The following is a 111,600-nucleotide window of genomic DNA, read 5'->3' on the forward strand; positions in this document are numbered from 1 at the left end:
GAAGAGATGGATTTGCAACAGTTTGTACGGTTTTTTCCAGTGTGCAGCGCGCGGCACCTGCGCTTAGAGTAAATTTCAAGGTTCGGTCTATACCGCATTGATTTTGATGGAAAAATCGCTTCCCCCGATCCCAGCAAAACGCTACTTCACCATTGGGGAAGTGGGCGAGTTGTGTGGTGTCAAGCCGCATGTGCTGCGCTACTGGGAGCAGGAGTTCACCCAATTGCGCCCGATGAAGAGGCGCGGCAACCGACGCTACTACCAGCACCACGAAGTGCTCATGATCCGGCGGATCCGGGAGTTGCTGTACGACCAAGGCTTCACCATCAGTGGAGCCCGCAACAAGCTTCAGGAGCTGGTGCAGGCCGAGCGGGACAGGCGCCGTGCGCAAGATGATGATTTCGCCGATTCGGTCGGATACGACGTCCTGGGGGATGCTGAGGACGAGCTGTCGGTCGAGGCCGTCCCTGCGGTTCCCGAGCAACCCTCGGCAGCGTTGCTGGGTGTGCGGCGGGAATTGCTCGAAATCCGAGAGCTTCTTACTTCGCCAGTGTGAATTGCTCTATTTGCACGCTATAATGCAAGGCTTGTCGGCGTGTAGCGCAGCCTGGTAGCGCACTTGCATGGGGTGCAAGGGGTCGCGAGTTCGAATCCCGCCACGCCGACCATTTATTGAAAAGCCCGCAATCGAAAGATTGCGGGCTTTTTCATTTCTGTCGGTCAGGCAATGTCGATGGTGTGAAAGTCGAAATGCCCTTGGCGGCGATCAGCGAAATAGCGCTCCAGGGTTTCACGGACGGTGCGGAAGGCGATCTCGTCCCAGGGGATCTGTTCTTCCGTGAACAGGCGGGCCTCGATGGTTTCAACGCCTGGGTCGAAGCGGTCGTTGAGCAACCGTGCCCGGTAGTACATGTGGACCTGACCCACGCGCGAGACATTCATCAGCGTGAACAGTGGTCCGAGCTCGATGCTGGCGCCGGCTTCTTCGATGGTTTCGCGCTGTGCACCCTCGGCAGTGGTTTCACCCAACTCCATGAAGCCGGCCGGCAACGTCCACTTGCCTCGCCGCGGTTCGATGTTGCGCAGGCACAGCAGCACCTGGGCTCCGTCCTCTCCCCAGACCGGCACGGTGCCGACCACGTTGAGCGGGTTTTCATAGTGCACGGTGGCGCATGCGGTGCAGACCGCGCGGGGCTTGGTGTCCCCATCGTCGGGCAGGCGGTAGACCACGGGTGCGCCGCATTGGCGGCAGTGCTGGATCGGGCTGCGAAACATGGCGTCGAGTGTAGGGGCTGAACAAAAAGGGCTCCCTTGGGAGCCCTTGTGAAGCCAACGGTTGTCAGGCTTTCTTCGTGGTGGCCTTACCGTGCTTCTCGATCAGGGCCTTGGCGGTGTCCAGCAACTGCTTGCCGTTGAAGCCGCGCTTGTCCATGTCCTGCATCCACTCGACTTCGACCAGTCGCGCCTTGCGCTTGAACTCCTGGGCCTCGGTCGCTGGGATGGAGTGGATGGTGTTGCCTTGCTTGACCGCCGCCTCGCGACCGGGAACGTCTCCGCCCTGCTGCACCTTGCCCAGCCAGCCGGAGGTTTCGATGCCCGAGTTCTTGTCGATGATGGCCTTGAGGTCGGGCGGCAGCGAGGCGTACTTGGCCTTGTTCATCGCCATGATGAATGTGGTGGTGTACAGCGCACCGCCCGCCGGGTCGAACTCGCTGTGGAACTTGGTGAGCTCGTGCACCTTGACCGAGGGCACCACCTCCCAGGGAATCACGCAGCCGTTGATCACGCCTTTGGACAGCGCGTCGGGGATTTGCGGCAGCGGCATGCCCACCGGCGTGGCGCCCAGGTAGCCCAGCATCTTGGTGATCTGCCGGGTGGGGCCGCGCACCTTGGAGCCCTGCAGGTCAGCTGCGGTCTTCACCAGCTTGTCGCGCATGTGGAACATGCCGGGGCCATGCACCTGCAGTGCGATGGGGTGCACCTCCTTGAATTCATCCGCGGCGACGGTTTGCACATATTCCCAGTAGGCACGGGAAGTCGCTTCGGCGTTGTTCATCATGAAGGGCAGCTCGAACACCTCGATGCGCGGGAAGCGGCCCGGCGTGTTGCCCGGCAGGGTCCAGACGATGTCCACCACGCCGTCCTTGGCCTGGTCGTAGAGCTGCACCGGCGAGCCGCCCAGCTGCATCGCCGGGTAGGCCTCGAACTTGATGCGGCCATCGGAGTCCTTGGTGACCTTATCCATCCAGGCCTTGTGCATGTTCAGCCACACGTTGGACTGTGGCGCCATGAAGGTGTGGAACTTGAGGGTCACGCTTTGCTGGGCAAGGCCGACGAGGGCGGGTGCGCCGAAGGCGACGGCGGCACCGGATTGCAGCAGGGTTCTGCGCTGGATCATGTTGTGGCTCCTATGGTTTCTGGAACAGCGGATCAGAGGCGTTCCATTCTAGGGAGCGGCTTCTGGGGGTTTACCCTTGCCGAATCACGCCACGTGCACCGTAATGCCCGTGAGCCCTTCGACACCGCCGCTCATGGTGTCGCCGCTGACCACGGCCGCCACACCTTCGGGCGTGCCGGTGTAGATCAGGTCGCCGGGCTGCAGTTCCCAGGCTGCGGAAAGGTGCTCGATGGTTTCCGCGATGTTCCAGATGAGCTTCGAGACGTTGCTGCGCTGACGGTCTGCGCCGTTGACCTGGACCCAGATCGCTGCGGTGGCGATGTCACCGGCCTCGGCAGCGGGGGTGATAGGGCCGATGGGCGCGGACTGGTCGAAGGCCTTGCCGATGCACCAGGGGCGGCCCTGTTTTTTCATGTCGTTCTGGAGGTCCCTGCGGGTCATGTCCAGACCCACGGCGTAGCCGTAGATGTGGCTGGCGGCATCGGCCGCCTTGATGTTCCGTCCACCCCGGCCGATGGCGACGACCAGCTCGATCTCGTGGTGCAGGTTGCCGGTGAGCGACGGGTAGGGGATGGTGGCGGTCTGTCCGGCTTCGGCCACCACGATGGCGTCGGCCGGTTTGAGGAAGAAGAACGGTGGCTCTCGGCCGGTGAAGCCCATTTCCTTGGCGTGTTCTTCGTAGTTGCGGCCCACGCAGTAGATGCGGTGCACGGGAAAGCTGTCGGCGCGGCCCACCACGGGCACAGAGACGACGGCGGGCGGGGCGAAGGTGTAGCTCATCGGTGACCTTTCAGGGTTCTGGGTCAGTGTTGCGAGACAGGCAGGCGGACCACCAGGCCATCGAGCTCCGGCGTCAGCCGGACCTGACAGCTCAGCCGGCTGCCGGCCTCAACCGGGCTGGCCGCGAAATCGAGCATGTCGGTTTCGTCGGCCACCGGTTTGGGCAGCTTCTCGGCCCAGGGGCTGTCGATCATGACGTGGCAGGTGGCGCAGGTGAGCACGCCGCCGCAGTCGGCTTCGATTCCGTGGACATCGGAATCGACGGCGGCTTTCATCAAGCTCTGGCCGGTGGCGGCGGTGATGGTTTTTTCGGTCTGGTCGGCGTGGACGAAACGGATGTGGATGGTGCTCATGTGAAAAAAGAAGTGGATCAGTAGCGGCTGAAGTATTCGCGCCGCTCGAAGTCGGTCTTGTCCTGGGCGTCGGCGTGGCGATTGATTTCGGACTGCTTGATGCGGCAGAAGTGCTCGACCACCGCAGCGCCCAGTCCGTTCATCAGCGCCTCGTCGGCCCGCAGGGCGGCCAGGGCATCGCCCAGGTTGTCCGGCAGGCGAGCGTGGCCGGTGGCGTAGGGATTGTCGGTGGCAGGCGGTGGTTCCAGGCCGCGCAGCAGACCGTCCAGCCCGGCATGGATCTGGGATGCCATGTAGAGGTAGGGGTTGGCTGCGGGCTCGCCGATGCGGTTTTCAATCCGGGTGGCGGGGTCGCCTGCGGCGCCCACCACGGGCAACATCGCGCCGCGGTTGTCCTGGCCCCAGAGAATGTGCTGCGGCGCCAGGGCGTTGGGGCGAAAACGGCCAAATCCGTTGATGGTGGGGGTACACAGCGCGGTCATGCCCGGTGCATGCGCCAGCAGGCCGGCCAGCCAGTGGGCGCCGGCGTCCGAAAGGGTGTGGCGGGCGTCGCGCACCGTGCTGCCCTCGGCGGGCACTGTGCGCTCGCAACCGTTGCGGCCGCTGTCGCGCTCCACCAGCGACTGGTGCAGGTGCCAGCCGCTGGACATGATGTGGGGGAAGGGCGGGCGGCACATGAAGGTGGCCAGGTAGCCGGCGCGGCGCAGTGCCTGTCGCACGCCGTTGCGGAACAGCACCATCTGGTCGGCGGCGGTCAGCGCGTCGGTGGCGTCGAAGACTGCCTCGACCTGGCTCGGGCCCAGCTCGATCTCCAGCGACTGCAGCGGCAGACCCAGTGCCTGGGCGGTCTGCATCACGATGCGCAGCGGCTCGTCGGCCATGTCCATCATGGCCTCGGCCTGCAGGTTGTAGCCGGGGTGGATCATCTGGATCGTCGGTGGCATTCCGGGCCAGCCTGCGAGTTCGGGATCGAGCTGAGGTGCTTCGTCGGTGATGCGGTAGATGTGAAATTCGACCTCCAGGCCGGTCTTGAGGCCGAAGCCGGCCATCGAAAGCCTGGACAGGGCCTGCTGCAGGACGTGCCGGCTGTCCAGCGTCACCGGCGTTCCGTTGCCGTACCAGGGCTGGCAGCGCAACCAGCCCGTGCCCGCGCTCCAGGGCAGCAGGGTGAAGCTCTCGGGGTCGGGCAGCAGCATCAGGTTGGAGGCGCCGGCGAACCCGGTCAGGCCTTCGGTACCCCCAGCCTCGAACACCTTCCAGGCGGTGTGATCCGAGGTGTCCTTGAGCATCATGGTGCCGACCATGCCGACGCCGTCGCGCAGGGCCCTGACCGCGGCGTGCGTCATCAGGGTCTTGCCGCGCAACTGTCCGTGCACATCGCACCAGCCCATGCGCACGCGCTGGACGCCGCTGGACTCGATCAGCTCGGCGGCGCGCAGGCAGGCCGCTTCCCGGTGGGTGTCGTGCAGGCCGCAGCGTTCGACGAGCGACGTCATTTGGCGCCAGCCAGCAGCGTCTGTGCCGGTTCGACTGCGCTTGACCACGGCGCACCCTCGCGCTTGTCGCGCACCGCGCGTTGCCACCAGTCCTGCCAGCCCTGGGCAGGTGCGATGCCGTCGACCGTGTCGGGCCCGGTGATGCCAGCGGCCTGGGCCGCATCGCCGATGCCTGGCGCCGTACCGCCCTGCGCCACGGTGTCCATGGCCTGCAGCAGCAGGCGGCGGTGGGCCATGATGACCTTGTCGGTCGTGCCCAGGTGCTCGCGCGTGCGGTCCTGTATGGCACCCATGCTCTCGCAGGCCCACTGGTCGTGCACGTTGATGTCGTCCTCGCCCATGCCCAGGAAGGTGCGGTTCTGCTGCTCCTCGGGGTTGAAGCCCCACTGGTTCCAGCGCCCAGCCTTGGGGATGTAGTCGGGCAGTGTCACGGCCTTCAGCCGCTGCTGGCGCATGGTGGCCTTGTCCACCGGCGCATCGAAGCTGGTGAAGAAGGCATACCAGTAGTTGCGGGTGTCGTCCACCGGCACATGCATCTGCGTGATCGTCACGGTCTCCGACAGCGGGATCACGAAGGTCTGCGGGAACACGTCGTTGGTCACCCGCACATGGGTCAGCGCCTCGTTCAGCGGGCGCAGTGCGGTCAGCTGCAGCCCCCAGGGCTGCTGGGTGAAGGAGATCTCGGGCTGGTCGAACTCGCGCATCACGCGCGTCATTGGCCAGCGTTCGCCACCGATGTCACCCGCGCTGGCGCCGCGGAACTGCTTGCCGTAGCTGCCTTCCAGCGGGGCGTCGTTGAAGAAGCGGTGCAGGTAGGAGGCATGCGCCGGGTCAATACCGACCTCGAAAGCCTGCAGCCAGTTGCAATGCCAAAGACCTTTGAAAACAAAGCTGTGCGAAGCAGGGGCGACGAAACAGTCCAGCGCAGGGAAGGGCGGAGGTGTCTGACCCTCCGGACCGAGCCAGGCGAACAGCGCGCCCGCCTTTTCGACCAACGGGTAGCTGCGCTGCCGGATGCGCTGGCAGAGCGTGCTGCCCGCAGGTTCCGCAGGGGTCTCGGTGCACTGACCGCTCACGTCGAACTTCCAGCCATGGAAGGGGCAGCGCAGGCCGTCGCCTTCGTTGCGGCCATAGGCCAGGTCGGCGCCGCGGTGTGGGCAGTCGCGGTCCAGCAGGCCGAAGCGCCCCTGGGCGTCCTTGAACAGCACGAAGTCCTGGCCCAGCAGCTTCACTGCCTTGACCGGGCGGATCGCCATCGGCGGGTCCAGCGCCGGATCGAACTCGTCCAGCATGGCCACAGGTTGCCAGTAGCGCCGCAGCAATTCGCCCCCGGGGGTGCCGGGACCGACCTGGGTCAGGCGCTGGTTCTGTTCTGCTTTCATGGGCGCGTCTCCTGCTTGGGGTGGCAAAACATTAACCGATTTCTGCCGCCTCGAAGCGGCCTGGGGCGGTGTATCGTGGAGCCATGGAGACACCTGAGACATCCACCCCCGGCGCAGGTGCCGGCCTGACGCTGCGCCGTGTGGCGATCGACACCTGGCGCGAAAACGTGGCCTACCTGCACCGCGACTGCGCGGTGGTGCGGGCCGAGGGCTTCCAGGCCCTCTCCAAGGTCGAGGTGCGCGCCAACGGGCGCAGCATTCTGGCCACGCTCAACGTGGTCGACGATCCGGCGCTGGTGGGTTGTCAGCAGATCGGTGTGTCCGAGGATGCGTTTGCGCAGCTTGAGGTGGCCGAGGGCCATCCGGCGTCGGTGACGCAGGCCGAGCCGCCGGCCTCGATCCCGGCCCTGTTCCGCAAGATCAATGGCGAGCGGCTCAGCCGCGACGACTTTCACGCCATCGTCGGCGACATCGCCCGCCACCGCTATTCCAAGATCGAGCTCACCGCTTTTGTCGTGGCCTGCAACCGCAGCGAGCTGGACCGGGAGGAGGTCTCGTTCCTGACCGAGGCCATGGTGGCCAGCGGGCGGCGGCTGGACTGGCGCGAGTCGCTGGTGGTGGACAAGCACTGCATCGGTGGCATTCCCGGCAACCGCACCTCGATGCTGGTGGTGCCCATCGTCGCGGCCTACGGCCTGGTCTTTCCCAAGACATCCTCGCGCGCCATCACCTCGCCGGCTGGCACGGCCGACACGATGGAGGTGCTGGCCAATGTGGAGCTGCCGTTCGACCGGCTGACCGACATCGTGCGCGACCACCGGGGCTGTCTGGCCTGGGGCGGCACGGCCGACCTGTCGCCGGCCGACGATGTGCTGATCTCCGTCGAGCGGCCGCTGGCGCTCGATTCGCCGGGGCAGATGGTGGCTTCCATCCTGTCCAAGAAGATGGCCGCTGGCGCCACGCACCTGGTGCTGGACATTCCCATCGGCCCCACCGCCAAGGTGCGCTCCATGCCCGAGGCGCAGAAGCTGCGCCGCCTGTTCGAGTACGTCGCGCAGCGCCTGCACCTGTCGCTGGACGTGGTCATCACCGATGGCCGCCAGCCGGTGGGCCGCGGCATCGGCCCGGCGCTGGAGGCGCGCGACGTGATGCGCGTGCTGGAGAACGACCCGGAGGCGCCGGACGACCTGCGGCAGAAGTCGCTGCGGCTGGCGGGGCGTCTGATTGAGTGCAGCCCGGATGTGCGTGGTGGTCAGGGCTATGCGATTGCGCGAGACATCCTGGAATCGGGCCGGGCGCTCAGCCGCATGCAAGCCATCATCGCGGCGCAGGGCTCGCACGGTTTCGATCACCACCATCCGGCGCTCGGGGCGCTGACCCTGGAGGTGCCCGCGACCACCGATGGCGTCGTGATCGGCGTCGACAACCTGCAGATAGCCCAGATCGCGCGACTGGCCGGCGCGCCCAAGGTCAAGGGCGCTGGCGTGGACCTGATGTGCCGGCTCGGCGACACGGTGTGCGCCGGCCAGGTGCTCTACCGCATCCACGCCGACTACCCGTCCGACCTGCACTTCGCACGCCACGCCGTGGAGCGGCACTGCGGGGTCTCGCTGGGTACGGCCGCCCAGATTCCCCAGGTTTTTGTGGAGTCCTGATGTCTTCTGTTCCTTTGTCGGGCGTGCTGCTGTGTTTCGACGATGAACGCGCGGTGGCGCAGGCCTGCGCCGACCAGACGGGTTTGACGCTGGCGATCGTGGAGCGGCACCGCTTCCCCGATGGCGAGGTGAAGCTGCGGCTGCCCGAGGCGCTGCCGCTGCGGGTGGTGGTCTGGCGCGGTCTGCACCAGCCCAACGAAAAGCTGGTGGAGCTGATGCTGGTGGCCCGCGCGGCACGAACCCTCGGCGCACAGCATCTGACCCTGGTGGTGCCCTACCTGGCCTACATGCGGCAGGACATCGCGTTCAACCCGGGTGAGGCGGTGAGCCAGCGCATCGTCGGGGCGTTTCTGGCGGACCTGTTCGACGCGGTGATCACGGTCGACCCGCACCTGCACCGTGTGACCACGCTGCAGGAGACGATCCCCGTGCGGGACGCCATCGTGCTTGATGGCGCACCCCTGCTGTCCGACCACATCGCCTCGGTGTGTCCGGGCGACGTGCTGCTGATCGGGCCCGACGAAGAGTCGCTGCAATGGGTGGCGCAGGCGGCCCGGCGCCATGGCTGGGAGCACGGCGTGTGCCGCAAGACCCGACACGGTGACCGCCAGGTCGACATCGAGCTGCCCACGCTGGCGGTTCGGGGCAGGGCGGTGGTGCTGATGGACGATGTGGCCAGCTCTGGCCACACGCTGGCGCGCGCGGCCACACTGCTGCGCGAGGCCGGTGCGGCGTCGGTCGACGTGGCGGTGACGCACGCGCTGTTTGCAGAAGGCGCTGTGGCGCTGATCCGGGAAGCAGGCGTGGACCGCATCTGGAGCACCGACTGCATCCCCCACCCCAGCAACGCCGTGAGCATCGTGCCGACCGTGGCCGCAAGGCTGCGTGGCCTCTGACATCCCCTTATGCTTGCATCATGAAGCTCTACAACTACTTCCGTTCCTCGGCGTCCTTCCGCGTGCGCATCGCGCTGGCACTCAAAGGCATTGCCTACGACTATGTGCCGGTGCACCTGGCCAAGGGGGAGCACAAGAAGTCCGCCTACGCTGACATCGCCGCCGACGGGCTGGTGCCGCTGCTGGAGCTGGACGATGGCACGCGCCTGTCGCAGTCCATGGCCATCATCGAGTACCTCGACGAAACCCACCCAGAGCCGGCGCTGGTGCCGGGCGATGCCATCGGTCGCGCCCGGGTGCGCGCGCTGGCGCAGTCGATCGCCTGCGAGATCCACCCCATCAACAACCTGCGCGTACTCAAGTACCTAGCGGGCACGCTCAAGATCGACGAAGAAGCCAAGAACACCTGGTACCGCCACTGGGTGCGCACCGGTCTGGAGGCCTTCGAGCGCCAGCTCAGCCAGTTGCCCGCCGGCCGTTACTGCTATGGCGACACGCCGACGCTGGCCGACTGCTGCCTGGTGCCACAGATCTTCAACGGCCAGCGCTTCAACACGCCCATGGACGGCCTGCCGCGCACCATGGCGGCGTTCGAGGCCTGCATGGCGCTGCCCGCGTTCCAGCAGGCCCAGCCTTCGGCCTGTCCCGACAACGAGCCCTGATGGGCGGGCCGTCCGAATGGCTGGTGCCCGACTGGCCGTTGCCTGCGGGCATCCACGCACTGTTCACAACACGGGACGGCGGGGTTTCGGTCTCGCCGTTCGACAGCTTCAACCTCGGTGACCACGTGCGGGACGACCCACTGGCGGTGACCACCAACCGCCAGCGCCTGCAGGAAGCAACCGGAGCGCGCCCGGTCTTTCTGTCTCAGGTCCACGGTGTGGAGGTCGCCACGCTTGATGGCGCCACCCCCGATGGCACCGAGGCCGACGCCTGCCTGACCGGGCACCCTGGTGTGGCCTGCACCGTGATGGTGGCCGACTGCCTGCCGGTGCTCTGGTGCCTGCCCGACGGATCGGCGGTGGCCGCGTCCCACGCCGGCTGGCGCGGACTCGCAGGCCAGGACGGCCACGGCATTCTGGAGACCACCATGCAGGCTTTGCAGGTCTTGTCCGCAACGGCGGCGGCACCGCTGGTGTGGCTGGGGCCGTGCATCGGTCCCAGGGCGTTTGAGGTCGGTGCGGAGGTGCGCGAAGCGTTCGTGTCGGTCGATGCCGACGCCACGCGGTGTTTCGAGGCCTTGCCCGCTGAAGGCAAGTATCTGGCCAACCTGCCGGCGCTGGCGCGTCTGCGTCTGGGTGCGATGGGTGTGACGAAGGTGTTCGGCAACGATGGCAGCGATGCATGGTGCACCGTCACCCAGTCGTCAAGGTTCTTTTCCCACCGCAGGGACGCTGCCCGGCTCGGCAGCACCGGCCGCATGGCCGCCTGCATCTGGAAGGTCTGAAGCCGCTTGTTGGCGCAGTGCTTCCTCGGCCGCCTCGCGCTCCCGGATGGCCTTTCGCCGTTGCGGGGTGAGCATAAGGAAAACCACCAATGAGAGCGGCACTAAACCGTAAAGAAAAAAGGTCACAATGGCCCCAAGAACAGAGCCGTTGGTGCCAGTAGCTTCTGCCACCGACATCATCAGCACCACGTAGAGCCAAGCGATCACAACCAGATACATAGCGACCTGCGACCGGGGCGTTTGTTGTCAGTTTGTTGGAAGTGAGCAGACAGACACTAGGGAAAACCCGGCCTCAAGCCCAAGAGGACTTGATAATAAGCCGCAGGACAAACATCGGAGACTTGCATGACATCTGGTAAGAAACCTCAGCCCGACTGGCTGCAGGCGGCTGAGCAGTTCCAGAACCAGCTCATCCAGCAGTGGACCCAGGCCGCACAGGCCTTTCCCGGGGCGGCGCAGGGCGCCACCACTTCCCCTGATCCCTTGGCAGCCTTCAAGGCCTTCATGCCGCAGACCGGCGCGGCCCATCCGTTTGGCATGCCGATGCCGCAGATGGGGCAGTTGCCCGGCATGGGTGATCTGCTGGCCCAGGCCACCGGACACCAGGTCAGTTTCGATCCGGCCAAGCTGCTCGAGATCCAGAACCAGTACCTCAAGGACGTGGCCGGTCTGTGGAACCAGGGGGGGGCGGTCCAGCCCAAAGGGGACCGGCGCTTCGCAGACGAATCCTGGGGCAGCAACCCCGTGGCCGCCTACACCGCGGCGGTGCACCTGCTCAACGCCCGCACGCTGATGGCCCTGGCCGATGCAGTGGAGGGTGATGCCAAGACCCGCACGCGGGTGCGCTTTGCGGTCCAGCAGTGGATCGACGCCAGCGCGCCCAGCAACTTCCTGGCCTTCAACGCCGAGGCGCAGAAGAAGGCCATCGAAACCCAGGGCGAAAGCATCGCCAAGGGTGTGGCCAACCTGCTGCACGACATCAAGCAGGGCCACGTCTCGATGACGGACGAGAGCGTGTTTGAGGTCGGCAAGAACGTGGCCACCACCGAAGGCGCGGTGGTGTTCGAGAACGAGCTGTTCCAGCTCATCGAATACAAGCCACTGACGGCCAAGGTCTATGAGCGCCCGTTCCTGCTGGTGCCGCCCTGCATCAACAAGTTCTACATCCTCGACCTGCAGCCCACCAACTCGTTCATCCGCTACTGCGTCGAGCAGGGCAACCGCACCTTCGTGGTGAGCTGGCGCAATCCGGACGCCTCGCTGGCGGACAAGACCTGGGACGACTACATCGAAGACGCCGTCATCAAGGCGATCACCACCACGCAGGACATCACCGGCGCCGAGCAGATCAATGCACTCGGCTTCTGTGTGGGCGGCACCATGCTCAGCAACGCGCTGGCGGTGCTGGCCGCGCGCGGCGAGGAGCGGGTGCACAGCGCCACATTCCTGACCACACTGGTGGACTTCACCGACACGGGCATCCTGGACGTGTTCATCGACGAGCCGTTCGTCAAGATGCGCGAGATGCAGTTTGCCCAGGGCGGGCTGATGCCGGGCCGCGACCTGGCCACCACGTTCAGCTTCCTGCGCCCGAACGACCTGGTCTGGAACTACGTCGTCGGCAACTACCTCAAGGGCGAGTCGCCGCCACCGTTCGACCTGCTGTACTGGAACTCCGACGCGACCAACCTGCCCGGCCCTTACTACGCCTGGTACCTGCGCAACATGTACCTGGAGAACAATCTGGTCAAGCCCGGCAAGACCACGGTCTGCGGCCACAAGGTGGATTTCCGCAAGGTCAAGCTGCCGGTGTACATCTACGGCTCGCGGGAAGACCACATCGTGCCGATCGGCGGGGCCTATGCCAGCACGCAGGTGTTCCCGGGCAAGAAGCGCTTCGTCATGGGCGCCTCGGGCCACATCGCCGGTGTGATCAACCCGCCGGCCGCCGGCAAACGCAGCCACTGGACCGGTCCGGCCGGCCAGTTTCCGGCCGACGTGAATGAGTGGATCGACGGCGCCACTGAACACAAAGGCAGCTGGTGGACCGATTGGGCCGCGTGGCTCAAACCCCTGGCTGGCAAGCAAATTGCTGCGCCCAAAACCTATGGCAAAGGCAAGGCGTACGTCGCCATCGAGCCGGCGCCTGGCCGCTATGTGAAGGCCAAGGCCTGATCGTCCTGACCGCTTGCGTTCAAGTCTGAACGCAAGCCCCCCACTTTGCTGCACCCACCTCTCAAGGAGAACCACATGGAAGACATCGTCATCGTTTCTGCCGCCCGCACCGCCGTCGGCAAGTTCGGCGGATCGCTCGCCAAGACGCCGGCCACCGAACTCGGCAGCATCGTCATCAAGGGGCTGCTGGAGCGCAGCGGCCTGCCCGCCGATGCCATTGGCGAAGTCATCATGGGCCAGGTGCTGGCCGCTGGCGCAGGTCAGAACCCGGCCCGTCAGGCCATGATGAAAGCCGGCGTCGCCAAGGAAACCCCGGCCCTGACCATCAACGCCGTCTGCGGCTCGGGTCTGAAGGCCGTGATGCTGGCCGCGCAGGCCGTGGCCTGGGGCGACAGCGAGATCGTGATCGCCGGTGGCCAGGAAAACATGAGCGCCAGCCCGCACGTGCTGAATGGCAGCCGCGACGGCCAGCGCATGGGCGACTGGAAGATGACCGACACCATGATCGTCGACGGGCTGTGGGACGTCTACAACCAGTACCACATGGGCATCACCGCGGAAAACGTGGCCAAGGCCCACGGCATCACCCGCGAAATGCAGGACGCCCTGGCGCTGGGCAGCCAGCAGAAAGCCTCCGCTGCGCAGGACGCCGGCAAGTTCAAGGATGAAATCGTCGATGTGCTCATTCCGCAGCGCAAGGGTGATCCCCTGGTGTTCAACAGCGATGAGTTCATCAACAAGAAGACCAATGCCGAAGCGCTGGCCGGTCTGCGTCCCGCTTTTGACAAGGCAGGTTCCGTGACCGCCGGCAACGCCTCGGGCATCAACGATGGCGCCGCCGCCGTGATGGTGATGAGCGCCAAGAAGGCCGCTGCCCTGGGCCTGACTCCGCTGGCGCGCATCGCCGCCTTCGGCACCACCGGCCTGGACCCCGCCACCATGGGCATGGGCCCTGTGCCCGCGTCGCAGAAGGCCCTGGCCCGCGCCGGCTGGAAGGCGTCTGACGTCGATCTGTTCGAACTCAACGAGGCCTTCGCCGCACAGGCCTGCGCCGTCAACAAGGCGCTGGACATCGATCCGGCCAAGGTCAACGTCAACGGTGGCGCCATCGCCATCGGCCACCCCATCGGCGCGTCCGGCTGCCGCATCCTGGTGACGCTGCTGCACGAAATGCAGCGCAGCGGTGCGAAGAAGGGCCTGGCCGCGCTGTGCATCGGTGGCGGCATGGGCGTCTCCCTTGCTGTTGAACGCGCCTGATACCCACCACTTTTTTCGCCAAACGGCACCACCTAGAGGAGCACACATATGAGTCAAAAAGTTGCATACGTCACCGGCGGCATGGGCGGCATCGGCACCGCAATCTGCCAGCGCCTGCACAAGGACGGCTTCAAGGTCATCGCCGGCTGCGGCCCCACCCGCGATTTCAACAAGTGGCTGGACGAGCAGAAGGCGCTGGGCTACACCTTCTACGCCTCAGTCGGCAACGTGGGTGACTGGGATTCCACCGTCGAAGCCTTCACCAAGGCCAAGGCCGAACACGGCAGCATCGATGTGCTGGTCAACAACGCCGGCATCACCAAGGACCGCATGTTCCTGAAGATGTCCAAGGAGGACTGGGACGCGGTGATGAACACCAACCTGGACTCCATGTTCAACGTGACCAAACAGGTTGTGCCGGACATGGTGGAAAAGGGCTGGGGCCGCATCATCAGCATCTCGTCGGTCAACGGTGAGAAGGGCCAAGCTGGTCAGACCAACTACTCGGCCGCCAAGGCCGGCATGCACGGCTTCTCGATGGCGCTGGCACAAGAACTGGCGACCAAGGGTGTGACGGTCAACACCGTGAGCCCGGGCTACATCGGCACCGACATGGTCAAGGCCATCCGCCCCGACGTGCTGGAGAAAATCGTCGCCACGGTGCCGGTCAAGCGCCTGGGCGAACCTTCGGAAATCGCTTCCATCATTGCCTGGCTGGCCAGCGACGAGGGCGGTTACGCCACCGGCGCGGACTTCTCGGTCAACGGTGGCTTGCACATGGGGTGACCCCGCGGCAAACGCGATACAAGGAACCCGCTTCGGCGGGTTTTTTGTTGGGCGCGGGATAATCCCGCCCCATGTCTCTTTCCGTTTCTCCCTGGCGCCTGTCGGTCGCCCCCATGATGGGCTGGACCGACCGCCACTGCCGGTACTTCCACCGCCTGCTCACCCGCCACACCCTGCTGTACACCGAGATGGTGACGACCGGGGCGCTGATCCACGGCAACGCCGCGCAGCACCTGTTCTTCAACGAAGAAGAGCACCCGGTGGCCCTGCAGCTTGGTGGCAGCGAGCCGGCCGATCTGGCAGTGTGCGCGAAGATGGGCCAGGAGCATGGCTACGACGAGGTCAACCTCAACTGCGGCTGTCCGAGCGAGCGTGTGCTGCGCGGTGCTTTCGGCGCCTGCCTGATGGGCGAGGCCGCGCTGGTGCGCGACTGCGTCAAGGCCATGGTCGATGTGGTGGACATTCCCGTCACGGTCAAGCACCGCATCGGCATCGACAAGGTCGAGAGCTACGACTTCGTGCGCGACTTCGTGGGCACGGTGGCCGAGGGCGGCTGCAAGGTGTTCCTGGTCCACGCGCGCAACGCCTGGCTCAAGGGCCTGTCGCCCAAGGAGAACCGCGAGATTCCGCCGCTGCGCTACGAGTTGGCCCACCGGCTCAAGCAGGACTTTCCTGATCTGACGATCTCGGTCAACGGCGGCATCACGACCGACGACCAGATCGCCACGCACCTTGAACATGTCGACGGCGTCATGGTCGGCCGCGAGGCGTACCACAACCCCTGGCTGATGGCGGGCTGGGACGAGCGCTTCTATGGCGATACCTCACGTCCGGTGCCCACCCGCGAAGCGGTCGAGCTGGCCATGATCGACTACATGGAACGCGCCCACGCGCAGGACGGCGTGAACTGGTATTCGATCGCCAGCCACATGCTCGGTCTGCGCCACGGCCTGCACGGCGCGCGCAAGTGGCGCCAGGTCTGGAGCGACCACCGCCTCAAACCCCTGCCGCCGCGCGAAGTCTGGGCAATGGCCCAGGCCCACGTCGGCGCGCCCCAACGCGACGACAGTTCGCTCGAACCCTCTGTTTCCACCCACTGAAAGAACACCCACCATGTCCCGTTTGCTGATCTGCGCCGCCGCACTGTCTGCCGGTCTGTTGTCCCTGAACGTCTCGGCCCAGAACGCCGTCACCGAAGCCGCCGCCAAGGAGGCCGGTGCCGTGGTCACCAAGACCGGCCTGGTCTACCGCTCGCTCAAGGACGGCAACGGCGCCAGCCCCACGGCGGCCGACACGGTCAAGGTGCACTACAAGGGCACCTTCCCTGACGGCAAGGAGTTCGACAGCTCCTACGCGCGCGGCACGCCGATCGAGTTCCCGCTGGGCCGCGTGATTCCCTGCTGGACCGAAGGCGTGCAGCGCATGAAGGTGGGCGGCAAAGCCAAGCTGACCTGCCCGAGCCAGATCGCCTACGGTGAGCGTGGCGCGGGCGGTGTGATTCCGCCCAACGCAACGCTGCTGTTCGAGGTCGAACTGCTCGGCATCGCGGGCAAGTGAGGCCGGCCGCCAGGCTCACTTGCCGGTGAGCCTGGCCTTGAGCTTGGTGATGCCGATGAAGTCCATGATGATCTTCTCGTAGATCGGCTCGGACGTGCCTTTCTCCATCTTGCGCATGAAGTACTTCTCGAAGGCCACCTTGGCCAGGTGAACCCACTTGCCTTCGCTGAACCAGCTCACGTTGCGCGGCGGGATCTGGGGCAGGGCCACGAAGGCGGCGCCGGTATCACCGAAGTCGGCCAGGCAGACCGTGTTCCAGGTGGCCTTGTGCGTCGGCTCCTGACCGTCGAGCAGTTCGCGGATGTTGTGCGCCGTCGCCGTGACCATGGACTCGATCATGTAACCCGTCTTGGGTGTGCCGCAGGGGATGGGCGTGGCCTCCACCGGCGGGATGGCCACGCAGACACCGACGCTGAAGATGTTTCTGAACTTGGGGTTGCACTGGTGTTCGTCGATGGTGATGAAGCCGCGCGGGTTGGTCAGGCCTTCGATGCCGAACACCGCTTCCACGCCCTTGAAGGCCGGCAGCATCATGCTGTGCCTGAAGGGCAGTACGTGTTCCTTGATGGGCTGGCCCTGGTCGTTGTGTTCGGTGACGAACATCTGGCCCGCTTCGACTTTGGTGGTCTTTGCGTTGCAGATCCACTTGATGTGGCGCTGGCGCATGGCCGATTCGAGCATGCCCTTTGAGTCGCCGACGCCGCCCAGACCGAGGTGACCAATGTAGGGCTCGGGTGTCACGTAGGTCATGGGCACCTGATCCCGGATCTTGCGGCGGCGCAGGTCGGTGTCCATGATCATCGCGAATTCGTAGGCGGGGCCAAAGCAGGACGCGCCCTGCACAGCGCCCACGACGATAGGGCCCGGCGCGTTCACGAACTCGTCCCAGGCGAGCCTGCTGGCTTCTGCGTGGCTCACGTGGCAGACCGACTGGGTGTGGCCGCCGTGCGGGCCAAGGCCTTCGATCTCGTCGAACGCCAGCTTCGGCCCGGTGGCGATGACCAGATAGTCGTAGTCCACACGGCTGCCGTCTTCCATCTCAATCTGGTTGGCATCGGGGTGGACGCGCTTGGCCCGCTGGATGATGGATTCGATGCCCTTTCGCTTGAGCGCCGGTGCGATGTCGACCTCGATGTCCTTGCGCTGGCGCCAGTCGACCGCCACCCAGGGGTTGGACGGCACGAAGTGGAACTTGGGGGCTTCGCTGATGACGGTGATCGTGTCGCCCGGGCGGGCGAGGGCTTTCATCTCGTAGGCCATGGGCATGCCGCCGATGCCGGCGCCCAGAATGACGATGCGTGCCATGGGGGTCTCCAGAGGTGGATCTTGAAGACCTGATCATGTATTCCCCTGGGGGTATACGGCTTGACAAAAGTCAAGCCCCGACCGAGGGGAAACCCGGCCGGCGATAGCCGGTCAGAGGCCCAGCGCGCGCAGGTCGATTAGCCCGTCGCGGACGGGCGGGCACCAGAAGTAGGCACCGGTTTGTGGTTCCGAGAAGCTGAACAGCGCATCGGTGATGCCGTCCTCGGCGCCTGACATGCGCCGCAACTGGGCTTCGAACGCGTCGAAGGAGTGGCCGAAGGCGGCGAACACCAGACCGCCGTTGTTGCCTTCCGCCCAAGGCATGGAGCGGCGCAACACGAAGGCCTCGGGGTCGAAGCTTTCCTGTGCGGTGCGCTTGACGTGGGCCGATTCGGGCGCGTCGTCGAGTTCTTCGTTGCTCTCCCGCTCGCGTCCGATGGTGTGGTCCTGCTGGTGTTTGGGCATGGCCTCGAAGCGGCTCATGTGGTGGTGCCAGCGCTGCACGGCCACAAAGCTGCTGCCGGCCAGATCGCCAGCTTCTTCGGGCAGCAGCGCCACGACCGGTGCCTCGTCGCCCTGCGGGTTTTCGGTGCCGTCCTCGTAGCCGGTGAGGTCCCGGCCCTGGTGGTGGTTGAAGGCGTCGGTGATGTCGGTCACATCGAACGCGGGTGCCAGCAGCGTTTCCAGGTGGCGGCTGCGGATCAGCAGGTCGCCGCGGTCGGTGCCGCGCAGCCAGACCAGCAGATCGGTGGGCGTGGCGGGCAGCTTGATGCGGGCGCCGTCGATGCCGGTGAAGGTTTTCAGGCCAGGCACCTGGGTGCCCAGTTCGCGCACCAGCGAGGCGCCGATGCCCACCACGGTGGCGCTGCCATCGGCCTGGCTGGCCAGCCGTTTGAGCACCACGCGCGGGTCGACGCCGACCCGCAGCTGGCAGGTGAGGTAGCGTCCGTGGGCGGGGATGGGTTCGAGGATGCCGGGTTGGGCGAGGTGGGCGATGCTCATGCCCGGAATTATGGGCTCAGGTCGCCGCTTCGAGCCCGTTGCGGAAGTGCTCCTGCATGCGCTGGCGGGTCAGGTGGGCGTCGCGCGCGAGCAGGGCGGCCATGACCGCGCGGTGCTCGGCCAGCGACTCCTCGATTCGGCCGGACTTGAACAGCGAGCTGTGGCGGTTGAGCTTCATGACCTTGCGCAGATCGGCCACCATCTGCTGGCGCCAGCGGTTGTCGGCCATCTCCAGCAGCCGCATGTGGAACTGCTCGTTGACGGCGAAGAAGCGGTCGCGGTTGGTGATGGCGGTTTCCAGCTCGGCATGCAGGGTCTGCAGTTCGGTGCGCTGGGCGTCGGTGGCGCGCTCGGCCACCACGCCGGCGGCGTCGGATTCGAGCAGCGACAGCAGGTGGTAGACGTCGGCCAGGTCTTTCTCGGACACTTCCGTTACGTAGGCGCCGCGGCGCACCTTCATGGTCACCAGACCTTCGGCCGCCAGCACCTTGAGTGCCTCGCGCAGCGGGGTGCGGCTGATGCCGTATTCCTCGGCCAGCTTGAGTTCGTCGATCCAGCTGCCGGGCTCCAGTTCGCGCTTGAAGATGCGCTGGCGCAGGAGTTCGGCAACTTCTTCGTACAGGGCGCGGGGGGCAAGGGAGAGGGCAGACATGCAGGAATGGGTCGGGTGACAGCGGCTGCATTGTAAGCCCGCTGGAATATTTTGCATCAATAATTATGAATGATGTAAACTCCGCGGCCGGATCTGTTGCAGATCCCACACCGCTGTCCGTCCGCCAGAGCGAGCCCTGCCATGAGCCAGAAACCCAACGAATTCGCCTCCGCCAACCTCGAAGCCTGGACCAAAGCGGCCCAGAAATCCGCGCCCGGTGGCGACGTGAACGCGCTCAACTGGGTCACGCCGGACGGCATCAGCGTCAAGCCGCTGTACACGGCCGAAGACACCAAGGACCTGCCGTACACCAACACGCTGCCGGGCTTCGAGCCCTACATCCGCGGCCCGCAGGCCACGATGTACGCGGTGCGCCCCTGGACCATCCGCCAGTACGCCGGCTTTTCGACCGCCGAAGAATCCAACGCTTTCTACCGCAAGGCGCTGGCCGCGGGCGGGCAGGGCGTGTCGGTGGCTTTCGACCTGGCCACCCACCGCGGCTACGACAGCGACCACCCGCGCGTGACCGGTGACGTGGGCAAGGCCGGCGTGGCGATCGACTCGGTCGAGGACATGAAGATCCTGTTCGACCAGATCCCGCTGGACAAGGTCAGCGTCTCGATGACCATGAACGGCGCGGTGCTGCCCATCCTGGCCGGCTACGTGGTGGCGGCGGAGGAACAGGGCGTCTCGCAGGACAAATTGAGCGGCACCATCCAGAACGACATCCTCAAGGAGTTCATGGTCCGCAACACCTACATCTACCCGCCCGAGCCGTCGATGAAGATCATCGGCGACATCATCGAGTACACGGCCAAGAACATGCCGAAGTTCAACTCGATCTCGATCTCGGGGTACCACATGCAGGAAGCCGGCGCCAACCAGGCGCTGGAGATGGCCTTCACCCTGGCCGATGGCAAGGAATATGTGAAGACCGCCATCGCCAAGGGCATGGACGTGGACGAGTTCGCCGGCCGCCTGAGCTTCTTCTGGGCGGTGGGCATGAACTTCTACCTGGAGATCGCCAAGATGCGCGCGGCCCGCCTGCTGTGGACGCGCATCATGAAGGGCTTCAACGCCAAGAACCCCAAGAGCCTGATGCTGCGCACGCACAGCCAGACTTCTGGCTGGTCGCTGACCGAGCAGGACCCGTACAACAACGTGGTGCGCACCACCATCGAGGCCATGGCGGCCGTGTTCGGCGGCACCCAGTCGCTGCACACCAACTCGTTCGACGAGGCCATCGCACTGCCGACCGAGTTCAGCGCCCGCATCGCCCGCAACACGCAGCTGATCATCCAGGAGGAGACGCACATCACCAACGTGGTCGACCCCTGGGCCGGTAGCTACATGATGGAGTCGCTGACCCAGCAGATGGCCGACGAGGCCTGGAAGATCATCGAAGAGGTTGACGCCATGGGCGGCATGACCAAGGCGGTGGACTCGGGCTGGGCCAAGCTCAAGATCGAAGCGGCCGCGGCCGAGAAGCAGGCGCGCATTGACAGTGGCAAGGACGTGATCGTCGGCGTCAACAAGTACAGGCTCAAGCAGGAAGACGCCATCGACATCTTGGAGGTGGACAACGTCAAGGTGCGCGAGAGCCAGATCGCCCGCTTGAAGGCCATCAAGGCCCGCCGCGACAGCGCGGCGGTACAGTCGGCGCTGGACGCGCTCACCGCCGCCGCCGAGTCGGGCCAGGGCAACCTGCTGGACCTGTCGATCAAGGCCATCCGCCTGCGCGCCACGGTCGGCGAGGTGTCCGATGCGCTGGAGAAGGTTTTCGGGCGCCACCGCGCCGACACACAGAAGGTGACCGGGGTGTACGCCGCTGCTTACGACTCTGCCGAGGGCTGGGACCAGCTCAAGACCGAAATCGCCGACTTCGCCACCGCGCAGGGCCGCCGTCCGCGCGTGATGATCGCCAAGCTTGGTCAGGACGGCCACGACCGCGGCGCCAAGGTGGTGGCCACGGCCTTTGCCGACCTGGGTTTCGACGTGGACATGGGGCCGCTGTTCCAGACGCCGGAGGAGTGTGCCCGCCAGGCGATCGAAAACGACGTGCACGCAGTGGGCGTGAGCACCCTGGCCGCCGGGCACAAGACCCTGGTGCCGGCCATCATCAAGGCCCTGAAGGACCAGGGCGCCGACGACATCGTGGTGTTCGTGGGTGGCGTGATCCCGCGCCAGGACTACGACTTCCTGTACGAGGCGGGAGTCAAGGGCGTGTATGGCCCTGGCACCCCGATCCCGGCCAGCGCCAAGGACGTGCTGGAACAGATCAAGAAAGCGGTGGCGTGACGCCGGAGCAGATCCAGGCGGGCGTCGTTTCTGGCGGTGCCACGGTCCAGCGCCGCGCGATGGCCAAGGCCATCACGCTGCTGGAGTCCACCCGCCCCGACCACCGCCAGCAGGCAGACGCGCTGCTGACCGGGCTGCTGCCGCACACCGGAGGTTCGTTCCGCCTGGGCATCAGTGGCGTGCCCGGCGTGGGCAAGAGCACCTTCATCGAGTCGCTGGGCCTGTACCTGATCGGCCAGGGCCACCGCGTCGCGGTGCTGGCGGTCGACCCGTCGTCATCGGTGTCGGGTGGTTCCATCCTGGGCGACAAGACGCGCATGGAGCACCTGAGCGTGCACGAGAAGGCCTACATCCGCCCCAGCCCCTCCAGTGGCACGCTGGGCGGGGTGGCCGAGAAGACGCGCGAGGCCATGCTGGTCTGCGAAGCCGCGGGCTACGACATCGTGATGGTGGAAACCGTGGGCGTGGGCCAGTCTGAGACCGCCGTGGCGAACATGACCGACATGTTCTGCCTGCTGCAACTGCCCAACGCGGGCGACGACCTGCAGGCGATCAAGAAGGGCGTGATGGAGCTGGCCGACCTGGTGGTCATCAACAAGGCCGACATCGACCCCGACGCCGCCACCCGCGCCCGCGCGCAGATCACCTCGTCGCTGCGCCTGCTCGGCCTGCATGGCAACCCGGAACACGTTCACCATGACCAGAAAGTCTGGCACCCGCAGGTGATCCAGATCAGCGCGCTGCACGGGCAGGGCGTGGACACCTTCTGGGCCGCCGTCAGCGAGTTCCGGCGCCTGCAGACCTCCAATGGCCGCCTGGCCGCACGCCGTCAGCAGCAGGCCACGGCCTGGATGTGGGAGCGCATCGACGCCGGCCTCAAGCAGCGCTTTCGCGAGCACCCGCGGGTGCGCGAGGCGCTGGACCTTTTCACGCGGCAGGTGCAGGCTGGCGAGCTCGCCGCCTCCACCGCCGCACGTCAGTTGCTCGAACGGTTCGATTGAACCGGCAAGACACCGTTTTCACCGGAGACCACCATGCAAGACATCCTGGACCAACTGGAAAAGAAGCGCGCCGCGGCGCGCCTGGGCGGCGGCGAAAAGCGCATTGCCGCCCAGCACAGCAAGGGCAAGCTGACGGCGCGTGAGCGCCTGGAAGTGCTGCTCGACGAAGGCACCTTCGAAGAGTGGGACATGTTCGTGGAGCACCGCTGCGTGGACTTCGGCATGCAGGAGCAGAAGGTGCCTGGTGACGGCGTCGTGACCGGCTACGGCATGATCAACGGCCGCCTGGTGTTTGTCTTCAGCCAGGACTTCACCGTCTTCGGCGGCGCGCTGTCCGAGGCGCACGCCGAGAAGATCTGCAAGATCATGGACCAGGCCATGAAGGTCGGTGCCCCGGTGATCGGCCTCAACGATTCGGGCGGCGCCCGCATCCAGGAAGGCGTGGCCTCGCTCGGCGGTTACGCCGAGGTGTTCCAGCGCAACGTGATGGCCAGCGGCGTGATCCCGCAGATCAGCATGATCATGGGCCCATCGGCCGGTGGCGCGGTGTATTCGCCCGCCATGACCGACTTCATCTTCATGGTCAAGGACAGCTCCTACATGTTCGTGACCGGCCCCGAAGTGGTGAAGACGGTGACGCACGAGGAAGTGACTGCCGAGGAGCTGGGCGGCGCGGTGACGCACAACACCAAGAGCGGCGTGGCCGACGGCGCGTTCGAGAACGATGTGGAGGCGCTGCTGATGCTGCGCCGCCTCTACAACTACCTGCCGCTCAACAACAAGGAAAAGGCGCCGGTGCGCCCCAGCGGCGACCCGATCGACCGCATGGACAAGAGCCTGGACACGCTGGTGCCGGACAACCCGAACAAGCCCTACGACATGAAGGAGCTGATCCTCAAGACGGTCGACGATGGCGACTTCTTCGAGATCCAGCCCGACTACGCCAAGAACATCCTGATCGGCTTTGCCCGCATGGACGGCCAGACCGTGGGCATCGTGGCCAACCAGCCCCTGGTGCTGGCTGGTTGCCTGGACATCAAGAGCTCGATCAAGGCGGCGCGCTTCGTGCGCTTCTGCGACGCCTTCAACATCCCGGTCGTGACCTTTGTCGACGTGCCCGGCTTCATGCCCGGCACTTCTCAAGAGTACGGCGGCATCATCAAGCACGGTGCCAAGCTGCTCTACGCCTACGCCGAGTGCACGGTGCCCAAGATCACCGTCATCACCCGCAAGGCCTACGGCGGCGCTTACGACGTGATGGCGTCGAAGCACCTGCGCGGCGACGTGAACTTTGCCTGGCCCAATGCAGAGATCGCGGTGATGGGCGCCAAGGGTGCGGTGGAGATCATCTTCCGTGAAGAGAAGAAGGACCCGGCCAAGCTGGCTGAGCGCGAGGCCGAATACAAGGCGCGCTTCGCCAACCCCTTCGTGGCCGGGGCGCGCGGCTTCATCGACGACGTGATCCTGCCGTCGGAAACCCGCAAGCGCATCTGCCGCTCGCTGGTGATGCTCAAGGACAAGAAGATCGAGAACCCCTGGCGCAAGCACGGGAACATCCCGCTCTGATCGCCCGAGGAGAAAAGAACATGTTCAAGAAAATTCTCATTGCCAACCGCGGCGAGATCGCCTGCCGCGTCATCGCCACCGCCCGCAAGATGGGCATCGCCACCGTGGCCGTCTACTCCGAGGCCGACAAGGAAGCGCGCCACGTGCGCCTGGCCGACGAAGCGGTGCTGCTGGGCCCGGCGCCCTCGCGCGAGTCCTACCTGGTGGCCGACAAGATCATCGAGGCGGCCAAGCAGACGGGCGCCGAGGCCATCCACCCCGGCTACGGCTTCCTGTCCGAGAACGAGGCATTTGCCGAGCGCTGCGAGAAGGAAGGCATCGCCTTCATAGGCCCCAAGGCCCACTCGATCGCGGCCATGGGCGACAAGATCGCGTCCAAGAAGCTGGCCAGTGAGGCCCAGGTCAACACCATCCCCGGTTACAACGACCCGATCCCGTCCGCCGAGCACGCGGTGGAGATCGCCAAGGGCATCGGCTACCCGGTGATGATCAAGGCATCGGCCGGCGGTGGTGGCAAGGGCCTGCGCGTGGCCTTCAACGACAAGGAGGCGCTGGAAGGCTTCACCGCCTGCCAGAACGAGGCCCGCAACAGCTTCGGCGACGACCGCATCTTCATCGAGAAGTTCGTCGAGCAGCCGCGCCACATCGAGATCCAGATCCTGGGCGACAGCCACGGCAACGTGCTGTACCTCAACGAACGCGAGTGCTCGATCCAGCGCCGCCACCAGAAGGTGATCGAGGAGGCTCCGTCGCCCTTCATCAGCGACGCCACCCGCAAGGCCATGGGCGAGCAGGCCGTGGCGCTGGCCAAGGCGGTGAAGTACCAGAGCGCCGGCACAGTGGAGTTCGTGGTTGGCAAGGACCAGGACTTCTACTTCCTGGAAATGAACACCCGCCTGCAGGTCGAGCACCCGGTGACCGAGTGCATCACCGGCCTGGACCTGGTCGAGCAGATGATCCGTGTGGCGGCCGGCGAAAAGCTGGACTTCACCCAGGCCGACGTGAAACGCGACGGCTGGGCCATGGAATGCCGCATCAACGCCGAGGACCCGTTCCGCAACTTCCTGCCGTCCACCGGCCGCCTGGTGCGCTTCACGCCTCCAACCGAGACCATGTGGCAGGCCGACACCGCGCACAAGCAGGGTGTGCGGGTGGACACCGGTGTGTTCGAGGGTGGCGAGATTCCGATGCACTACGACTCGATGATCGCCAAGCTCATCGTGCACGGCAAGGACCGCAACGACGCCATCGCCAAGATGCGCGAGGCCCTCAATGGCTTCGTCATCCGCGGCATCAACAGCAACATCCCGTTCCAGGCCGCGCTGCTGGCGCACCCCGACTTCGTCTCGGGCAACTTCAACACCGGCTTCATCGCCCAGCACTACGCCATGGGCTTCCGTGCCGAGGACGTGCCGCACGACGACCCGGACTTCCTGGTCGCGCTGGCCGCCTTCGTGCGCCGCAAGAGCCGCGAGCGCGCCACCGGCATCAGTGGTCAGCTGCCGGGCTACGGCGTGAAGGTGGGCAAGGACTATGTGGTCGTCAGCCTGGATGCAGCAGGACAGCACAAGTACACGGCGGTGCACGTCGACGAGTTTGTCGGTGAGACCGGCTACGCCTCGGTGCAGGTGGGCGAGAAGCGCTACAAGATCAGCTCGCCTTCGCGCCTGAACGACATCGTCATCAGCGGCGAGGTGAATGGCCAGCCCTTCACTGCGCAGATGGAGCGCGGCTCGGCCAAGAACCCGCTGGCCCTGGTGGTGCAGCACAACGGCACCAAGCTGGAGACCATGGTGGTCTCGCCGCGCATGGCCGAGCTGCACCAGCTGATGCCCTTCAAAGCACCGCCGGACATGAGCAAATACGTTCTCTCGCCCATGCCGGGTCTGCTGGTGGATGTGGCGGTGCAGGTCGGTCAGAAGGTGCAGGCCGGCGAGCGCGTGGCCGTGATCGAGGCCATGAAGATGGAGAACGTGCTGTTCGCCGCGGCCGATGGCATCGTGTCCAAGGTGCTCGCGTCCAAGGGCGAGAGCCTGGTGGTCGATCAGCCGATCGTGGAGTTCGAGAAATGAAAGGAACTCCTAGACCGTTCAAGGTGCTGGGCGTCCAGCAGATCGCCATCGGTGGCCCGGACAAGCTGCGCCTGCAGACCCTGTGGGTGGACATGCTGGGCCTGGAGAAGACCGGCACCTTCCAGAGCGAGCGCGAGAACGTCGACGAAGACATCTGCGCCATCGGCAGTGGCCCGTTCAAGGTCGAGGTGGACCTGATGCAGCCCATGGATCCCGAGAAGAAACCCGCAGTTCACACCACGCCGCTCAATCACATCGGCCTGTGGATCGACAACCTGCCGCTGGCGGTGGAATGGCTCAGTGCCAACGGCGTGCGTTTTGCACCCGGCGGCATCCGCAAGGGCGCCGCGGGTTTTGACATCACCTTCCTGCACCCCAAGGCGAACGAAGAATTCCCGATCGCGGGGGAGGGTGTGCTGATTGAACTGGTGCAAGCACCGGCCGAGGTGGTCAACGCCTTTGCTGTCCTGGCTGCACAACCCGGTTGAACCAGAGAAGCCGAGGAGACAGCCCCGCCGGGTGCACGCCTGGCGGGGTTTTTTTATCCGGCGGTCACTCGCAGATCATGTAGGTCTTGGTCAGGCGCTCCAGCACCTCAAAGGCGCCCTCAAAGCCTGGCGGGATGTAGATGCCTTCTCCCGGTCCTGCTTCCTCGAAGCCGCCCCGCGCGTCGTGCACCCGGCAGCGGCCCTCGAGCACGGTGAACAGCTCGCGCTCGGTCGGCCCCATGGCGATGCGCCAGTGCCCCGGCTCGCAACGCCACACGCCGCAATACACCTGCCCGGCCGGCAGACCCTCGTCGATCCGGTTCCAGGTCTCCCGCATGGGGTTGCCGCGTAACAGCCGCTCCGGGCGCGGGTGGTCGATGGACGGGGTGCCCTCGGGGCGGGCGGTCAGTTTGAGGAGATGAGCGGTCGCGTTCATGCGCGGATTGTGCCGCCACCCCGCCGCAGCCGGAACTGGCATGGAAGACCCGCGTTGTTTGATGCATTGGATGGCGGTCACTGGTCCTACGCTGGAGTCCTCTCCACATTTCGAGGAGTCCGCCATGGGCACCCACGAACACCGCAGTCAGAACGATGCCAACCCCCACCGGGTTCCCCAGATGTCGCAGGGCGACGACCGCTGGGCACAAAGGCCTTCAGGCTGGCGCGAGCGCGAGCCGGCATTGCCCTGGCCCACCGATCTGCTGGACGCCTTCAGCCTGCGCATGGCCAGCCACGGAATGTCCATCAGCAGGCCCCTGATGCTCAGCGACAAATGCTACGCACTTCAGCAACTTGTGCACGGGCAGAACCTGGACGACGAAACCCTGCGCCTTCTGTCGGTGCAGCTGTTTCGCCACTTCCAGGCCCGCCAGTCTGGACTGCCCCAGGTTCATTGACGGGCGCCGCGTGCGGGTCCCTCCCTATTCAATACCACCGCCGGATTGCCGATAGACGGCAGATCCGATAGAAGGAGCTGACGGGCCATGCCACGTTTCCAACCGTTCAAGCCCGGCGTATGGCTGATGCGCAAACTGAGACTCCCCGTCAAGTTGGGGATTCTTTCGATGGCGATCGTCATTCCGTTGCTGGTGGTGTGCGTGTCGCTGGTGCAGCGTATCTCAGACGAAATCCAGGTGCTGGAGGATGAGGTTCAGGGCGCCCAGGGCATCGCAGCGCTGAGTCAGCTGGTGACCCTGCTGCAGACCCACCGTGGGCAGACCAACATGCTGCTGGCGGGGGATGCCGCGGTGCGTTCCGCCCTCGACAAGACCCGAGGGTCGCTGCCCGCCTTGCTGAGCACCGCCGGTGCTGCACTCACTGCGCGGGAGTCGTTCGGTCTCGCGCAGGACTGGCGCGGCCTGGAAGTCCGCGTGCAGCAACTGGCAGACACCGAGAAGCTCTCCCGGCAACAGGCCTTCGACACCCACACCACCCTGATCGCCGACCTCAAGCGGCTGATGTACACGACAGGGGAACGCACCAGCCTGCTGTTCGATCCCGATCCGGCGAGCTACTTCCTGATGGACATCGCGGTCTCCCGCACTGTGCCCTGGTCGGAGCGCATCGCCCAGGTGCGGGGTCAGGGCGCGGGACTGCTGAGCCGGCCCGAGGGGATTGGCAACGACGCAGGAGGGCTTCGCGCCCAGCTGCGGCTTCTGACCGGCGATACCGACGACTTTCGCTTTGCCTCTTCGTTCGCGGAGCGCTACGGTCAGACAGGGCTGCCGTCGGATGCGGCCATCAAGGCTTCGGAGTCTTTTTTGGCGCTTGCGCTGGGTGCTGCCAATGGCACTGCCCAGGTCACCTCCGCCGAATACTTTGCGGCTGGCACCGCGGCGATTGCCGCTGCACAGGCCTACCAGACCGCCGTGCTGGACCGGCTGGCGCAACTGCTGGATGAGCGAAAGGCGACGGCTGAGGTGCAGTGGTGGACGGCAATGAGTGCCGCCATCCTCGGGCTGGCGGCCATGGGCTACCTGCTCACCTCGTTCTATTTCAGCTTCGTCATCGACTTTCGCCATGTCAGCCAAGTGATGGGCGAGACCGCCAAGGGCAATCTGCGCGCCCATGTGAGGGTGCGCGGCAGCGACGAGCTGGCCGATCTGGCATCCCAGCTGGAAGGCATGATCAGCAATCTCTCGGCCATGGTGGCCGAGGTGCGCAGCAACTCCGCCCTGGTCGCCTACGCAGGGAAGAGCCTGGCCTCCGGCAACCGGGAGCTGGCCGACCGCACCGAGCAGCAGGCGGCCAACCTGGAACAGACCGCTGCCAGCGTGCAGGAGCTCTCCAGCACGGTGCAGCGCAACGCCCAGACAGCCGGCGATTCGGACACCCAGGCCTCCCGGGTGCGCGACATCGCCGAAAGCGGCGCACAGGCCATGGTGCGCGCGGTCGAATCGGTCGAAGGCATCCAGAAGAGCGCCCAGCAGATGAACGAGATCATCGGCGTGATCGACAGCCTGGCCTTCCAGACCAACATCCTGGCGCTGAATGCCGCCGTCGAGGCCGCGCGGGCGGGCGAACAGGGCCGCGGTTTTGCCGTGGTGGCGGCCGAGGTGCGCAGTCTGGCGCAGCGTTCGGCGGCGTCGTCCCGGGAGATCCGGGAGCTGATCCAGGCCTCCGGCCAGCAGGTCTCGACCAGCGTGGCCCAGATCCGGGCGGCCGGCACGAGCATGACCGAGATCGTCAACGGCGTGCGCGGTGTCGCCGCCAACATGTCGCTGATCTCCGCTGCCAGCGCGGAGCAGAGCGGCGGCCTCAGCGAGATCTCGTCGGCCGTGGGTCAGCTTGATGAGATCACGCAGCGCAACGCCCGCATGGTCGAGCGCGCGGTCCAGCAGGCCACCCAGCTGGAAGGCCGGGCCGCTACGCTGGCACAGGCGGTGTCGTCCTTTCAGCTGCAACAGGGTGCGGCCGAGGAGGCGATGGTGTTGGTGCAGCGGGCGCTCGAACTGCGCGCACGCACCAGCCGGGAGGCCTTCGTGAGCCAGATCACCGACCCGGCGCAGAACTTCCACGATCGCGACATGTACGTTTTTGCGCTCGACCGCAGCGGTGCCTACCGCGCCTTCGGCGGCAAGCCGGAAAAGGTCGGCGGCCGCGTGCAGGACATTCCCGGTGTGGATGGCGCCTCTCTGCTCGAAGCCATCGTGGCCCAGGCAGAACTGGAGCCGGGCTGGGTGGAATACGACATCACCAACCCGCAGACAGGCAGCGTGCAGACCAAGATGTCCTACGTGACCAAGGTCGACGATCTGTACGTCGGTTGCGGCGTCTACAAGTCGCTGACCGTCTGAGTCAGCCCGGCTGGCCGCGGCGCTCGCGGGCGCGTGCCAGCGCGGCCTCGATCACGGCCCGCTTCTTGTCGAGCACCACCGGATCGGTGTGCTGCGAGTGCGCCGCCAAGTCGGCCAGCTTCATGCGGGCCTTGGCTTCCAGGCGCGCCTCGTGCTCCGACTTTTCCCGCACCAGCCGCACCGAGCGCCGGGTGTAGCGCTCGCGGGCCTGTTCCGCCTGGGCAGGGGTCCAGGCGTCCCATCCGGTGCGCTCGCCGCTGACCACTTCCAGCGAGATGCAGTCGACCGGGCAGACCGGGATGCAGAGTTCGCAACCCGTGCAGTAGGGCTCGATCACGGTGTGCATGCGCTTGTTGCTGCCGATGATGGCGTCGGTCGGGCAGGCCTTGATGCACAGGGTGCAGCCGATGCACCAGTTCTCGTCGATCACCGCCAGGGTGAGCGGCCCTTCAATTCCGTTGGCCGGGTTCAGTGATGTGGCCTCGCGGCCGGTGATGGCTGCGAGGCGTTCGACGCCCTCGCGGCCGCCCGGGGGGCACTGGTTGATGCCCGCATCACCCGCCGCGACGGCCTGCGCGTAGCTAGCGCAATCGGGGTAGCCGCAGCGGGTGCACTGCGTCTGGGGCAGTGCGGCATCGATGCGCCGGGCCAGTTCGTTCATGGGGCGCGAGTGTACCCGGGGGCATCCAGGCCCCGGGGTGCTGTCAGGCGGTCTTGCGCGCTGCCTTCTTGGCCGCCGGACGCTTGGCGGCGGGTGCCACGACAACCGGGGCGGGAGCGGCCTTTTTCGCCCGCACAGTTTTGGCGGTGGCGGTCTTCGCAGGGCTGGTGACCGGCACTTGGCTGGTCTTGACCACGTCGGTGGCCTTGGCCGGCTGGTGGGCCAGGATGAAGCTCTTGACCACCGGGTAGACCATCTCGCGCCAGCGGCGGCCGCTGAAGATGCCGTAGTGACCCGCACCCTTGGCTTCGTAGTGCATCTGGTGCGTCTTGGGAATGCCGGTGCACAGGTCGTGGGCGGCGGCAGTCTGGCCCGAACCGGAGATGTCGTCCAGCTCGCCCTCGACGGTCAGCAGCCCGGAGGTCGTGATGTCCTGAGGCTTCACGCGTTCGGTCCTGCCGCTCGTGCCCTTCACATCCCAGGTGCCATTGACCAGCTTGAATTCCTGGAACACCGTGTTGATGGTTTCCAGGTAGTAGTCGGCGTCCATGTCGAGCACGGCGTTGTACTCGTCGTAGAACTTGCGGTGGGCCTCGGCGCTTTCGTTGTCGCCCTTGATCAGGTCGCGGAAGTAGTCGTAGTGGCTGCTGGCGTGGCGGTCGGGGTTCATGGCCACAAAGCCGGTGTGCTGCAGGAAGCCCGGGTACACACGGCGGCCGGCGCCCGGAAACTTGTCGGGCACCCGGTAGATGACGTTGTTCTCGAACCAGCTGTGGCTGCGCTGGGTGGCCAGGTTGTTCACCGCGGTGGGCGACTTGGTGGCGTCGATCGGTCCGCCCATCATGGTCATCGACAGCGGCGTGGTCTCGCCGCGCGAGGCCATCAGCGACACGGCGGCCAGCACCGGGACGGTGGGCTGGCACACGCTCATCACGTGGCAATTGCCATAGTTCTTCTGCAGGTAGCGGATGAACTCCTGCACGTAGTTGACGTAGTCGTCCAGGTGGAACTCACCTTCCGACAGCGGCACCAGGCGAGCGTTCTTCCAGTCGGTGATGTAGACCTTGTGGTCCTTGAGCATGGTCTTGACCGTGTCGCGCAGCAGCGTGGCGTAGTGGCCCGAGAGCGGCGCCACGATCAGCACCACCGGCTGTCCCTTGAGTTTGGCCAGGGTGTCGGTGTCGTCCGAGAAGCGCTTGAAGCGGCGCAGCTCGCAGAAGGGCTTGTCGATTTCCACACGCTCGTAGATGGCAACCTCGACACCGTCCACATTCACCGTCGGAATGCCGAAGGTGGGCTTCTCATAGTCCTTTCCCAGCCGGTGCAGCAGGTCGTAGCCCGCAGAGATCCGTTGTGCCATCGGCAGCTGGCCAAGGGGAGACAGCGGGTTGTTGAACAGCTTCGCGGTCACTTCGGCCAGGTCGGCGAAGGGTTCCATGATCGAGCGCTGGGTTTCGTAGATCTGGTAGAGCATGGCTGTTGAAAAGGTTATGTTGCAGTGCAATATAACAGCAGGCCTCCCCTGTCCAGAGGGGAAAAACACCTAATTTGCAGCCTAGGATTGTCACCTTGGCGAAACGAATCAGCCGCCGGGAAAGCGTGGTTTTGCACTGCCAGATCCGGCAAACAGTGCGATTGGGCACAAAAAAGCCGCTCGGTGAGCGGCTTTTGGCGGGCTGGCGTGAGAAAAATCAAACCACCTTGGCAATCGACTGACAGACGTAGTCGATGTTCTTGCTGTTCAGGGCGGCGACGCACATGCGGCCGGTATCCGTTCCATACACCCCGAACTCGTTGCGCAGGCGCACCATCTGGTCCTTGGACAGGCCGGAGTAGCTGAACATGCCGATCTGGGTGGTGATGAAGCCCATGTCCTGCTTCACGCCGGCGGCCTTCAGGCCGTCCACCAGCTTCTGGCGCATCTCCTTGATGCGCACGCGCATTTCACCCAGCTCCTTTTCCCACAGGGCGCGCAACTCGGGGTTGTTCAGCACCGCGGCCACCACAGCGCCACCGTGCGTGGGCGGGTTGGAGTAGTTGGTACGGATGACGATCTTGAGCTGAGACAGCACGCGCGCGGCCTCGTCCTTGTCCGAGGCCACCACCGACAAGGCGCCGACGCGCTCGCCGTACAGGCTGAAGCTCTTGGAGAACGAGGTGGACACGAAGATGTTCAGGCCGGCGGCCACGAACTTGGCGATTACGGCGCCGTCTTCGGCGATGCCGTGGCCGAAGCCCTGGTAGGCCATGTCCAGGAAAGCGGTCAGGTTGCGGGCCTTGACAGCGGCGATCACCTGGTCCCACTGGGCGGCGGTGATGTCGTAGCCGGTGGGGTTGTGGCAGCAGGCGTGCAGCACGACGACGGTGCCGGGGGCGGCGGCGTTCAGGTCGGCCAGCATGCCCTCGAAGTTCACCGAGCGGGTGGCGGCGTCGTAGTAGCGGTAGCTGCCCACCTCGAAACCGGCGTTCTGGAAGATGGCGCGGTGGTTTTCCCAGCTCGGGTCGGAAATCAGCACCTTGGCGTCCGGGCTGACCTTCTTCAGGAAGTCGGCGCCGATCTTCAGGCCGCCGGTGCCGCCGATGGCCTGCACGGTGGAAACTCGGCCGGACTTCACGACATCGGATTCGGCGCCGAACACCAGGGCCTTGACGGCGTTGTCGTAGGCGACGATGCCGTCGATGGGCAGGTAGCCGCGTGCGGAGGGCTTGTCCATCATCGCCTTCTCCGCGGCCTGCACGCACTGCAGCAGCGGCAGCTTGCCGTTGTCGTCGAAGTACACGCCCACGCCCAGGTTGACCTTGCTGGGGTTGGTGTCGGCAGCGAATTGTTCGTTCAGACCCAGGATGGGGTCGCGGGGGGCCATTTCGACGGCGGAAAACAGGGACATGAAAATCCTTGGAAGGTTGTCAGTAGCGAAGAGTCCGGGCGTGGTGTAGTGTGCCGGGTTCGGCCAATTTTAACGGCCGCTCCCCACCACTCGTTGACTGCGCCCATGCCGGATCTCTCTGAAGTCATCACGGAAAAGCAAGACGGCACCTTCGTCCGCTTCCCCGATTCCCCGTTCGAGCTGTTCCAGCCATACCCGCCGGCCGGTGACCAGCCCACGGCGATCGCCGGACTGGTCGAAGGCATAGAAGACGGGGAGGTGTTCCAGACTTTGCTCGGCGTGACCGGTTCGGGCAAAACCTTCACCATGGCCAACGTGATCGCCCGCATCGGGCGGCCGGCCATCGTGTTCGCGCCCAACAAGACCCTGGCGGCGCAGCTGTACAGCGAGTTCCGCGAGTTCTTTCCCAAGAACGCTGTGGAGTACTTCGTCAGCTACTACGACTACTACCAGCCTGAAGCCTACGTGCCGCAGCGCGACCTGTTCATCGAGAAGGACAGCGCGATCAACGAGCACATCGAGCAGATGCGGCTGTCGTGTACCAAGAGCATCCTGGAGCGGCGCGACGTGGTGATCGTGGCCACCGTCTCGGCCATCTACGGCATCGGCAAGCCCGAGAGCTACCACCAGATGGTGATGACCTTGCGCGTGGGCGACAAGGCCGGCCAGCGCGACCTGATCGCGCAGCTGGTGCGCATGCAGTACAGCCGCAACGAGCAGGATTTCAGTCGCGGCAAGTTCCGCGTGCGCGGCGACACCATCGACGTGTTCCCGGCCGAACACAGCGAGATGGCGATCCGCATCGAACTGTTCGACGACGAGGTCGAAAGCCTGCAGCTGTTCGACCCGCTGACCGGCAAGGTGCGGCAGAAGATCCCGCGTTTCACCGTCTACCCCAGCAGCCACTACGTGACCCCACGCGAGCAGGTGCTCAGCGCGGTGGAAGCCATCAAGGAAGAGTTGCGCGAGCGACTGGCGCAACTGGTGGGCATGGGCAAGCTGGTGGAAGCCCAACGGCTGGAGCAGCGCACCCGGTTTGACCTGGAAATGCTCAGCGAGGTCGGCCACTGCAAAGGCATCGAGAACTACTCGCGCCACCTGGCCGGCAGCGCGCCGGGCGACCCGCCGGCCACGCTGACCGACTATCTGCCGCGCGACGCCATCATGTTCCTGGACGAGAGCCATCAAATGATCGGCCAGCTCAACGCCATGTACAACGGCGACCGGGTGCGCAAGACCACACTGGTGGAGTATGGGTTTCGCCTGCCCAGCGCGCTGGACAACCGGCCGCTGAAGTTTGAGGAGTTCGAGCAGCGCATGCGCCAGTGCATCTTCGTCTCGGCCACGCCGGCCGATTACGAGAAGACCCATTCGGGCAACGTGATCGAGCAGGTGGTGCGCCCGACCGGCCTGGTGGACCCACTCGTCGAGGTGCGGCCCGCCACCCACCAGGTGGACGACGTGCTCCAGGAGATTCGAATCCGCGTCGAGGCGGGCGAGCGGGTTCTCATCACCACACTGACCAAGCGCATGGCCGAGCAGCTCACCGACTACCTGACCGAGAACGGTGTCAAGGTGCGCTACCTGCACAGCGATGTGGACACGGTCGAGCGGGTCGAGATCATCCGCGACCTGCGCCTTGGCGCTTTCGATGTGCTGGTGGGCATCAACCTGCTGCGCGAGGGATTGGACATTCCCGAGGTGTCGCTGGTGGCCATTCTGGACGCCGACAAGGAAGGCTTCCTGCGCGCCGAGCGCAGCCTGATCCAGACCATCGGCCGCGCAGCGCGCAACCTCAACGGCAAGGCCATCCTGTACGCCGACCGCATCACCGACTCCATGAAGCGGGCGATGGATGAAACCGAGCGGCGGCGCGCCAAGCAGATCGCGTTCAACGAAGCGAATGGCATCACGCCCAAGGGCGTGGTCAAGCGCATCAAGGACCTGATCGACGGCGTCTACAGCGAGAAGGCGGGACGGGAAGCAGATCGCTTGGCGGCGGCCAGCGCCCTGCATGCCGACCTGGAGGCGCTGGATGAAAAGGACGCTGCGCGGGAGATCAAGCGACTGGAAAAGCAGATGCTGGAGCACGCGCGCAACCTGGAGTTCGAGAAGGCGGCGTCTGTGCGAGACCAGCTGACCCGCCTCAAGGAGCGCCTGTTCGGCGCCGGCGGCCAGGACAAGGTGGCCTGAGCAGGTGCCGCACAATACCGGCCGGAGCGCCGCGAAGGAGGCGGCATTCTGGTGCCGGGGCGTGGTGCTCGCCACAACATCTTTCGTTGACGCATGAATACCGCACCGCGAGCGTCGCAGCAGCCCGCACAGACGGACGAGCAGACGCGCATCTACCTGATCGAAGACGATCCCGCCATACAGCAGTTCGTTCGGCAGGCCCTGTTGTCCCGGCCCCAGTGGCAACTGGTTGGCGTGTCGGTGAGCCGGCGCCATGCGCTGGAACACGCGCTGCATGCGAATGCCAATGTGTTTCTGGTCGACCTCGGTCTGCCCGACGGCCGGGGGGAGGACCTGCTGCACTGGCTCGCCGTCGAACATCCGGACGCCGAACTGCTGGTGTTCACCGTGTTTGGCGATGAGTCCCGCCTCGTGGCCGCGCTGCAGGCCGGCGCGACCGGCTATGTGCTCAAGGGATGCACGCCCGAGGAGCTGGTCACCGCCATCGAACAGATCCGGGCCGGCGGAGCGCCGATCTCGCCTCTGCTGGCCCGCATGCTGTTGCGGCAGTTCCGCTGGGTGCAGGACGCGCCGTCCGCGGTCCAGGAGCTGCAGGAAGTCCTGCTCTCGGACCGGGAGACCGAGGTGCTCCGGCTGGTTGCACAGGGCTATGTCAACAAGGAAATCGCCCAGCGGCTGTTCATATCGCCCGCCACGGTGGGCTCGCACATCAAGAACCTCTACCGCAAGCTGGCCGTTCACAGCCGGGTCCAGGTGGTGCGCGCGGCGCAGGAGCGGGGCCTGCTGTGAGCTGGGCGGGCGCCCTGACCCGGTGGCTGCTCGCGACGCCGGCCTACTGGTGGGCGGGGATGCTGCTGGCGGTGGGCATTGCCGGTCTGGCCTGGGTGTCGCGCACCACCCCGGTGGAGGGCGCCCAGGTGGTCCGGCAGGCCCAGGTGGCGCACCAGCAGGCGGGCGTGTTGCGGGTGTCCGATGTGGCGCTGCCCCACGTGTGGGACAACCAGTCGCCCCGCTGGGAAGGCGAAGCGCGGTACCGGTTGACGTGGCCAGCGGGTCTGTCCTACAGCGGTGATGACCAGGCTCCGCTGGCCATGCTGCTGCCTCGGGTCGGGGCCCGGTACCGGGTCTGGCTCAACGGGCAGGAGGTGGCCGACCGCTTCTGGTCGTACGAGGGCTTTGTGGACACCTCCCTCGTGCCGCAGATCGTGCATCTGCCGCGCGCCTGGCTGGCAGCCGAACCAGCCGACAACCGCATCGAGATTGAGGTCCGCGGTCAGCCGCTGCGCAAGAGCGGGCTGTCGCAGGTGCAGATCGGCTTGGCCGATGCGCTGGTCCAGCGCCACGCCGACCTGATGTGGTGGCAGGTGTACGTGACCTGGATGGTGGCCGCGGTGTCGCTGATGCTCGGCCTGATGGCGCTGCTCCTGTGGCTGAACACCCGCGAGCGGCTGTTTGGCCTGCTGGCTGCGGCCGCCTTCGCCTGGGCGGTCCGGCTGGGGCTGACGCCGCTGGAAACGCCGCCGATGTCCTTCGAGGTCTGGTACTACCTGCAGAAGCTTTCGTTCACCGCCTACTGCGGGTTTCTGTACCTCTTCATGTGGGACCTGTTCGACTACCGGCAGGGCCTGATCCGCAGCTTTGTCCATGGGCTGTTGTGGCTTGGCCCGTTCTGGCTGGCGGTCACGGTGTACTTCGACAGCTACACCATGTACTGGATCTGGATGGCGGTGATCACACTGACCTCGGCAGTGGCGTTGGTGAAACTGTTCCACCGGGCGCGCTGGGGGCTGGACGCCAACCAGCGGCTCACCATCGTGTTCGGCGCCGCGACCATGGCCACCGGCGTGCGCGACTTTGCCGTGGTGAACATGGGCTTTCCTGGCGACGCCGACATCCGCTGGATGACGGTCGGATCTCTGATGCTGATGTACGCCCTGGGCTGGGTGCTGGTGCGCCGGGTGTCGGCGGCCATGGAACAGGTCCGGCTGCTCAACACCGAACTCTCGCGCAAGGTGAGTGAGCGCGAGGTGGAGTTGCAGCGGCTGTTCGAGCGCCTGCGCCAGGTGGAGAGCCAGCGAGTGCTGGAGGCCGAGCGCCGCCGGCTCACACGCGACATGCACGATGGCCTGGGAAGCCAATTGGTGCAGGCGCTCAACGTGGTTCGTGGCAGCGGGGCCCAGGTCGATACCTCGGCGATGGTCGCCATGCTCCACCATGCGCTGGAGGACCTACGCATGACCCTGGACTCCCTCGAACCCATGGATGGCGACCTGCCCACCATCCTGGGCACCCTGCGCCAGCGCATCGCGCCGGCGATGCAGGCGGCCGGGGTGGAGCTGGTCTGGCAGGTGCAGGAGGTGCCACCGGTTCCAGGGCTGGAGGCCCGGGGGGTGCTGCATGTGTTCCGTTGTCTGCAGGAGGTGTTTGCGAACGTGCTCAAGCACGCGCGGGCGCAGCGGGTCACCGTGAGCACCCGGCACGTGGGCGAACAGGTCGAGCTGTGTGTGGCCGATGACGGCGTCGGCTTGCGCACCCCCGATGAGGGCATCTCGTGCGGCGGTGGGCGGGGGATGGGCAACATCCGGCTGCGAGCGGCCGAACTTGGTGTGGGGGTGGTGTTCGAGGACGCGGGGCCTGGCACACGTGTGCGCTTCCTGTTTCCTCTGCAGCCCCACGACCCGGCGGGAAGCGGCTAACCCGAGAGAAACACTTGGCTATTGGTGTATACTCGATAAAAACAGTCGGATACCAAGTTGACGTTGCAGCCACCACAGGTGGCTGGGGTGGGTGGAGAAGCGGTCGAGTGGGTGTCTCAGGACGTCCGCCCGGTTCTACAACGGCAGCCAAACCTCACGATTCAGGAGCACCCCATGCGCCTCACGACCAAAGGCCGCTTCGCGGTCACCGCCATGATCGATCTGGCCCTGCGCCAGAACAACGGTCCCGTCACGCTGGCCGCCATCAGCCAGCGCCAGCAGATTTCGCTGTCCTATCTCGAGCAGCTGTTTGGCAAGCTGCGCCGACACGAGCTGGTGGAGTCCACCCGCGGTCCTGGCGGCGGCTACACGCTGGGCCGAAAGGCTGCAGAGATCACAGTCGCAGACATCATCGTGTCGGTGGACGAGCCCATTGACGCCACCCAGTGCGGCGGCAAGGAAAACTGCCTGGGCGAGGGCAACCGCTGCATGACGCACGAGCTGTGGGCGCAGCTGAACGCCAAGATGGTCGATTTCCTCGACTCGGTGTCGCTGCAATCGCTCGTGGACGAGCAGATCGCCAAGGGTGTCGTGGTGGAGAACGCCCCCATGATCAAGCGTGCGATCTCCAGCGCCCCGGTGGTCAAACCGATTCGCGTCAATGCGCCGAACTCGGTGTTCGCGCTTGGAGGCGCTGCACTCTCCAAATGACGGGCGAGGCTGGTGCTTGCACCGGCCGCGCCCTTGGCATGTCCGCCCACTCGGGGCAGGCATCCATCTGGTCCCACGATTCCAATCACTGAAAAAACTGCCGCCATGAGCACGCCGCATTTCCCGATCTACATGGACTACAGCGCCACCAACCCCTGCGACCCGCGGGTGGTGGATGCCATGATTCCCTGGTTGCGCGAACACTTCGGCAACCCTGCTTCGCGCAGCCACGCCTGGGGCTGGGAAGCTGAAAAAGCCGTCGAGACCGCCCGCGAACAGGTGGCGGCCCTGATCAACGCCGACCCGCGCGAGATCGTCTGGACTTCTGGTGCCACCGAGTCCAACAATCTGGCCCTGAAAGGGGCTGCGCACTTCTACAAGACCAAGGGCAAGCACCTCATCACGGTCAAGACCGAACACAAGGCCGTGCTGGACACCTGTCGCGAGCTGGAGCGCCAGGGCTTCGAGGTGACCTACATGGACGTCCAGGCCGATGGCCTGCTGGACCTGGAGGCCTTCAAGACGGCAATCCGCCCCGACACGATTCTGGCCTCGGTCATGTTCGTGAACAACGAAATCGGTGTGATCCAGGACATCGCCGCCATCGGCACGATCTGCCGCGAGAAGGGCGTGATCTTCCATGTGGACGCGGCGCAGGCCACGGGCCGGGTGGACATCGACCTGCAAACCCTGCCGGTCGACCTGATGAGCCTGACCAGCCACAAGACCTACGGTCCCAAGGGCATCGGCGCGCTGTACGTTCGTCGTAAGCCGCGCATCCGCATCGAGGCGCAGATGCACGGTGGCGGCCACGAGCGTGGCATGCGCTCGGGCACGCTGCCCACCCACCAGTGTGTGGGCATGGGCGAGGCCTACCGCATTGCCAAGGAAGAGATGCACGCCGAGAACCAGCGCATCCGCGCGCTGCACGACCGCATGGTCGCCGGCCTGAAGGACATCGAAGAGGTGTTCATCAACGGTCACGAGACGCAGCGCGTGCCGCACAACCTGAACATGAGCTTCAACTACGTCGAGGGCGAGTCGCTGATCATGGGTATCAAGGGTCTGGCGGTGTCCTCTGGCTCGGCCTGCACGTCGGCCAGCCTGGAACCCAGCTACGTGCTGCGGGCCCTGGGCCGCAGCGACGAACTGGCCCACAGCAGCCTGCGCATGACGATCGGCCGCTGGACCACCGAAGAAGAGATTGACTACGCGATCGCCACCATCAAGGAAAACGTCGCCAAGCTCCGCGAACTGTCTCCCCTGTGGGAAATGTTCAAGGATGGCGTTGATCTGTCCACCATCCAGTGGGCAGCGCACTGAAGGAGAACAACCATGGCCTATTCTGAAAAAGTCGTTGACCACTACGAGAACCCCCGCAACGTCGGCTCCTTCGACAAGGGCGACGAGTCCGTTGGCACCGGCATGGTGGGGGCGCCCGCCTGCGGCGACGTGATGAAGCTGCAGATCAAGGTGAATCCGCAGACGGGCGTGATCGAAGATGCACGTTTCAAGACCTACGGCTGCGGCTCGGCCATTGCGTCCAGTTCGCTGGTGACCGAGTGGGTCAAGGGCAAGACGCTGGACGAGGCTGCTGCGTTGAAGAACAGCGAAATCGCCGAAGAACTGGCACTGCCGCCGGTCAAGATCCACTGTTCCATCCTGGCCGAAGACGCCATCAAGGCTGCGGTGGACGACTACCGCAAGAAGCACGCGAACTGAAGCCCTGCCATGTCCGTCACGATTTCTGAAGCTGCAGCCCGTCACGTCACGCGCTACCTGGCCAAACGAGGCAAGGGCGTGGGCGTGCGTCTGGGCGTCAAGACCACGGGTTGTTCAGGCCTGGCCTACAAGCTGGAATACGCCGACGAGATCGCGCCCGAGGACGTTGTGTTCGAAGAAAACGGCGTCAAGGTGTTGGTGGACCCCAAGAGCATGCCCTACATCGATGGCACGCAGCTGGACTTCGTGCGCGAGGGCCTGAACGAGGGCTTCAAGTTCCACAACCCGAACGAGCGCGACCGCTGCGGCTGCGGAGAAAGTTTCCGGGTCTAATTCCGGAAATGAACCTGCAATCCAACGACTTCGAACTTTTCGAACTTCCACCGGCCTACACGCTGGACCGTGCAGCTCTGGATGAGCGCTGGAAGGCCTTGCAGCGTGAGGTGCACCCCGACCGCCACGCGGCGGCCGACGCCCAGACCCAGCGTCAGGCCATGCAGTGGTCTGTGCGCATCAACGAGGCCTACCAGCGCCTGAAGGACCCGTTGCAGCGCGCGGCCTACCTCTGTGAACTGCACGGTGCTCCGGTGCAGGCCGAGAACAACACCGCGATGCCACCGGCCTTCCTGATGCAGCAGATGGAGTGGCGCGAAGCGCTCGAAGAAGCGTCCTCTGCCGCTGTGGTGGAAGACCTTGCCGACGAGGTGGCCTTAGCGCGCAAGCGCATGCTGGCGCAACTGCAGCAGACCGCCGATGTGCAGCACGACTGGCCCGCACTGGCCGGGCAGGTCAGAGCCCTCATGTTCGTTGAGCGTTTTGCGCGCGACGTCGAGAGCCGCCTCGAACAGCTGGGACAATAGCGGGTTGCGCTGGCTTTACTCCCGTTTTTCCTCTTCCGTCCATGGCACTTCTGCAGATCTCCGAACCCGGCCAGTCCCTCGACCCGCACCAGCGACGTGTGGCGGTCGGCATCGACCTGGGCACCACGCATTCGCTGGTGGCTGCGGTAAGGCATGGCGTGGCCGAATGCCTGCCGGCGCTGGATGGCCGCGCCATTCTGCCCAGCGTCGTACGTTACCTCGATCCCCAGCTCGGAGGGTCGGGTCGTCAGATCGGGTTTGATGCGCTGGCCGCGCAGATCGGAGACCCCGCCAACACGGTGAGCTCGGTCAAACGCCTGATGGGCCGTCGCCGCGATCAGGTGGTCGATGTGGACAAGCTGTCCTACTCCGTGGTCGACGACAACGGCATGGCGGTGGTCGAGACCGTGGCCGGTCGCAAGACCCCGATGGAGGTGAGCGCAGAGATCCTCGCTACGCTGCGTTTCCGCGCAGAGGACAGCTTCGACGACGAACTGTTCGGCGCCGTGATCACCGTGCCCGCGTACTTCGACGATGCCCAGCGCCAGGCCACCAAGGACGCCGCCCAGCTCGCCGGCGTCAACGTGCTGCGGCTGATCAACGAGCCGACCGCTGCGGCCATCGCCTACGGGTTGGACAACGGCAGCGAGGGCGTCTACGCCATCTACGACCTGGGCGGTGGCACCTTTGACATCTCCATCCTGCGCCTCACGCGTGGGGTGTTCGAAGTCATGGCAACGGGAGGCGATTCTGCTCTGGGCGGCGACGACTACGACCAGGCGCTGGCCGCCTGGGTGCTGCAACAAGCGGGCCTCGGCCCCGTGGCCGACGCGGCCGAACGCGCCGCGTTGCACCGCGAAGCGCGGCGCGTGAAGGAGCAGCTCTCGGCGCATGCCGAGGTCCTATTCCGCGCCGAGATTGAAGGGCTGGCTGTCGAACAGGCGGTGCGGCAGGCGGATTTCGAGGCCTGCACCGCCGGGCTGACCGCCCGCACCATGACCGCCGTGCGCAAGGTGCTGCGCGACGCGGGTGTGACCCGGGACGAGGTGCAGGGCGTGGTGATGGTGGGCGGCTCGACCCGCATGCCGGTGATCCGCCGCGCTGTGGGCGAGTTCTTCGACCGCGAGCCTCTGACCAACCTCAACCCGGACGAGGTGGTGGCGCTGGGCGCTGCCATCCAGGCCAACGCGCTGGCCGGCAACAGCCAGGACGGCGACCTGCTGCTGCTGGATGTGATCCCGCTGTCACTGGGCATCGAGACCATGGGCGGCCTGGTCGAACGCATCGTGCCGCGCAACAGCACGATTCCCACAGCCCGTGCCCAGGACTTCACCACCTATCAGGACGGTCAGACCGCGCTGGCGCTGCACGTGGTGCAGGGCGAACGCGATCTGGTGGCCGACTGCCGCAGCCTGGCGCGCTTCACGCTGCGCGGCATCCCTCCCATGGCCGCCGGTGCGGCGCGCATCCGCGTGACCTTCACCGTCGATGCCGACGGCCTGCTGTCGGTCACCGCAAAGGAACAGGGCAGTGGTGTCGAGGCCAAGATCGACGTCAAGCCTGCCTACGGCCTGTCGGACGAACAGATCGCTGCCATGCTGCAGGACAGCTTCAACACCGCCCAGCAGGACATGGCTGCGCGGGCGCTGGTCGAGGCCCGTGTGGACGCCGACCGCATGATCGCCGCCACCCGCAGCGCACTCGCCGCCGACGGCGACCTGCTGGACGCGGCTGAACGCGAGGCCATCGACGCCCTGATCAACACGCTGGCGGCCGTTGCTGTCGACGGCGCCGCCGCCGACATCGAAGTCGCCACCCAGGCCCTGGCCAAGGGTACCGAGGCCTTTGCGGCCCAGCGCATGAACCGAGGCATCCAGCAGGCGCTGGCCGGCCGCAAAGTCGAAGAAGTCTGAACCCATGCCCACGATCAAGATCCTCCCGCACCCCGAGTACTGCCCGCAGGGCGCCAGCGTCAGCGCCCCCCCCGGCACGTCGATCTGTGAAGCGCTGCTGGACAACGACATCAAGATCGAGCACGCCTGCGACATGAGCTGCGCCTGCACCACCTGCCACGTGGTGGTGCGCGAAGGCTTCAACAGCCTGGGCGAGCTCGATGAAGCCGAAGAAGACCTGCTCGACCGCGCCTGGGGCCTGGAGCCCAACTCCCGCCTGTCCTGCCAGGCCATCCTCGCGCAGCAGGATGTGACGATCGAGATTCCGAAGTACTCGATCAACCACGCCAAAGAGACCCACTGATGAGACAGATCGTTCTCGACACCGAGACCGCCGGCCTGTCGGCCGAGAACGGTGATCGCATCATCGAGATCGGCTGTGTCGAGCTGCTCAATCGCAAGCTCACCGGCAACAACCTGCACCACTACATCAACCCCGAGCGCGACAGCCACGAGGACGCGCTCAAGGTGCACGGCATCAGCAACGAGTTCCTGCGCGACAAGCCCAAGTTCGCGCAACTGGCCGACGAGATCCTGGACTACCTCTCGGGCGCCGAGCTGATCATCCACAACGCGCCGTTCGACATCGCCTTCCTCAACAAGGAACTGGAGCGGCTGGGCCGCAAGCCAATCAAGGCCTACATCGACGGGGTGATCGACACCCTGGTGATGGCCAAAGAGATGTTCCCTGGCAAGCGCAATGGCCTGGATGCGTTGTGCGACCGCCTGGGAGTGGACAACTCCAGCCGCACGCTGCACGGGGCCTTGCTCGATGCCGAGTTGCTGGCCGATGTCTACATCAACATGACCCGGGGCCAGGATGCCCTGATCGTGGAAGAGGGCAGCTCCACCGAAGTGAGCCTCGGGGAAGAAGTCGTGCAGGTCGACCTGAGTCGTCTTGAGCTGCCGGTGCTGACGGCCAACGAGCAGGAAGCGGCAGCGCACGATGCCGTGCTGGCGGACATCGACAAGGCCTGCAAGGGCAAAACCTTGTGGCGCCAACTCTCGCCAGCGGTTTGATTGAGAGAGACCGTCGAAAGCGGAAAAATCAGGCTATAATGCGAGGCTTCCGAACAATCGGATCTGACGATAAGTCAGGCAAGATTTTCGGGCGGTTAGCTCAGTGGTAGAGCACTGCCTTCACACGGCAGGGGTCGCAGGTTCAAACCCTGCACCGCCCACCAGTCAAAGCCCCAAGCTAACGCTTGGGGCTTTTTCTTTTTGGCAACCGATGGAGACGGGCCATGGACCAGGTGGATGCGTTGGTGATCGGCGCCGGTGTGGTCGGGTTGGCCGTGGCACGGGCGCTGGCACTTTCCGGGCGCGAGGTGCTGGTGCTTGAGCGTGAAGCCGGCATCGGTATGGGCACAAGCTCTCGCAACAGCGAGGTCATTCACGCCGGGATCTACTACCCGACGGGCTCTCTCAAGGCGCAACTGTGCGTGCGGGGACGCGAACAGTTGTACGCCTACTGCTTGGAACGGGGCATTGCCCACCACCGTTGCGGCAAGCTGATCGTCGCCCACACGCCGTCTCAGGTCGTCGGCTTGCCGGGCATCATGGCCAGGGCTCGCGCCAACGGTGTGGACGATCTTGTGCTGCTCGGTGTCGACGAAGCCCGCGCGCTGGAGAGTCGCCTGCATTGTGCAGCGGCCTTGCTGTCGCCCTCCACGGGCATTGTCGACAGCCATGGATTGATGCTCGCGCTGCAGGGCGATCTGGAAAACGCGGGTGGCATGGTGGTCTGTCACAGCGTCGTGGACGAAGTCGTGGCGACCGGGGGGCAGTTCGTGGTCCGGACCGCCGACGGCACCGAACTGCTCGCTGCAACGGTGGTGAATGCCGCGGGCCTGGACGCCTGCGCCGTCGCGCGGCGGACGATTGGGCTGGACCGCGTGCATGTGCCCCAGGCGTGGTATGCCAAAGGCAGCTACTTCACCCTCGCGGCCGGGCGTTCACCGTTCGAACGCTTGATCTACCCGGCGCCTGAGCCTGCGCAACACCTGGCCGGGCTGGGCGTGCACCTCACCATCGACCTGGGCGGACAGGCTAAGTTCGGCCCGGACGTGCAGTGGACCGATGATCCTCAGGATCTGGTGGTGGACCCGGCGCAAGGCGATGCCTTTTATGCCGAGGTGCGCAAGTACTGGCCCGAACTGCCGGACGGTGCCCTTCAGCCGGGCTATGCGGGCATGCGGCCCAAGATCAGTGGACCCGACAAGCCCGCAGCCGATTTCCGCATCGATGGACCGGGTGTGCACGGCCTGCCCGGGCTGGTCAACCTTTTTGGCATCGAGTCGCCGGGGCTGACCAGCTGCCTGGCGATTGCCGAGCGGGTGGTCGGCCTGTTGCGCTGATCAGCGCGCGGACTTGAGGGCTTGCGCAGCCTCGCGCACCAGGGCCGACCCCTTGTAGATCAGCCCGGTGTAGATCTGCACCAGGTCCGCGCCCGCCCGTACCTTGCTGACGGCATCGTCGCCGCTGAGCACGCCCCCCACACCGATGATGGGAAACCCCTCGCCCAGTGCACCTCGTAGCAAGCGGATGACCCGGTTACTGGCCGCCAGCACCGGTGCTCCCGAGAGCCCGCCAGCCTCTTCAGCATGAGCCAGCCCCGCGACCGCATCGCGGCTGAGCGTGGTGTTGGTTGCGATCACGCCCAGCCGCTGGTTAGGTTGGCCTGCGGTGTCGCTGCCGTAGCGCAGCAGGGTGGCTGCGATCACCCCGATCTGCGTCTCGTCCAGATCGGGTGCAATTTTCAGGAACACCGGCGCTTGCTTGCCATAACGCTGTGCGAGCAGCTCGCGCCGTTCCATGACTGCGCCCAGCAACGCATCCAGGGCCTCGTCGCTCTGCAGGCTGCGCAGGTTCTTGGTGTTGGGGCTTGAAATGTTGACCGTCACGTAGTCGGCGTGCGGGTACACACCATCGAGACAGGTGAGGTAGTCACTTGTGGCCTGCTCGATGGGCGTGGCGGCGTTTTTACCGATGTTCAGTCCCAGCAGCATAGGCGATGTGCCGCCTTTGCTGCGAAACCGCGCTTTCTGCACATTGGTCACAAAGGCAATCAGTCCTTCGTTGTTGAAGCCCAGCCGGTTGATCAGCGCGTTGCGTTCTGGGATGCGGAACATGCGCGGCCTGGGGTTGCCCGGCTGGCCCTTGGGGGTGACGGTGCCGACCTCCACGAAGCCAAAGCCCATGGCCGACAACCCGTCGATGCAGCGCGCGTTCTTGTCCAGTCCTGCGGCCAGACCCACACGGTTCGGGAATCTCAGGCCGGCCACCGTCACCGGGTCGTCGATGCGCGACTCGCTCCAGAGGCAGCTCAGGGGCGAGTGCTGGAAACGCGCGATGTTGTCGAGCGTCAACTCGTGCGCAGTTTCAGGGTCCAGACCGAAGAGAAGCGGGCGGGTGAGCGCGTAGGGCAGAAGTGACATCGGATAATCAACAAATTCGCGTAAACCCTGATTCTCTCAAATGACCCAAGACGAACTCAAAGCCCTGGTCGGCCAAGCCGCCCTTCAGTACGTGACCCCGGGTGAAGTGGTCGGTGTCGGCACCGGCTCCACGGTCAACAAGTTCATTGATGCGCTGGCCGCCATCAAGGACAGCATTCCCGGAGCGGTGTCCAGTTCGGAAGCTTCGACTGCACGCCTCAAGGCGCTGGGCATTCTTGTGCTGGAGGCGTCTGCAGTCGAGGGGCTTTCGGTCTACATCGATGGTGCCGACGAGATCGACGCAAAAGGCTACATGGTCAAAGGCGGCGGTGCCGCACTGACGCGCGAGAAGATCGTGGCCGCGATGTCCAGGCGCTTCGTCTGCATCGCCGACGAGTCCAAGATGGTGCCGGTGCTGGGGGCGTTCCCGCTGCCAGTCGAGGTGATTCCGATGGCTGCTGCCCGCCTGACACGCCAGTTTGAAGGCCTGGGTGGTTCCGCCAGGCTGCGCATCAAGGATGGCCAACCCCTGGTGACCGACAACGGTCAGCACATCCTGGATGTCACCGGTTTGAAGATCAGCGACCCGCTGGCTTTCGAGAGCGAGGTCAACCAGTGGCCTGGCGTCGTGACCGTGGGTGTGTTCGCCCACCAGAAAGCCAGTGTGTGCCTGCTCGGCACCCCGGGCGGGGTGCGCACGCTGACGTTCTGACCAGAGGGGAGCGGAGGGCTACTGCCCCCGGTTTCTCAGAAGCGGATGCCGCTGGGATTGCTGGCCGGCGGCGTCACCGGGACTTCCGCGGGTGTATCGGCAGCGGGCTGGCCCGCGGGCGTTCTGGTGGCGGGCGCCGCAGCCGGTTTGGCCTCGACCAGCGGGGTGGCCGCTTCGCGACGGTAGCTGGGGGGCAGCACCGACTTCTTCGGGTAGCCGGCCGCATCCAGGTACTGGCCCCACTCGGTGGCCGAGTAGCCCTTGAGCTGCTGTCCTCCGACGGTCAGCAGCGGCAGGCTGGTGGCGCCGCTCAGTCGCTTGAAGGCAGCCACGTCGTCGCTGCTGTTGACGGTCTTTTCTGCAAAGGGAATGCCCCGGGTGCTCAGGAAGCTGCGACCGCTGTCGCAGGGCGCGCAGTCGGCTCCTGTGTACAGGGTCACGGGGTATCGGCCAACGGCCTGCCGCACTTCGGCAGGCAGCGCGGGGGCCGCAGATGCAGCGGAAGAGGAGGCTCCGCCAACCGGACGTGCGTTGGCCGCAGCTGGCGGTGGCTGGTCGGAATAGGTGACCTTGCCATCGGGGCCTACGATCCGGTAGACCCCCTGGGCTGAAGCGAGCGGAGCGGCCAAGAGGCCGATGAGGGTGGCGGCGGCCGCCAATTGGGGTGCGAAGACGGAGATGTTGTGGCGGCTCATGTCTTTTGTCCTCAGAAGAGATCGAGTAACAGCGGGTCAGGCCATGCCCTGGTGGCGCAGCAGCGCATCCAGGCCAGGTTCGCGGCCGCGGAAGGCCTTGAACGACTCCATGGCCGGGCGGCTTCCTCCCGCCTCGAGAATGGTTTCACGGTAGCGGCGGCCGGTGGCCACGTCCAGCGTGCTGTGACCACTGGCGCGCGCAGCTTCCTCGAAGGCCGCGTAGGCATCGGCCGAGAGCACCTCCGCCCACTTGTAGCTGTAATAGCCAGCGGAATAGCCGCCCGCAAAGATGTGGCTGAAGGTGTGCGGTGTGCGGCTGTAGGCCGGTGGCTGCAGCACCGCGACCTCGTCGCGCACCTGAGTCAGCAGAGCCAGGATGCCCTCGCCGCTGGACACTGGGTCAGGCTGGCTGTGCAGCAGCATGTCGAACAGGGAGAACTCGACCTGGCGCAGCGTCTGCAGGCCGCTCTGGAAGTTCTTGGCCGCAAGCATCTTGTCGAACAGCTCGCGCGGAAGCGGGGCGCCCGTGTCCACGTGCGACGTCATGTGCTTGAGAACGTCCCACTCCCAGCAGAAGTTCTCCATGAACTGGCTGGGCAGTTCGACCGCATCCCACTCGACCCCGCTGATGCCGGAGACATCGCGTTCGTTGACGCGTGTCAGCATGTGATGCAGGCCATGACCGAACTCGTGAAACAGGGTGATCACGTCGTCGTGCGTGAGCAGGGGGGGATGCCGGACACCATTGACCTCGATGCCCTCGGCGAAGTTGCAGACCAGGTGCGCCACGGGCGTCTGCACGCTGCCGTCGTCCGGCCGCAACCAGCGGGCCCGCACGTCGTCCATCCAGGCACCGCCGCGTTTGCCGTTGCGGGCAGCGGGGTCGAGGTAGAACTGGCCGACAAGCTCGGTTCCGGCCGCAGTCCGGCGTTCGATGCGGTAGAACTCCACCAGCGGGTGCCAGACCGGGGCGTTGTCCCGGCGGATGCTGACCTCGAACAGCGTTTCAACGATCTGGAAAAGGCCCGCCAGCACCTTGGGCGCGGTGAAGTAGGGCTTGATCTCCTGGTCACTGAAGGCGTAGCGGGCTTCCTTGAGCTTTTCGCCGATGTAGGGCCAGTCCCAGGGCTGCGGATCACTGATGCCCAGTTCCTGGGCAGCGAACTCTCGCAAATCCTTGATGTCCTGCTCGGCGTACGGGCGGGCCTTGCGGGCCAGGTCGCGCAGGAAACCGATCACTTGTTCGGGTGATTCCGCCATCTTCGGCACAAGGGAGACATCGGCGAAATGGCGATGCCCCAGCAACTGAGCCTCCTCATGGCGCAGCGCCAGCAGCTCGGCCATGATGGCTGTGTTGTCGTAGCGAGTGGCGTCGCCCTCGGCCTGATCGCTGGCGCGCGTCACGTAGGCGCGGTAGAGCTTTTCCCGCAATGCGCTGCTGCGGGCAAACTGCATCACAGGCAGGTAGCAGGGCATCTTGAGGGTGAGTTTGTGACCGGCCTGACCGTCTGCCTGGGCTGCCGCGCGTGTGGCCTGCTGCACATCCGCCGGCACCCCTTCGAGGTCTTCCGGTAACACGTACAGACTGAACGAGTCGGTGGCGTCCAGTGCGTTTTCGCTGAACTTCTGGGCGAGTTCGGCCTGTCGTTCCTGCAGCCAGGCGAACCGCTGCTTGGCCTCCCCTTGCAGTTCGGCACCGCCCAGAACGAATCCACGCATGGCGTTTCTGTGGGCTTGTGCCTGCTCAGGGTTCAGCCGGGATACGTCCATGGCCTTGTACTTGGCATACAAACGCTCGTCGGCGCCCAGCCGCGTCCAGAACTCCGTCACGCGGGGCAGCACTTCGTTGTACGCAGCCCGCAGCTCGGGTGTGTCGGCCACGCTGTTGAGGTGCCCGACGGCGCCCCAGGCGCGAGACAACCGCTCGGTAGACACGTCAAGCTTGGCAGACATGGCGCTCCAGTCCGCAGGAAACCCCGGCGCCGTGACGTCCTCCAGGGCCGCATCGGCTTCTTTCAACAGGGCATCGATGGCGGGCGTCACGTGAGGGGGTGCAATGGCATCAAACCGGGGCAGTCCGGAGAAATCGAGCAGGGGGTTGTCGGCGACGTTGTTCATGCGACTCAGTATGGGCTCGAGACAGAAAGTTCAATGGCCCGGGCGTCTGGAGCCCGGTACACGGGATCAGCGGGCGCTTTTCTTGATGCTCTTCTTGAGCACCTTGGCGCGCTTGACCTGGCCGCCGGGAGTCAGTCGCTGGTTGCCCAGCACCCGAACCACCTTGACTTCGGGCTTCTGGCCTCCGCGCTTGCTGAACTTGAGCACCTTCACGTCGCGTGGCCCGGGCATGCGGTCTTCATCGGCCGCTTTCTGCTTTTCCGGAACCGGGCGCCACAGCACCAGCAGCTTGCCGATGTGCTGGATGGGGGCTGCCTCCAGTTCGTCGGCCAGCGTCTGGAGCATGGCTTCGCGGGATGGGCGGTCGTCGCTGAACACACGGATCTTGATCAGGCCGTGGGCCTTGAGCGCTGCGTCCACCTCCTTTTTGACGGCGGCGGTCAGTCCGTCTCCGCCAACAAGAACGACGGGATCGAGATGGTGCGCCTCGGCGCGGTGCACCTTGCGCTGTGCGGGCGTGAGTTGGATCTGAGGCATGGGACAATTATCGTTTACACAGCGGCGGCTCACAGCCCCGGTCTCGCCATGGGCATGAAAGTCAGGACTCAGAGCAAGAAGGTCAACAAGGCTTGGCTGAACGAGCACGTCAACGATCCGTATGTGCGTCTGGCCCAGAAAGAGGGTTACCGTGCACGGGCGGCCTACAAGCTCAAGGAGATCGACGAAACCCTGGGGTTGATACGCCCGGGCGACGTGGTGGTCGATCTGGGCTCGGCGCCCGGCGCCTGGAGCCAGTATGTGCGGCGGCGGCTGAGCCCGGGCGGCGCGGCGGTCGGCGAGTTGCACGGGCAGATCATCGCACTGGACCTGCTGCCAATGGAGCCTGTCGAGGGCGTGCACTTCATCCAGGGCGACTTTCGCGAGAGTGAAGTATTGGCCGTCCTGGAGCGGGCTCTGACCGATCGAGGGGTGAAGTCGGTAGATGTCGTGGTGTCCGATATGGCACCGAATCTCTCGGGCATCGGGTCGGCGGACGCTGCGCGCATCGAGGATCTGGTGGGTCTTGCGGTGGACTTCGCCAGTCAGCACCTCAAGCCCGATGGCGCTCTGGTGGCCAAGCTGTTCCACGGCGGCGCCTACGACCCCATGGTGGCCCTTTTCCGTAAGACCTTCAAAGTCGTCAAGCCCTTCAAGCCCAAGGCTTCGAGGGACAAGTCCTCTGAAACCTTTTTGGTGGGTATGGGTCTGAAAAGCCAGAGCTGATCAATAAATACTAACCATTTCATTGGCGTTGCCTCCCCAAATGTCAAGTCCTTGGTGGCTTGAAACACCTAAAATGGCCTCAACATGCCAGTATCCGTTCTAGTCAGGAGCCGACCTTGAACAACCAGTGGTTCTCGAAGATTGCCGTGTGGATGGTGATCGCCATGGTGCTTTTCACCGTCTTCAAGCAATTCGATGGCCGCGCGACGGCCGGAGCCGGCTACGTCGGCTATTCCGAGTTTCTGGATCAGGTGAAGGCACAGCAGATCAAGCAAGCCACCATCCAGGAGGGCCAGGGCGGTACCGAAATCGTGGCGGTCACGCACGATGATCGGCGTATCCGCACCACGGCCACTTACCTCGACCGCGGTCTGGTGGGTGACTTGATCAACAACAACGTCAAGTTCGACGTGCGCCCGCGCGAAGAGGGCTCGTTGCTGATGACCCTGCTGGTCAGCTGGGGCCCGATGTTGCTGCTGATCGGCGTGTGGATCTACTTCATGCGCCAGATGCAGGGCGGCGGCAAGGGCGGGGCCTTCAGCTTTGGCAAAAGCAAGGCCCGCATGCTGGACGAAAACAACAACACGGTGACCTTTGCAGATGTCGCTGGTTGCGACGAAGCCAAGGAAGAGGTCAAGGAGGTGGTGGACTTCCTGAAGGACCCGGCCAAGTTCCAGAAGCTGGGCGGCCGCATACCACGCGGCCTGCTGCTGGTCGGCCCTCCGGGCACCGGCAAGACGCTGCTGGCCAAGGGCATTGCTGGTGAAGCAAAGGTGCCGTTCTTCAGCATCTCGGGTTCGGACTTCGTGGAAATGTTCGTCGGCGTGGGCGCCGCCCGCGTGCGCGACATGTTCGAGAACGCCAAAAAGAACGCTCCCTGCATCATCTTCATCGACGAAATCGACGCCGTCGGCCGCCAGCGTGGCGCTGGCTTGGGTGGTGGCAACGACGAGCGCGAGCAGACCCTCAACCAGATGCTGGTCGAGATGGACGGTTTCGAGACCAATCTGGGTGTGATCGTGGTGGCCGCCACCAACCGCCCGGACATTCTGGATGCAGCGCTGCTGCGCCCGGGCCGTTTCGACCGTCAGGTCTATGTGACGCTGCCCGACATCCGTGGTCGCGAGCAGATCCTGAACGTGCACATGCGCAAGGTGCCGCTGGGCACCGATGTGAATGCCAGCGTGATCGCCCGTGGCACACCCGGCATGAGCGGTGCGGATCTGGCCAACCTGTGCAACGAAGCGGCCCTCATGGCCGCCCGGCGCAACGCGCGCGTGGTCGAGATGCAGGACTTCGAGAAGGCGAAGGACAAGATCTTCATGGGCCCCGAGCGCAAGAGCATGGTGATGCCCGAGGAAGAGCGCCGCAACACGGCCTACCACGAGGCGGGCCACGCACTCATCGGCAAACTGCTGCCCAAGTGCGATCCGGTGCACAAGGTCACCATCATCCCGCGTGGTCGCGCGCTGGGTGTGACCATGAGCCTGCCGGCGCAGGATCGCTACAGCTACGACAAGGACTACATGCTCAACCAGATCAGCATGCTGTTCGGCGGCCGGATCGCGGAAGAGGTGTTCATGAACCAGATGACCACGGGAGCCAGCAACGACTTCGAGCGTGCGACCTCTATTGCCCGCGATATGGTGATGCGCTACGGCATGACCGACGCGCTCGGACCGATGGTCTATGCCGAGAACGAGGGCGAGGTGTTCCTGGGTCGTTCGGTGACCAAGACCACCAACATGAGCGAGCAGACCATGCAGAAGGTGGACGCTGAGGTGCGCCGCATCATCGATGCCCAGTACAAGCTGGCACGTGACCTGATTGAGGAGCACAGCGACAAAATGCACGCCATGGCGACGGCGTTGCTGGAGTGGGAAACCATCGATGCCGACCAGATCGATGACATCATGGCGGGTAAGCCGCCTCGTCCGCCCAAGGACTGGACGCCTCGCACGCCTTCGGCGGGTGGTGGTGGCAGCGGCGGGACACCGGCAGTGACCACGGATACGGCGCCGACAGCTGCCTGAACCGAGGTTATCAACCAAGTTTTTTGCGGGGCCCCATGGGCCCCGTTTTTATTCAGAGATCAGTATGCATTGGACCACCTCCCGCTTTGTCATCGACCTGGACACGCCGAAAGTCATGGCCATCATCAACGTAACGCCAGACTCATTTTCTGACGGCGGACAACATGACAGCACATCCTCTGCGCTGCGACATTGCGAGCAGGTACTCAAGGAAGGCGCGCACATCCTGGACATCGGTGGTGAATCGACAAGGCCGGGTAGCCCTGCGGTACCACTGGAAGCCGAACTTGGGCGGGTCATTCCGGTCGTGCGCGAGGCGGTGAAATTGGGGGTGCCGATATCGGTGGACACCTACAAGCCGGAAGTCATGCAAGCTGTGTTGGACCTCGGCGCGGACATCGTGAACGACATATGGGCCTTGCGTCGCAAGGGCGCTGAGGGTGTGGTGTCCGGTCACCCGCGCTGCGGTGTGTGCCTGATGCACATGCACCGCGACCCGCAGACCATGCAGGTTGCGCCCATGGATGGCCGCGTGCTTGCTCCTGTGCGGCAATTTCTAAGTGATCGGGCTGCAGCGCTGGAGACCAGGGGCGTGAGTCGAGAGCGGATCGTATTGGATCCTGGCATTGGCTTTGGCAAGTCTGTTCAGCAGAACTTCGAACTCCTGGCAAGCCAGCCTGAATTGGGGTTGCTGCCATATCCGTGGCTCGTGGGGTGGTCCCGCAAGTCGTCGCTGGGTGCCGTTACTGGGCGGACGAACCCTGCCGAGCGTGTTTCTGCCAGCGTGGCTGCTGCGGTACTTGCTGTAGAGCGGGGAGCCTCTGTGGTTCGTGTTCACGATGTCAGAGACACGGTCGATGGCTTGGCTGTGTGGCGGACCATAAGTGCACCGCTCGGTGTGGCCTGAAGTCGCAACAAAGTGTGTACTCCACGCTTTGTGGGCGAAACTAACTAGTACGCAAGTTACAATGCGCGCCAGCCAAAAACATATCAGGAGGAAGTGGCAGCAGGTCTGACGCAAACGCGAAACAGCGTTGTCGGGCCCGCCGGCCCGCGCAGCTGTCATGCTGGATTGTCCGGATCTCGCGGTACCCAGGGAGGTGATGCAACACGTCGTGCACGTGGAGTCGTCACGCAATCCGTTCGCTATAGGGGTGGTGGGCGGGTATCTGGCGCGCCAGCCCAAGAACCTTGAAGAAGCGCTGGCCGCCGTGCGACTGCTTAAGGACGAGGGATACAACTTCTCCGTCGGCATGGCGCAGGTCAACCGCTACAACTTGGCTAAGTACGGGCTGAACACCTACGCAGAAGCTTTCGAGGTCTGTCCCAACCTCAAAGCCGGCTCCAGAATCCTGCGCGAGTGCTACGACCGCGCCCTCGACTGGGGCAAGGCGTTCAGCTGCTACTACTCGGGCAACTTCGTTACGGGGTTCGAGCACGGCTACGTGCAAAAGATCTTCGCCTCGATCCGTAAGACGCAGTACAGCCTGTCAGGCCAGGCGGAGCTACCCATCCGGGTCATTCCCTACGGCAAGCAGCAGCGCGGTAAGTCGCGCGAGGACAACGTGCCGCTGAGGGGGGCTTCGACCGAGTTTCCGAGAGCGCCGGACGGCCGGGCGGCCAGCAACGTTTCAGAATCCGCAGGGGCCCAGGCCTTCCGGCCTGAAACCGTCGAAAACCGACCCGCGATTCCGGTGCCCGGCCCGGGGGCGGTCGTTCCGGCGTCCCCTCCTCCTGCCTTCGGTGGGCTGGCGGGTATTCCTACGCAAGTGGTCGGGGTCAATGGCGACCCTTATCAGACCCGGGTGCTTACGGCGCCCATTCCAAAGCCCGCCGATTTTGGCGCGGCCCCGGCGCAGGGCCAGATGCCTGCCTCCCGTGCAGGTGCTTCCATCGCCCGCAAGGGCGGCAGCCTGCTGCACACCACAGAGTCTTCAGGGAAACCTGAGAACACCGCCGGAGCGGATGCCCCCGGTGGTTCCGCCACCGGTCCGCAACAACGACCAACACCCGCGGACCGGTCTTTCGTGTTTTGACAAGGAGTGAAATGTGAGCCAGTCTTTTTGCAAGCCGTCGGACAGCAGCCGTGTGCTGACCGTGCTTCTGTTGGGTTTCCTGATGATGATCACCGGTACGGAAGCGCTTGCACAGGCCGCACCCACCACCGGGGGCGGGTTCGCAGGGGCCTGCGACAACGTGGTGACGTTCTTCCAGAACTTCGAAACCATCCTGAAGGCCGCTTCCGTCACCATCGTCACCATCGCGATCGTGTTCGCCGGCTACCAGATTGCCTTTGCCCACAAGCGCCTGTCCGACGTTGCTCCCGTGCTGATCGGCGGCCTGCTGATCGGTGGCGCTGCCGCGATTGCGGGATGGTTCACGGCCAGCTGGGCCGGTACCACAACCTGCTGATCCTCTGATGCCATGAGGAAGGACCCGCTGTTCCGCGGCTGCACCCGCCCCGCCATGATTCTCGGGGTGCCCTACATCCCGTTCCTCGTGGGCGCGGGCGTGCCTCTGCTGCTGGCGATGTATTTCTCGCTCTGGTTCCTTCTGCTCATCCCGCTGAGCATCTTCATCATGCGCATGATGGCCAAGAAGGACGAAATGATCTTCCGCCTGCTCGGCCTGCACCTCGTGTTTCGCTTTCTTCCGCGAAACCATGCCAGCCATGGCGGCGCCTGGGCCTTTGGCCCGTCCAAGTATGTGAAAACAGTGCGCCACATGCGCCCCTACGAGTAGAGCGATGTTTTCACCCGACGCCAATTACAGCAACTTCATCCCGTTCAGTACCCATGTGGATGCGCACGTGGTGAAGTCCCGGGAGGGTGACTACATGGTCACCTGGCTGCTCAGCGGCTTTCCCTTTGTCGGCCGCGAGGACTGGGAGCTAGAACACCGCCACAAAGCGTTCAACAGCCTGTTGCAGAGCCTCCGCGCGCCTGACTTCGAAAACCTCGCCTTCTGGGCCCACGACATCCGTCGTCGCAGGCCGATCAAGGCAGAAGCCCGTTTCCCGCACCGCTTCAGTCAGGAGTTGCACAACAGGTACATCGAGCGCCTCTCCAGCAAGCGCCTGATGCAGAACGAGCTGTACCTGACCATGATCTACCGCCCGGTGGTCAGCGGCAAGAAGTTCGCCGCCATCTCCCGCGATGTGGAGGTGCTCAGGCGTGAAGAGAAGGCCTACCTCGAGAAGATCTACGAACTGGTGGGCAACGTCGAGGCGCTGCTGCAGGACTACTCGCCCTACCGGCTAGGGCTCTATGAGAGCGTCAACCAGCAGCTGTTTTCTGAGAACCTCGAGTTCTTCGGTTATCTCGTGAACCACGTGGACGAGCCGGTGCCGGTGCTGCCCGCGCCCATCTACGACTACTTGCCGACCAGCAAGCACCTTTTCTCGACCGGCAGTGGCGATTTCGCCGTGCGCACCGCCAACGGCGACAACTTCTTCGGTGCCATTCTCAACATCAAGGAATTCGCCGACAGCTCCTGGCCCGGCATCCTCAACGGGCTGAAGTACCTCGAGTTCGAGTACATCGTCACCCACTCCTTCACGCCCATGAGCCGCTACGACTCGATGAAGGCGCTGGAGCGGACCAAGGGTGCGATGCTGTCTTCCGAAGACAAGGCGGTCAGCCAGATCGTCGAGCTCGACATGGCAATGGACCAGCTGGCCTCCGGCAACTTCGTGCTGGGCCAGTACCACTTCAACATGGCTATCTTCGCCAAGAGCCAGGAAGAGCTTTACAACCACATCGCCCAGGCACGCGCCCAGCTCTCGGGTGCCAGCTTCGTCACCGTCAAGGAGGATGTGGCCGTTCCCGCTGCCTTTTACGCACAACTGCCCTGCAACTGGCGCTTCCGTCCGCGCATCGCCAACCTCAGTTCGCTGAACTTTCTCGGGCTGAGCCCGCTGCACAACTTCGCTACCGGCAAGCCCAACTTCAACCCCTGGGGGCCGTCGGTCAGCATCCTGCAGACGCTCAACAACCAAGCCTATCACTTCAATTTCCACGCCACCAAGCCCCACGAATATTCGCTGGGTGAGAAGGCCATTGCCAACACAATGGTGATCGGCAAGTCGGGCACCGGCAAGACCGCGCTGATCAACTTCCTGCTCGCGCAGATCCAGAAGATCCAACCCGAGCCGACTATCTTCTTTTTCGACAAGGACCGCGGCGCCGAGATCTTCATCCGTGCCTGCGGCGGCCGCTACTTCACGCTGGAGAAGGGCAAGCCCACCGGCTTCAACCCCTTGCAGGGCGAGAACAACCCTGAGAACGAGCAGTTCCTGGTCGAACTGATGCAGACCCTGTGCGGCAAGGAGAAGTACAGCGCGTCCGAGCAGGAAGACATGATCCGCGCCGTGCGGGCGATCCTCGACACGCCGCCACACCTGCGCACCATGACCAACCTGCAGAAGAGCCTGCCCAACATGGGCGAGAACAGCCTCTTCGAGTGCATCTCGGTCTGGTGCAAGGGCGGGCCGTTTGCCTGGGTGTTCGATAACCCCAAGGACAACATCGACTTCTCAGACTCCAACATCATTGGCTTCGACTACACCGAAGTCATTGAGGACTCCAAGACCCGCGAGCCCATCATCCAGTACCTGCTGCACCGGATGGAAAGCCTCATCGACGGGCGCCCGTTCATCTATGTGATGGACGAGTTCTGGAAGGTTCTGGAGGGCAAAGGCGGTCTCAAGGACTTCGCCAAGAACAAGCAGAAGACCATCCGGAAACAGAACGGCCTGGGGATCTTTGCCACCCAGAGCCCGCAGGACGCGCTCAACAGCGACATCTCAGCCGCGCTCATCGAGCAGACTGCGACGCTGATTTTGCTGCCCAACCCCAATGCAGATCCCAAGGACTACCTCGAAGGTCTCAAGCTGACGCGGGCCGAGTTCGAACTGGTGGTTGGGCTGGACGAGCGCAGCCGCTGTTTCCTCGTCAAGCAGGGCCACAACGCTGTGCTCTGTCAACTCAACCTCAATGGCATGGACGACGAGCTTGCCGTGTTGTCGGGCTCGTCGGACAACGTCGAGATCCTGACGGCCCTGCTCGCCGAACACCCGACACCACACCTGCCAGACACCTGGTTGCCCGAGTTCCACCTTCGTCGCAAGGGGCTGCGCACCCAGCGCAAAGCGCTCATGGCCAACAGCAACGAGTTTCTCCGGCATGCGCCAACGGCCGATCTGGAGGAGGGCAGCGAAGCATCGCTGGTCAGGTAGCCGAACACCCAAGGGAGCAGAAACAACAATGAAACCAATCAGAACATCCAAAGCAACCGCCTTGCGCTTGCTCGCTGCGCTCGTTTTGGCGGGCGCCCCGCTGGCCGCTTCGGCGACTGCGGGACAGTCCAGGTGCGGAGGTCTGGCCCCCGAAGGCACCTCCACTGGGGGAGCCTTCTTTGACAACGACCTTCCTGCCGGGCAGGACGTGTTCTCCTTCTGTGCCTTCGGCTACCCGCCGCACTGCTGGGTGGGAGTGAACCCCATCGCAGGCACCTGGAAGATCGTCAACCAGTACTGCTTCAACCCCAAATGGACCAGCAAGTACGAGCAGGTCTGCCCGCATGGCCGCCGCCCCGGCACCTGGAAGAGCCCGGGCAAGATGCCCTTTGACTACAAGGGCAAGGCCGGTGCGCCCGATGGCCTGGAGGAGTGCCAGCACTTGATGGAAGAGTGACGGCGACTTGCACAAAGAACAACAGACAGGAGGAAAACCAATGAACACATCCATCACCCGGGCTTTGCGGGTCGTCGGCATGCTGGGGGCCGCCCTGATGCTGGCCACCGCCGCTCACGCCGTCAATCTGCCCAAGCCGCCCAGCCCACCGAAGCCTGGGGAGCTGCCTGAAATTCCCGACACCCAGATCCTCGACAAGCTGCCCGAGGGCACGGAAATGCCCGAACCCGGACAGTCCGGCGTGGTGGTGTCCTGCCTGCAAAAAGGCAACATGGACATCTCCCGGCCGAGCCTGCCTCTCCTTAGCTGCTGGGAGAGCGCGACCAACGGCAGCGATGACGTGGAGGCCCTGAACAAGGCCTGCACGGTGCAGATGACGCCGATGAAGATCGACTCGACCCTCGTGCCGAAGTGCCCCCCCAAGGCGCTGGGCACCTGCATCGGAGCCAAGAGTGGCGGCGCTGCCAACAGCGAGAAGTCCACCTCCAACCACTATCACTACACGCCGCAGACCTTGTTGGAGTGGCGAAAGAGCAAGAAGAACTGCGAGGCCTCGGGCGGCAAGTGGTACGGCCTGGGCAACAAGTTGCGCCTCTTCTGATGGGGCTTCCCCTTTACACGTACCAACGTTTATTCAAGGAGTGGATGGCATGAAAAGCAATGAAGTGAAGGCAGTGAAACACTGGGCTGGCCGCAGGGCGGCAATGAGACTCACCCTGGTTGGTGTCGTTGCCATCGGATTGACGGCCTGCGGAGGCGGCGGCGGGGACGACAGCTCAGAGGACTCCAAGGACCTTCGAGCGGCGATAGACCGTCTCAAGGCCGGCATGACGTATGAGGAAGTGGTGGCGGCGGTGGGTTGGGAGCCGAATCAAAATAGAAATGTTTGGGCTCACGATGGCCGCAGTTTGCAGGTGATCTTCCGAACTCCGTACAACGGAAATGTTCCTTTGATTGAGTCGGCCCGCTTGTCTGGAAATGGTGAAGTCATCGACCGCGGTTACCAATAACCACCAACTGACCGGAATAGCCATGAAGAAGACAGTACTGTTGAGCTTGATCTTGCTTTCTCAGGCAGCGCGAGCCCAATGGGCGGTGCTCGACGAGCAGGTAAGAATTATCGTTGATAACATCAACAACGTACGGGGAAACACTGGTCAGATGGACAATCTCCCGGCCACCTCCAACCTTGATGTTGACTTCTCCACAGTGGCGGTCCAGAACCCGGAACGCTTTATTGGCACGGTAGCCGATTGCGGCGACCGCTTGCTCAATCAAAACCACTACAACGCCTGTATGGGCCTGCGCAATCTGCGCCTGACCACGCTAAAGGAGACGGTGGACTTGGTAAACGTCATCGTGAGGCGCGACGGGCAAATCAAGCGGTTGATCGACGACGGGATAACCGTTGCGGACTCCGGGAAACTCCAGCGCCTCCAGTTCGAGTTTATTGGCCTGCAGACCCACATGCAAAACGACGCGATGAAGCTTCAGGCGCTGCGCTTCGGCTACAAGCAGCGAGAAAAAGCCGACAAAATGCAAATGGCAGAAGCGCGCAATGTGCCTGGCACTCGTTCCAGCACTGCATGCGCTGTGCGGGCAATCTGCGCAATGGTTTGAATGTTCGATTCCTCAATCAGCATTTTTTATCGAAGGAGTGAGTTTCATGTTTGTTCGATGTGACCAAGGTTTGAAACAGACAAAGGGGTCCTTTGTTAAGAGGCGTCTCGCTTTGGCTGCTGTGCTGTCTGCCAGTCTGGCTGCTTGTGGTGGCGGTGGTGGGGGGGGATAGTTCTGATGATGGGGATTTGCGCGCGGCGTATGACCGGATTAACAAGAAATGTATGACTTATTCAGACGTGGAAAAGGCAGTTGGCAGATCGCCAGATGAAGCGCCTCATAGTGGTCGGAGAAATTGGTATTCAGGCAACCAGCAGCTTTTTGTCACTTTTGCCGAGCGAGATCCGAAGCCGGCAGTAGTCAACGCCGTGTCATGGAACGAGGTGCCAGGTGGTGAGCTCGTAAAGGGCTTTGAAGTCGAGTGTGGCGATCTATGACGAATCTTATTTATATTTGCTTGTTGGCTTTTCCGAGTCTCTCAGGGGCTCAATGGGCTGTCTATGATGATCAAGTGTTGAAAGAGATTCGGAAGATCAATAATGTTGGCGGTAGAGGTATTGACAAACTGAAAGACTTTGAAAAATTCGAAAGCCTCGATGTTGACTTCTCCAAGCTGGCATCTTTGACGGAGGCGGAAAAAGCCAAGTACCTTGGTACAAAGGAAGATTGTGGAGACGAAAAGCTCAATGCTAAGCATTTCGAGGCCTGCCAGGGTTTGCGCAATTTGAGGATTCAAACGCTTAAGCAGAGCCAGAGCGTTCTACATGTGCTGGATGATAGGCGCAAAGCGATTGACAAACTGATTGCTGATGCAAGAAATAACACCAATCAGGAATCGGGCATCATGCAGCGCTACCACTTCGAGTTGCAGGGGTTGCATGTTCAGATGCAGTCCGACGCTTTCAAACTGCAGGTTCTGATGGACGGCTACAAGCAGCGAGAAAAAGCCTACGAGATGCAAATGGCTGAAGCTCGCCGGGCCACCGATACGCGGCCCGCAGTATTGCAATCCCATGTCCATCTCACAGCCCTTGCGTGAACCGAGATCTGTGAAATGAGCATTCGAAACTTCCAATACCCATCGTTCACTGGCCCCAGGCATTGGGCCATGGCGCTCTCCGCGGTGGTCTGCCTGACCCTGTCAGCCTGCACCGCCATCGAGAAAGCCGGCTACGCCAGCGACATCGACAAGGGGCGCGCCATCCTGCTGCTGCACGTCAAGACGCTGCAGGCGGCCGGTGACCCGTTGGGAGACTATTTCTACGCGCTGGGCAACTCCGATGGCTGGATCAAGGATGTGCAGGGTGACGAGGCCATCACCGAGCTGTTTCGCAAAGCGGCGGCCAAAGGGTCAGTGGACGCGAAGATTTTGCTGGCGCTGCAGAAGGCGGGCAGCGAACCGGTGCCGGGCAAGCTGAACGAGGGAGTGGATCCGCGTGGCAACCTCGTGGCCTGGGAAGCTGGCCTGGCAGAGTTGCTGCCGCTGTTGCAGCAGCAGTGTTATGTGCGGCGGCTGGTAGTGGGCAGTCGCGACCTGGGCACCGATTTGAGGCCCCATGTGACGACCTATGCGGTAGCCGGCAAGATCTGGTTTCACTTTCGAAACGGTTATTACCGCTACAACTCCGACGGGACTCGAACTCTGTTGAAAGACCCGGAACGCGAAAAGCACTGGAACGATTTGCACAAGAGATGCAAAGTGCCCGGCGATATTTGGTTGGACCGGCTGTACAACAAATAACTCAGGAGGAAACGCATGGGTGATTCACACGATATCCCGCCCGGTCCACCGGAGAACCCCTGGAACCGCCTAGACGCCAAAGTCGGTTTGCACTTGGCTTTCTGGGCCTACCCACACAAGGACGTCAAGGCTGCCGAAGAGATTGCCAAATTTCCGCCACCCTGGGAGCATGCCGTGCCCGGTAAACAGCTTCCGCCAGAGTGGTCAGTACCGGTCAAAGACGCTCAGGGCCGTTTGCTGCAAGAAGGCTGGAACACTCAGCACAACCCCAACGGCAAGCTGGAGAACCAGTTCATGGTCTCCATCAACGACGAAACCCATCAAATCTCCTTCGACTTCAAAGGCTCCGACGCTTGGAGCAACTGGACAAGCGACCTGGGCAACGCCGGCGCCAGTGAGTTCGCCAAGATCGAGGCCAAGGCGCAGGCGGCTTTCGACGCTCTGCGGAACGACGAGCGCTACAAAAACTACCACTTCTCCGCCACCGGCCACAGCCTGGGCGGCGGCATGGCGCAGAGCTTTGCCCTGAAGAACAACATCGACGCGGCGGTCTACAACAGCCTGCCGATCGCGCGCGACACCCGCAACGGCAGCTATTTCAAGGACGTCGGCGGTTACGAGGCGGCCATCGCGCGCTACCAGGCCTCGGGCCGTGTGGTGCACGATGTGCGCACGCCCAACGACATCGCCACCTACACCTACGACGGTGTGATGGGCAATCACTACCTGAGCGAGCGCACCGGCCAGCCGCACACGGTGCTCCCCGGACCCGTCATTCCCGACCTGCTCAAGACCGCGCTGCTGGCCAGCAAGGCCGGCACGCTGCCAGTGACTGCGCTGATGGGCAAGGACCACACCATGGGCGCCCTGGTCAATGGTCAGCACGGCCTGAGCGTTGGCCCCGACGGGCGGTACCGCATCCCCGAGGGCCAGCGCGACTTTTCGGAGATTCCCGCGCAGGCCCGGGCCCGCTTTGCCCTATTGAGCACCTCGCCGGTGACCAAAGTCGGCCAGATGGCCAGCGCCGATGAAAGCGCACCCTGGAACCGCTACGAGATTCAGCGCGAAGACGGCAGCCGCCAGTGGCTCAGCAGCAATACCCAGACCGGCGAGGTCGAGATCGAGCACTACGGCGCCGACGGCCGGCGCAGCCGCATCGAGCTCAACCCGAGGCGCGGCAAGGACGCGGTGTTCACCGAGCTGGACGCCCAGGGCCAGCCGGTGCGCCGCGAGACGGTGTCGATGCGCGAGCCCGAAGCGCAGCACACGCACCTGGCCGGAGCGGGAGAGAAGCGTGAAGCGCTGCAGCCCAGCCCGCAGCAAAGGGTGCACGCCGAGCGATTCGTGGAGCAGCTCGGCCCTCGCCTGAAACAGTTGGGGATGAATGACCTCCAGATCCGGACGCTGACGGCTGCCGCCGTTACAGAAAGTAGCCGTTTTGGGGGGCAAGGCGAGGCCGGGCGGTTCTTGTTGAGCAGAGACGATAGTACCATCGCGCTACAACAAAACTTCCCGCCCCTGCGGGAATTCAGCGTGGCCGAGGCATTGGCCCGCAGTCCGGCGGAGCACTGGAGGGAGGCAGTGGCTCTGAACCGCGACACACCGGCAGAAGCACGTCTCGACCTGGGCGGCCACGGGGTGGCCATCCAGGGCCAAGGTCAGCCTTCGCGCGAGGCGCAGGCGGTAGCCTGAGCGGCGCTTGCTCATTTAGACAGCAACAACGTTTACTCAAGGAGTGGATTCCATGATCGGTCAATGCAAGGTGGGTTTTGGCGCGCAGATGGCCCGGCGCGCGGTGTTGCGGTTGGGAGCGGGTGGTGTGTTGGCGGCGGGCCTGGCGGCTTGTGGCGGCGGCGGAGGCGGCGACAGCACTGCCGAGAGGCAGCAGGCGCTCAGGGATGCGTTTGCGAAATTGCGGGATGGCATGGTCTGGACGGATGTTGAGGCGCTGGTGGGGTTTCCCGCAAACGACAACAGAACTGATATCTCGTTGACTTGGCAGATAGGGTCTGTATGGATGAATGTCGTATTTGTTTCGACCGGTGGCAAAATTATTTCAGCCGCTGCATTGAAAGAGACGGCAAATGATGTCGGGCAATACAAATCTTTTAATGTCTAGTATTGCCATGAGTAAATATTTTCTAGTGAGTTTTTTATTCTTTTCTACGCTTCAACCTGTATGTGCGCAATGGGCGGTTTACGATGATGAGGTAAAAAAACAGCTTGTACTCGTGAATAAAATAGGAAAAATGCAAGGACTTGGGTCCGACAAATCTTATGATCACTACGAAAGCGAGCGGGGGGATCGAGGTGACATTCGAATGGGCAGTGGTGACAATCTGGCAATTCTTAAGGGTCTTGAGACAAGATTTGAGAGGCAAGACCAGCTTCCAGAGCTGACACAGCAGGAAATGGCAAAATATGTTGGCTCGGAGGCTGACTGCGGACAAGAAAAAGTGAGTCCGAAGCATTTTGAGGCTTGTATGGGGCTCCGAAATCTACGGATACAAACCATCGTGCAAAGTCAAGCCATGCTGAAAAATTTGGCCAAGCGGCGGGAGCAAATCGTTTCACTGATTAAGAAGTCTCGGGAATTGCCAGAAACCGAGGATAGGGCCTCCCTAGGCCAACTCCAGCGCGCCACCTTCGAAATCCATGGCCAACAGGCCCTGATGCAGGCCGACGCTTTGCAAATTCAGGTGCTGATGGACGGCTACAAGCAGCGCGAGGCGGTCTACATGACGCAGCAGGCCGAGGCGCGCAAGGCCATGTTGTCCCAGGCGCAGGCCGCCAAGAACCCGCGGCCCCCGCAGTTCATTCCCCTGCTCCGGGCGAACCCGAGCAACAACTGACGAACGACAGGCGCATCGATGTTTGACCTGCTCGCCGCCAAGCCCAACTGCACCCCGCTGCAAGTGGCCGACTTCCTCGGACAGATGACGTCGGTGGGCGGATTTGCGGATGCCTTGGGCTCCTCCGGGGTGATGCCCCAGCGCTATCTCAATGCGCTGTCCGACGCCTCGTTCTACTGCAACCTGCGCAACTACATCCTCTACGACAGCATCGTGGACAAGTGGATGTTTTTCGTGGTGAACAACCTCTCACGCGTGGTCCTAGCGATGGCGTCGGCGTTTGTCACGATCTGGGTCATCCTGGCCGGTCTGAAGCTGATGTCAGGCGCCAACCGTGAACCTGTGCTGGAGCTGTTGTACCGGGGCGCGAAGATCGTTCTGGTGCTCTCGCTTCTGACCGCGATGCTGGGCAACACCGACACGATCATCCACACAGTGCTGGGGCTTCAGAACTCGATCACCACCATCATCACCGGTTCCGATCTGGGGGTGGACCGGCTGATCGACATGAACATCGCGATATCGCAGGTCATGAACATGGTGGTGGAGGACGTGACCAACACCACCATCGACCAGGCCAACAAGTCGGGGTCCATGTCGATCTTTGCGGGCTTGCTGGGTCAGTCTGGCCCGGCCATCCTCACGTCCATCCTGGCGCTGCTGTCCCAGATCGCGATTGTGTTTGCGCTGATGCTGGCGCCCCTGTTCATCTTCTTCCTGCTGTTCAAGCAGACGACCAACCTATTCTGGAGCTGGTCGAAGTTTTTGCTGGGCACGTTCATCTCCCTGTGCTTTCTGGCGATCGTCTCGACCATCGCCATGTCGGCCAGCGTGAGCTACGGGCTGACCATCATGGTGTCCTTCGTGCTCAATGCGGTGGCCGACGCCGGGGACGCGCTCGATGCCACGCCGGTCCAGATCGGGCTGGGGGTGGTGGCCGAAGTCCTGATCGGCTTGCTGACCAATGGCGGCGACCGCGTGGACATGTCGGGGGCGACGATGCGCCTCGGCATGATGGGTGCGCTGTTTGCCACGCTGATCGTGGCGGTGCCGCCGCTGATCATGCAGATGTTCAACGCCTCGCTGGGCTACGCGTCGAACGTGATGGGGTCCATGGGCATCATCCGGCCCATGGGGCAGCCTGTGGGGGGGGGCGGTGCTGCATCCCCTGGTGCCAGTCAACAGGCACTTCCTGCGAACGGGTATCAGCCAGTGGGGTACGACCGGTCTGGGCCGGCGGGAGCCTCGCCGATGTCGAACAACCAGCTGATGATCAACCGCGCCAACAGCTTGGGAACGGGAGGAGCGGACGCTTCATTGGCCCCCTCCGGTGCTCCGCATCGCACGGGTTCATTGGGTTTGAACGCTCAGGGCAATCCGGTGTTCGCGCAGGCGAGGTCCCAGCAGATGAGCGACGAGTTCAGGAGCGGGAGCCTCACGCCATTGCACGAGAGGTACGCCGGCAGTCCCGAAAGCGCTGTGCTTGCAGGCCCGAACGTTGACGGTTTCTACAGCAATGGCACGAATGTGTCGGACGCCACGATCAAGCACTACGAGCAGCAAGGCATTCCGTTGGGCAGCGGCGGTTTGCTGGGCGTCGATGGCGGCTCGGTCGGTGGGTCGCGGGCGCTCGCCCAAGCCCCGGCGGGGGCGCCAGCACCCGGCGTTGCGGCTCCAGAACGGGTGGCTACGGCGCCGGCCGTGTCTGACACGCCGATGCATGCCATGCCACGGGGTCAGATGGGCGCAGCCAACCGGATCACCTGAGTGCGCTCGACGAGTTTTCTGGGGTATTTCAAGATGAATCAGGGTAGCCATCAAATGTCACAACCGTTTTCAAGCTTCGTTTCGTCCACCTGGCGCCCAGCGCTGCTACTGGGCGCCGCCCTGCTGCTGCAGGCCTGCGCCGCGCCAAAGGCGGTCGACATCGCCGACAACTGGAAGCCGGTGAACACGCTGGCGGCCAAGCCGCAGGAGATTCCGCTCAAGGAGGAGGCCGAACTGCCCCGGTTCCAGATGTTGCCCACCGACGCGACGTTGCGGCACATGCTGGAGCGCTGGGCCCGGGAAAACGGCGGCACGCTGGACTGGCAGTACCCCAGCGACCTGACGCTGGTCAGCGGGCTGGAGTCGGTCAAGGACAACAACCTGCAGCGCGCGCTGAACTCGGTGCGGCGCTCTTACGCGGCGCAGAAGCTGCGCATCCAGGTCTCGGCCAGCAGGGCGATGCTGGTGACGCGGATGCCCTGACAGCGGCGTCCACACAACCAAATATTCAACACAGGCTTCAAGGCGGTTATGGCATTGTTCAAACGCGAACTGTCGGAGGGTTCGCAAGAGATTCTGAAAAAGTCAATGGACTTCGAGTCCAACGTCATCTCAATGGTCAAGCGCAGCGAGCGCCGGGCCTGGACGGTGGCGCTGGGGGCGATGGCCCTGACACTGCTGATGGGCGGAGCGATCGCCTACATGTTGCCCCTCAAGGAGAAGGTGCCCTATCTGGTCACCGTTGACCTCAAGCGCAGCACCAGCACGATCTCCCCGCTGCGCGACAACATCGCTGCAACCGGCATCTACGCCAGCGAGGCGCTCAACCGCAGCCACGTGGCGCGCTTCGTGCAGGCGCGCGAGGGCTACGACTACGACACGATCAACGAGTACGACTGGGAGTACGTCGCGTCGATGTCCAACGACCCGGTGAAGAACCTGTTCGTCAAGCAGTTCGACGGCACCAACAACAGCCCCGAGAAGAAATGGGGCCGCAACACCGCGATCCGCGTGCAGGTCACCAGCGTCATCCTCAACGGTCTCGATGAGGAGCGCGGTGCAATTCCCACGGGAGCCACGGTGCGGTTCGAGAAGTGGAAGTTCGACAAGGGCACGGGCAAGAGCGAGTTCCTCAGCAGCCACGTCGCGACCATGAGCTTCGAATACAAGGCACACCTGAAGATGAGCGACAAGCTGCGCCTGCGCAATCCGCTGGGTTTCCAGGTGACGGCGTTCCGCGTCGACGATGAGATCAACAAGCCGGTCTTCAAGGCACCCACCCAGGACCCGGGCGTGCCTCTTCTCAACGAAGAGGAGGGTGTGATGCACCGCGGCGCAGGAGCGCCAGCCGCTTCCGATCAGGGGCCAGCGGCAGCCGCAACAGCGGCGCCTGCGCCCAGCCTGCCAGGCGCGCCGGCCACGCCCGCGCAGGGACAGTGATTCGAACGACACCAACGATCAGTGGCTTCGGCCGAAGGGAAGAAGGAAGATGACGAAACAACAGAACAGGCTCAAGGCGTGGTGCATGAGAACCACCGCGCTGCTGGGTGCGGCGCTGCTCTGGCAGGGCCCGGCCATGGCGCAGGAGGTGCGCGAGGTGCCGTACCAGCGTGACCAGGTGGTGCGCGTGAACACCGGCCTGGGCATCGCGACCCAGATCGAGATCAGCTCGCAGGAGCAGGTCAAGGACTTCGGCACCGGCTTCAGCGACGGCTGGGAGCTGGTGCGGCGCGACAACGTGTTCTACATCCGCCCGAAGAACGTGGATGTCGACACCAACATGTACATCCGCACCAACATGCGTTCGTATCTGCTGGACCTGCGGGTGTCGGCCACCAAGTGGAAGACGCTGGAAGAGGCGAAGAACGCCGGTGTGTTCTACAAGATCCGGTTCGTGTACGGCAACGACGAGCCGGACAAGGCCAGCCCGCTCGCCGCGACCAACGCGGTGCTGTCCCCGACGGTGACGGCGCTGAACTCGCAGAGCAACTACCACCTGAACTACGACTTCTCGACCGTTAGCGATGCCTCGACCATCGTGCCGACGCGCGTGTACGACAACGGGCAGTTCACCTACATCCATCTGCCACCCATGGCCAACTTCCCGGCCATCTTCGGACGCAACGAGCGCAGCGGAGAAGAGTTCCTGGTGAACACCAAGAGCGAAAAGAACGTGATGGTGGTGTTGGGCGTCTATCCGTTTCTGGTGATGCGGCTGGGCAATGACGTGGTCGGACTCAGGAGGAACCAATGAGCATGCAGTTTCCAGGTGGCAACGGTCAGGGGCCCGTCCTGTCCGACAACATGCCCAAGCTTTCGTCGGGTCTGAGCCGCGGCGTCAACAAGACCGCCGTCGCCTACATCGTGATCGTGTCCCTGGCAACCATCGGCATGACGCTCTGGGTCGCCAGCAACGCCCTGTCTGCGAACGACGACAAGAAGACCGTCAAGTACGAAGAGGTCACGGTGCCGGACAAGCCGGTGCTGAAACTGGCGCCCCCGCCGGTGGATGTGGTGGCCAAGAACGATCTGCCGCCCCTGCCGGCGGAGATGCCTCAGCAGGGCACTGTGGCCGATCCCAAGCCCGCCGATGACCTGATGCAGCGGCGCATGGCGAGTGAGAACAACATGATTCCCGCCACCGACAAGGGGGCGCGCAAGAACCAGCTGTTCGAGGACGAGTATTCGGCGGTCAAGCGCGGTGCCGTCGAGGTGCTTGCCAGCGCCGACTTCGTGATGACGCGGGGCACCTTCATCCGCTGCTCGCTGGAGACCAAGATCGTGTCGACCCTGCCGGGCATGACTTCGTGCATCGTGACCGAGCCGATCTATTCATCCAACGGCCGCCGCCTGCTGATCGACAAGGGCTCGAAGGTGACCGGCGAATACAAGTATGTCGACGAGAACTTCGACCGCATCGGCGTGGTGTGGACCCGCGTGCTGACGACCACCGGCCTGGACGTGCGCATCGACAGCGCGGGCACCGATGCGCTCGGAGGTGCGGGCGTTCCGGGTCACTACGACGGTCACTGGGGCGAGCGCATCGGCGCCGCGATGCTGGTCAGCCTGCTGGCCGATGGCATCGACGCGGCCGGGCAGAAGTTCGCCAACGAGAACAACCTGCGAGGCAGCACCAGCGTGTCCGGTGCCGGGGGGGTTGGCATCGTGACCTACGACCCCTGGGAGTCGCAGACCGCCAACACAGCCAAGAAGGTGGCGACCGACATGCTGGCCCGCTCGGCCAACCGCAAGGCAACGGTCACGGTGCTCAACGGTACGGTGATCAACATCTTTGCGTCGCGCGACGTGGACTTCTCCAGCGTGATGCGCTGAGCGGGGCGATGGGTTCGACATGACGGAACGGGCAGACGGTGAAACCATCGCCAACATCTCGACGGAGTTCCTAGAGTACCAGTATCACGTGCTGGGCATAACCCCGTTCCTGAGCGATCCGAGCGTCACCGAGATCTGCATCAACCGGCCGGGCGAGGTGTTTCTGGAGACGGTCAAGGGCTGGGAGCGCATCGATGTGCCCGGGCTGACCTTCGACCGTGCGCGCCAGTTCTGCACCACGGTGGTCAACGAGAGCAAGACCGGGCAGCGCATCACTGCGGTGGACCCGGTGGTATCGCTGACTTTTCCCACCGGGCAGCGCGCGCAGTTCGTGCTGCCGCCAGCGGTGCCGGCGGACCACGTCTCGATCACCATCCGCCTGCCCTCGCGATACACCAAGACGCTGAACCAGTACCAGGAGGACGGCTTCTTCGCCCGGATTCTGGAGGGCACCGACAGCGTCAGTGAGATGGACGAGGAGTTGCTGGCTCTCAAGCGGTCCCGCAACTACCACGACTTCTTCAGCAAAGCCGTGTTCTACAAGAAGAACATCGTCGTGTCGGGCGCGACTGGCAGTGGCAAGACGACCTTCATGAAGTCGCTGGTGACGCACATACCGGAAGACGAGCGGCTCATCACGATCGAGGACGCGCGGGAGCTGTTCATCGAGCAGCCCAACCGCGTGCACCTGATCTATTCGCGGGGCGGGCAGGGCACGGCCAATGTCACGGCCAAGGGCTGCATGGAGGCCTGCCTGCGGATGAAGCCCGACCGCATCATCCTGGCCGAAATCCGGGGCGACGAATCGTTCTACTACATCCGCAACTGCGCGTCAGGCCACCCGGGTTCGATCACCAGTTGCCACGCCGGCAGCACGAGCCAGACCTGGGACCAGATGGCTCTGATGGTGAAGGCTTCACCCGAGGGCTCTGGTCTGGACTTCGACGAGATCAAGCGGTTGCTGATGCTCACCATCGACATTGTGGTGCACATCAAGGCCCACGCCGGCCAGCGCTACATCACCGGCATCGACTTCGATCCCCAGCGCAAGCTTGCGCTGGAGTCATGACATTCAAGGAGGACAACATGAAAAATCGTCAGGTTCTGGCGGCGACCTTTGTCGCGCTCTGTGCCATGGCGGCGCAGGCCGCCACACCGACGCCGGGCATCACCCCGGTCGACATGCGGGGGCTGTGGTTCCTGAAGAACGAGGAGGGGGCCGCCAAGTGCGCCGCCTACCTCGGGCGCAAACCGGTGGAGCCCGACCCGGGGGCGCTGGTGATCGACGAACGCCAGCTGCAGCAGTGGGCGGAGAACACCCAGACCACCATGTACTTCGTGACCGATGTGCAGCCTCGCCGCGTCAACACCTGGCGCATGCAGGCCCTGGTCGATGTGCCGCCCTACGACAAGCCCAAGACGCTCGAGACCTATGTCTTCGAACTGCGGCAGGACGAGCTGCTGTGGTCCCGCCGCCGGGGCAACGATGCGCTGGACGAACCTGTGGACACCACGGTGTTTGCGCGCTGCGGCTACTGAGGTCTGTGAAAACAAGGGAGTGAGGACATGAAGAAGGTTTTGAGAAGCGCCAGCAGCCTTGCGCTGCTGCTGTCCCTGGCGGCCTGTGCCCCGTTGTCCCTGGATTTCCTGCGCCCGCAGGTCCAGGGTCTCGACACCATGACCCAGAAGGTCGGGCCGGAGGCGCCGGAGCTTGCGTTCAGCTTCGAGTTTGACGACAAGGCCGACGCGGCCGAGGGCGAGGTGGGGTCGGGCTACATCGTGGTGACGCAGGACGGCAAGGAGCTGCAGGCGCTTCCGCACGCCTTCGAGATGCCGCGCGACCGGCTGGACGCCAGCGGGTGGCTGCAGTTCAAGGACTTCAATGGCGACGGGCTGCTGGACTTCAAGGTCACGCGCTTGTACGCCATGGACGGCAAGCTGCCGGTGGACAGCCTCTACCAGTTCGATCCGAAAACCGGGCGCTATGCGCAGATTGATCTGGTGTCCAACGCAGGCGAGATCCAGCCTTCGGCACCGAACTGCGTGTCGTTGAAGGTGGCCGGCGCCTCGGGGAGCCCGAAGGTGGAGAGCCACTGCTATGTGGCTGCCAGCGGACGCTGGGTGCGCGGCACGCCGGCGGCGGTGCGGCGCGGGGCAGCACCCGACCGGGTGGATGCGGTGTGCGACAGCGGGGCGCCCGAGCTGGTGGCCTGCCGCCGCGCGCGCATCGAGCAGGACAAGGCCCTGCTGACCCTCGTGCGCGACTACCGGGCGGGCCGCATGCAGTCGCTGCAGGTCGAGCACGGCAAGAGCTATGCGCAGTCCTATGCGCGCCACCAGGACCTGGACCACAGCCGATGGCGCGAGTACCGCGATGCGCGTTGCGCGACGCAGTCCCGTGAACAGGCAGTGCCCGTCAAGGCGCTGCCCGCCTCGGTCGAGCTGTGCCGGTACGAGTGGGCCCGCGACCAGCTGCGGCGCTACAAGGAGCAGATGGCGCGCCTGGGCGAAGTCAAGGGCGCCAAGGTCCGGCAATGAGGCGTTTCCTCGGCTGGGGCGTGCTGGTGCTGCTGGTGTTGGCACTGGTGGCGGGAACCTATCTCAGCGGGTGGCTGATGGCCTGGCGCCTGGGCCTGCCGCTGGAGGGTGTCGGCGCGTTCGACTACTGGCGCTACCTGGCCGCCTACGCCGATGCGCCCAAGCATGGCCCGGTCATCAAGAGCAGTGGCCTGGTGGGATTCGGCGTGCCCTTGCTGGCGCTGGCCGCGCTGGTGCTTGCCGTGTTGTTGCGCAGGAAGCCGAGCCTCTACGGCGAGGCCCGCTTCGCCACCATGGCCGACCTGCGGTCGCGCAAGATGCTCCGGGCCGAGGACACGGCGCTGGTGGTGGGCAAGAAGGACGGGCAGTTTGTCTACTTCAATGGCCAGCAGTTCGCGCTGCTGGCTGCGCCCACGCGCTCGGGCAAGGGCGTGGGTATCGTCATTCCCAACCTGCTGAGCTACCAGGGCTCGGTGGTGGTGCTGGACATCAAGCAGGAGAACTTCGAGCTCACCAGCGGCTTCCGGGCGCTCTACGGGCAGTCGGTCTATCTGTTCAACCCGTTCGCTGAAAACCGGCGCACGCACCGCTGGAACCCGCTGTCCTACGTCTCGCGCGATCCGGCGTTCCGCATCAGCGACGTGCAGAGCATCGCGGCCATGCTGTACCCGGTGTCGGACCTGCACAAGGACCCGTTCTGGGCCAACCAGGCGCAGAACGCCTTCGTCGCGTTCGCGCTGTATGCCTACGAACAGGCGGCCTACCTGGCCGAGCAGTACGGGGTGCCTTTTGAGGAGCCGACCATGGGCGGCCTCTACCGCCTGGCGTCGGGTCGTCCCGGACAGGAGTTCAAGGCCTACCTGGCGGAGCTGGCGGCCTGGCCGCACCTGAGCCCCAGTGCGCGCACCGCCTTCGCCACACTACTCGGGCAGGCCAACGAGACCTTCGCCAGCATCATGGGCACCTTCAAGGAGCCGCTGAACCCCTGGCTCAACCCGGTGGTGGACGCCGCCACCAGCGGCAACGACTTCGACCTGCGCGACGTACGCAAGAAGAAGATGAGCATCTACGTCGCTATCCAGCCCAACAAGCTGGCCGAGAGCCGGCTGATTCTCAATCTCTTCTTCAGCCAGCTGATCAACCAGAATACGCGAGAGCTGCCGCAGGCCAACCCCGAGCTGAAGCACCAGTGCCTGCTGCTGATGGACGAGTTCACCAGCATCGGCCGCGTCGACATCATCGCCAGTGCGGTCAGCTTCATGGCCGGCTACAACCTGCGCCTGATGCCCATCATCCAGAGCATGGCGCAGCTGGAGTCAACCTACGGCAAGGAGAACGCGCGCACCATCATGACCAACCACGCGCTGCGCATCATCTTCGCGCCGCGCGAGCAGCAGGATGCCAACGAATACAGCGAGATGCTGGGTTACACCGGCATGCGCAAGGACAGTGTGAGCCGCAGCCGCTCGCGTGAAAGCAGCTACACCCGCAGCGAGAGCGAGGAGCGCCGGGCCCTGATGCTGCCGCAGGAGCTCAAGGCCATGGGTGACGACAAGCAGATCCTGCTGGTGGAGGGCATGGCGCATCCGGTGATGTCGGACAAGATCCGCTATTTCAAGGAGACTGCGTTCAAGGAGCGGCTGCTGCCCAAGGTCGACGTGCCCCTGCTGACCCTGGCGACCGACTCTCCGGTGGTGGCATCCGAACGATCCGTGCCGCCGCCCGCGGCGGTGCCTATCGAGCTGCCAGAAGCGGTGCCCAGCGTCCAGGAGTCGCTGGCACGGCAGACGGACGCGGACCGGAACAAGGTGGCGAGTCCGCCCGCCGAGTACACCGGCCTGGCGGGCATTGGCGGGGAGATTGATGCGATGCTGGCGCATCTGGAGCGCTGATGCGCGGCTTCAAAGGAGTTGATGTGGTGCAGTTGTCCCTTAGCACACGATGGAGCCGTTGGTGGTGCGTCGCAGGACTGACGCTGGCCCTGGCCGGATGTTCGGCGGGTGGTCCGGGGGCCGTGGCCGCCCAAGACGTACCGGACGCCGGGGTGCTGGTCGCGCCACTGAAGATCCCCATGCCGCTCGACAAGGCTGGGCACAAAGTTGATGTGACGTTTGATGTGCCGCCGCCACCCAAGGTGAGCCATTCAACGGGCTATTTTGTGGGGTTGAGAGTCTTGTTTGCTCCAGCGATGGGTCAGGTGCAACACATCGACGCCCACCCGGTGTCAGTGCGTGTGACGTTGCATCGCTTGCAAGACGGGAACGAAATTCCAGTAAAGATCTGGAATCGTGTGAATGTGGCCAAAGGGTATGAATCGAGCCGCTTCGAGTCGTTCAGTTTGAAGGATGACATCGCTGTGTCTAGCGGGGCCTTCTCCGAACATTCCGGAGCATCGCCTGGAACGCCCGACGCTTCCACCTACGTGCTTGAGTTCGGAAGCCCCGGCGAGCAAGGACCTGGCCGCTACCGACTGAGGCTGGAAACCTTGAAGGACATCCCGCAGCTCAAGGGATTCAAGGCGTTTCTGGCTTACGAACGAGCACCTGATCGCTAGGAGTGCACATGGCGGGCCCATACCAAGTCACCGTGTACACGGCACTGCCAGGCACACCGCTGGTGGACATGCAGGGGCGGCCCGATGGCACGTCAGCGGCTGGACACATGTGGTACGAGGTGTCTGACGGCAAGGTCGGGAACAGCTATGGCTTTGCTCCGAAGGAGCACGGTGCAGCCAGTGGTGCCGGGAAAGGTTATCGAACCGACACAAAGGCGTACCAGAGCCCAGCCTTCGCTCGCACCATGGAAATCACCGAGGAGCAATACACCAGGCTCAAGCAATATGGCGAAGCTGCGGTGGACGAAGACTGGCGCTACTTCAAAGGCGAGTACAACGGCGCCACCAACAGCTGCGTCGACTTCACCTGGGGGGCTTTGAAGCACGCAGGCTTTGAGATTCATCGGCCGGAAGTTGTTGGAGCGGAAGGGGAGGTGATTGCTCTGCAGCGCACCGGGCCGATTGAGCGCTTCTTTGACGGGCGTCTGCAGCCCGCTCGCAACATCAAGGACATTCAGCAAATAGTAGATCCGATGCCGGGCAGTGCTTTGAACTCGGAGCGGTTCAAGGAGCCATCTGACCGCAGTTGGTTCCAAAAGCTGATCAGCGAAAACGACCTAGGCACGCCGCAGCAGCGCGAGACGGCCCAGCGTTTCAGGGAACAGCTCGGGGACCGCCTCGGCCAGCTTGGCATGAGCGATCAGCAAGTGAGCTCCTTGGCCGCAGCGGCTGCCAAGGAGCAAACACGCTTCGCAGGGCAGGGTGACGTGCAGTCGTTCCTGTTGAGCAAGCACTGCAGCAAGGTGGCGATGTGCCAGTCGTTCCCGCCCTTGCGGGAGATCGATGTGGGATCGGCGCTGGCGCAAAGCGAACGCAGCCACTGGAGCGAGGCGGTGGCCATGGCACGCGAACGTTCTAAAGATCTGGCGATGGAGAGCGGCGTACCGTCCCAAGCCCAGGCTGCACAACAGATGGATGCGCCCGTGCTCTCCCGTGGATGAGCCACCGGTAGGGCACCTAAAATCGCGCGCATGACGCGCAAATACTTTGGCACCGACGGCATCCGTGGCACCGTTGGTCAGGCCCCGATCACCCCCGACTTCGTTCTCAAGCTGGCCCACGCCGTAGGGCGTGTGCTCCGGCGCAGCGAGGAGCACCCGACGGTGCTGATCGGTAAGGACACCCGCATCTCCGGCTACATGCTGGAGTCGGCACTGGAGTCCGGTTTCAACTCGGCGGGTGTCGATGTGGTGCTGCTGGGCCCGGTGCCCACGCCCGCCGTGGCCTATCTCACCCGGGCGCAGCGTGCGAGCCTGGGCGTGGTGATTTCCGCCAGCCACAACCCCTTCGGTGACAACGGCATCAAGTTCTTCAGCGCGCAGGGCAACAAGCTCTCGGACGAATGGGAACTGGCCGTCGAGGCCGAGCTGGACAAGGATCCGGTCTGGGCAGATTCGCGCAACCTGGGCAAGGCGCGCCGCATGGACGACGCCGCCGGGCGCTACATCGAATTCTGCAAGAGCACCTTTCCCAACGATCTGACGCTCAAGGGCCTGAAGATCGTGGTGGACGCGGCCCACGGCGCGGCCTACCAGATCGCGCCCGCCGTGTTCCACGAGCTCGGTGCCGAGGTGGTGCGCATCGGCTGCGCACCGGATGGCCTGAACATCAACCACGAGGTGGGCGCGACCCACCCGCAGGCGCTGGTGGCTGCGGTGCAGGCGACCGGCGCCGATTACGGCGTGGCGCTGGATGGCGACGCCGACCGGCTGCAACTGGTGGACGCCAGTGGCCGTCTGTTTAACGGCGATGAGCTGCTCTACCTGATTGCCTCGGACCGCATCGCGCGCGACATCGACGTGCCCGGCGTGGTGGGCACGCTGATGACCAACATGGCCGTCGAGGTTGCATTCCGCAAGAAAGGCGTCAAGTTCGTGCGCGCCCGGGTGGGCGACCGCTATGTGCTCGAAGAACTGGAGCGCCACGGCTGGATCCTGGGCGGAGAGGGCTCGGGCCACCTGCTGGTGCTGGACAAGCACACCACGGGCGATGGCCTGGTGTCGGCGCTGCAGGTGATGCAGGCCTGCGCCGGCAGCGGGCAGTCCATGGCGCAGCTGCTGGCCGATGTGACCCTGTTCCCGCAGACGCTGATCAATGTGCGGCTGCAGCCCGGCCAGGAAGACTGGAAAAACAATCCGGCGCTGGCCGCCGAGACCAAAGCGGTCGAGGCCGAACTGGGCGAGACGGGGCGCGTGCTGATCCGTGCCAGCGGCACCGAGCCGCTGCTGCGCGTGATGGTCGAGGCGCGCGATGCCGCACAGGCCAAGGCCTGCGCCGAGCGCCTGGTCGCCGCGGTGAAGGTGCTCTGATGGCGGCGGCGTTCTCTGTGCGACAGGCCGACTACGGCCACCCGCCCGACGCGGCCGCTGTGGTGGCCCTGCTCGATGCCTACGCCAGCGACCCGGCGGGTGGCGGCGAGCCCTTGTCCGATTTCGTCAAGGCCAATCTGGCACGCGAGCTGGCTGCGCGGCCGCAGGCCTACAGCGTGCTCGCGTTCGATGGTGAGCAGCCGGTGGGCCTGGTCAACTGCATTGAGGGGTTTTCGTCGTTCAAGTGCAAGCCGCTGGTGAACGTGCACGACGTGGCCGTGCTGGCCAGCCACCGTGGGCGCGGCATTGCCGAGGCCATGCTGGCCGAGGCCGAGCGCATCGCGGTGGAACGTGGCGCGGTGAAGATGACACTGGAGGTGCTCTCGGGCAACGCGCCGGCGGTCAAGCTCTACCGGCGCATCGGCTACGAGGGCTACCAGCTGGACCCGGCGATGGGCACGGCGCAGTTCATGCAGAAGTGGCTGGGCGCCGACTGAACACAAAACGACGTGTGCGGCGCGCCGCAGGCTTTGCGCACGGTGGGGCGGCTTTTTGAGGGGGGCGAGGATGAAAAGAAGGTCGGTTGTTGGCTTGTTGTGTGTGCTGCCCTGTGCGGCGCTGTGGGCGCAGCCCTCGGGGTTTCGGTTTGACGGTGAGGACTACACGCAGCAGTTTGTCGGTGCACCGTCAAATGGTGACCGGCTGGTGGAATTTGTGCGCCCGACGGAGAACCTGAACAACTGGACCCGGCTGGTCGGCCTTCGATACCAGCAGATGCCGTTTCTGGACAACGACCCGGTGGCAGCTGCCCTGCGGCTTGAACAGGTGGTCATGAAGGCCAATCCCCAGGCCCGCACGAGCGTGATGAGCAACGAGGCGAAGACCGATGCCACCATCGACTTTCTCACCTGGACCGACGGGCAGGACATCATGGAGTTCAACGTCTTTCGCTACGTGAAGAGTCCGGATGGTCGGGGTCTGGTGTCGCTGCAGGTGGCGCAGCGCTTCCATTCGGGCCAGCCCCAGGTGGCCGAGAAGCTGCGGACGACCCGGGCTTCGTGGGTCCGGCAGGTCGTTCAGTACGACATGGGGTCCGTGACCAAGGCGGTGTTGGCGCCGCGCTAGGCAGGCTCCGGCTGCTGCACGCCGCGGCGCAGACAGCCTTTTCGCTCAGTAGAGCAGGAACGGCCGGCGGGTTTCGATCCAGGCCGCTTCATCGGGCGCGGCGACGGCTTCCAGGTCACCGGCCGTTGCGTTCATGTCGTCCACCCACTCGCGCAGTGCCGGCCCTCCGTTGATGAGGTCGATCGCCAGGCGGTCGCGCTCGTACTCGTAGGGGAAATCGCGCCAGAGCGGGTAGTCGAAGGCCTGTTCGCGCACTGCTTTGAAGGCCAGGGCCTGCAGGCGCCAGGGTTTGAACGCGGCGTAGTCGTAGTGCTGCGGGTCTTCGACATGGATCTGCACGCCCGCGCAGAGCTTGCCGACGTGCTTGTGGAAGGTCGGCTCGAACCAGCATGCGCGCAGCCGGCAGCCGGCCAGCCATTGCGGCGCGATGCGGTGCATGTCGGCCAGCAGGCGGGTGGTGTCGATGTCGGGGGCGCCGAACAGTTCGAGCGGGCGCGTGGTGCCGCGGCCTTCGCTGAGCGTCGTGCCTTCGAGCATCACGGTGCCGGCGTAGGCGCGGGCCATCCAGAGGTTGGCGGCATTGGGGCTGGGGTTGACCCAGGTCCTTTCCTGCGGCCAGCCGAAGCCGGGGCCTTCGTCGGGCCGCCAGCCGTCCATGGTGATGACCCGGTACTCCACATCGAGCCGGAGCAGGTCGATGAACCAGTGGCCCAGCTCACCCATGGTCATGCCGTGGCGCATAGGCATGGGGCCGGCGCCGACGAAGCTCTCCCAGCCCTCGCGCAGCAGCGTGCCTTCCACCGGGCGGCCGGCGGGGTTGGGGCGGTCGAGCACCCAGACCGCTTTGCCGTGTTTCGCGGCGGCTTCCAGCACGTAGCGCAGCGTGGTGATGAAGGTGTAGATGCGGCAACCCAAGTCCTGCAGGTCCACCAGCAACACGTCGAACGTGTCCATCATGGCGTCCGTGGGCCGGCGCACCTCGCCGTACAGGCTGAACACCGGGATGCCCAGCACCGGGTCGGTGAAGTCGGGCGACTCGACCATGTTGTCCTGCTTGTCGCCGCGCAGGCCGTGCTGCGGGCCGAAGGCGGCGCTGAGCTTCACATCGGGCAGGGCGGCCAGCGCGTCGAGCGAATGGGTCAGGTCGCGCGTGACCGAGGCCGGGTGGGCGAGCAGGGCGACGCGGCGGCCGGCCAGCGGCGCGCGCAGAACGGGGTCTTCGAGGAAACGTTCGATGCCGAATTTCATGCGGACGGAGGAGCGGGTGGAAGCGGGGGCAGGGCGGGTTGGAAGGTCCAGCCGGCGCTGTGGTGGAAGTCGGGCCGGTCGGCGCGCGGGTGGTGCAGTGCCCAGTGGCTGATCCGGCCATCGAGGGTTTCGATGACCGCGGTCAGGCCGATGGCGGTCGGTCGCGCGGGCAGCAGGGCGCCGGGCAGCCAGGCCTGCAGCACCAGCGAATCGGCGGAGCGTTCGGTGGTGACCGTCGGTCCGGCAGGCGGTGGTGCGTCGCCGGGCATCCGCTGGCGCTCGGCGCTGAATCGATAGACAGCCCACTGCCCCGAGGGCGAAAGGTTGAACTCGTGGTAGCTCGGACCATCGCCGTCCTGCATGAAGGCTTCCAGGCAGGTGTGGCGCCAGAGGCCGTCGGCGGCGCCCACGGCGGGCGGCGGAAGGGCCAGCGCGTCGATGTCGCCTTCCAGCCGGTAGCGCAGCAGCCAGCCCGGCCCGTCGTCGGACGCCACCAGCTCCAAGGAGGCCGAGACGCCCAGGCCCGCGGGCCCTTGTTCGCCGGGGTGGACCTGCAAACGCAGTGGGGCTGCCGGCAGACCGCCGGATGGTGCGCTGGGCATCAGGGCTTGTAGCACTGGCCGGCGGCGTCGACGTCCATGCGCAGCAGTTGCTTCTTGCCGTTGAACGCGCCGCCCGCGCTGTAGGTCAGGCAGCCTTCGCCGCGGTAGTGGGTGACGATGCGCCGGCCGTCGGCGCCGAAGTAGAAGGGTATCCAGTTCTTGCCGGTGGTGTGGTTGTAGAGCTGATCGGGCTCGCCAATGAGCTTGTAGACCTGCTCCAGCTCCATGCCGATCTTCACCTTGGCGAAGCGGCTGTCGAGCGCGGGCGTGCCGCTGATTTCGCCGTCGAAACTGTTGTCGTAAGACCGCACGACCCGCACGTTGCTGCCGGTGCCAGCGGCATCCGCCTTGGGGGCGGGCTGGTCCAGCGAGATGCTGGAGCAGCCCATCAGCACGAGGGTCGCGGTGCCCAGGGTCAGGGCCAGTCGTGAAGAGGGCATGGGGGCTCCTTGGTGCGTGGTCGGTGCAGCATGGCGGAGCCCCGTGTGGGGACGACCGTGTCGCTGCGGTCGATTGTAGTGATCGGGGTCAGTGCGAGGGCGTGGCCCGCGCCGTTCCGAAGCGGTGCTGACTGCGGTTCAGGAAGGCGACCAGCGAGAGCATCACCGGCACCTCCACCAGCACGCCGACCACCGTGGCCAGGGCCGCGCCCGAGTGCAGACCGAAGAGGGAAATGGCCACCGCGACCGCCAGTTCGAAGAAGTTGGAGGTGCCGATCAGACAGGCCGGCGCGGCGATGTTGTGCGGCAATTTCAGCCAGCGCGCGCCCAGGTAACCGATGGCAAAGATGCCGTAGGTCTGTATCAGCAGCGGGATGGCGATCAGTCCAATCACTGCGGGCTGGGCGACGATGGTCTCGGCCTGGAAGCCAAAGAGCAGCACCACGGTGGCGATCAGGCCTACCACGGACCATGGTTTGAGTTGCTTCACGAAACCGGCCACAGCCGCTTCGCCTCCGCGCGCCAGCCACCAGCGCCGGGTCAGCACGCCGGCCACCAGCGGCAGCACCACATAGAGCAGGGTGGACAGCAGCAGGGTCTGCCACGGCACGGTGAGATCGGTCACGCCCAACAGAAAGGCGGCGATGGGGGCGAAGGCGACCACCATGATGAGGTCGTTCACCGACACCTGCACCAGCGTGTAGTTGGGGTCGCCCTTGGTGAGCTGGCTCCACACGAACACCATCGCGGTGCAGGGCGCCACGCCCAGCAGGATCATCCCGGCGATGTACTCGCTGGCCGATTGTGGGTCGACCCAGCCGGCGAACAGGTAGCGGAAGAACAGCACGCCCAGCGCCGCCATGGTGAAGGGCTTGATGAGCCAGTTGATGACCACGGTGAGCACGAGGCCCTGCGGCCGTTTGCCGACATCGCGCACGGCGGCGAAGTCGATCTGGATCATCATCGGATAGATCATCACCCAGATGAGTACAGCGACGATCAGGTTGACGTGCGCGAACTCGACAGCGGCGATGGCGGCGAAGCCCGCGGGGGTGAGCAGGCCCAGACCCACGCCGGCCAAGATGCCCAGGCCGACCCAGACCGTGAGGTAGCGTTCAAAGAGTCCCATGGGGTGACGGTATCAGACGGTGGCCGGCTGGTCCTTCCCGATCTGCTGGACTTCCTGGGTCAGCGCCAGGCGGCTGAGCTTCTCGATGGGCAGGCACATGAAGAGCGAGATGCGGCGCGAGAGCACGCTGAAGGCGTCGTTGAATGCGCGGTGGGCCTTCTCGTCATCGCCGGTCACGGCGGCCGGATCGGCCACGCCCCAGTGGGCCGAGATCGGCTGGCCTGGCCAGACCGGGCAGATCTCGGCGGCGGCCTGGTCGCAGACGGTGAAGACGAAGTCCATCACCGGCGCGTCGGGCGTGGCGAATTCGTCCCAGCTCTTGCTGCGCAGCTCACCGGTGCGAAAGTGGTTGCGCTGCAGCAGCTCGATGGCACGCGGGTTCACCGTGCCCACGGCGTGGCTGCCTGCGCTGTAGGCGCGAAAGCGCCCGGCCGACTGCGCGTTGAGGATGGCTTCGGCCATGATGCTGCGCGCCGAGTTGCCGGTGCACAGAAACAGCACGTTGTAGACCTTGGGGGCGTTCATGAAGGCGTCCTTTTCAGGAGTGGAGGGGTGTTCAGGTGGAGGGCGTGGCGACGGCGGCTGGCAGCGCCAGGCGCGTGGGCAGGGCCAGCGTCAGCAGCCAGCAGGCCAGCAGCATCAGCGCCGAGCCGGCCAGGGCGTACAGCAGGCCACCCCACTGGTAGAGCAGGCCCGACATCAGCGTGCCGAAGAAGCGGCCCAGCGCGTTGGCGGCGTAATAGAAGCCCACGTCTTCGGCGGCTTTCTCGCTGCCGGCGTAGGCCAGGATCAGGTAGGAGTGCACCGAAGAGTTGACGGCAAAGGCGAAGCCGAACAGGCCCAGGCCGCCGACCACCCACCACTGCAGGTTCGCCACCTGCAGCCACACGGCCGCCGCGATGCCCACCGGAATCAGTGCCAGCGCCAGCGACCACCAGCGCGCGGCCGGCACTTCGCTGGTCAGTCCATCGGGGCTGCGTTTGACCAGGTTGGGCGCCAGCGCCTGCACCAGGCCGTAGCCGATGGTCCAGGCCGCCAGGAAGCCGCCGACCATGGTGAAGGTCCAGCCCTGCGAGTAGAGGAACACCGGCACGCCGACCACGAACCACACGTCGCGAGCGCCGAACAGCGCCACGCGTGCGGCGGCCAGGCCGTTGATCCCGGAGTTCTTGGCAAACAGCTCTTTCGCGGATTTGGACGCCTTGGCCTTGCCCATCATCGGCGGCACCGACAGCACCACGCCCGCCAGCACCAGCACCAGCAGGCCGGCCATGGCCCAGAGCGACTGCTGGAAGCCCAGCGCCTGCAGCAGCACACCACCGAGGAAGAAGCCAAAGCCCTTCATGGCGTTCTTGCTGCCGGTGAACCAGGCCACCCACTTGAAGAGCTGGTTGTTGCCGCCGTCCTCGGCCTTGGCCTGCGCCTGCGTGACCTTGATGGCCGACTTGCTGGCGGTCTTGGTCAGGTCCTTGGCCACGCCGCAGATGCCCTGTGACACCACCACCCAGGCCACCGACATCGCCGCCGTCCAGGTGGGGTCGAGCATCGACAGCAGGGTGAAACCGGTGATCTGCGTGACCAGGCCCACGGTCAGCATGCGCTGGATGCCGTGGCGCGTGGCCAGCCAGCCGCCGATCAGGTTGGCCAGCACGCCAGCCGCTTCGTACAGCAGGAACAGGAACGCCAGCGTGAACGGTGAATAGCCCAGCTTGTAGAAGTGCAGCAGCACCAGCATGCGCAGCGCACCGTCGGTGAGCGTGAAGCCCCAGTAGGCGGCGGTGACGATGGCGTAGTTGCGCACCGCGTGGCTGGCGGTGGACGTCGGGGCGTTCATCAGATGCCGGTCTTCTGCAAGTGGCAAGCGAGGTCGACCATGCGCGTGGCGTAGCCCATCTCGTTGTCGTACCAGGCGTAGACCTTGAGCAGCGTGCCGTCGGTCACCATGGTCGAGAGCCCATCGACGATGGAGCTGCGCGTGTCGCGGGCGTAATCGGCGCTCACCAGCGGGCGGTTCTCGTAGCCCAGGATGCCGGCCAGCGAGCCCTTGGCGGCGGCCTCGAACAGGGCGTTCACTTCGTCGGCCGTGGTCGCGCGTTTGAGTTCGAACACGCAGTCGGTCAGCGAGGCGTTGAGCGCCGGCACGCGCACCGCGTGGCCGTTGAGCTTGCCCTTGAGTTCGGGGTAGATCAACGCGATGGCGGTGGCGCTGCCGGTGGTCGTGGGCGCCAGGTTGACCATGGCGCTCCGCGCACGGCGCAGGTCCTTGTGTGGCGCGTCCACCACCAGGTTGGTATTGGTCGGGTTGTGCAGCGTGGTGATCTGGCCGTGCTTGATGCCGATGGCCTCGTGCACCACCTTGACCACCGGGGCCAGGCAGTTGGTGGTGCAGCTGGCGGCGGTGACGATGCGGTCGCGCGCCGGGTTGTAGAGGTGCTCGTTGACGCCGACCACGATGTTCAGCACATCGCCCACCTTCACCGGCGCGGCCACGATCACGCGTTTGGCGCCGCGGTCCAGGTGGCCTTGCAGTGTCTCGGGCGTGAGGAACTTGCCGGTGCATTCCAGCACCAGATCCACGCCCAGATCGCCCCAGGGGATCTCGGCGGCGGTCGCGTGTTCGCTGAACGACAGGCGCTGGTCGTTGATGCGGATAGCGTCCCCGCCCTCGGCCGCGATGTCGGCGCGCCACTTGCCCTGCACCGTGTCAAAGGCCAGCAGGTGGGCGGTGGCGGCGGCACCGCCCTTGATTTCATTGAGGTGCACCACCTCCAGGCGGTTGCCGCTGCGCGGGTCGATGGCTTCGCGTTCGATGGCGCCAAACGCGGCGCGCAGGGCCAGGCGGCCCATGCGGCCCATTCCGTTGATACCGACTTTCATCTTGTTGCTCTGATTCAGATGTTTCAATAAAACTCGAATTGTCCCGGCAGTCTGTGACAAACCGATGAAAACACCGGCCTTGTCATGTGGCGGTCACAATGGGCTGCGCGGTCAGGTCCGCCGCAGCGGGCAGCACCACCACCGGCGAAAAGCCGCCTCCCTCGGTGCGGAAGTTGGTGGTCTGGCCGGCCCAGGTGCGGGCAGCCAGCAGCTGCACCTGGCCGCGGTAGGTGTAGGCCCGTAGGTCGAGCTTGAGCCGCACGGTGTCCTGGTCCACCCGCACCAGTCGCTCGCTGGGCGGCACGGTGGTCTGGGCGACGTAGTCCCCGGCCAGGATCTCGGCCCACACGCGCCGGGTGAGCTTGTCGCCGCGGTAGGCGGCGCGGGCGCCGAAGCCGGCGGCCGGTTTGAAGAACAGTGCGCGCCGTTGCGCCCAGAGGGCATCGGCGTTGTCCGCCGTGACGCGCTGCGTCGCAGGCACGACCCGGCGCAGCAGGGCACGGTCCGCGTCGCTCACGCCCCAGCGTTCAGGCAGCGCGGTGTCGGACAGCGCGATCAGGTTGCGCTTGTCGGCGTAGAGCGCGTGGGTGCGGGGATGCGGCGTGACCACCGCAGCGCCCGCAAGGTAGGCCTGCTGCAGCGCCTCGTGGTCACCGTCCTGCAGGTAGAAGTCGGTCAGCCGGTTGTAGACCAGGTCCACCGGCGTGCCGGCGGGCAGGGCCGGGTGCCAGAGCGCGCCGCCCTGCCACTGCAGTTCGCGCGGGTCGGCCACCACGGCGGTGAGGCCGTGCGCGGCGAACAGCGCGCGCGCCATCTGGAACTCCGGCGCCAGGTACTGGGCCTCGGGCGCGTCGTCGACGATCAGGATGTTGCGCAGCGGCGCATCGCCGCGCTGCGCCTGCCATTCGGCGCGGAACATGGCGACGAAGGCCTCGTCGAGGTGGCGCAGCCGGTCCCGCGGGTCGAACACCTGCTGGAACGATTCGCAGCAGGCGCGGTGCGCCCGCGCCAGGGCAGCGTTGAGCAAGGCGCCGCCGGCGTTGCTGTTGATCTCGATCAGGCGTGGCCCGTCGTCGGCCAGGTGGAAGTCGTAGCCCATGAAGACACCGGCGGGGCAGTGGTCCAGGCGGGCGATGGGTGGCGCGCGGTCCAGCGCCTGCTGCTGCCAGGCGGGCAGGGCGATCACACGTTCCAGTGCGGCCACCGCGTCGGTGATCTGCTCCATCACCCCAGCATCGAGGAACACCGCTGTGCGCGAGAACAGGTGCGGGTGGCTCTGGGCCAGGCGCGCGGTCAGGCCGGCCAGCGAGGGTTCGATTTCCAGTTGCTCGCGCAGGCGCGGCGTCTCCAGCGTCTGGCAGGCGCAGCCGAGGTTCAGCGCGTCGGCGAGGTTCATGTGGGGTCTCCGCAGTCGCTGCAGGCCGAAGGCGCCACCTCGCACGCTTGCCCGCCGCAGCAGTGCTCGGTCAGATAGCCGAGCAGGGCGTTCATGCGGTCGAAGTGGGCGCGGTAGATGAGGTTTCGGCCCTGCGGTTCGGCGCTCACCAGGTCGGCGTGCACGAGTTCCTTGAGGTGAAAGGACAGCGAGCTGGGCGCGACGTCCAGGCGCTCGGCGATGGCGCCCGGCGTCATGCCGGCCGGGCCGGCCACCACCAGTTCGCGGAAGGCGCGCAGGCGCACCACTTGGGAGAGGGCGGTGAGGGCACTCAGGGCTTGCTGCTCTGCGGGTGTGATTGATTCCATATTTCAATTATAGTTGAAATGTTGGGGCAAAAACACGCCGCTGGTCGCGGCGTGAAGTCGTTGCTTCAGTAGATGGCCGGCACCACCATCTGTTCCGGCACCGCCTGGCGCCGGTAGTCCTCGTGCCGCTCGCGCTGAGGCAGCACGATGGCCGGGCGCTCGATCTCGTGGTACGGCATCTGGCTCAGCAGGTGGTGGATGCAGTTCAGGCGCGCCTTCTTCTTGTCGTCCGCCTGCACCACCCACCAGGGCGATTCGGGGATGTGGGTTCGCTCCAGCATCACTTCCTTGGCCTTGGTATAGAGCTCCCAGCGGCGGCGCGATTCGAGGTCCATCGGGCTGAGCTTCCACTGCTTGAGCGGGTCGTGGATGCGGCCCATGAAGCGCAGGTGCTGCTCCTCGTCGGAAATCGAGAACCAGTACTTGATGAGCTGGATGCCGTTGCGCACCAGCATCTTTTCGAACTCAGGCACGTCGCGGAAGAAGGCCTCGTACTGCTCGTCGCTGCAGAAGCCCATCACCTTCTCGACGCCGGCGCGGTTGTACCAGCTGCGGTCCAGCAGCACGATCTCGCCACCCGCGGGCAGGTGCGTCACGTAGCGCTGGAAGTACCACTGCGTGCGTTCGCGGTCGTTGGGCGCGGGCAGCGCGACCACGCGGCAGACCCGCGGGTTCAGCCGCTGGGTGATGCGCTTGATCACGCCGCCCTTGCCCGCGGCGTCGCGGCCCTCGAAGATGATCACGACCCGGTGCCCGGTCGCGACCACCCAGTCCTGCAGCTTGACCAGCTCACCCTGCAGCCGGAACAGCTCCCGGAAGTAGCTGATGCGGCTGGAGGCGCTGGCGCCGGGGCGCTGCGCGTCCTCGCCCAGCCGGTCCTCCATCTCCAGCTCGAACTCCTCGTCCATCGAGTCGAGCAGGTCTTCGCGCAGCTGTGCGATCTGCTGGTCCGTCCGGAGCCCGGTGTCGCCGTTCATGGTGCTTCCCATCAGCTGCCGATGACGCCGCCGTCGTTCTTGGTGATGACGATGGTGGCCGAGCGCGGACGCTGGCCAGCACCGTAGCCGGCGTTGGCGGGCCACTGGCTGGTGTACTTCGACGGATCGGTCACGTCGGCCATCTTGGTGCCTTCGCCCGGGTGCTGGATGTTGATGAACACCGCGCGGCCGTCGGCGGTCTCGCACCAGCCGGTGATCTCGCAGTCCTTGGGGCCGACCAGGAAGCGTGCCAGCGTCGACGGCGTCGGGGTCTTGCCCACGTAGGTGGTGACTTCCCGGTCGCCGTGCTTGAGGGTGCGGGCAGCGCCATCGCCCTGCTTGCCGGGGATGGCGGCCAGCATCATGCAGTTGGTCTTGTCGGTGTAGGCGCCGTCGTCGGTCTGGATCCAGCAGATGCCGGTGGCGGGGCTGAACACCAGGCCATCGGGCGCGGACATGTCGTTCTCGTCGGTCAGGCTGGACAGGTTGACGCTGGCCTTGTCGGCGTCGGCCTCGGCACCGAACACATAGATGTCCCACTTGAACGTCAGGCCGGTGGGCGAGGCGTCGGCCAGGCGCGCGATGTGGCCGTGCACGTTGCCCTTTTGCTCCTTGCCGGCCTTCAGGTCGGTGTAGACGCGCGGGTTGGCTGCGTCGGCGGTAGCGGCGGTGCGGGCGCTGTTGTTGGTCAGCGTGAAGTAGACCTCGCCGGTGCGCGGGTGCACCCCGTTCCATTCCGGGCGGTCCATCTTGGTGGCGCCCGCGGCGTCGGCGGCCAGGCGGGTGAAGATCGCCACGTCGGCGTTGCTCTTGAACTCGAAGTAGGAGCTGTTGGCGATCTGCGGGTTGTTCATCGACAGCTCCAGCCACTGCCCGGTGCCGTCGCCCTTGAAGCGGGCGGCGAACAGGGTGCCCTTGTCCAGGTACTTGTCACCGGCGGCCAGGCGGTTGGCCGGCTGGGCGTCCTTGGGGTCCCACTTGGCGTCGGAGACGAACTTGTAGATGTACTCGCCGCGGGCGTCGTCGCCCATGTAGGCCACGATGGGCTGGCCGGCCACCGGCTTGGCAAAGGCCACGCTCTCGTGCGCGAAACGGCCCAGGCCGGTGCGCTTGCGCATCGGGGCGGCGGTGTCGTAGGCGTCCACCTCGACCACATAGCCGAAGGTGTTCATCTCGTTGCGGTAGTCGTCCTTGGCCGAGGCGCCGATGGCGCTGTTGTTCCAGCGCACGAAGCGGTCGTCGCTGCCGCCGCTCTCCCAGCCATGGCGGCTGGCGGCGCCGGCGTTGCGGCCGTAGCGCTTGAGGGCCTGCACCTGCTTGTCCTTCTTGCGCGCGTCGTCGTCCTTGGCGTCGCGGAAGAAGTAGCCGAACCAGTTCTCTTCACCGCTGACGAAGGTGCCCCAGGGGGTCTTGCCGGTGCCGCAGTTGTTGATGGTGCCGCGGCAGGCGGTGGCGTCGGGGCTGTATTTGGTGACCAGGTGCTCGCTGCCACGGGCCGGGCCGTGCACGACGGCCGGCGTCATGGTGGTGATGCGGCGGTTGAACGGCGAGGCGGCCTTGTGGGCCCAGCGCTTGCCGTCGGTCTGCACCTCGACGAAGGACAGGCCGTGGATGGCGAGTTCCTTGTCGATCTCGGCGGCCGGGCGGGGCAGGGTGGCGGTGCCGCCGTTGGCGTGGATGAAGAAGGAGGCCAGCTTCTCGTCGGTGGTGGCTTCGTGGTTCACGCCCAGGATGCCGCGGCTGTTGTAGCTGGCCGAGGGCTTGCCCGAGGCGTCCAGGCCGAACCACTCCATGCCATCGTGGTGGTCACCGGCGCGCAGTTCGAACTGGGTGTCGGTGCCGTCGTTCTTGAACGGGGCCACGCCGGCGGCCAGCGGGTCGCCCAGGGCGTAGATCACCTGGGCGGTGTAGCCCTCGGGAACGATCACCTTGTCGGCCAGGCTCTTGGGCACGGCCTTGAAGCCCAGGCGGTCCAGCTGGGTGGCGCTGCCGCTGCCCATGGTGGTGGCGCAGCCAGTGACAGACGCGGCGCCCACGGCGGCACCCGCCAGCCCCGCGCCGCGGAACAGACTGCGGCGGCTCAGGCGGGTTTCCAGGACTTGTTCGAAGGCCGGGTTGCTGGATGTGTTCGACGCTTCGTTGTTGAAGTGCGATTCGGTTTTGTGGCTCATGTCGGTTCCGCGTGGGTTGATGGAAAACGCGTGCAGTCTGTGCGGAGGCTGTGAAAGTTTCATGACGGTTGTGCGGCAGTTTGTGGGGCAGGCCTGCAGCGTCAAAAAAGTTTCATCGGGCTGCCACGGGAGGGACATGGCGGGGCCGGAGCATCGTGGCCATGAGCAACCGATCCATCCACCCAGCGTCCGTTGTGGACGCCATCCTCACCCAGGAGCCCACCATGCGAGAACTGCCCACCCCGACGCTGGACCTGTCGCCGCTGCCCGACTTCCGGAGGTCACTTCACCCCCGCACGGACGCGCCCGCTGCGGTGGTGGTCCCCGGTGCGGTGGTCCAGGCACCGGCCGGCATCGACGTCGGCTGGGCGCGGCACCTGGACGAGGTTCGTGAGGCGCAGCGCCTGAGGTACGAGGTGTTTGCCGGCGAGATGGGGGCCATTCTCTCCAATGCCGTGCCAGGCCACGACGTTGATCTTTTCGACGACTACTGCGAGCACCTGCTGGTGCGCGACGGCGCCACGCGCAAGGTGATCGGCACCTACCGCGTGCTGACCCCCCAGCAGGCCAAGCGCGCTGGCAGCACCTACAGCGACACCGAGTTCGATCTGGTGCGCCTGCGCCCGCTGCGCGAGAGCATGGTGGAGCTGGGCCGCAGCTGCGTGCACCGCGACCACCGCCAGGGTGGCGTGATCATGGCCCTGTGGGGCGCGCTCGCAGCCTTCATGCAGCGCAACCGGCTGGACACCATGATCGGCTGCGCCAGCATTCCCATGCAGTACGAAGGCCCGCACGGCATGATCGGCGGCGGCCACGCGGCGGCGAGCATCTGGCGCCAGGTCAAGGACAAGCACATGGCCCCGATCGACTGCCACGTGCGACCCCGGCTGCCGCTGCCGGTGGAGCGGCTGGACAGCTCCCTGGAGGTCGACCCTCCGGCGCTGATCAAGGGCTATCTGCGCCTGGGTGCCAAGGTCATGGGCCCGCCGGCCTGGGACCCTGATTTCAACGCCGCCGACCTGCCGATGATCATGCGCATCGCCGAGATGCCGGCGCGGTACCGGCGCCACTTCGGAGTCTGAAATGGCTCCCCCCCGCGCCGCCTTCGGCGTCACCCCCCCAGGGGGGCGGAGCCTGTGGCCCGGCATAGCCGGTTCCACGGCTCCACTGGAAGAAGCCTCTGCTCCGGTTGCGTCTTCGCTTCGGGCGGTGTTCATTTCTGACATTCATCTGGGCACGCCCGGTTGTCAGGCTGACGCGCTGCTCGACTTTCTCAAGCACCACCCCAGCGACACGCTGTACCTGGTGGGGGACATCGTCGATGGCTGGCAGATGCGGCGGCGCTGGTTCTGGCCGCAGTCGCACAACGACGTGGTGCAGAAGCTGCTGCGCCGCGCTCGCAAGGGCTGCCGCGTGGTGTTCGTGCCGGGCAACCACGACGAGTTCGCGCGCCAGTTCGATGGCATGCACTTCGGCGGCATCGAGGTGGCCAACGAGGCGGTGCACACCACCGCCGACGGCCGCAACCTCTGGGTGATCCACGGCGACCACTTCGACGGCGTGATCCAGTGCGCCAAGTGGCTCGCCCACGTGGGCGACTGGGCCTATGGCGTGACGCTTGAACTCAACCGCCACTTCAACCGCATCCGCCACAAGCTGGGCCTGCCGTACTGGTCGCTCTCTCAGTACCTCAAGCACAAGGTCAAGCGCGCGGTCAGCCATGTGAACGACTTTGAGCGCGCCGTGGCGGCCGAGGCGCGCGAGCGCGGCTACCACGGCGTGGTTTGCGGCCATATCCACCGCCCCGAGATGCGCACGATCGACGGCACGCTCTACGCCAACGACGGCGACTGGGTGGAGAGCCTCTCGGCCCTGGTCGAGCACCAGGACGGCCGGCTGGAACTGGTGCACTGGCACCCGATGGGGCACGGCGGCCTGACCCTGCCGCTGAAGGAGCCCCAGGCGGTCCCGGGGGTTTTGGCGCCCGCATGAAGATCCTGCTGGTGACCGACGCCTGGCAGCCCCAGGTCAACGGCGTGGTCACCACGCTGGTGGAGCTGGTCCGCCACCTGCAGGGCGCCGGGCACGAGCTGACGGTGATCCACCCGGGCCAGTTCCGCACGCGGCCGTGTCCCGGTTACGCGGGTATCGACCTCGCGCTGTTCCCGGGTGCGCGGCTGCGCCGGCTGATGGACGAGGCCCAGCCCGACGCCATCCACATCGCCACCGAAGGCCCGCTGGGCTGGGCCGCGCGCCGCCACTGCCTGCGCCGCGGCTGGCCCTTCACCACCGCCTTCCACACCCGCTTTCCCGAGATGCTGCAACTCGCGCTGGGGGTGCCGACCTCCTGGGGCTACGCGCTGCTGCGGCGCTTCCACCGGCCCAGCCGGGGGGTGATGGTGCCCACCGCCGGGGTGCGCCGCCTGCTGGAGCAGCGGGGCTTTGCCAACCTGCGCGACTGGACCCATGGTGTGGACACCCAGCTGTTTGCCTTCCACCCCGAGCCGCGCGAATGCCCCGGGCTCGGCCATCTGGCGCGGCCGGTGAGTCTGTTTGTGGGCCGCCTCTCGCACGAAAAGAACATCCAGGCCTTTCTGGACCTGGACATTCCCGGCAGCAAGGTGGTGTGTGGCGTGGGGCCGCTGGAGCAGGCCCTGCGCGACCGCTACCCCGGCGTGCACTGGGTGGGCCTGCTGGCGCGGCGCGAGCTGGCCGAGGTGTACGCCGCGGCCGACGTGTTCGTGTTCCCCAGCCTGCACGAGACCTTCGGCCTGGTGATGCTCGAAGCCATGGCCACCGGCCTGCCCGTGGCCGCCTACCCGGTGGACGGCCCGCTGGAGGTGATCGGCGAATCCCCCGCGGGCGCGATGCACAGCGACCTGCGCGAGGCCTGGTCGCAGGCACTGCGCGTGCGCCGCCACCAGGCCCGCCAGCGCGCGCTGGACTTCGGGTGGGGGCGGGTGGCCGAGCTGTTCCTCTCGCACCTGGTGCGCTTGCCCGGTCAGCGCCGCGCCGCACTGTCACACAAACGTCATCGGCTGGTCGAATAATCGTCACCGATGAACCCGCCCACCCCCAGCCTGACCTTTCTCGACCGGGACCACAGCATCCTGGCTTTCAACGAACGCGTGCTGGACTGGGCGCGGCGCGAGCAGGTGCCGCTGCTGGAGCGCCTGCGCTACCTGTGCATCGTCTCCAGCAACCTCGACGAGTTCTTCGAGGTGCGCATGGCGCCGCATCTGGCCGCCTTCAATGCCAACGAACAGCGCGGCCCGCAGACGGCGGACGGCTATGTGCGCCTGAGTACCAAACTGCACGAGCTGGTGGCGCAGCAGTACGCCATCTACAACGACGAGCTGCTGCCGCTGCTGCAGAAGCAGGGCGTCGAGCTGGTCTCGCATGGCGAGCGCGATGCCGCCCAGCGCCGTTGGGTCAAGGCTTTCTTCGAGCGTGAGGTGCAGCCGCTGCTGATGCCGGTGGGCCTTGATCCGGCGCACCCGTTCCCGCAGGTGGCCAACAAGTCGCTCAACTTCATCGTGCGCCTCAAGGGGCGCGACGCTTTCGGCCGCGAAAACGAGGTGGCCATCGTCAAGGTGCCGCGCGTGCTGCCGCGTTACGTGCGCCTGCCCGGTCCCAAGGGTTCGAAGAAGACGGTCTTTGTCTCCATCTCCAGCCTGATCCGCTCGCACCTGGACGACCTGTTTCCCGGCCGGCAGGTGACGGAGTTTTCGCAGTTCCGCGTCACGCGGCACTCCGACCTGGCCGTCGACGAAGAAGAGGTGAAGAACCTGCGCACCGCCCTGCGCGTCGGCCTGCAGCACCGCCACTACGGCGAGGCGCTGCGGCTGGAGGTGTCGGCGGGCTGTTCCGAGTTCCTCTCCAGCTTCCTGCTGGAGCAGTTTGCCTTGCCGCCGCAGGCGCTGTTCCGCGTGCCCGGGCCGGTGAACCTGGTGCGCCTGAACCAGCTGATCGACCAGGTCGAGCAGCCCGCGCTGCGCTTCGAGCAGCATTCGCCGGGCTGGCCGGCCCAGCTGGTGCCGGGCCAGTCCTTCTTCGAGCGCATGCAGCAGGGCGACGTGCTGATCCACCAGCCCTACGAGAGCTTCGACGCGGTGCTGGCCTTCCTGCGCGAGGCGGTCAACGACCCCGACGTGCTGGCCATCAAGCAGACCATCTACCGCACCGGCAGCAAGGCCGAGATGATCGAGCTGCTGCGCGAGGCGGTGCGGCGCGGCAAGGAAGTGACCGCGGTGGTCGAACTCAAGGCGCGCTTCGACGAAGAGGCCAACATCAACTACGCCGAGCGGCTGGAGTCGGTGGGCGCCCAGGTGGTGTACGGCGTGGTGGGTCTCAAGACCCACGCCAAGATGCTGCTGGTGACGCGCCGCGAGGGCGGGGCGCTGCGCCGCTACGGCCACCTCTCCACCGGCAACTACAACCCCGGCACGGCGCGCCTGTACACCGACCTGAGCTACCTGACCGCAGACAAGTCGCTCACGGCGGACATGGAGCAGGTGTTCCTGCACCTGGCCAGCCAGAGCCGCCTGCCACGCCTGAAGACCGCCCTGATCGCGCCCTTCCACCTGCACAAGGCCATGCTGGAGCGGGTCGAGCGGGCAGGGGTGGCGGCCCAGTCCGGCCAGGATGCGCGCATCATCCTCAAGATGAACGCCCTGACCGACGAACCCATGGCACGCGCGCTGGCGATCGCGTCGCTGCGCGGTGCCTCGATCGACCTGATCGTGCGCGGCGCCTGCATCCTGCCGGCGCAGGTGCCCGGCGTGACCGATCGGGTGCGCGTGCGCTCGGTGATCGGTCGCCTGCTGGAGCATTCGCGGGTGTTCTATTTCCGGTTCGGGGACGAGGAGGAGCTCTGGCTCTCCAGCGCCGACTGGATGAACCGCAACATGCTGCGGCGGGTCGAACTGGCCTGGCCGGTGACCGACCCGGCGCTGCGCCAGCGCATCAAGGACGAGTGCCTGTCGGCCTATCTGCACGACACGAGCGACGCCTGGCTGCTGCAGCTGGACGGCGACTACCGCCGCGCCAGCGACACCATCGAAGGCCCGGGCCTGTCGGCCCAGGCGGCGCTGATGGCCCGCTACGGCCACCGTTCCCAGGAGTGACCCCCATGGACCTCATCCTCTGGCGCCACGCCGAAGCCCAGGACCACCCCTATGGCGAGCAGGGCGCGCAGGGCGACCCGCTGGACCTGGAGCGGCGCCTGACCCCGCGCGGCGAGAAGCAGGCCGCCCGCATGGCCGCCTGGCTGGACCGGCAGTTGCCGGACGGCGCCCGGGTGTATGTGAGCCCCGCCGAGCGGGCCCGCCAGACCGCCCACGCGCTCGGCCGCAAGCTGCGCGTGCGCGACGAGCTGCTGCCCGGGGCCGACCCGGCGGCGGTGCTGTCACTGGTCGGCTGGCCAGAGGGCCGCGGCCCGGTGGTGGTGATCGGGCACCAGCCTACGCTGGGGCAGGTGATCGCCCAGCTGCTGAACCTGCCCGAGGGCGAGTGCACCATGCGCAAGGGTTCGGTCTGGTGGCTGCGACAGCGCGAGCGCAATGGCCACATGCAGAACGTGATCGTCACGGTGCAGACGCCGGAACTGGTCTGAGCGGACCGGCCTGCTGAACGCTGTCAGTTGGTCGCCAGCGCCTCGCGCGTGCCCCGCACCACCTGGTCCAGCAGCCCGTCGTAGGCAAAGACCTCGGGGTCTTCGGCCAGGGACCGCGTCTCCAGTGCCTCGCACAGCTGCGCCAGCCGCGCCGCGCAGGTGTTGAGCGCGGCGCCCTTGAGCTGGTGCGCGGCATTGCCCAGCGCCTCGTGGTCGCGCGTCGCCATGGCCTGGCGGATGTCGTTCATGCGCGTGTCCAGTTCGGCCAGGAAGTCCTGGACGATGGCACCGCGCACCTTGCCCGCGCCGTTGTCGAACTCGCCCAGCATGGTCCAGCGTTCGGTGTTGATCCAGGGCGCGGCGGGCCGGGTCGGGGCAGGGCCGGTGGGGCCGCTGGCGCCGTCGGCGGCCGCGGGTGCGCGCTCGATCCAGCGCTGCAGCGCCTGGCCCAGCGCGTGCAGTTCCAGCGGCTTGGCCAGGTAGTCCGACATGCCCGCCTCCAGGCAGCGGGTGCGGTCGTTCGGCAGGCTCGACGCGGACACCCCCAGCACGATGGGGGCGGCTGGCCCCAGGCGCTCGCGGATCTGGCGCGTGGTCGCGGCGCCGTCCATCTCGGGCATGTGGCTGTCCATCAGCACCAGGGCGTAGGGCTGGTGTTCGCGCTGGGCCTGCTCCACCGCCTCGACCGCGCGCAGGCCGTTGTCGCGCAGGTCGTGCGGATAGCCCAGCCGGTTGAGCATGGCGGACGCCACCTTGAGGTTGGTCAGGTTGTCGTCCACCACCAGCACGCGGTGGGGGTTGCGCGCCAGCTGCAGCGTGGGCACCAGGGGCTCCACGATGTCCTCGGGACGGGCGGGCTGGGCGCGGATGGTGAATGAGAAGGTCGAGCCCACGCCGGTCTGGCTGTTCACCTGGATGCGGCCACCCATGCGCTCGACCAGGTGGCGGCAGATCATCAGCCCCAGGCCGGTGCCGCCGTAGACGCGCGCGGTCGAGGTGTCGCCCTGCGAGAAGGGCTGGAAGAGCTCGCCCAGCCGCTGCTGCGAGATGCCGACCCCGGTGTCGCTGACGCTGAAGCCCAGGGTCAGCGGCTCGCCCGCCTGCTCGACCCAGGCCCGCAGGCAGACCTCGCCGTGGTGGGTGAACTTCACCGCGTTGGACAGCAGGTTCAGCAGCACCTGGCGCAGGCGCGTGATGTCGCTGACGATGGCGCGCGGCAGGTCCGGGCGCAGGTCGACGCGCAGCACCAGCCCCTTTTCCTGACAGCGCAGCCGGGAGATGTCGCACACGCCCCGGATGGCCGCGTGCAGGTCCATCGGCAGGTGTTCCAGCGCCAGCTTGCCCGACTCGATCTTGGAGAAGTCCAGGATGTCGTCGACCACGGCCAGCAGCTGCTCGCTCGACACCTTGAGCACGCCCAGCAGCTCTTTCTGCGACGGCGTCAGGCCGGTGTCGGTGAGCAGCTGGCTCATGCCGACCACGCCGTTGAGCGGGGTGCGGATCTCGTGGCTCATCACCGCCAGGAAGCCGGCCTTGGCCCGCACCGCAGCCAGCGCCTCTTCGCGCGAGGCGGCGAGTTCGGCGGTGCGCAGCCGCACCCGTTCTTCCAGCAGCAGGGTGGCGTCGCGCAGGGCCTTGTTCTTGCGCTTGATGGCGCGGTTGTAGGCGTGCAGCTTGAGCGCGCTGTCGTGCATCACGCGCGAGAGGTTGTGGACCTCCCGGAACGGTGCCTTCTCCTGCACCGGCGGCACCTGGCCGGAGCCCAGCTGGGTGGCGGACTTGTTGAGCTGGTGGAACTGGGCCGACAGGCGCCGGGCGACCAGAAAGGCCCCCAGCACGCCGACACCGATGAGCGCCGCCATCGCCAGCAGCGCCCACTGCCGGGCCTGGAGCACGTGCGCCGTGAAGTCTTCTTCCGGCGCCACCACCACCAGCTGCCAGCCCAGCTCGTACTTGGCGCCGAAGGGGCGCTGCAGCGCGATCAGGCGGTTGCTGGTCAGGCCCAGGCGCTGCAGCCAGTCGCGTTCGGTCTCCAGCCGCACCAGCCCCGGCGCGCGCCGCGTGCCCTGCCGGTCGGGAGCGAACAGCTGGGTGTAGGACTCGCGCACCAGCGGCTCGCGGCTCTGCAGCGGCGTGATGCGCTGGTGGCGGCCGTTGACCAGCTCGCTCAGTTCCTCGTCGACCGACGAGGCGACCATGCGGCCCTGGCCGTCGACCAGGTAGGTCACCGCGTGTTCGCTGATGCGCGTGCTGCGGATCAGCTCGGTCAGGCGCGCCAGGCTCATGTCCACCGCCATCACGCCCAGCAGCGTGCGGTTGTCGGTGTCGAAGATGGGCTGCGCCAGCGTCAGGTCGAACTGGCTTTTCACCGCCGAGCGGTAGACGTCGGTGAACACGCGCTTGCCGGTGCTGGCGGCCAGCTGGTACCAGGGGCGCTTGCGCGGGTCGTAGACGGTGTCTTCGGTCCTGACCAGGCGGCTGCGGTCGCCCGGCTCGCTGATCTCGTAGTGGCGCCGGCCGCTTTCACCGGGCAGGATTTCGCGCACCACGAAGCGGCCTTCCTCGCGTTCGAGCCCGAAGAAGAAGCCATCGGTGGTGCCGTAGTACAGATAGGGCACATTGGGCGACTGCTGGGTCAGCGCGTAGGCCATCAGCTCGAGGCGGCCGGGTCGCGCAGCCAGTTGCGCGTGCGCTCGGCCTCGGCGCCGCTGGTGGGAACCGGCGGCACCAGCGCGTTGACCACGGTGTGCGACTCGCCCAGGTGGGCCAGCGCGCCCACGTCCACCCGGTGCGCGGCCTGGCTGATCGCGTTCTCGGCCAGGGTGTCGATGGACTGCGAGCTGTTGGACGAGAGCAGCCAGGACACCAGCACCGCCGGGATCAGCGCCGACAGCACGAGCGCGGCGATCAGCGCCGGCCCGATCGAGAGGCGGCGGCGTTCGGCTGGCGTGGGGGTGTCGCGCGCGGCCATCGGTCAGGACGACGGCAGGGGGTCGACGGCGCACACCTCTAGCGGCTCGGGACACTGGGGCAGGGTGACGAAGTGGCGCGAGACCGGCTGCACCGCCCCAGTCACCGCGCGCAGCACCGGGATCGACAGCGTCACCGGGTGCGGACCGACGGCGGCGCGCTGCATGGCCAGTGCGTTGACCACGGTTTCGCCCACCGGCAGCACCTGGGCCGCGCCGCCCAGCAGGCCGTCCAGCCGCATCATCGCCACCGGGCCGCTGTGGATGGCGATGCCGGCCTCGAAGCGAGGCAGCGCCACGCCGGGAAACTGCTGCTGCACCCAGCCTTGCATGGCCGCGGCCGACTTGCGCAGGCCGAAAGCAGCCTTGACCGCGCGCAGGCCCTGGTGGGCGGTGGTTCTGGATGTGCGGTCGGTGAACACCGCCAGCAGCCCGTCGCCGACAAAGTGGGCCGAGGTGGCGCCGAACAGGTGGACGGTGTCGCCGCCACCCTCGTAGAAGCGCTTGAGCATCATGGCCAGCTGCTGCGGGTCCAGGGCGCGGGCCCACTCGCGGTCGTTGCGGATGTCGGCGAACAGCACGGTGGCCTGCGGGTGGAAGTCCTCGCGGTCGCCCTGGGTCTCGCCGGGCCACTGTTCGCTCAGCTCGTGGGCCAGTCGCAGTTCGTACTGCTCCTGCAGGGTCCAGGCCTGTTCGTCCAGGGCTTCGTTCACAGCCTCCTTCACCTGCAGCTCCAGCGCCGCGGTGCGCATGGCCTTGCGGTTGAGCTGGGCTGCCACCGCGTCGACCAGTTCGCGCGGGTGCACGGGTTTGGTCAGGTAGTCGTCGGCGCCCAGCGTCATGCCTTGGCGCATGTCGCGCCGCTCCTGCAGCGAGGTCAGCAGAATGAACGGTGTCTGTTGCAGGGCCCCGTGCTCGCGCACCGCCTTGAGCAGGTCAAAGCCGTTGACACCCGGCATGTTGATGTCGCTGACCACCAGGTCCGGCCGGTACTGCCGGATCGTCATCCACGCCGACTGCCCGTTGTTGGCTGTCAGCACCTCGTGCCCTTGCAGGTGCAGGGCCGCCTCGATGAGACGCATTGTTCCGGCGTCGTCTTCCGCCACCACGATCAGAGCCATTGTTTTTCTTCGTTTTTCAGGCCGCCGAAGGCCCTCTGGGGGGCGATGGTATCGGTTGAACGGGCAGCGATGTGGCGCAGAGCACACGTCGCCGTGCCTCTTTCAACGGATGTCGGCGGAGAATTTCCAGTTCGATTTCTGCCAGGCCAGCAACTCTTCCCCGAGCAACCAGGCCGACTGCGGGAAGCGCCGGGCCCATCCCTCGGGCGTCACCAGCCGGAACGCGCCGGCCTTGTAGCCCAGCTTCAGCGCCTCGTGTTCGGGCATCCGGCGCGCGTGGCAAAGGATGACCGCCAGCCGCAGACACAGCAGCTGTTTGGCGAACAGCTCGTCCTGCAGGGGTTCTTCGAGCTTGCGCAGCTTGCCCCGCTGACCCAGCACCAGCTGGCTCATGCGGTGCAGTTCGGGGAACGAGAAGCCCGAGGCGTCCACGTTGTCCAGGATGTAGGCGCCGTGGTGGTAGGAGCGATCGTGCGAGATGTGGGTGCCGATCTCGTGCAGCCGAGCCGCCCAGGCCAGCTTCTGCGAGAAGCGCTCATTGGCCTCGCCGGCAGCGACCTGGGCGAAGAGGGCGGTGGCCACCTCGCTCACACGCTGCGCCTGCGCGGCGTCCACCGAAAAACGCTCGCTGAGCCAGCGCACCGTGCGCTCGCGCACGTCGCCGCCACCGGTGTCGCGGTCGATCAGGTCGTAGAGGGCGCCGTGTCGCAGCGCGCCCTGGGCGGGAATCATTTCCTGGATGCCGAACAGGTCGAACACGGCGCGCAGCACGCTCACGCCGCCGCCGATCACCGGCCGGCGGTCGTCCTTCATGCCTTCCATGCGCAGTTGCTCGGCGTTGCCGACCTTGATCAGGCGCTCGACCAGCCAGTCCAGGCCGTCGCGCGTGACCGCGCCGGACGGCCAGCCGTTGGCCGCCAGCACGTCGGCCACCGCGCCCACCGTGCCCGAGGAGCCGTAGGCGACCGACCACAGCGACGGCGGAAAGCTGTCCAGCGCCTGGTCGAGCACCGCCTTGGCCGCGATCTCGGCCGTGCGGAAGGCATCGGCGGTGAACTGGCCCTTGGGGAAGTAGCGCGTGGACCAGGCCACACTGCCCAGCCGGTACGACTCCATCTGGCTGGCGGTGTAACCCTGGCCGATGATCATCTCGGTGGAGCGGCCACCGATGTCCACCACCAGCCGCCGCTCGTCCGACTGGGGCAGCAGGTGCGAGACACCCTGGTAGATCAGCCGCGCCTCTTCCTGACCTGAGATCACCTCGATGCCGAAGCCGAGGATGGCCTGTGCCTTTTGCAGGAAGTCGTCCCGGTTGCGCGCCTCGCGCAGGGTCTGGGTGGCCACCGCGCGCACCTGCTGCTTGCGAAAACCGTGCAGGCGCTCGGCAAAGCGGGCCAGACAGTCCCAGCCGCGCTGCATGGCCGCCGGGCTGAGCATCTTGTTCTCGTCCAGACCGTTGCCCTGGCGCACGGTTTCCTTGATGTACTCGATGCGCTCGATGTGGCCCGACTGGAGGCGTCCGATTTCGAGGCGGAAGCTGTTGGAGCCAAGGTCGATGGCGGCGAGCAGGGTACCGTTTTGCATGGGGCGGGCGCTGACGAAAGTGGGCCGATTGTGACGCATGGGCCGCGCCGTCCGGCTTGAAGCCGTGGCCCGGGCTGCGTATGCTGCGCTCTTCGCATCCCCGTCCCATTTCCTTTCCGGACCTGCCCGCATGAACCCGCGCACCCGCTTCGAAACGTCCCCCGGCCGTCGCCAGTGGCTGGGCGCGGCGATGGCCATGGTCGCCGGTGGGCTGGCGAGCCCCGTCCTGGGGCAGCCGGTGACGATCGCCGCCGAAGAAGCCAAGGCACCGCCGCTGCCGGCGCTGGGCAGCACCCTCGCGGTGCCGCCGGTCGACCTCATCGGCGGCGGGCGATTCGACCCCGGGCAGGCGCGCGGCAAGCCGCTGCTAGTGTACTGGTGGTCCAGCATCTGTCCCTTCTGCGCCCTGCAGAGCCCGGAGATGGACGCCTACTGGAGAGCGCAGCAGGGCCGCGGCCTGCAGATGCTGGCCCTGTCGATTGACCGGAAGCCGGCCGATGCGGTGGACCACCTTAAGAAAAAAGGCTACGGATTCCCGGCCGCGTGGGCGTCCCCGGCCTGGCGCCAGGCTTTTCCCAAGCCCAAGGGGCTGCCGGTGACGCTGCTGGCGGGGGCGGACGGCCGCCTGCTGCTGGCCGAAAAAGGCCAGATGTTCGCGGAAGACGTGCAGGACATGGCCCGCCTTTTCTGAAGGCTGTCATGTGACATCGTCGTTTTGTCACAGAGCTGTCACGGTGGGTGCCTAGAGTCCCGGGTTGTGAACCTTTTCACCAACCCGTGAGGACCCGAATGATCTCCAAACGCTCCCTTCTGAAGACCGTCGCCGCCGCCGCCCTGGCCACCATGGCGATTGCCCCGGCCTTTGCCGCCGACATCACCGGGGCGGGCGCCACCTTCCCGTTCCCGGTCTATGCCAAGTGGGCCGAGGCCTACAAGAAAGAAACCGGCACGGGCCTGAACTACCAGTCCATCGGTTCCTCGGGCGGCATCAAGCAGATCCGCGCCAAGACCGTGACCTTCGGCGCCACCGATGCCCCGGTGAAGGGTGAAGAGCTGGACAAGGACGGCATGATCCAGTTCCCGGCCATCATCGGCGGCACCGTGCCCGTGATCAACCTCGAAGGCTTCCAGCCCGGCGAACTGCGCGTGACCGGCCCGGTGCTGGCCGAGATGTTCATGGGCAAGATCGCCAAGTGGAACGACCCCAAGCTGGTCGCCCTGAACCCCGGCAAGAAGCTGCCGGAAGAGAACATCACCGTGGTGCACCGTGCCGACGGTTCGGGCACCACCTTCAACTGGACCGACTACCTCAGCGCCGTGAGCAAGGAGTGGTCTGACTCCGTGGGCAAGGGCGCCGCTGTCAAGTGGCCGGCCGCTTCGTCCGTTGGTGGCAAGGGCAACGAAGGCGTGGCCGCCAACGTCAACCGCATCAAGGGCGCGGTCGGCTACGTGGAGTACGCCTACGTGAAGAAGAACAAGATGAACTTCATGCAGCTGCAGAACGCCAACGGCAAGTACGTCAGCCCCGACGACGCGACTTTCGCAGCCGCCGCCGCCAGCGCCGACTGGTTCAGCGTGCCGGGCATGGGCATCTCCATGGTCAACGCCAAGGGCGACAGCGCCTGGCCCGTGTCCACCGCCTCGTTCATCCTGATGTACAAGAACCCGGAAGACAAGGCCGCCTCGGCCGAAGCCCTGAAGTTCTTCGACTGGGCCTTCAGCAAGGGCAAGACCCTGGCCACCGAGCTGGACTATGTGCCGCTGCCCGACGCCCTGACCGCCCAGATCCGTTCCAAGGTCTGGAACCAGGTCGCCAAGTAATACAGGCTCCCGTGGCCCGGGCTCTGGTGCACACTTTGCACCGGTTCCCGGGCCTTTCAACGGTATGAAAGCACCTGAAGGGGACCCCATCATGAGCGTGGGCATCACCATGACGTCGCCATCCGAGGCCGCAGCGCCGACCAACACCCGCATGCTGTCGATCGCGCGCAAGCAGCGATTGCAGGATGCACTGTTTCACCGCATCACCCAGCTGTTCTCTTTGCTGGTGCTGGTGGCCCTGATGGGCATCATCGTCTCGCTGTTCATCAATGCACTGCCCGTCCTGCAGAAGTTCGGCGCCCGGTTCATCTGGTACGTCGAGTGGGACATCATCAACGAAGAATTCGGTGCCGCGATTGCCATCGTCGGCACCATGGCCAGCGCCGGCATCGCGCTGCTGATCGCCGTGCCGCTGGCTTTCGGCATCGCGCTGTTCCTCACCGAAACCTGCCCGCCCTGGTTGCGCCGACCGCTGGGCACGGCCATTGAGCTGCTGGCGGCGGTGCCGTCCATCATCTACGGCATGTTCGGCCTGTTCGTGTTCGCGCCGCTGTTCGCCGACTACTTTCAGGTGCCGGTGCAGAAGCTCATGAGCGGCATGCCTCTGATCGGCTTCCTGTTCGGCGGCTCCACCAACGGCATGGGCATCCTGGCCGCCGGCATCGTGCTGGCCTTCATGGTGCTGCCCTTCGTGGCCGCGGTGATGCGCGACGTGTTCGAGATCGTGCCGCCCATCCTGCGCGAGTCGGCCTACGGCCTGGGTTGCACGACCTGGGAAGTGGTGCGCCGCGTGGTGCTGCCCTACACGCAGAAGGGCGTGATCGGTGGCGTGATGCTGGGTCTGGGCCGTGCGCTGGGCGAGACCATGGCCGTCACCTTCGTGATCGGCAACGCCAACCGCATGCCCACCTCGCTGTTCTCGCCGGGCACCTCGATTGCTTCGACCCTGGCCAATGAATTCGGCGAAGCCGCCGACTTCCACATCTCGGCCCTGTTCGCACTGGGCTTCCTTCTGTTTGTCATCACCTTCATCGTGCTGGCCCTGGCCAAGTGGATGATCGTGCGCGGCGAAAAGGCCAAGGGGCTGTGACATGAACGAATTCAACAAAACCCTCTACCAGCGCCGCAAGCTGTCCAACGCCGTCGGGCTGACCCTGTCCATGGGCTCCATGGTGCTGGGCCTGGCGGTGCTGCTGTGGATCCTGTACGTGCTGCTGTCCAACGGCCTGGCTGCGCTGGACCTGAACATGTTCACCCAGGACACCCCGGCACCGGGTTCGGAAGGCGGCGGTCTGCGCAACGCCATCGTCGGCAGCCTGCTGATGGTGGGCGCCACCGTGCTGTTCGCCACGCCCATCGGCATCTTCGCGGGCGTCTACCTGGCCGAATACGGCGACACCAGCAAGACGGCCGAGCTGACCCGCTTCGTCACCGACATCATGCTGTCGGCGCCCTCGATCGTGCTGGGCCTGTTCGTCTACGCCATCGCGGTGGCCACGGTCGGCGGTTTCTCCGGCTGGGCCGGCACGCTGGCGCTGTCGCTGATCGCGGTGCCCGTGATCGTGCGCACCACCGAGAACATGCTGCGCCTGGTGCCCGGCAGCCTGCGCGAGGCGGCGTTCGCCCTGGGAGCGCCGCGCTGGAAGGTGGCTTCCATGGTCACGCTGCGCGCCGCCAAGAGCGGCGTGATGACCGGCCTGCTGCTGGCCGTGGCCCGCATAAGCGGCGAGACCGCACCGCTGCTGTTCACTGCGCTGAACAACCAGTTCTTCAACGCCGACATGAGCAAGCCCATGGCCAACCTGCCGGTCGTGATCTTCCAGTTCGCCATGAGCCCCTACGACAACTGGATCCGTCTGGCCTGGGGCGGCGCGCTGCTGATCACCCTGGCCGTGCTCATCCTGAACATCGTTGCCCGCGTCTTCTTCCGGAACAAGACTCCTGCCTGAGCCAGGCGCCATCCACACGGAAACCAACCCCATGATCGCCACCGCCATCGCTCCCGCCGCCGTCGAACAGCGCAACGCGCTCGAGGTGCGCAACCTCAACTTCTTCTACGGCAAGTTCCAGGGCCTGAAGAACGTGACCATGAACATCGCCGAGAAGAAGGTCACCGCCTTCATCGGCCCGTCGGGCTGCGGCAAGTCCACGCTGCTGCGCACGCTCAACCGCATGTACAGCCTCTACCCCGGCCAGCGCGCCGAAGGCCAGATCAACTTCTACGGCGACAACATCCTCGACCCGAAGCAGGACCTGAACCTGCTGCGCGCCCGCATCGGCATGGTGTTCCAGAAGCCGACGCCGTTCCCGATGTCGATCTACGACAACATCGCTTTCGGCGTGCGCCTCTACGAGAACCTGTCCAACAGCGAGATGGACGACCGCGTCGAGTGGGCCCTTAGCAAGGCCGCGCTGTGGAACGAGGTGAAGGACAAGCTCCACCAGAGCGGCCTCTCGCTCTCCGGCGGTCAGCAGCAGCGCCTGTGCATCGCGCGCAGCGTGGCGGTCAAGCCCTCGGTGCTGCTGCTGGACGAGCCGACCTCGGCGCTGGACCCAATCTCCACCGGCAAGGTGGAGGAACTGGTGCACGAGCTCAAGAAGGATTACACGATTGCCATCGTCACGCACAACATGCAGCAGGCCGCCCGCTGCAGCGACTTCACGGCCTACATGTACCCGGGCGAACTGATCGAGTTCGGCTCCACCGAGCAGATCTTCTTCAAGCCCACGCGCACCGAGACCGAGGACTACATCACCGGCCGCTTCGGCTGATACAGGGAGCACAACATGGGTGACAAGCACATTTCCAGCCAGTTCGACGCCGAGCTCAACTCCATTTCCACCCACGTGCTGGAGATGGGCGGGCTGGTCGAATCGCAGCTGCACCAGGCGGTCTACGCCCTGGTCCATCTGAGCCAGGAGACGGCCGAGCAGGTGCTCGAGACCGAGAACCGGATCAACCAGATGGAGATGAACATCGACCACGAGATCATCTCCACCATCGGACGCCGCCAGCCCACCGCGCGCGACCTGCGCTTCCTGATGGCCATCTCGCGCACCACGCAGAACCTGGAGCGCGCCGGTGACGAGATCGCCCGTGTGGCGCGCATGGTGAAGTCGATCATCGAAAGCGGTTCACCGCGCTCGCTGCCGATTTCCGAACTGCGCCTGGCCGCCGACCTGGCCGCTGGCATGCTGCGCAAGACGCTGGACTCGTTCGCGCGGCTGGACACCAACATGGCGCTGGCCATCATCAAGGAAGACGACGCCATCGACGGCGAGTACAACGGCTTCCTGCGCAAGCTCATCACGTACATGATGGAAGACCCGCGCACCATCTCGCCCAGCCTGGACCTGCTGTTCCTGGCCAAGTCGCTGGAGCGCGTGGGCGACCACGCCAAGAACATCGCCGAGCAGATCATCTTCGTGGTCAAGGGTGAGGACGTGCGCCACAGCTCGATGGACAAAGTGCAGTCGGTGGTGGGATGAACAGAACCACGACCCCTGTGCCGTTTCCAGGATCGACATCGTGAAAAAACTTCCCCGCGTGCTGGTGGTCGAGGATGAGCCGGCGATTGCCGAGCTGATCGCGGTCAATCTGCGCCACAACGGTTTTGCTCCCACGGTGGTGTTTGACGGCGAGTCGGCTCGCCGCGAGATCGACGCCGTGCTGCCCGACGTGATCCTGCTCGACTGGATGCTGCCCGGCGAGAGCGGTGCCGCACTGGCCCGCGCCTGGCGCCGCCAGGAGCGCACCAAGACCGTCCCCATCCTCATGCTGACGGCGCGCAGCGACGAGTCGGACAAGGTGCAGGGCCTAGACGCCGGTGCCGACGACTACATCACCAAGCCGTTCTCCACGCAGGAACTGCTGGCGCGCATCCGCGCCGTGCTGCGCCGCCGTGCCCCCGAGATCGTCAACGACTCGGTGCAGGTGGGTGAGCTGTCGCTGGACGCCGCCACCTACCGCGTGAGCTTCCGCGAGGCAGAGCTCAAGCTCGGACCGACGGAATTCAAGTTGCTGCACTACCTGATGAAGCACCCGGAGCGCGTACACACGCGTGGTACCCTGCTCGACAAGATATGGGGCGACCATGTCTTCATCGAGGAGCGCACCGTGGATGTACACGTCAAGCGGTTGAGGGAATCCCTGGGCGACGCCGCCGGCATGGTCGAAACGGTGCGCGGCGCGGGCTACCGCCTCACGGCCCGGGTGGCCGTCGGGCAGGGAAGCGGCGACAGCGCCGCATGATCAGCCGTGCGGTGGGGCTGCTGCTGCTGGTCGCAGCAGCTGGAGCGTGGGGCTGGTCCAGAGGTTCGGTGACATGGACATTGGCGGGGGCGGGCCTGGGTGCCTTGCTTTGGCTGGCATGGGACAGCCTGCGCGCTGCGCAGCTGCTGCGCTGGCTCAGCCGGGCCGACGACATGCACACCCCTAGGCTCTCCGGGCTCTGGGGTGAACTGCTGGAGCGCACGCGCAAGCGTTTTCGCGCCCTCGAACAGAAGGCCCATGGCAGCGACGAGCGGCTGGAGGATTTTCTGGCGGCCATCCAGGCCTCGCCCAACGGGGTCGTGCTGCTCGACAGCAAGGCTCGCATCGAGTGGTGCAACCTGACGGCGGCGCAACACCTGGGCATCGATCCGCAGCGCGACATCGGGCAGTACGTGCGCAATCTCGTGCGGCATCCAAGTTTCAATGCCTACATGGACGCGGGCGACTTCGGCGCCGAGATCGAGGTCGACGGTCCCGGTCAGCGCCCGACCCAGCCCAGAAAAATTTCGCTGCAGGTCCATCCCTATGGTGACCAGCGGCAGCTGATGCTCACGCGCGATGTCACGGCGGTGCAGCTGGCCGATTCGATGCGCCGGGATTTTGTGGCCAATGTGTCGCACGAGATCCGCACGCCGTTGACAGTGCTCAGCGGCTTTGTGGAGACCATGCAAAGCCTGCCGCTGGAGGAGGCCGACCGCCAGCGTTTCCTGGGGCTCATGAGCCAGCAGGCCCAGCGCATGCAGACGCTGGTGAGTGATCTGCTCACGCTGTCCCGACTCGAAGGCAGTCCTGTGCCGGGCACCGGGGAGTGGGTTGAGGTCTCCGAGCTGCTGCGCCAGGCGGTTCTGGAAGCCGAGGGCTTGTCTGCTGTGATTGCCAATCCGGTGCATCGGATCGAGGTGGTTTCCGGGCCTGAGCTGCGGGTGGCCGGCAGCCGCAACGAACTGCTCAGCGCCATGTCCAACCTACTGAGCAACGCGGTCCGCTACACCCCCGCTGGTGGCAGCGTCCGGGCTGGCTGGCGCCTTGTCGGTGACGGCGGCGGCGAGTTCTTCGTGGAGGACACGGGGCCGGGGATCGAGGCCGAGCACCTGCCGCGCCTGACCGAGCGCTTCTACCGAGTGGACCGCAGCCGCTCGCGCGAGACCGGTGGCACGGGTTTGGGCCTGGCCATCGTCAAGCATGTGGCTCAGCGCCACGGTGGTCAGGTGGTGGTGCATAGCACGGTCGGGCGCGGCTCCACCTTCATCATCTCGCTGCCGGCCACGCGTGTGCGCGTGACTGGCGCCTAGCGAGCCGGACCGCCGACCCGCTGGTAGATCAGCACCCGTTCGCGGTCGTTGAGGCGCCGCACCGTGGCCTTGTAGGCCCATTCGGTCAGCGCCACCCGCTCGTCAAGCGTCGGCTGGGTGTCCGGGTTCACCACCATGATGCGGCACCCGTCTGCAGCCCCGTCACCGGTGCGGCGCAAGCTGAGGCCACCCTGGAACTGCAGCGACGCGATCTGCGCCTGGCCAAGCCCGTCCACCAGCACGCAGGGGGAGCCAGGCGGCACCAGCGTGGCGATGCGGCGCGCCACCGGCCCATAGCTGCGGCCATAGTCCAGCAGCGGTAGCCACAGCGTCATGAGCAGCAACCAGCACAGGGTGGCGCCAGCGGCCGGCAGCACCAGGCTCTTCCAGATGGCCTGCCGGTGCCGCCCCACACGCCAGGCCACCAGCCAGCCCCAGGCGATGGTGGCCAGCAGCGCGGGCAGCAGAAGCAGCCAGGAGAACTCGGGATTGAACCCCGGCGCGAGCTTGGCCACGTTGGCGGCGGGTTTGGCCGGAACGCCGGTCTGCATGGCGAACCAGATGACCCAGATCACCAGAGCGCATCCGCTGAAAAACACCAGCGTGAACCAGTCGATCAGGGCAGACACGCTGCGCCGGAGCGTGGGCAGCGCGAACGCGGCCAGTACGGCCATGGCTGGCAGGGCCAGCAGCAGCGAACGGTCGAAATCCGGGTTGATCGCGCTGTTGACGGCACTCACCAGCGCGGTCCACAGCGGAAGCGCCACATGGGGGCTGCGCAGCTGGTGGCGCCAGCGCCAGAGCGTCCAGAGCGCCAGAGGCCAGGCGGGCCAGGTGAACCACACCAGCAGCTTGCCCCAGCGCTTCCAGTCCGCCATGGAAGCGGGCAGCGACAGCGCCTGCGGCCAGTGGATCTGCTCGGTGATCGACGCAAGCAAGGCGGCCAGTGCCAGCAGTCCCACCACCCTGCTCAGCTCCTGCGGCGCTGCCGCGCCTTGAGCCGACCGGCTGGTCCACACCAGCAACAACAGACCGGTGCCCAGGGCCAGCGCTATCCAGGGCGCGCCGCTGAGCACCAGGCCCAGCGTGGCCGCACCCCACAGGGCCACGGCCTTCCATGGGTGGCGGGTGAGCGGCAGCGCCATGCGCGTGGCCGCCATGAGCACCGCACTGACCATGGCCAGCCGCGCCAGGTCGGGCGTGGTTTCATGCGACATCTGAGCCAGGCCCAGACTGGCCACCAGCGCCAGCAGCGCCGCATCCGCCATCGCGCGTGCGTAGTCGATCGGGTCCGCCTCGCCACCGAAGGCAAAGGCCACGGGCTGTGCGCTGGCCTGGCGTGCGAGGTGGTAGGTCGCGTACCAGGTGCAGATCAGTGTCAGCGCGAGCAGCATCCCGAACGGCACCCGGACAGCAAGGTCGGGAGTCAGGAATGGCAGGAACCGGATGGCCAGCGCTCCCAGCCAGTAGGGCAGCGGGCCCGCCATCTCGGCGGTCTGTCCCAGCACCTGGGGCTGCCACCAGTCGCTGCTGCCCCTCGCCATTTCCATCATGGCGCCGAAGGCAGCTACGTCCAGGTTTTTCCAGGGTTCCCGTCCCAGGAAGCCGGGCAGTACGTAGGCCAGACCCAGTAGCAGCAGGGCGAGCCGCGGCAGACGGCGCACGGCCGACTGGGTCACGATGGCAGGGGTGGCAAGACTCACGGCGGGGAATATACAGGGGTAGGCGGGGCGCTCAGGGCGAAAAAAAAGCAGCCGGGTGATCGGCTGCTTTCTTTTCCGGGCGCAGGCCCGCAGGGTCGATCGGTCCGATTACTTCTTGCCGAAGCGATTGCGGAACTTCTCGACGCGGCCGCCCATGTTGTCCACCGACTTCTGGGTGCCGGTGTAGAAGGGGTGCGATTCGCTGGAGGTATCAAGCTTGTAGAGCGGCAGTTCGCGGCCGTCTTCCATCTTGATCATTTCCTTGGTGTTCGCGCAGGAACGGGTCACGAACTTGAAGTTGTTCGACAGGTCCACGAAGCAGACTTCGCGGTAGTTGGGGTGAATGCCTTCTTTCATGGCGATTCCTTGGGTCAGGTGCGGCAGCCGCGAGAGAACCGTTCTCTCGTACTTGTCGCAAGTTGCAAAGCCTTGAATTATATGATGTTTTTTTGTGGCATCAACCGCCGCGACGCATCATGTCGAAGAACTCGGAGTTGTTCTTCGTCGCCTTCATGCTCTTGAGCACCATCTCCATGGCCTCAATCTCGTCCATGTTGTACATGAACTGGCGCAGGATGCGGGTCTTCTGCAGGATCTCGGGCGCCAGCAGCAGTTCCTCGCGGCGCGTGCCGCTGCGGTTG

Annotated in this window: 109 protein-coding genes and 2 tRNA genes (1 of these 111 only partly in view); 75 read left to right on the forward strand and 36 right to left on the reverse strand. The window is 65.3% G+C overall.

Features of this window, described 5'->3' with window-relative positions; genetic code table 11:
• The first annotated feature begins 106 nt into the window (after positions 1-106).
• Together HFL01S_RS14505 and HFL01S_RS14510 are read left to right on the forward strand one after the other, a co-directional pair.
• Complete coding sequence (locus HFL01S_RS14505) at positions 107-556, forward strand: MerR family transcriptional regulator (RefSeq protein WP_066259794.1); 450 nt, start codon at positions 107-109, stop codon at positions 554-556.
• A gap of 35 nt (positions 557-591) precedes the next feature.
• Positions 592-668 (forward strand) — tRNA-Pro (locus tag HFL01S_RS14510).
• A gap of 52 nt (positions 669-720) precedes the next feature.
• Here HFL01S_RS14510 and HFL01S_RS14515 read toward each other — a convergent pair.
• From HFL01S_RS14515 to HFL01S_RS14540, 6 genes are all read right to left on the reverse strand, one after another.
• Positions 721-1,275: an NUDIX hydrolase gene (locus HFL01S_RS14515; RefSeq protein WP_066259796.1), complete on the reverse strand. Its 555-nt coding sequence runs from the start codon at positions 1,273-1,275 to the stop codon at positions 721-723.
• Between the two features lie 64 nt (positions 1,276-1,339).
• Positions 1,340-2,398, reverse strand: a complete 1,059-nt coding sequence (locus tag HFL01S_RS14520; protein WP_066259798.1) for a TRAP transporter substrate-binding protein — start codon at positions 2,396-2,398, stop codon at positions 1,340-1,342.
• A gap of 84 nt (positions 2,399-2,482) precedes the next feature.
• Positions 2,483-3,178, reverse strand: a complete 696-nt coding sequence (locus HFL01S_RS14525) for a fumarylacetoacetate hydrolase family protein (protein ID WP_066259800.1) — start codon at positions 3,176-3,178, stop codon at positions 2,483-2,485.
• 23 nt (positions 3,179-3,201) lie between these two features.
• Positions 3,202-3,531 (reverse strand): 2Fe-2S iron-sulfur cluster-binding protein, encoded by a 330-nt coding sequence (locus tag HFL01S_RS14530; protein WP_066259801.1) that lies wholly within the window; start codon positions 3,529-3,531, stop codon positions 3,202-3,204.
• Positions 3,532-3,548: 17 nt separating this feature from the next.
• Positions 3,549-5,027, reverse strand: coding sequence for a glutamine synthetase family protein (locus HFL01S_RS14535; protein WP_066259803.1), 1,479 nt, complete (start codon positions 5,025-5,027; stop codon positions 3,549-3,551).
• Complete coding sequence (locus tag HFL01S_RS14540) at positions 5,024-6,409, reverse strand: Rieske 2Fe-2S domain-containing protein (protein WP_066259810.1); 1,386 nt, start codon at positions 6,407-6,409, stop codon at positions 5,024-5,026. Before HFL01S_RS14540 ends, HFL01S_RS14535 begins: the two co-directional genes overlap by 4 nt.
• 83 nt (positions 6,410-6,492) lie before the next feature.
• Between HFL01S_RS14540 and HFL01S_RS14545 the strand changes: the two genes are divergently transcribed.
• From HFL01S_RS14545 to pgeF, 4 genes are read left to right on the forward strand one after another with little or no spacing between them, the layout of a single operon-like run.
• Entirely contained in the window at positions 6,493-8,064 is a 1,572-nt protein-coding gene (locus tag HFL01S_RS14545; protein WP_066259812.1) for a thymidine phosphorylase family protein, read from the forward strand.
• A complete protein-coding gene (locus HFL01S_RS14550; RefSeq protein WP_066259819.1) occupies positions 8,064-8,960 on the forward strand; it encodes a ribose-phosphate diphosphokinase in 897 nt (298 codons plus the stop codon). The genes HFL01S_RS14545 and HFL01S_RS14550 overlap by 1 nt, the downstream gene beginning before the upstream one ends.
• A gap of 20 nt (positions 8,961-8,980) precedes the next feature.
• A complete protein-coding gene (maiA, locus tag HFL01S_RS14555; protein WP_066259827.1) occupies positions 8,981-9,622 on the forward strand; it encodes a maleylacetoacetate isomerase in 642 nt (213 codons plus the stop codon).
• Positions 9,622-10,407, forward strand: coding sequence for a peptidoglycan editing factor PgeF (gene pgeF / locus HFL01S_RS14560; protein WP_066259829.1), 786 nt, complete (start codon positions 9,622-9,624; stop codon positions 10,405-10,407). The genes maiA and pgeF overlap by 1 nt, the downstream gene beginning before the upstream one ends.
• On the opposite strand, the gene HFL01S_RS25740 is transcribed toward pgeF, so the two are convergent.
• A complete protein-coding gene (locus HFL01S_RS25740; RefSeq protein WP_084383322.1) occupies positions 10,327-10,626 on the reverse strand; it encodes a hypothetical protein in 300 nt (99 codons plus the stop codon). The two genes, pgeF and HFL01S_RS25740, sit on opposite strands and share 81 nt — an antisense overlap.
• 126 nt (positions 10,627-10,752) lie before the next feature.
• Here HFL01S_RS25740 and HFL01S_RS14565 point away from each other — a divergent pair, with 126 nt between their 5' ends.
• The 5 genes from HFL01S_RS14565 to HFL01S_RS14585 all read left to right on the forward strand — a co-directional run bounded on the left by HFL01S_RS14565 (position 10,753) and on the right by HFL01S_RS14585 (position 16,182).
• A complete protein-coding gene (locus HFL01S_RS14565; RefSeq protein WP_066259830.1) occupies positions 10,753-12,582 on the forward strand; it encodes a PHA/PHB synthase family protein in 1,830 nt (609 codons plus the stop codon).
• 75 nt (positions 12,583-12,657) lie between these two features.
• Positions 12,658-13,839, forward strand: a complete 1,182-nt coding sequence (locus tag HFL01S_RS14570; protein ID WP_066259831.1) for an acetyl-CoA C-acetyltransferase — start codon at positions 12,658-12,660, stop codon at positions 13,837-13,839.
• 48 nt (positions 13,840-13,887) lie between these two features.
• Positions 13,888-14,625, forward strand: coding sequence for an acetoacetyl-CoA reductase (gene phbB, locus HFL01S_RS14575; protein ID WP_066259834.1), 738 nt, complete (start codon positions 13,888-13,890; stop codon positions 14,623-14,625).
• Between the two features lie 71 nt (positions 14,626-14,696).
• A complete protein-coding gene (gene dusA / locus HFL01S_RS14580) occupies positions 14,697-15,725 on the forward strand; it encodes a tRNA dihydrouridine(20/20a) synthase DusA (protein ID WP_066259836.1) in 1,029 nt (342 codons plus the stop codon).
• A gap of 13 nt (positions 15,726-15,738) precedes the next feature.
• On the forward strand, positions 15,739-16,182 hold the full coding sequence (locus HFL01S_RS14585) for an FKBP-type peptidyl-prolyl cis-trans isomerase (RefSeq protein WP_066259838.1): 444 nt from the start codon (positions 15,739-15,741) through the stop codon (positions 16,180-16,182).
• Positions 16,183-16,197: 15 nt separating this feature from the next.
• Here the strand turns inward: HFL01S_RS14585 and HFL01S_RS14590 are convergent, their stop codons facing one another.
• The 3 genes from HFL01S_RS14590 to HFL01S_RS14600 all read right to left on the reverse strand — a co-directional run bounded on the left by HFL01S_RS14590 (position 16,198) and on the right by HFL01S_RS14600 (position 19,141).
• On the reverse strand, positions 16,198-17,487 hold the full coding sequence (locus tag HFL01S_RS14590) for an NAD(P)/FAD-dependent oxidoreductase (protein WP_066259839.1): 1,290 nt from the start codon (positions 17,485-17,487) through the stop codon (positions 16,198-16,200).
• Between the two features lie 111 nt (positions 17,488-17,598).
• Complete coding sequence (locus HFL01S_RS14595; RefSeq protein ID WP_066259841.1) at positions 17,599-18,489, reverse strand: Dyp-type peroxidase; 891 nt, start codon at positions 18,487-18,489, stop codon at positions 17,599-17,601.
• Between the two features lie 16 nt (positions 18,490-18,505).
• Entirely contained in the window at positions 18,506-19,141 is a 636-nt protein-coding gene (locus HFL01S_RS14600; protein WP_066259845.1) for a GntR family transcriptional regulator, read from the reverse strand.
• A gap of 141 nt (positions 19,142-19,282) precedes the next feature.
• On the opposite strand from HFL01S_RS14600, the gene scpA reads away from it, so the two are divergent.
• Genes scpA through HFL01S_RS14625 form a run of 5 tightly spaced genes read left to right on the forward strand, consistent with a single transcriptional unit; the run spans position 19,283 to position 26,566 of the window.
• Positions 19,283-21,439 carry a methylmalonyl-CoA mutase gene (scpA, locus tag HFL01S_RS14605; RefSeq protein ID WP_066259847.1) on the forward strand — a complete coding sequence of 719 codons (2,157 nt, stop codon included), beginning with the start codon at positions 19,283-19,285 and terminating at the stop codon, positions 21,437-21,439.
• Positions 21,436-22,440 (forward strand): methylmalonyl Co-A mutase-associated GTPase MeaB, encoded by a 1,005-nt coding sequence (meaB, locus tag HFL01S_RS14610; RefSeq protein ID WP_174525243.1) that lies wholly within the window; start codon positions 21,436-21,438, stop codon positions 22,438-22,440. Before scpA ends, meaB begins: the two co-directional genes overlap by 4 nt.
• Positions 22,441-22,473: 33 nt before the next feature.
• On the forward strand, positions 22,474-24,006 hold the full coding sequence (locus HFL01S_RS14615) for an acyl-CoA carboxylase subunit beta (RefSeq protein ID WP_066259848.1): 1,533 nt from the start codon (positions 22,474-22,476) through the stop codon (positions 24,004-24,006).
• Between the two features lie 20 nt (positions 24,007-24,026).
• Positions 24,027-26,078: an acetyl-CoA carboxylase biotin carboxylase subunit gene (locus tag HFL01S_RS14620; RefSeq protein WP_066259853.1), complete on the forward strand. Its 2,052-nt coding sequence runs from the start codon at positions 24,027-24,029 to the stop codon at positions 26,076-26,078.
• Positions 26,075-26,566 carry a VOC family protein gene (locus tag HFL01S_RS14625; RefSeq protein WP_066259855.1) on the forward strand — a complete coding sequence of 164 codons (492 nt, stop codon included), beginning with the start codon at positions 26,075-26,077 and terminating at the stop codon, positions 26,564-26,566. Before HFL01S_RS14620 ends, HFL01S_RS14625 begins: the two co-directional genes overlap by 4 nt.
• A gap of 64 nt (positions 26,567-26,630) precedes the next feature.
• On the opposite strand, the gene HFL01S_RS14630 is transcribed toward HFL01S_RS14625, so the two are convergent.
• Positions 26,631-27,002, reverse strand: a complete 372-nt coding sequence (locus HFL01S_RS14630; RefSeq protein ID WP_066259858.1) for a cupin domain-containing protein — start codon at positions 27,000-27,002, stop codon at positions 26,631-26,633.
• Between the two features lie 124 nt (positions 27,003-27,126).
• Between HFL01S_RS14630 and HFL01S_RS14635 the strand changes: the two genes are divergently transcribed.
• Positions 27,127-27,462, forward strand: coding sequence for a hypothetical protein (locus tag HFL01S_RS14635; protein WP_066259860.1), 336 nt, complete (start codon positions 27,127-27,129; stop codon positions 27,460-27,462).
• A gap of 168 nt (positions 27,463-27,630) precedes the next feature.
• Positions 27,631-29,862 carry a methyl-accepting chemotaxis protein gene (locus tag HFL01S_RS25985; protein WP_369407735.1) on the forward strand — a complete coding sequence of 744 codons (2,232 nt, stop codon included), beginning with the start codon at positions 27,631-27,633 and terminating at the stop codon, positions 29,860-29,862.
• 1 nt (position 29,863) lies between these two features.
• Here HFL01S_RS25985 and rsxB read toward each other — a convergent pair whose 3' ends face one another.
• The 3 genes from rsxB to HFL01S_RS14655 all read right to left on the reverse strand — a co-directional run bounded on the left by rsxB (position 29,864) and on the right by HFL01S_RS14655 (position 33,411).
• Positions 29,864-30,523 (reverse strand): electron transport complex subunit RsxB, encoded by a 660-nt coding sequence (gene rsxB, locus HFL01S_RS14645; protein ID WP_066259862.1) that lies wholly within the window; start codon positions 30,521-30,523, stop codon positions 29,864-29,866.
• 43 nt (positions 30,524-30,566) lie between these two features.
• Positions 30,567-31,997, reverse strand: coding sequence for a polyhydroxyalkanoate depolymerase (locus HFL01S_RS14650; RefSeq protein ID WP_066259865.1), 1,431 nt, complete (start codon positions 31,995-31,997; stop codon positions 30,567-30,569).
• A 217-nt stretch (positions 31,998-32,214) separates the two neighbouring features.
• Positions 32,215-33,411 (reverse strand): amino acid aminotransferase, encoded by a 1,197-nt coding sequence (locus tag HFL01S_RS14655; protein ID WP_066259871.1) that lies wholly within the window; start codon positions 33,409-33,411, stop codon positions 32,215-32,217.
• 105 nt (positions 33,412-33,516) lie between these two features.
• On the opposite strand from HFL01S_RS14655, the gene uvrB reads away from it, so the two are divergent.
• From uvrB to HFL01S_RS14720, 13 genes are all read left to right on the forward strand, one after another.
• Complete coding sequence (gene uvrB / locus HFL01S_RS14660) at positions 33,517-35,604, forward strand: excinuclease ABC subunit UvrB (RefSeq protein WP_066259873.1); 2,088 nt, start codon at positions 33,517-33,519, stop codon at positions 35,602-35,604.
• Between the two features lie 93 nt (positions 35,605-35,697).
• On the forward strand, positions 35,698-36,393 hold the full coding sequence (locus HFL01S_RS14665; RefSeq protein ID WP_066259875.1) for a LuxR C-terminal-related transcriptional regulator: 696 nt from the start codon (positions 35,698-35,700) through the stop codon (positions 36,391-36,393).
• Complete coding sequence (locus HFL01S_RS14670) at positions 36,390-38,300, forward strand: sensor histidine kinase (RefSeq protein WP_066259876.1); 1,911 nt, start codon at positions 36,390-36,392, stop codon at positions 38,298-38,300. The genes HFL01S_RS14665 and HFL01S_RS14670 overlap by 4 nt, the downstream gene beginning before the upstream one ends.
• Before the next feature lie 174 nt (positions 38,301-38,474).
• A complete protein-coding gene (gene iscR, locus HFL01S_RS14675; protein WP_066259878.1) occupies positions 38,475-39,011 on the forward strand; it encodes a Fe-S cluster assembly transcriptional regulator IscR in 537 nt (178 codons plus the stop codon).
• 105 nt (positions 39,012-39,116) lie between these two features.
• The gene (locus HFL01S_RS14680) at positions 39,117-40,334 is read left to right on the forward strand and encodes an IscS subfamily cysteine desulfurase (protein ID WP_066259880.1); all 1,218 of its coding nucleotides are present in this window, start codon (positions 39,117-39,119) and stop codon (positions 40,332-40,334) included.
• 12 nt (positions 40,335-40,346) lie between these two features.
• Complete coding sequence (gene iscU, locus HFL01S_RS14685) at positions 40,347-40,733, forward strand: Fe-S cluster assembly scaffold IscU (RefSeq protein WP_066151401.1); 387 nt, start codon at positions 40,347-40,349, stop codon at positions 40,731-40,733.
• 9 nt (positions 40,734-40,742) lie between these two features.
• Positions 40,743-41,066: an iron-sulfur cluster assembly protein IscA gene (gene iscA, locus HFL01S_RS14690; protein ID WP_066151399.1), complete on the forward strand. Its 324-nt coding sequence runs from the start codon at positions 40,743-40,745 to the stop codon at positions 41,064-41,066.
• Between the two features lie 8 nt (positions 41,067-41,074).
• Complete coding sequence (gene hscB, locus HFL01S_RS14695; RefSeq protein WP_066259885.1) at positions 41,075-41,593, forward strand: Fe-S protein assembly co-chaperone HscB; 519 nt, start codon at positions 41,075-41,077, stop codon at positions 41,591-41,593.
• A 41-nt stretch (positions 41,594-41,634) separates the two neighbouring features.
• A complete protein-coding gene (hscA, locus tag HFL01S_RS14700) occupies positions 41,635-43,506 on the forward strand; it encodes a Fe-S protein assembly chaperone HscA (RefSeq protein WP_066259887.1) in 1,872 nt (623 codons plus the stop codon).
• Between the two features lie 4 nt (positions 43,507-43,510).
• Positions 43,511-43,849, forward strand: a complete 339-nt coding sequence (gene fdx / locus HFL01S_RS14705; protein ID WP_066259889.1) for an ISC system 2Fe-2S type ferredoxin — start codon at positions 43,511-43,513, stop codon at positions 43,847-43,849.
• Positions 43,846-44,565 carry a DNA polymerase III subunit epsilon gene (gene dnaQ / locus HFL01S_RS14710; RefSeq protein ID WP_066259891.1) on the forward strand — a complete coding sequence of 240 codons (720 nt, stop codon included), beginning with the start codon at positions 43,846-43,848 and terminating at the stop codon, positions 44,563-44,565. The genes fdx and dnaQ overlap by 4 nt, the downstream gene beginning before the upstream one ends.
• Before the next feature lie 89 nt (positions 44,566-44,654).
• Positions 44,655-44,729, forward strand: a tRNA-Val gene (locus tag HFL01S_RS14715).
• Positions 44,730-44,789: 60 nt separating this feature from the next.
• Positions 44,790-45,902, forward strand: a complete 1,113-nt coding sequence (locus tag HFL01S_RS14720; RefSeq protein WP_066259895.1) for an NAD(P)/FAD-dependent oxidoreductase — start codon at positions 44,790-44,792, stop codon at positions 45,900-45,902.
• On the opposite strand, the gene HFL01S_RS14725 is transcribed toward HFL01S_RS14720, so the two are convergent.
• Positions 45,903-46,982, reverse strand: coding sequence for a quinone-dependent dihydroorotate dehydrogenase (locus HFL01S_RS14725; protein ID WP_066259900.1), 1,080 nt, complete (start codon positions 46,980-46,982; stop codon positions 45,903-45,905).
• 40 nt (positions 46,983-47,022) lie between these two features.
• On the opposite strand from HFL01S_RS14725, the gene rpiA reads away from it, so the two are divergent.
• The gene (rpiA, locus tag HFL01S_RS14730; RefSeq protein WP_066259903.1) at positions 47,023-47,694 is read left to right on the forward strand and encodes a ribose-5-phosphate isomerase RpiA; all 672 of its coding nucleotides are present in this window, start codon (positions 47,023-47,025) and stop codon (positions 47,692-47,694) included.
• Positions 47,695-47,729: 35 nt separating this feature from the next.
• Here rpiA and HFL01S_RS14735 read toward each other — a convergent pair whose 3' ends face one another.
• From HFL01S_RS14735 to HFL01S_RS14745, 3 genes are all read right to left on the reverse strand, one after another.
• Positions 47,730-48,389 (reverse strand): DUF4124 domain-containing protein, encoded by a 660-nt coding sequence (locus HFL01S_RS14735; RefSeq protein ID WP_066259906.1) that lies wholly within the window; start codon positions 48,387-48,389, stop codon positions 47,730-47,732.
• A 36-nt stretch (positions 48,390-48,425) separates the two neighbouring features.
• Positions 48,426-50,507, reverse strand: a complete 2,082-nt coding sequence (locus HFL01S_RS14740; RefSeq protein ID WP_066259909.1) for a M3 family metallopeptidase — start codon at positions 50,505-50,507, stop codon at positions 48,426-48,428.
• A gap of 66 nt (positions 50,508-50,573) precedes the next feature.
• Positions 50,574-51,044 (reverse strand): YhbY family RNA-binding protein, encoded by a 471-nt coding sequence (locus HFL01S_RS14745; protein ID WP_066259912.1) that lies wholly within the window; start codon positions 51,042-51,044, stop codon positions 50,574-50,576.
• A 54-nt stretch (positions 51,045-51,098) separates the two neighbouring features.
• Here HFL01S_RS14745 and HFL01S_RS14750 point away from each other — a divergent pair, with 54 nt between their 5' ends.
• The 30 genes from HFL01S_RS14750 (at position 51,099) to HFL01S_RS14895 (ending at position 79,395) form a co-directional block, all read left to right on the forward strand.
• Positions 51,099-51,770: an RlmE family RNA methyltransferase gene (locus tag HFL01S_RS14750; protein ID WP_066260119.1), complete on the forward strand. Its 672-nt coding sequence runs from the start codon at positions 51,099-51,101 to the stop codon at positions 51,768-51,770.
• 116 nt (positions 51,771-51,886) lie between these two features.
• A complete protein-coding gene (gene ftsH, locus HFL01S_RS14755; RefSeq protein ID WP_066259914.1) occupies positions 51,887-53,803 on the forward strand; it encodes an ATP-dependent zinc metalloprotease FtsH in 1,917 nt (638 codons plus the stop codon).
• Positions 53,804-53,867: 64 nt separating this feature from the next.
• On the forward strand, positions 53,868-54,710 hold the full coding sequence (folP, locus tag HFL01S_RS14760; RefSeq protein WP_066259916.1) for a dihydropteroate synthase: 843 nt from the start codon (positions 53,868-53,870) through the stop codon (positions 54,708-54,710).
• Between the two features lie 157 nt (positions 54,711-54,867).
• Positions 54,868-55,839: a lytic transglycosylase domain-containing protein gene (locus tag HFL01S_RS14765; protein ID WP_066259917.1), complete on the forward strand. Its 972-nt coding sequence runs from the start codon at positions 54,868-54,870 to the stop codon at positions 55,837-55,839.
• A gap of 13 nt (positions 55,840-55,852) precedes the next feature.
• Complete coding sequence (locus HFL01S_RS14770) at positions 55,853-56,215, forward strand: TrbC/VirB2 family protein (protein WP_066259918.1); 363 nt, start codon at positions 55,853-55,855, stop codon at positions 56,213-56,215.
• Between the two features lie 12 nt (positions 56,216-56,227).
• A complete protein-coding gene (locus tag HFL01S_RS14775; protein ID WP_066259920.1) occupies positions 56,228-56,545 on the forward strand; it encodes a VirB3 family type IV secretion system protein in 318 nt (105 codons plus the stop codon).
• Between the two features lie 4 nt (positions 56,546-56,549).
• Positions 56,550-59,039 (forward strand): VirB4 family type IV secretion/conjugal transfer ATPase, encoded by a 2,490-nt coding sequence (locus HFL01S_RS14780; protein WP_084383329.1) that lies wholly within the window; start codon positions 56,550-56,552, stop codon positions 59,037-59,039.
• Positions 59,040-59,247: 208 nt separating this feature from the next.
• The gene (locus tag HFL01S_RS14785; protein WP_066259922.1) at positions 59,248-59,496 is read left to right on the forward strand and encodes a hypothetical protein; all 249 of its coding nucleotides are present in this window, start codon (positions 59,248-59,250) and stop codon (positions 59,494-59,496) included.
• A 40-nt stretch (positions 59,497-59,536) separates the two neighbouring features.
• Positions 59,537-60,097: a hypothetical protein gene (locus tag HFL01S_RS14790; protein ID WP_066259925.1), complete on the forward strand. Its 561-nt coding sequence runs from the start codon at positions 59,537-59,539 to the stop codon at positions 60,095-60,097.
• A gap of 49 nt (positions 60,098-60,146) precedes the next feature.
• Positions 60,147-60,506, forward strand: a complete 360-nt coding sequence (locus tag HFL01S_RS25110; protein WP_157538882.1) for a hypothetical protein — start codon at positions 60,147-60,149, stop codon at positions 60,504-60,506.
• A gap of 22 nt (positions 60,507-60,528) precedes the next feature.
• A complete protein-coding gene (locus HFL01S_RS14795) occupies positions 60,529-61,116 on the forward strand; it encodes a hypothetical protein (protein WP_066259926.1) in 588 nt (195 codons plus the stop codon).
• Between the two features lie 511 nt (positions 61,117-61,627).
• Positions 61,628-62,155, forward strand: a complete 528-nt coding sequence (locus HFL01S_RS25115; protein ID WP_218008635.1) for a hypothetical protein — start codon at positions 61,628-61,630, stop codon at positions 62,153-62,155.
• A 69-nt stretch (positions 62,156-62,224) separates the two neighbouring features.
• A complete protein-coding gene (locus tag HFL01S_RS14810; RefSeq protein ID WP_066259936.1) occupies positions 62,225-62,857 on the forward strand; it encodes a hypothetical protein in 633 nt (210 codons plus the stop codon).
• A 234-nt stretch (positions 62,858-63,091) separates the two neighbouring features.
• Positions 63,092-64,549: a Tle-like phospholipase domain-containing protein gene (locus tag HFL01S_RS14815; protein ID WP_066259938.1), complete on the forward strand. Its 1,458-nt coding sequence runs from the start codon at positions 63,092-63,094 to the stop codon at positions 64,547-64,549.
• Between the two features lie 52 nt (positions 64,550-64,601).
• Complete coding sequence (locus HFL01S_RS14820; RefSeq protein WP_066259942.1) at positions 64,602-64,976, forward strand: hypothetical protein; 375 nt, start codon at positions 64,602-64,604, stop codon at positions 64,974-64,976.
• Positions 64,942-65,709, forward strand: coding sequence for a hypothetical protein (locus HFL01S_RS25120; protein WP_157538884.1), 768 nt, complete (start codon positions 64,942-64,944; stop codon positions 65,707-65,709). The genes HFL01S_RS14820 and HFL01S_RS25120 overlap by 35 nt, the downstream gene beginning before the upstream one ends.
• Positions 65,710-65,727: 18 nt before the next feature.
• Positions 65,728-67,476, forward strand: a complete 1,749-nt coding sequence (locus HFL01S_RS14830; protein ID WP_066259951.1) for a TrbL/VirB6 family protein — start codon at positions 65,728-65,730, stop codon at positions 67,474-67,476.
• A 54-nt stretch (positions 67,477-67,530) separates the two neighbouring features.
• Positions 67,531-67,959: a TcpQ domain-containing protein gene (locus tag HFL01S_RS14835; protein ID WP_066259953.1), complete on the forward strand. Its 429-nt coding sequence runs from the start codon at positions 67,531-67,533 to the stop codon at positions 67,957-67,959.
• Positions 67,960-68,064: 105 nt separating this feature from the next.
• On the forward strand, positions 68,065-68,916 hold the full coding sequence (locus HFL01S_RS14840) for a VirB8 family type IV secretion system protein (RefSeq protein WP_066259956.1): 852 nt from the start codon (positions 68,065-68,067) through the stop codon (positions 68,914-68,916).
• An 85-nt stretch (positions 68,917-69,001) separates the two neighbouring features.
• Entirely contained in the window at positions 69,002-69,730 is a 729-nt protein-coding gene (locus tag HFL01S_RS14845) for a TrbG/VirB9 family P-type conjugative transfer protein (RefSeq protein WP_066259959.1), read from the forward strand.
• Positions 69,727-70,809, forward strand: coding sequence for a TrbI/VirB10 family protein (locus HFL01S_RS14850; RefSeq protein WP_066259963.1), 1,083 nt, complete (start codon positions 69,727-69,729; stop codon positions 70,807-70,809). Before HFL01S_RS14845 ends, HFL01S_RS14850 begins: the two co-directional genes overlap by 4 nt.
• Before the next feature lie 19 nt (positions 70,810-70,828).
• Positions 70,829-71,878, forward strand: coding sequence for a P-type DNA transfer ATPase VirB11 (gene virB11, locus HFL01S_RS14855; protein WP_066259966.1), 1,050 nt, complete (start codon positions 70,829-70,831; stop codon positions 71,876-71,878).
• A gap of 17 nt (positions 71,879-71,895) precedes the next feature.
• Positions 71,896-72,348, forward strand: a complete 453-nt coding sequence (locus HFL01S_RS14860) for a hypothetical protein (RefSeq protein WP_157538886.1) — start codon at positions 71,896-71,898, stop codon at positions 72,346-72,348.
• Between the two features lie 27 nt (positions 72,349-72,375).
• Complete coding sequence (locus HFL01S_RS14865) at positions 72,376-73,347, forward strand: hypothetical protein (RefSeq protein WP_066259970.1); 972 nt, start codon at positions 72,376-72,378, stop codon at positions 73,345-73,347.
• Positions 73,344-75,239 carry a type IV secretory system conjugative DNA transfer family protein gene (locus HFL01S_RS14870; protein ID WP_084383337.1) on the forward strand — a complete coding sequence of 632 codons (1,896 nt, stop codon included), beginning with the start codon at positions 73,344-73,346 and terminating at the stop codon, positions 75,237-75,239. The genes HFL01S_RS14865 and HFL01S_RS14870 overlap by 4 nt, the downstream gene beginning before the upstream one ends.
• Complete coding sequence (locus tag HFL01S_RS14875; protein WP_066259973.1) at positions 75,239-75,901, forward strand: hypothetical protein; 663 nt, start codon at positions 75,239-75,241, stop codon at positions 75,899-75,901. The genes HFL01S_RS14870 and HFL01S_RS14875 overlap by 1 nt, the downstream gene beginning before the upstream one ends.
• 8 nt (positions 75,902-75,909) lie before the next feature.
• The gene (locus HFL01S_RS14880; protein ID WP_066259974.1) at positions 75,910-76,902 is read left to right on the forward strand and encodes a hypothetical protein; all 993 of its coding nucleotides are present in this window, start codon (positions 75,910-75,912) and stop codon (positions 76,900-76,902) included.
• A 30-nt stretch (positions 76,903-76,932) separates the two neighbouring features.
• A complete protein-coding gene (glmM, locus tag HFL01S_RS14885; RefSeq protein WP_066259976.1) occupies positions 76,933-78,270 on the forward strand; it encodes a phosphoglucosamine mutase in 1,338 nt (445 codons plus the stop codon).
• Positions 78,270-78,767, forward strand: coding sequence for a GNAT family N-acetyltransferase (locus tag HFL01S_RS14890; RefSeq protein WP_066259978.1), 498 nt, complete (start codon positions 78,270-78,272; stop codon positions 78,765-78,767). Before glmM ends, HFL01S_RS14890 begins: the two co-directional genes overlap by 1 nt.
• Positions 78,768-78,837: 70 nt before the next feature.
• Positions 78,838-79,395, forward strand: coding sequence for an HI_0983 family protein (locus HFL01S_RS14895; protein ID WP_500778580.1), 558 nt, complete (start codon positions 78,838-78,840; stop codon positions 79,393-79,395).
• Between the two features lie 45 nt (positions 79,396-79,440).
• Here HFL01S_RS14895 and HFL01S_RS14900 read toward each other — a convergent pair whose 3' ends face one another.
• From HFL01S_RS14900 to HFL01S_RS14950, 11 genes are all read right to left on the reverse strand, one after another.
• Positions 79,441-80,643: an exo-beta-N-acetylmuramidase NamZ family protein gene (locus HFL01S_RS14900; protein WP_066259983.1), complete on the reverse strand. Its 1,203-nt coding sequence runs from the start codon at positions 80,641-80,643 to the stop codon at positions 79,441-79,443.
• A complete protein-coding gene (locus HFL01S_RS14905; protein WP_157538888.1) occupies positions 80,640-81,245 on the reverse strand; it encodes a DOMON-like domain-containing protein in 606 nt (201 codons plus the stop codon). The genes HFL01S_RS14900 and HFL01S_RS14905 overlap by 4 nt, the downstream gene beginning before the upstream one ends.
• Entirely contained in the window at positions 81,245-81,685 is a 441-nt protein-coding gene (locus HFL01S_RS14910) for a hypothetical protein (RefSeq protein ID WP_066259988.1), read from the reverse strand. The genes HFL01S_RS14905 and HFL01S_RS14910 overlap by 1 nt, the downstream gene beginning before the upstream one ends.
• 88 nt (positions 81,686-81,773) lie before the next feature.
• Positions 81,774-82,814, reverse strand: a complete 1,041-nt coding sequence (arsB, locus tag HFL01S_RS14915; protein ID WP_066259990.1) for an ACR3 family arsenite efflux transporter — start codon at positions 82,812-82,814, stop codon at positions 81,774-81,776.
• A gap of 12 nt (positions 82,815-82,826) precedes the next feature.
• On the reverse strand, positions 82,827-83,339 hold the full coding sequence (locus HFL01S_RS14920) for an arsenate reductase ArsC (protein ID WP_066259991.1): 513 nt from the start codon (positions 83,337-83,339) through the stop codon (positions 82,827-82,829).
• A gap of 31 nt (positions 83,340-83,370) precedes the next feature.
• Entirely contained in the window at positions 83,371-84,648 is a 1,278-nt protein-coding gene (gene arsJ / locus HFL01S_RS14925) for an organoarsenical effux MFS transporter ArsJ (RefSeq protein ID WP_066259993.1), read from the reverse strand.
• Positions 84,648-85,691, reverse strand: a complete 1,044-nt coding sequence (locus tag HFL01S_RS14930; protein ID WP_066259995.1) for an ArsJ-associated glyceraldehyde-3-phosphate dehydrogenase — start codon at positions 85,689-85,691, stop codon at positions 84,648-84,650. The genes arsJ and HFL01S_RS14930 overlap by 1 nt, the downstream gene beginning before the upstream one ends.
• Positions 85,692-85,773: 82 nt before the next feature.
• The gene (locus HFL01S_RS14935) at positions 85,774-87,087 is read right to left on the reverse strand and encodes a hypothetical protein (protein ID WP_066259997.1); all 1,314 of its coding nucleotides are present in this window, start codon (positions 87,085-87,087) and stop codon (positions 85,774-85,776) included.
• Positions 87,084-87,434, reverse strand: coding sequence for an ArsR/SmtB family transcription factor (locus tag HFL01S_RS14940; protein WP_066259998.1), 351 nt, complete (start codon positions 87,432-87,434; stop codon positions 87,084-87,086). Before HFL01S_RS14940 ends, HFL01S_RS14935 begins: the two co-directional genes overlap by 4 nt.
• Positions 87,435-87,499: 65 nt before the next feature.
• A complete protein-coding gene (gene ppk2 / locus HFL01S_RS14945) occupies positions 87,500-88,411 on the reverse strand; it encodes a polyphosphate kinase 2 (RefSeq protein ID WP_066260000.1) in 912 nt (303 codons plus the stop codon).
• A gap of 11 nt (positions 88,412-88,422) precedes the next feature.
• Entirely contained in the window at positions 88,423-90,582 is a 2,160-nt protein-coding gene (locus HFL01S_RS14950; protein WP_066260002.1) for a PhoX family protein, read from the reverse strand.
• 224 nt (positions 90,583-90,806) lie between these two features.
• Here HFL01S_RS14950 and HFL01S_RS14955 point away from each other — a divergent pair, with 224 nt between their 5' ends.
• Genes HFL01S_RS14955 through HFL01S_RS14975 form a run of 5 tightly spaced genes read left to right on the forward strand, consistent with a single transcriptional unit; the run spans position 90,807 to position 96,196 of the window.
• Positions 90,807-91,664: a GNAT family N-acetyltransferase gene (locus HFL01S_RS14955; protein ID WP_066260121.1), complete on the forward strand. Its 858-nt coding sequence runs from the start codon at positions 90,807-90,809 to the stop codon at positions 91,662-91,664.
• Between the two features lies 1 nt (position 91,665).
• Positions 91,666-92,574, forward strand: coding sequence for a UDP-2,3-diacylglucosamine diphosphatase (locus HFL01S_RS14960; protein ID WP_084383339.1), 909 nt, complete (start codon positions 91,666-91,668; stop codon positions 92,572-92,574).
• Positions 92,571-93,632 carry a glycosyltransferase family 4 protein gene (locus tag HFL01S_RS14965; RefSeq protein WP_066260004.1) on the forward strand — a complete coding sequence of 354 codons (1,062 nt, stop codon included), beginning with the start codon at positions 92,571-92,573 and terminating at the stop codon, positions 93,630-93,632. The genes HFL01S_RS14960 and HFL01S_RS14965 overlap by 4 nt, the downstream gene beginning before the upstream one ends.
• Before the next feature lie 9 nt (positions 93,633-93,641).
• The gene (gene ppk1 / locus HFL01S_RS14970; RefSeq protein ID WP_066260005.1) at positions 93,642-95,708 is read left to right on the forward strand and encodes a polyphosphate kinase 1; all 2,067 of its coding nucleotides are present in this window, start codon (positions 93,642-93,644) and stop codon (positions 95,706-95,708) included.
• Between the two features lie 5 nt (positions 95,709-95,713).
• Positions 95,714-96,196 carry a SixA phosphatase family protein gene (locus tag HFL01S_RS14975; protein WP_066260008.1) on the forward strand — a complete coding sequence of 161 codons (483 nt, stop codon included), beginning with the start codon at positions 95,714-95,716 and terminating at the stop codon, positions 96,194-96,196.
• Between the two features lie 23 nt (positions 96,197-96,219).
• Here the strand turns inward: HFL01S_RS14975 and HFL01S_RS14980 are convergent, their stop codons facing one another.
• The 4 genes from HFL01S_RS14980 to ppx all read right to left on the reverse strand — a co-directional run bounded on the left by HFL01S_RS14980 (position 96,220) and on the right by ppx (position 101,870).
• On the reverse strand, positions 96,220-98,847 hold the full coding sequence (locus HFL01S_RS14980; RefSeq protein ID WP_066260010.1) for a hybrid sensor histidine kinase/response regulator: 2,628 nt from the start codon (positions 98,845-98,847) through the stop codon (positions 96,220-96,222).
• Entirely contained in the window at positions 98,847-99,167 is a 321-nt protein-coding gene (locus HFL01S_RS14985; protein WP_066260013.1) for a hypothetical protein, read from the reverse strand. Before HFL01S_RS14985 ends, HFL01S_RS14980 begins: the two co-directional genes overlap by 1 nt.
• 3 nt (positions 99,168-99,170) lie before the next feature.
• The gene (locus tag HFL01S_RS14990; protein ID WP_066260018.1) at positions 99,171-100,286 is read right to left on the reverse strand and encodes a response regulator; all 1,116 of its coding nucleotides are present in this window, start codon (positions 100,284-100,286) and stop codon (positions 99,171-99,173) included.
• A 102-nt stretch (positions 100,287-100,388) separates the two neighbouring features.
• Positions 100,389-101,870 (reverse strand): exopolyphosphatase, encoded by a 1,482-nt coding sequence (gene ppx, locus HFL01S_RS14995; RefSeq protein ID WP_066260020.1) that lies wholly within the window; start codon positions 101,868-101,870, stop codon positions 100,389-100,391.
• Positions 101,871-102,000: 130 nt separating this feature from the next.
• Here ppx and HFL01S_RS15000 point away from each other — a divergent pair, with 130 nt between their 5' ends.
• From HFL01S_RS15000 to phoR, 8 genes are all read left to right on the forward strand, one after another.
• Positions 102,001-102,561 (forward strand): TlpA disulfide reductase family protein, encoded by a 561-nt coding sequence (locus tag HFL01S_RS15000; protein ID WP_066260023.1) that lies wholly within the window; start codon positions 102,001-102,003, stop codon positions 102,559-102,561.
• Between the two features lie 98 nt (positions 102,562-102,659).
• A complete protein-coding gene (gene pstS, locus HFL01S_RS15005) occupies positions 102,660-103,691 on the forward strand; it encodes a phosphate ABC transporter substrate-binding protein PstS (RefSeq protein WP_066260026.1) in 1,032 nt (343 codons plus the stop codon).
• Between the two features lie 91 nt (positions 103,692-103,782).
• On the forward strand, positions 103,783-104,781 hold the full coding sequence (pstC, locus tag HFL01S_RS15010; RefSeq protein ID WP_066260028.1) for a phosphate ABC transporter permease subunit PstC: 999 nt from the start codon (positions 103,783-103,785) through the stop codon (positions 104,779-104,781).
• Between the two features lies 1 nt (position 104,782).
• Positions 104,783-105,640, forward strand: a complete 858-nt coding sequence (gene pstA / locus HFL01S_RS15015) for a phosphate ABC transporter permease PstA (protein WP_066260031.1) — start codon at positions 104,783-104,785, stop codon at positions 105,638-105,640.
• Between the two features lie 31 nt (positions 105,641-105,671).
• Positions 105,672-106,463: a phosphate ABC transporter ATP-binding protein PstB gene (pstB, locus tag HFL01S_RS15020; RefSeq protein ID WP_066260035.1), complete on the forward strand. Its 792-nt coding sequence runs from the start codon at positions 105,672-105,674 to the stop codon at positions 106,461-106,463.
• Between the two features lie 15 nt (positions 106,464-106,478).
• A complete protein-coding gene (gene phoU, locus HFL01S_RS15025) occupies positions 106,479-107,180 on the forward strand; it encodes a phosphate signaling complex protein PhoU (RefSeq protein ID WP_066260037.1) in 702 nt (233 codons plus the stop codon).
• A 40-nt stretch (positions 107,181-107,220) separates the two neighbouring features.
• Positions 107,221-107,943: a phosphate regulon transcriptional regulator PhoB gene (phoB, locus tag HFL01S_RS15030; protein WP_066260040.1), complete on the forward strand. Its 723-nt coding sequence runs from the start codon at positions 107,221-107,223 to the stop codon at positions 107,941-107,943.
• Positions 107,940-109,256 carry a phosphate regulon sensor histidine kinase PhoR gene (gene phoR, locus HFL01S_RS15035; RefSeq protein WP_157538889.1) on the forward strand — a complete coding sequence of 439 codons (1,317 nt, stop codon included), beginning with the start codon at positions 107,940-107,942 and terminating at the stop codon, positions 109,254-109,256. The genes phoB and phoR overlap by 4 nt, the downstream gene beginning before the upstream one ends.
• Here the strand turns inward: phoR and HFL01S_RS15040 are convergent.
• The 3 genes from HFL01S_RS15040 to rho all read right to left on the reverse strand — a co-directional run.
• On the reverse strand, positions 109,253-110,959 hold the full coding sequence (locus HFL01S_RS15040) for a hypothetical protein (protein WP_066260044.1): 1,707 nt from the start codon (positions 110,957-110,959) through the stop codon (positions 109,253-109,255). The two genes, phoR and HFL01S_RS15040, sit on opposite strands and share 4 nt — an antisense overlap.
• 108 nt (positions 110,960-111,067) lie before the next feature.
• Entirely contained in the window at positions 111,068-111,316 is a 249-nt protein-coding gene (locus HFL01S_RS15045; protein ID WP_066260047.1) for a type B 50S ribosomal protein L31, read from the reverse strand.
• Between the two features lie 100 nt (positions 111,317-111,416).
• Positions 111,417-111,600, reverse strand: partial view of a transcription termination factor Rho gene (gene rho, locus HFL01S_RS15050; protein WP_066260050.1) — the final stretch only. The gene runs 1,079 nt beyond the window's last position; only the last 184 of its 1,263 coding nucleotides appear in the window; its start codon lies beyond the right edge, outside the window; it ends in the stop codon at positions 111,417-111,419.

The sequence above is a fragment of the Hydrogenophaga flava NBRC 102514 genome, assembly GCF_001571145.1.
Taxonomy (GTDB): Bacteria; Pseudomonadota; Gammaproteobacteria; order Burkholderiales; family Burkholderiaceae_C; genus Hydrogenophaga; species Hydrogenophaga flava.

What these genes read in the sequence shown, in the direction of transcription:
- HFL01S_RS14765 (WP_066259917.1), top strand. Translation starts at nt 54,868, where the DNA reads ATGCTGGATTGTCCGGATCTCGCGGTACCCAGGGAGGTGATGCAACAC.
- ppk2 (WP_066260000.1), bottom strand. Translation starts at nt 88,411, where the DNA reads ATGAACGGCGACACCGGGCTCCGGACGGACCAGCAGATCGCACAGCTG.
- HFL01S_RS14535 (WP_066259803.1), bottom strand. Translation starts at nt 5,027, where the DNA reads ATGACGTCGCTCGTCGAACGCTGCGGCCTGCACGACACCCACCGGGAA.
- HFL01S_RS14875 (WP_066259973.1), top strand. Translation starts at nt 75,239, where the DNA reads ATGCGCGGCTTCAAAGGAGTTGATGTGGTGCAGTTGTCCCTTAGCACA.
- arsJ (WP_066259993.1), bottom strand. Translation starts at nt 84,648, where the DNA reads ATGAACGCCCCGACGTCCACCGCCAGCCACGCGGTGCGCAACTACGCC.
- HFL01S_RS25740 (WP_084383322.1), bottom strand. Translation starts at nt 10,626, where the DNA reads ATGTATCTGGTTGTGATCGCTTGGCTCTACGTGGTGCTGATGATGTCG.
- HFL01S_RS25120 (WP_157538884.1), top strand. Translation starts at nt 64,942, where the DNA reads ATGATGTCGGGCAATACAAATCTTTTAATGTCTAGTATTGCCATGAGT.
- HFL01S_RS14565 (WP_066259830.1), top strand. Translation starts at nt 10,753, where the DNA reads ATGACATCTGGTAAGAAACCTCAGCCCGACTGGCTGCAGGCGGCTGAG.
- HFL01S_RS14780 (WP_084383329.1), top strand. Translation starts at nt 56,550, where the DNA reads ATGTTTTCACCCGACGCCAATTACAGCAACTTCATCCCGTTCAGTACC.
- ppx (WP_066260020.1), bottom strand. Translation starts at nt 101,870, where the DNA reads ATGCAAAACGGTACCCTGCTCGCCGCCATCGACCTTGGCTCCAACAGC.
- HFL01S_RS14585 (WP_066259838.1), top strand. Translation starts at nt 15,739, where the DNA reads ATGTCCCGTTTGCTGATCTGCGCCGCCGCACTGTCTGCCGGTCTGTTG.
- HFL01S_RS14745 (WP_066259912.1), bottom strand. Translation starts at nt 51,044, where the DNA reads ATGCCTCAGATCCAACTCACGCCCGCACAGCGCAAGGTGCACCGCGCC.
- hscB (WP_066259885.1), top strand. Translation starts at nt 41,075, where the DNA reads ATGAACCTGCAATCCAACGACTTCGAACTTTTCGAACTTCCACCGGCC.
- pgeF (WP_066259829.1), top strand. Translation starts at nt 9,622, where the DNA reads ATGGGCGGGCCGTCCGAATGGCTGGTGCCCGACTGGCCGTTGCCTGCG.
- rpiA (WP_066259903.1), top strand. Translation starts at nt 47,023, where the DNA reads ATGACCCAAGACGAACTCAAAGCCCTGGTCGGCCAAGCCGCCCTTCAG.
- HFL01S_RS14935 (WP_066259997.1), bottom strand. Translation starts at nt 87,087, where the DNA reads ATGAACCTCGCCGACGCGCTGAACCTCGGCTGCGCCTGCCAGACGCTG.
- hscA (WP_066259887.1), top strand. Translation starts at nt 41,635, where the DNA reads ATGGCACTTCTGCAGATCTCCGAACCCGGCCAGTCCCTCGACCCGCAC.
- HFL01S_RS14595 (WP_066259841.1), bottom strand. Translation starts at nt 18,489, where the DNA reads ATGAGCATCGCCCACCTCGCCCAACCCGGCATCCTCGAACCCATCCCC.
- HFL01S_RS14965 (WP_066260004.1), top strand. Translation starts at nt 92,571, where the DNA reads ATGAAGATCCTGCTGGTGACCGACGCCTGGCAGCCCCAGGTCAACGGC.
- HFL01S_RS14740 (WP_066259909.1), bottom strand. Translation starts at nt 50,507, where the DNA reads ATGAACAACGTCGCCGACAACCCCCTGCTCGATTTCTCCGGACTGCCC.
- fdx (WP_066259889.1), top strand. Translation starts at nt 43,511, where the DNA reads ATGCCCACGATCAAGATCCTCCCGCACCCCGAGTACTGCCCGCAGGGC.
- HFL01S_RS14790 (WP_066259925.1), top strand. Translation starts at nt 59,537, where the DNA reads ATGAACACATCCATCACCCGGGCTTTGCGGGTCGTCGGCATGCTGGGG.
- folP (WP_066259916.1), top strand. Translation starts at nt 53,868, where the DNA reads ATGCATTGGACCACCTCCCGCTTTGTCATCGACCTGGACACGCCGAAA.
- HFL01S_RS14725 (WP_066259900.1), bottom strand. Translation starts at nt 46,982, where the DNA reads ATGTCACTTCTGCCCTACGCGCTCACCCGCCCGCTTCTCTTCGGTCTG.
- HFL01S_RS14630 (WP_066259858.1), bottom strand. Translation starts at nt 27,002, where the DNA reads ATGAACGCGACCGCTCATCTCCTCAAACTGACCGCCCGCCCCGAGGGC.
- HFL01S_RS14525 (WP_066259800.1), bottom strand. Translation starts at nt 3,178, where the DNA reads ATGAGCTACACCTTCGCCCCGCCCGCCGTCGTCTCTGTGCCCGTGGTG.
- HFL01S_RS14720 (WP_066259895.1), top strand. Translation starts at nt 44,790, where the DNA reads ATGGACCAGGTGGATGCGTTGGTGATCGGCGCCGGTGTGGTCGGGTTG.
- HFL01S_RS14570 (WP_066259831.1), top strand. Translation starts at nt 12,658, where the DNA reads ATGGAAGACATCGTCATCGTTTCTGCCGCCCGCACCGCCGTCGGCAAG.
- HFL01S_RS14650 (WP_066259865.1), bottom strand. Translation starts at nt 31,997, where the DNA reads ATGCTCTACCAGATCTACGAAACCCAGCGCTCGATCATGGAACCCTTC.
- pstC (WP_066260028.1), top strand. Translation starts at nt 103,783, where the DNA reads ATGAGCGTGGGCATCACCATGACGTCGCCATCCGAGGCCGCAGCGCCG.
- pstB (WP_066260035.1), top strand. Translation starts at nt 105,672, where the DNA reads ATGATCGCCACCGCCATCGCTCCCGCCGCCGTCGAACAGCGCAACGCG.
- scpA (WP_066259847.1), top strand. Translation starts at nt 19,283, where the DNA reads ATGAGCCAGAAACCCAACGAATTCGCCTCCGCCAACCTCGAAGCCTGG.
- HFL01S_RS14990 (WP_066260018.1), bottom strand. Translation starts at nt 100,286, where the DNA reads ATGGCTCTGATCGTGGTGGCGGAAGACGACGCCGGAACAATGCGTCTC.
- HFL01S_RS14910 (WP_066259988.1), bottom strand. Translation starts at nt 81,685, where the DNA reads ATGCCCTCTTCACGACTGGCCCTGACCCTGGGCACCGCGACCCTCGTG.
- HFL01S_RS14840 (WP_066259956.1), top strand. Translation starts at nt 68,065, where the DNA reads ATGGACTTCGAGTCCAACGTCATCTCAATGGTCAAGCGCAGCGAGCGC.
- HFL01S_RS14625 (WP_066259855.1), top strand. Translation starts at nt 26,075, where the DNA reads ATGAAAGGAACTCCTAGACCGTTCAAGGTGCTGGGCGTCCAGCAGATC.
- HFL01S_RS14895 (WP_500778580.1), top strand. Translation starts at nt 78,838, where the DNA reads ATGAAAAGAAGGTCGGTTGTTGGCTTGTTGTGTGTGCTGCCCTGTGCG.
- HFL01S_RS14620 (WP_066259853.1), top strand. Translation starts at nt 24,027, where the DNA reads ATGTTCAAGAAAATTCTCATTGCCAACCGCGGCGAGATCGCCTGCCGC.
- iscR (WP_066259878.1), top strand. Translation starts at nt 38,475, where the DNA reads ATGCGCCTCACGACCAAAGGCCGCTTCGCGGTCACCGCCATGATCGAT.
- HFL01S_RS14550 (WP_066259819.1), top strand. Translation starts at nt 8,064, where the DNA reads ATGTCTTCTGTTCCTTTGTCGGGCGTGCTGCTGTGTTTCGACGATGAA.
- HFL01S_RS14795 (WP_066259926.1), top strand. Translation starts at nt 60,529, where the DNA reads ATGAAGAAGACAGTACTGTTGAGCTTGATCTTGCTTTCTCAGGCAGCG.
- HFL01S_RS14975 (WP_066260008.1), top strand. Translation starts at nt 95,714, where the DNA reads ATGGACCTCATCCTCTGGCGCCACGCCGAAGCCCAGGACCACCCCTAT.
- HFL01S_RS14590 (WP_066259839.1), bottom strand. Translation starts at nt 17,487, where the DNA reads ATGGCACGCATCGTCATTCTGGGCGCCGGCATCGGCGGCATGCCCATG.
- ppk1 (WP_066260005.1), top strand. Translation starts at nt 93,642, where the DNA reads ATGAACCCGCCCACCCCCAGCCTGACCTTTCTCGACCGGGACCACAGC.
- HFL01S_RS14955 (WP_066260121.1), top strand. Translation starts at nt 90,807, where the DNA reads ATGCGAGAACTGCCCACCCCGACGCTGGACCTGTCGCCGCTGCCCGAC.
- HFL01S_RS14775 (WP_066259920.1), top strand. Translation starts at nt 56,228, where the DNA reads ATGAGGAAGGACCCGCTGTTCCGCGGCTGCACCCGCCCCGCCATGATT.
- phoR (WP_157538889.1), top strand. Translation starts at nt 107,940, where the DNA reads ATGATCAGCCGTGCGGTGGGGCTGCTGCTGCTGGTCGCAGCAGCTGGA.
- HFL01S_RS15045 (WP_066260047.1), bottom strand. Translation starts at nt 111,316, where the DNA reads ATGAAAGAAGGCATTCACCCCAACTACCGCGAAGTCTGCTTCGTGGAC.
- HFL01S_RS14865 (WP_066259970.1), top strand. Translation starts at nt 72,376, where the DNA reads ATGAAGAAGGTTTTGAGAAGCGCCAGCAGCCTTGCGCTGCTGCTGTCC.
- HFL01S_RS14515 (WP_066259796.1), bottom strand. Translation starts at nt 1,275, where the DNA reads ATGTTTCGCAGCCCGATCCAGCACTGCCGCCAATGCGGCGCACCCGTG.
- HFL01S_RS14960 (WP_084383339.1), top strand. Translation starts at nt 91,666, where the DNA reads ATGGCTCCCCCCCGCGCCGCCTTCGGCGTCACCCCCCCAGGGGGGCGG.
- HFL01S_RS14600 (WP_066259845.1), bottom strand. Translation starts at nt 19,141, where the DNA reads ATGTCTGCCCTCTCCCTTGCCCCCCGCGCCCTGTACGAAGAAGTTGCC.
- phoU (WP_066260037.1), top strand. Translation starts at nt 106,479, where the DNA reads ATGGGTGACAAGCACATTTCCAGCCAGTTCGACGCCGAGCTCAACTCC.
- HFL01S_RS14850 (WP_066259963.1), top strand. Translation starts at nt 69,727, where the DNA reads ATGAGCATGCAGTTTCCAGGTGGCAACGGTCAGGGGCCCGTCCTGTCC.
- HFL01S_RS14635 (WP_066259860.1), top strand. Translation starts at nt 27,127, where the DNA reads ATGGGCACCCACGAACACCGCAGTCAGAACGATGCCAACCCCCACCGG.
- HFL01S_RS14900 (WP_066259983.1), bottom strand. Translation starts at nt 80,643, where the DNA reads ATGAAATTCGGCATCGAACGTTTCCTCGAAGACCCCGTTCTGCGCGCG.
- HFL01S_RS14655 (WP_066259871.1), bottom strand. Translation starts at nt 33,411, where the DNA reads ATGTCCCTGTTTTCCGCCGTCGAAATGGCCCCCCGCGACCCCATCCTG.
- HFL01S_RS14905 (WP_157538888.1), bottom strand. Translation starts at nt 81,245, where the DNA reads ATGCCCAGCGCACCATCCGGCGGTCTGCCGGCAGCCCCACTGCGTTTG.
- HFL01S_RS14985 (WP_066260013.1), bottom strand. Translation starts at nt 99,167, where the DNA reads ATGGCCGCGCGCGACACCCCCACGCCAGCCGAACGCCGCCGCCTCTCG.
- phbB (WP_066259834.1), top strand. Translation starts at nt 13,888, where the DNA reads ATGAGTCAAAAAGTTGCATACGTCACCGGCGGCATGGGCGGCATCGGC.
- HFL01S_RS14845 (WP_066259959.1), top strand. Translation starts at nt 69,002, where the DNA reads ATGAGAACCACCGCGCTGCTGGGTGCGGCGCTGCTCTGGCAGGGCCCG.
- iscU (WP_066151401.1), top strand. Translation starts at nt 40,347, where the DNA reads ATGGCCTATTCTGAAAAAGTCGTTGACCACTACGAGAACCCCCGCAAC.
- rsxB (WP_066259862.1), bottom strand. Translation starts at nt 30,523, where the DNA reads ATGAACGAACTGGCCCGGCGCATCGATGCCGCACTGCCCCAGACGCAG.
- HFL01S_RS14950 (WP_066260002.1), bottom strand. Translation starts at nt 90,582, where the DNA reads ATGAGCCACAAAACCGAATCGCACTTCAACAACGAAGCGTCGAACACA.
- HFL01S_RS14830 (WP_066259951.1), top strand. Translation starts at nt 65,728, where the DNA reads ATGTTTGACCTGCTCGCCGCCAAGCCCAACTGCACCCCGCTGCAAGTG.
- HFL01S_RS14835 (WP_066259953.1), top strand. Translation starts at nt 67,531, where the DNA reads ATGTCACAACCGTTTTCAAGCTTCGTTTCGTCCACCTGGCGCCCAGCG.
- HFL01S_RS14750 (WP_066260119.1), top strand. Translation starts at nt 51,099, where the DNA reads ATGAAAGTCAGGACTCAGAGCAAGAAGGTCAACAAGGCTTGGCTGAAC.
- HFL01S_RS14680 (WP_066259880.1), top strand. Translation starts at nt 39,117, where the DNA reads ATGAGCACGCCGCATTTCCCGATCTACATGGACTACAGCGCCACCAAC.
- HFL01S_RS14810 (WP_066259936.1), top strand. Translation starts at nt 62,225, where the DNA reads ATGGCGCTCTCCGCGGTGGTCTGCCTGACCCTGTCAGCCTGCACCGCC.
- HFL01S_RS14540 (WP_066259810.1), bottom strand. Translation starts at nt 6,409, where the DNA reads ATGAAAGCAGAACAGAACCAGCGCCTGACCCAGGTCGGTCCCGGCACC.
- HFL01S_RS14930 (WP_066259995.1), bottom strand. Translation starts at nt 85,691, where the DNA reads ATGAAAGTCGGTATCAACGGAATGGGCCGCATGGGCCGCCTGGCCCTG.
- pstA (WP_066260031.1), top strand. Translation starts at nt 104,783, where the DNA reads ATGAACGAATTCAACAAAACCCTCTACCAGCGCCGCAAGCTGTCCAAC.
- HFL01S_RS15000 (WP_066260023.1), top strand. Translation starts at nt 102,001, where the DNA reads ATGAACCCGCGCACCCGCTTCGAAACGTCCCCCGGCCGTCGCCAGTGG.
- HFL01S_RS14530 (WP_066259801.1), bottom strand. Translation starts at nt 3,531, where the DNA reads ATGAGCACCATCCACATCCGTTTCGTCCACGCCGACCAGACCGAAAAA.
- pstS (WP_066260026.1), top strand. Translation starts at nt 102,660, where the DNA reads ATGATCTCCAAACGCTCCCTTCTGAAGACCGTCGCCGCCGCCGCCCTG.
- HFL01S_RS14520 (WP_066259798.1), bottom strand. Translation starts at nt 2,398, where the DNA reads ATGATCCAGCGCAGAACCCTGCTGCAATCCGGTGCCGCCGTCGCCTTC.
- HFL01S_RS14980 (WP_066260010.1), bottom strand. Translation starts at nt 98,847, where the DNA reads ATGGCCTACGCGCTGACCCAGCAGTCGCCCAATGTGCCCTATCTGTAC.
- HFL01S_RS14870 (WP_084383337.1), top strand. Translation starts at nt 73,344, where the DNA reads ATGAGGCGTTTCCTCGGCTGGGGCGTGCTGGTGCTGCTGGTGTTGGCA.
- HFL01S_RS14920 (WP_066259991.1), bottom strand. Translation starts at nt 83,339, where the DNA reads ATGAACGCCCCCAAGGTCTACAACGTGCTGTTTCTGTGCACCGGCAAC.
- iscA (WP_066151399.1), top strand. Translation starts at nt 40,743, where the DNA reads ATGTCCGTCACGATTTCTGAAGCTGCAGCCCGTCACGTCACGCGCTAC.
- arsB (WP_066259990.1), bottom strand. Translation starts at nt 82,814, where the DNA reads ATGGGACTCTTTGAACGCTACCTCACGGTCTGGGTCGGCCTGGGCATC.
- HFL01S_RS14735 (WP_066259906.1), bottom strand. Translation starts at nt 48,389, where the DNA reads ATGAGCCGCCACAACATCTCCGTCTTCGCACCCCAATTGGCGGCCGCC.
- maiA (WP_066259827.1), top strand. Translation starts at nt 8,981, where the DNA reads ATGAAGCTCTACAACTACTTCCGTTCCTCGGCGTCCTTCCGCGTGCGC.
- HFL01S_RS14505 (WP_066259794.1), top strand. Translation starts at nt 107, where the DNA reads ATGGAAAAATCGCTTCCCCCGATCCCAGCAAAACGCTACTTCACCATT.
- uvrB (WP_066259873.1), top strand. Translation starts at nt 33,517, where the DNA reads ATGCCGGATCTCTCTGAAGTCATCACGGAAAAGCAAGACGGCACCTTC.
- dusA (WP_066259836.1), top strand. Translation starts at nt 14,697, where the DNA reads ATGTCTCTTTCCGTTTCTCCCTGGCGCCTGTCGGTCGCCCCCATGATG.
- virB11 (WP_066259966.1), top strand. Translation starts at nt 70,829, where the DNA reads ATGACGGAACGGGCAGACGGTGAAACCATCGCCAACATCTCGACGGAG.
- HFL01S_RS14615 (WP_066259848.1), top strand. Translation starts at nt 22,474, where the DNA reads ATGCAAGACATCCTGGACCAACTGGAAAAGAAGCGCGCCGCGGCGCGC.
- HFL01S_RS14665 (WP_066259875.1), top strand. Translation starts at nt 35,698, where the DNA reads ATGAATACCGCACCGCGAGCGTCGCAGCAGCCCGCACAGACGGACGAG.
- glmM (WP_066259976.1), top strand. Translation starts at nt 76,933, where the DNA reads ATGACGCGCAAATACTTTGGCACCGACGGCATCCGTGGCACCGTTGGT.
- HFL01S_RS14545 (WP_066259812.1), top strand. Translation starts at nt 6,493, where the DNA reads ATGGAGACACCTGAGACATCCACCCCCGGCGCAGGTGCCGGCCTGACG.
- HFL01S_RS14940 (WP_066259998.1), bottom strand. Translation starts at nt 87,434, where the DNA reads ATGGAATCAATCACACCCGCAGAGCAGCAAGCCCTGAGTGCCCTCACC.
- HFL01S_RS25110 (WP_157538882.1), top strand. Translation starts at nt 60,147, where the DNA reads ATGAAAAGCAATGAAGTGAAGGCAGTGAAACACTGGGCTGGCCGCAGG.
- HFL01S_RS14820 (WP_066259942.1), top strand. Translation starts at nt 64,602, where the DNA reads ATGATCGGTCAATGCAAGGTGGGTTTTGGCGCGCAGATGGCCCGGCGC.
- HFL01S_RS14860 (WP_157538886.1), top strand. Translation starts at nt 71,896, where the DNA reads ATGAAAAATCGTCAGGTTCTGGCGGCGACCTTTGTCGCGCTCTGTGCC.
- HFL01S_RS14890 (WP_066259978.1), top strand. Translation starts at nt 78,270, where the DNA reads ATGGCGGCGGCGTTCTCTGTGCGACAGGCCGACTACGGCCACCCGCCC.
- HFL01S_RS14880 (WP_066259974.1), top strand. Translation starts at nt 75,910, where the DNA reads ATGGCGGGCCCATACCAAGTCACCGTGTACACGGCACTGCCAGGCACA.
- HFL01S_RS25985 (WP_369407735.1), top strand. Translation starts at nt 27,631, where the DNA reads ATGGCGATCGTCATTCCGTTGCTGGTGGTGTGCGTGTCGCTGGTGCAG.